Origin of the sequence: Halomonas eurihalina, assembly GCF_008274785.1 — a bacterium.
GTDB classification, from domain to species: domain Bacteria; phylum Pseudomonadota; class Gammaproteobacteria; order Pseudomonadales; family Halomonadaceae; genus Halomonas; species Halomonas eurihalina.
On sequence record NZ_VTPU01000009.1, the window covers coordinates 1 to 115,343 of the forward strand.

Annotated in this window: 96 protein-coding genes, 6 tRNA genes and 3 pseudogenes (1 of these 105 running past the window's edge); 40 read left to right on the forward strand and 65 right to left on the reverse strand. The window is 63.7% G+C overall.

Annotated elements, in window-relative coordinates:
* Positions 1-201 precede the first annotated feature (201 nt).
* From tldD to FZZ93_RS10215, 7 genes are all read right to left on the reverse strand, one after another.
* Positions 202-1,656 (reverse strand): metalloprotease TldD, encoded by a 1,455-nt coding sequence (tldD, locus tag FZZ93_RS10185; RefSeq protein WP_149322225.1) that lies wholly within the window; start codon positions 1,654-1,656, stop codon positions 202-204.
* Positions 1,653-5,537, reverse strand: a complete 3,885-nt coding sequence (locus FZZ93_RS10190; RefSeq protein ID WP_149322226.1) for a YhdP family phospholipid transporter — start codon at positions 5,535-5,537, stop codon at positions 1,653-1,655. Before FZZ93_RS10190 ends, tldD begins: the two co-directional genes overlap by 4 nt.
* A 3-nt stretch (positions 5,538-5,540) precedes the next feature.
* Positions 5,541-7,004 (reverse strand): ribonuclease G, encoded by a 1,464-nt coding sequence (gene rng, locus FZZ93_RS10195; RefSeq protein WP_149322227.1) that lies wholly within the window; start codon positions 7,002-7,004, stop codon positions 5,541-5,543.
* An 81-nt stretch (positions 7,005-7,085) separates the two neighbouring features.
* Positions 7,086-7,682 carry a Maf family protein gene (locus FZZ93_RS10200; protein WP_149322228.1) on the reverse strand — a complete coding sequence of 199 codons (597 nt, stop codon included), beginning with the start codon at positions 7,680-7,682 and terminating at the stop codon, positions 7,086-7,088.
* 11 nt (positions 7,683-7,693) lie between these two features.
* On the reverse strand, positions 7,694-8,185 hold the full coding sequence (gene mreD, locus FZZ93_RS10205) for a rod shape-determining protein MreD (RefSeq protein ID WP_149322229.1): 492 nt from the start codon (positions 8,183-8,185) through the stop codon (positions 7,694-7,696).
* Positions 8,186-9,076 (reverse strand): rod shape-determining protein MreC, encoded by an 891-nt coding sequence (gene mreC / locus FZZ93_RS10210; RefSeq protein WP_149322230.1) that lies wholly within the window; start codon positions 9,074-9,076, stop codon positions 8,186-8,188. It lies immediately after the preceding gene.
* A gap of 57 nt (positions 9,077-9,133) precedes the next feature.
* Complete coding sequence (locus tag FZZ93_RS10215; protein ID WP_149322231.1) at positions 9,134-10,171, reverse strand: rod shape-determining protein; 1,038 nt, start codon at positions 10,169-10,171, stop codon at positions 9,134-9,136.
* A gap of 171 nt (positions 10,172-10,342) precedes the next feature.
* Between FZZ93_RS10215 and gatC the strand changes: the two genes are divergently transcribed.
* From gatC to FZZ93_RS10235, 4 genes are read left to right on the forward strand one after another with little or no spacing between them, the layout of a single operon-like run.
* Positions 10,343-10,630, forward strand: a complete 288-nt coding sequence (gene gatC, locus FZZ93_RS10220; RefSeq protein WP_064698865.1) for an Asp-tRNA(Asn)/Glu-tRNA(Gln) amidotransferase subunit GatC — start codon at positions 10,343-10,345, stop codon at positions 10,628-10,630.
* 45 nt (positions 10,631-10,675) lie between these two features.
* Positions 10,676-12,136: an Asp-tRNA(Asn)/Glu-tRNA(Gln) amidotransferase subunit GatA gene (gatA, locus tag FZZ93_RS10225; RefSeq protein ID WP_149322232.1), complete on the forward strand. Its 1,461-nt coding sequence runs from the start codon at positions 10,676-10,678 to the stop codon at positions 12,134-12,136.
* Positions 12,136-13,602 carry an Asp-tRNA(Asn)/Glu-tRNA(Gln) amidotransferase subunit GatB gene (gene gatB / locus FZZ93_RS10230; RefSeq protein WP_149322233.1) on the forward strand — a complete coding sequence of 489 codons (1,467 nt, stop codon included), beginning with the start codon at positions 12,136-12,138 and terminating at the stop codon, positions 13,600-13,602. Before gatA ends, gatB begins: the two co-directional genes overlap by 1 nt.
* A gap of 46 nt (positions 13,603-13,648) precedes the next feature.
* Entirely contained in the window at positions 13,649-14,200 is a 552-nt protein-coding gene (locus FZZ93_RS10235) for a cupin domain-containing protein (RefSeq protein WP_149322234.1), read from the forward strand.
* 141 nt (positions 14,201-14,341) lie between these two features.
* Here the strand turns inward: FZZ93_RS10235 and FZZ93_RS10240 are convergent, their stop codons facing one another.
* From FZZ93_RS10240 to FZZ93_RS10250, 3 genes are read right to left on the reverse strand one after another with little or no spacing between them, the layout of a single operon-like run.
* Positions 14,342-15,895, reverse strand: a complete 1,554-nt coding sequence (locus tag FZZ93_RS10240) for an aldehyde dehydrogenase (RefSeq protein ID WP_149322235.1) — start codon at positions 15,893-15,895, stop codon at positions 14,342-14,344.
* Positions 15,892-17,277, reverse strand: coding sequence for an aspartate aminotransferase family protein (locus FZZ93_RS10245; RefSeq protein WP_149322236.1), 1,386 nt, complete (start codon positions 17,275-17,277; stop codon positions 15,892-15,894). Before FZZ93_RS10245 ends, FZZ93_RS10240 begins: the two co-directional genes overlap by 4 nt.
* A 50-nt stretch (positions 17,278-17,327) precedes the next feature.
* Positions 17,328-18,095, reverse strand: a complete 768-nt coding sequence (locus tag FZZ93_RS10250; protein ID WP_149322237.1) for a gamma-glutamyl-gamma-aminobutyrate hydrolase family protein — start codon at positions 18,093-18,095, stop codon at positions 17,328-17,330.
* A gap of 255 nt (positions 18,096-18,350) precedes the next feature.
* Between FZZ93_RS10250 and FZZ93_RS10255 the strand changes: the two genes are divergently transcribed.
* On the forward strand, positions 18,351-19,727 hold the full coding sequence (locus FZZ93_RS10255) for a glutamine synthetase family protein (protein ID WP_149322238.1): 1,377 nt from the start codon (positions 18,351-18,353) through the stop codon (positions 19,725-19,727).
* 183 nt (positions 19,728-19,910) lie between these two features.
* On the forward strand, positions 19,911-21,395 hold the full coding sequence (locus FZZ93_RS10260; protein ID WP_149322239.1) for a Na+/H+ antiporter NhaC family protein: 1,485 nt from the start codon (positions 19,911-19,913) through the stop codon (positions 21,393-21,395).
* Between the two features lie 36 nt (positions 21,396-21,431).
* Here FZZ93_RS10260 and FZZ93_RS10265 read toward each other — a convergent pair whose 3' ends face one another.
* Positions 21,432-22,493 (reverse strand): substrate-binding domain-containing protein, encoded by a 1,062-nt coding sequence (locus FZZ93_RS10265; RefSeq protein ID WP_149322240.1) that lies wholly within the window; start codon positions 22,491-22,493, stop codon positions 21,432-21,434.
* A gap of 128 nt (positions 22,494-22,621) precedes the next feature.
* On the opposite strand from FZZ93_RS10265, the gene FZZ93_RS10270 reads away from it, so the two are divergent.
* From FZZ93_RS10270 to FZZ93_RS10290, 5 genes are read left to right on the forward strand one after another with little or no spacing between them, the layout of a single operon-like run.
* Positions 22,622-23,113, forward strand: coding sequence for a formate dehydrogenase subunit gamma (locus FZZ93_RS10270; protein ID WP_149322241.1), 492 nt, complete (start codon positions 22,622-22,624; stop codon positions 23,111-23,113).
* The gene (locus tag FZZ93_RS10275; protein ID WP_149322242.1) at positions 23,110-24,645 is read left to right on the forward strand and encodes a formate dehydrogenase beta subunit; all 1,536 of its coding nucleotides are present in this window, start codon (positions 23,110-23,112) and stop codon (positions 24,643-24,645) included. Before FZZ93_RS10270 ends, FZZ93_RS10275 begins: the two co-directional genes overlap by 4 nt.
* 20 nt (positions 24,646-24,665) lie before the next feature.
* Complete coding sequence (gene fdhF / locus FZZ93_RS10280; protein WP_149322243.1) at positions 24,666-27,548, forward strand: formate dehydrogenase subunit alpha; 2,883 nt, start codon at positions 24,666-24,668, stop codon at positions 27,546-27,548.
* Entirely contained in the window at positions 27,545-28,372 is an 828-nt protein-coding gene (gene fdhD / locus FZZ93_RS10285) for a formate dehydrogenase accessory sulfurtransferase FdhD (RefSeq protein ID WP_149322244.1), read from the forward strand. The genes fdhF and fdhD overlap by 4 nt, the downstream gene beginning before the upstream one ends.
* A gap of 10 nt (positions 28,373-28,382) precedes the next feature.
* A complete protein-coding gene (locus FZZ93_RS10290; protein ID WP_149322245.1) occupies positions 28,383-28,613 on the forward strand; it encodes a formate dehydrogenase subunit delta in 231 nt (76 codons plus the stop codon).
* A 49-nt stretch (positions 28,614-28,662) separates the two neighbouring features.
* Here the strand turns inward: FZZ93_RS10290 and FZZ93_RS10295 are convergent, their stop codons facing one another.
* The 14 genes from FZZ93_RS10295 to hemA form a co-directional block, all read right to left on the reverse strand.
* Positions 28,663-29,211 carry a glycine zipper 2TM domain-containing protein gene (locus tag FZZ93_RS10295; RefSeq protein ID WP_149322246.1) on the reverse strand — a complete coding sequence of 183 codons (549 nt, stop codon included), beginning with the start codon at positions 29,209-29,211 and terminating at the stop codon, positions 28,663-28,665.
* 355 nt (positions 29,212-29,566) lie between these two features.
* Positions 29,567-30,859 carry an NAD(P)/FAD-dependent oxidoreductase gene (locus tag FZZ93_RS10305; protein WP_149322248.1) on the reverse strand — a complete coding sequence of 431 codons (1,293 nt, stop codon included), beginning with the start codon at positions 30,857-30,859 and terminating at the stop codon, positions 29,567-29,569.
* Between the two features lie 239 nt (positions 30,860-31,098).
* The gene (locus FZZ93_RS10310) at positions 31,099-32,157 is read right to left on the reverse strand and encodes a polyamine ABC transporter substrate-binding protein (RefSeq protein WP_149322249.1); all 1,059 of its coding nucleotides are present in this window, start codon (positions 32,155-32,157) and stop codon (positions 31,099-31,101) included.
* Positions 32,158-32,257: 100 nt separating this feature from the next.
* Positions 32,258-33,625, reverse strand: coding sequence for a glutamine synthetase family protein (locus FZZ93_RS10315; RefSeq protein ID WP_149322250.1), 1,368 nt, complete (start codon positions 33,623-33,625; stop codon positions 32,258-32,260).
* A 53-nt stretch (positions 33,626-33,678) separates the two neighbouring features.
* Complete coding sequence (locus FZZ93_RS10320; protein WP_149322251.1) at positions 33,679-34,743, reverse strand: ABC transporter substrate-binding protein; 1,065 nt, start codon at positions 34,741-34,743, stop codon at positions 33,679-33,681.
* Positions 34,744-34,780: 37 nt separating this feature from the next.
* Positions 34,781-35,578: an ABC transporter permease gene (locus FZZ93_RS10325; protein ID WP_149322252.1), complete on the reverse strand. Its 798-nt coding sequence runs from the start codon at positions 35,576-35,578 to the stop codon at positions 34,781-34,783.
* A complete protein-coding gene (locus FZZ93_RS10330; RefSeq protein WP_149322253.1) occupies positions 35,575-36,495 on the reverse strand; it encodes an ABC transporter permease in 921 nt (306 codons plus the stop codon). Before FZZ93_RS10330 ends, FZZ93_RS10325 begins: the two co-directional genes overlap by 4 nt.
* A 10-nt stretch (positions 36,496-36,505) precedes the next feature.
* On the reverse strand, positions 36,506-37,648 hold the full coding sequence (locus tag FZZ93_RS10335) for an ABC transporter ATP-binding protein (protein ID WP_149322254.1): 1,143 nt from the start codon (positions 37,646-37,648) through the stop codon (positions 36,506-36,508).
* Positions 37,649-37,681: 33 nt separating this feature from the next.
* Complete coding sequence (locus FZZ93_RS10340; protein ID WP_149322255.1) at positions 37,682-38,974, reverse strand: NAD(P)/FAD-dependent oxidoreductase; 1,293 nt, start codon at positions 38,972-38,974, stop codon at positions 37,682-37,684.
* Positions 38,975-39,377: 403 nt separating this feature from the next.
* On the reverse strand, positions 39,378-40,124 hold the full coding sequence (locus FZZ93_RS10345; RefSeq protein WP_149322366.1) for a HesA/MoeB/ThiF family protein: 747 nt from the start codon (positions 40,122-40,124) through the stop codon (positions 39,378-39,380).
* Between the two features lie 5 nt (positions 40,125-40,129).
* Positions 40,130-40,630, reverse strand: a complete 501-nt coding sequence (locus FZZ93_RS10350; RefSeq protein ID WP_149322256.1) for an Lrp/AsnC ligand binding domain-containing protein — start codon at positions 40,628-40,630, stop codon at positions 40,130-40,132.
* A 176-nt stretch (positions 40,631-40,806) separates the two neighbouring features.
* On the reverse strand, positions 40,807-41,655 hold the full coding sequence (prmC, locus tag FZZ93_RS10355; protein WP_149322257.1) for a peptide chain release factor N(5)-glutamine methyltransferase: 849 nt from the start codon (positions 41,653-41,655) through the stop codon (positions 40,807-40,809).
* Complete coding sequence (gene prfA, locus FZZ93_RS10360; protein ID WP_149322258.1) at positions 41,655-42,746, reverse strand: peptide chain release factor 1; 1,092 nt, start codon at positions 42,744-42,746, stop codon at positions 41,655-41,657. Before prfA ends, prmC begins: the two co-directional genes overlap by 1 nt.
* A 9-nt stretch (positions 42,747-42,755) precedes the next feature.
* Positions 42,756-44,024 (reverse strand): glutamyl-tRNA reductase, encoded by a 1,269-nt coding sequence (gene hemA, locus FZZ93_RS10365; RefSeq protein ID WP_149322259.1) that lies wholly within the window; start codon positions 44,022-44,024, stop codon positions 42,756-42,758.
* Between the two features lie 195 nt (positions 44,025-44,219).
* Here hemA and FZZ93_RS10370 point away from each other — a divergent pair, with 195 nt between their 5' ends.
* The 9 genes from FZZ93_RS10370 (at position 44,220) to FZZ93_RS10410 (ending at position 51,508) form a co-directional block, all read left to right on the forward strand.
* Positions 44,220-45,956 carry a tetratricopeptide repeat protein gene (locus FZZ93_RS10370; RefSeq protein ID WP_246146180.1) on the forward strand — a complete coding sequence of 579 codons (1,737 nt, stop codon included), beginning with the start codon at positions 44,220-44,222 and terminating at the stop codon, positions 45,954-45,956.
* Between the two features lie 38 nt (positions 45,957-45,994).
* Positions 45,995-46,618 (forward strand): lipoprotein insertase outer membrane protein LolB, encoded by a 624-nt coding sequence (lolB, locus tag FZZ93_RS10375; protein ID WP_149322260.1) that lies wholly within the window; start codon positions 45,995-45,997, stop codon positions 46,616-46,618.
* Positions 46,611-47,468 (forward strand): 4-(cytidine 5'-diphospho)-2-C-methyl-D-erythritol kinase, encoded by an 858-nt coding sequence (ispE, locus tag FZZ93_RS10380; RefSeq protein WP_149322261.1) that lies wholly within the window; start codon positions 46,611-46,613, stop codon positions 47,466-47,468. The genes lolB and ispE overlap by 8 nt, the downstream gene beginning before the upstream one ends.
* A gap of 36 nt (positions 47,469-47,504) precedes the next feature.
* Positions 47,505-47,579, forward strand: a tRNA-Gln gene (locus FZZ93_RS10385).
* 62 nt (positions 47,580-47,641) lie between these two features.
* Complete coding sequence (locus FZZ93_RS10390; RefSeq protein ID WP_187774508.1) at positions 47,642-48,583, forward strand: ribose-phosphate pyrophosphokinase; 942 nt, start codon at positions 47,642-47,644, stop codon at positions 48,581-48,583.
* Between the two features lie 114 nt (positions 48,584-48,697).
* Entirely contained in the window at positions 48,698-49,360 is a 663-nt protein-coding gene (locus FZZ93_RS10395; RefSeq protein WP_149322262.1) for a 50S ribosomal protein L25/general stress protein Ctc, read from the forward strand.
* A 164-nt stretch (positions 49,361-49,524) separates the two neighbouring features.
* Entirely contained in the window at positions 49,525-50,109 is a 585-nt protein-coding gene (gene pth, locus FZZ93_RS10400) for an aminoacyl-tRNA hydrolase (protein WP_149322263.1), read from the forward strand.
* 175 nt (positions 50,110-50,284) lie between these two features.
* Entirely contained in the window at positions 50,285-51,376 is a 1,092-nt protein-coding gene (gene ychF, locus FZZ93_RS10405; RefSeq protein ID WP_149322264.1) for a redox-regulated ATPase YchF, read from the forward strand.
* Between the two features lie 55 nt (positions 51,377-51,431).
* Positions 51,432-51,508, forward strand: a tRNA-Met gene (locus FZZ93_RS10410).
* Positions 51,509-51,710: 202 nt separating this feature from the next.
* On the opposite strand, the gene FZZ93_RS10415 is transcribed toward FZZ93_RS10410, so the two are convergent.
* On the reverse strand, positions 51,711-53,006 hold the full coding sequence (locus tag FZZ93_RS10415; protein ID WP_149322265.1) for a M18 family aminopeptidase: 1,296 nt from the start codon (positions 53,004-53,006) through the stop codon (positions 51,711-51,713).
* Positions 53,007-53,145: 139 nt separating this feature from the next.
* Here FZZ93_RS10415 and FZZ93_RS10420 point away from each other — a divergent pair, with 139 nt between their 5' ends.
* Positions 53,146-55,302, forward strand: coding sequence for a carboxy terminal-processing peptidase (locus tag FZZ93_RS10420; protein WP_149322266.1), 2,157 nt, complete (start codon positions 53,146-53,148; stop codon positions 55,300-55,302).
* A 257-nt stretch (positions 55,303-55,559) separates the two neighbouring features.
* Here FZZ93_RS10420 and FZZ93_RS10425 read toward each other — a convergent pair whose 3' ends face one another.
* Positions 55,560-56,024, reverse strand: coding sequence for a DDE-type integrase/transposase/recombinase (locus tag FZZ93_RS10425; RefSeq protein ID WP_149322267.1), 465 nt, complete (start codon positions 56,022-56,024; stop codon positions 55,560-55,562).
* A 538-nt stretch (positions 56,025-56,562) separates the two neighbouring features.
* On the opposite strand from FZZ93_RS10425, the gene FZZ93_RS10430 reads away from it, so the two are divergent.
* Entirely contained in the window at positions 56,563-57,000 is a 438-nt protein-coding gene (locus FZZ93_RS10430) for an acetyltransferase (RefSeq protein WP_149322268.1), read from the forward strand.
* Positions 57,001-57,242: 242 nt separating this feature from the next.
* On the opposite strand, the gene FZZ93_RS10435 is transcribed toward FZZ93_RS10430, so the two are convergent.
* Positions 57,243-57,974, reverse strand: a complete 732-nt coding sequence (locus FZZ93_RS10435) for a DUF899 family protein (protein ID WP_149322269.1) — start codon at positions 57,972-57,974, stop codon at positions 57,243-57,245.
* 733 nt (positions 57,975-58,707) lie between these two features.
* Between FZZ93_RS10435 and FZZ93_RS10440 the strand changes: the two genes are divergently transcribed.
* The 3 genes and pseudogenes from FZZ93_RS10440 to FZZ93_RS10450 all read left to right on the forward strand — a co-directional run.
* Positions 58,708-59,232: a hypothetical protein gene (locus FZZ93_RS10440; RefSeq protein WP_149322270.1), complete on the forward strand. Its 525-nt coding sequence runs from the start codon at positions 58,708-58,710 to the stop codon at positions 59,230-59,232.
* 628 nt (positions 59,233-59,860) lie between these two features.
* Positions 59,861-60,079: a hypothetical protein gene (locus tag FZZ93_RS10445; RefSeq protein ID WP_149322271.1), complete on the forward strand. Its 219-nt coding sequence runs from the start codon at positions 59,861-59,863 to the stop codon at positions 60,077-60,079.
* 177 nt (positions 60,080-60,256) lie between these two features.
* Positions 60,257-60,493 (forward strand): annotated as a pseudogene (locus tag FZZ93_RS10450) (DUF3577 domain-containing protein); the annotation flags it as partial.
* A 75-nt stretch (positions 60,494-60,568) separates the two neighbouring features.
* Here the strand turns inward: FZZ93_RS10450 and ppk2 are convergent.
* From ppk2 to FZZ93_RS10470, 4 genes are all read right to left on the reverse strand, one after another.
* Positions 60,569-61,492 (reverse strand): polyphosphate kinase 2, encoded by a 924-nt coding sequence (ppk2, locus tag FZZ93_RS10455; protein ID WP_149322272.1) that lies wholly within the window; start codon positions 61,490-61,492, stop codon positions 60,569-60,571.
* 162 nt (positions 61,493-61,654) lie between these two features.
* Positions 61,655-62,629: a PstS family phosphate ABC transporter substrate-binding protein gene (locus FZZ93_RS10460; protein WP_149322273.1), complete on the reverse strand. Its 975-nt coding sequence runs from the start codon at positions 62,627-62,629 to the stop codon at positions 61,655-61,657.
* On the reverse strand, positions 62,626-62,844 hold the full coding sequence (locus FZZ93_RS10465) for a hypothetical protein (protein WP_149322274.1): 219 nt from the start codon (positions 62,842-62,844) through the stop codon (positions 62,626-62,628). Before FZZ93_RS10465 ends, FZZ93_RS10460 begins: the two co-directional genes overlap by 4 nt.
* 10 nt (positions 62,845-62,854) lie before the next feature.
* On the reverse strand, positions 62,855-64,018 hold the full coding sequence (locus FZZ93_RS10470) for a Na/Pi symporter (protein ID WP_149322275.1): 1,164 nt from the start codon (positions 64,016-64,018) through the stop codon (positions 62,855-62,857).
* Positions 64,019-64,176: 158 nt separating this feature from the next.
* On the opposite strand from FZZ93_RS10470, the pseudogene FZZ93_RS18775 reads away from it, so the two are divergent.
* Positions 64,177-64,316: pseudogene (locus FZZ93_RS18775) on the forward strand (IS481 family transposase); the annotation flags it as partial.
* A 140-nt stretch (positions 64,317-64,456) separates the two neighbouring features.
* Here the strand turns inward: FZZ93_RS18775 and FZZ93_RS10475 are convergent.
* The 3 genes from FZZ93_RS10475 to FZZ93_RS10485 all read right to left on the reverse strand — a co-directional run bounded on the left by FZZ93_RS10475 (position 64,457) and on the right by FZZ93_RS10485 (position 67,567).
* Positions 64,457-65,641, reverse strand: a complete 1,185-nt coding sequence (locus FZZ93_RS10475) for an S-(hydroxymethyl)glutathione dehydrogenase/class III alcohol dehydrogenase (protein ID WP_149322276.1) — start codon at positions 65,639-65,641, stop codon at positions 64,457-64,459.
* Positions 65,642-65,711: 70 nt separating this feature from the next.
* Positions 65,712-66,134, reverse strand: coding sequence for a TraR/DksA family transcriptional regulator (locus FZZ93_RS10480; protein ID WP_149322369.1), 423 nt, complete (start codon positions 66,132-66,134; stop codon positions 65,712-65,714).
* A gap of 536 nt (positions 66,135-66,670) precedes the next feature.
* Complete coding sequence (locus FZZ93_RS10485; RefSeq protein ID WP_149322277.1) at positions 66,671-67,567, reverse strand: DMT family transporter; 897 nt, start codon at positions 67,565-67,567, stop codon at positions 66,671-66,673.
* A 314-nt stretch (positions 67,568-67,881) separates the two neighbouring features.
* Here FZZ93_RS10485 and FZZ93_RS10490 point away from each other — a divergent pair, with 314 nt between their 5' ends.
* Positions 67,882-68,217, forward strand: coding sequence for a TraI domain-containing protein (locus tag FZZ93_RS10490; RefSeq protein WP_149322278.1), 336 nt, complete (start codon positions 67,882-67,884; stop codon positions 68,215-68,217).
* 13 nt (positions 68,218-68,230) lie between these two features.
* Here FZZ93_RS10490 and FZZ93_RS10495 read toward each other — a convergent pair whose 3' ends face one another.
* From FZZ93_RS10495 to FZZ93_RS10510, 4 genes are all read right to left on the reverse strand, one after another.
* The gene (locus FZZ93_RS10495) at positions 68,231-69,676 is read right to left on the reverse strand and encodes an HlyD family type I secretion periplasmic adaptor subunit (RefSeq protein ID WP_187774509.1); all 1,446 of its coding nucleotides are present in this window, start codon (positions 69,674-69,676) and stop codon (positions 68,231-68,233) included.
* A 14-nt stretch (positions 69,677-69,690) separates the two neighbouring features.
* The gene (locus tag FZZ93_RS10500; RefSeq protein ID WP_149322280.1) at positions 69,691-71,868 is read right to left on the reverse strand and encodes a peptidase domain-containing ABC transporter; all 2,178 of its coding nucleotides are present in this window, start codon (positions 71,866-71,868) and stop codon (positions 69,691-69,693) included.
* 93 nt (positions 71,869-71,961) lie between these two features.
* Positions 71,962-73,542, reverse strand: a complete 1,581-nt coding sequence (locus FZZ93_RS10505; protein WP_149322281.1) for a hypothetical protein — start codon at positions 73,540-73,542, stop codon at positions 71,962-71,964.
* Between the two features lie 29 nt (positions 73,543-73,571).
* Positions 73,572-74,270, reverse strand: coding sequence for an ankyrin repeat domain-containing protein (locus tag FZZ93_RS10510; protein ID WP_149322282.1), 699 nt, complete (start codon positions 74,268-74,270; stop codon positions 73,572-73,574).
* Between the two features lie 510 nt (positions 74,271-74,780).
* On the opposite strand from FZZ93_RS10510, the pseudogene mobH reads away from it, so the two are divergent.
* A pseudogene (mobH, locus tag FZZ93_RS18555) lies at positions 74,781-75,698 on the forward strand (MobH family relaxase).
* 208 nt (positions 75,699-75,906) lie between these two features.
* Here mobH and FZZ93_RS10525 read toward each other — a convergent pair.
* The 5 genes from FZZ93_RS10525 to FZZ93_RS10545 form a co-directional block, all read right to left on the reverse strand.
* A tRNA-Asn gene (locus tag FZZ93_RS10525) sits at positions 75,907-75,982 on the reverse strand.
* Positions 75,983-76,025: 43 nt separating this feature from the next.
* Positions 76,026-76,101: transfer RNA gene (locus FZZ93_RS10530), tRNA-Asn, on the reverse strand.
* Between the two features lie 61 nt (positions 76,102-76,162).
* Positions 76,163-76,238: transfer RNA gene (locus FZZ93_RS10535), tRNA-Asn, on the reverse strand.
* A 134-nt stretch (positions 76,239-76,372) separates the two neighbouring features.
* Positions 76,373-76,449, reverse strand: a tRNA-Met gene (locus tag FZZ93_RS10540).
* A gap of 72 nt (positions 76,450-76,521) precedes the next feature.
* A complete protein-coding gene (locus FZZ93_RS10545; RefSeq protein ID WP_149322285.1) occupies positions 76,522-77,466 on the reverse strand; it encodes a choline ABC transporter substrate-binding protein in 945 nt (314 codons plus the stop codon).
* A 206-nt stretch (positions 77,467-77,672) separates the two neighbouring features.
* On the opposite strand from FZZ93_RS10545, the gene betI reads away from it, so the two are divergent.
* The 4 genes from betI (at position 77,673) to FZZ93_RS10565 (ending at position 84,318) form a co-directional block, all read left to right on the forward strand.
* Positions 77,673-78,305 (forward strand): transcriptional regulator BetI, encoded by a 633-nt coding sequence (betI, locus tag FZZ93_RS10550; protein WP_187774510.1) that lies wholly within the window; start codon positions 77,673-77,675, stop codon positions 78,303-78,305.
* Between the two features lie 11 nt (positions 78,306-78,316).
* A complete protein-coding gene (betB, locus tag FZZ93_RS10555) occupies positions 78,317-79,786 on the forward strand; it encodes a betaine-aldehyde dehydrogenase (protein WP_149322286.1) in 1,470 nt (489 codons plus the stop codon).
* A gap of 176 nt (positions 79,787-79,962) precedes the next feature.
* Positions 79,963-81,654, forward strand: a complete 1,692-nt coding sequence (gene betA, locus FZZ93_RS10560) for a choline dehydrogenase (RefSeq protein WP_149322287.1) — start codon at positions 79,963-79,965, stop codon at positions 81,652-81,654.
* Positions 81,655-81,870: 216 nt separating this feature from the next.
* Positions 81,871-84,318 carry an acyl-CoA dehydrogenase gene (locus tag FZZ93_RS10565; protein WP_149322288.1) on the forward strand — a complete coding sequence of 816 codons (2,448 nt, stop codon included), beginning with the start codon at positions 81,871-81,873 and terminating at the stop codon, positions 84,316-84,318.
* 71 nt (positions 84,319-84,389) lie between these two features.
* Here the strand turns inward: FZZ93_RS10565 and FZZ93_RS10570 are convergent, their stop codons facing one another.
* The 3 genes from FZZ93_RS10570 to FZZ93_RS10580 form a co-directional block, all read right to left on the reverse strand.
* Positions 84,390-86,189: an SLC13 family permease gene (locus FZZ93_RS10570; RefSeq protein ID WP_149322289.1), complete on the reverse strand. Its 1,800-nt coding sequence runs from the start codon at positions 86,187-86,189 to the stop codon at positions 84,390-84,392.
* 93 nt (positions 86,190-86,282) lie between these two features.
* Positions 86,283-86,852: a carboxymuconolactone decarboxylase family protein gene (locus tag FZZ93_RS10575; protein WP_149322290.1), complete on the reverse strand. Its 570-nt coding sequence runs from the start codon at positions 86,850-86,852 to the stop codon at positions 86,283-86,285.
* A gap of 12 nt (positions 86,853-86,864) precedes the next feature.
* Positions 86,865-88,193 (reverse strand): aspartate aminotransferase family protein, encoded by a 1,329-nt coding sequence (locus FZZ93_RS10580; protein ID WP_149322291.1) that lies wholly within the window; start codon positions 88,191-88,193, stop codon positions 86,865-86,867.
* A 158-nt stretch (positions 88,194-88,351) separates the two neighbouring features.
* Between FZZ93_RS10580 and FZZ93_RS10585 the strand changes: the two genes are divergently transcribed.
* Positions 88,352-89,257, forward strand: a complete 906-nt coding sequence (locus FZZ93_RS10585; protein ID WP_149322292.1) for a MurR/RpiR family transcriptional regulator — start codon at positions 88,352-88,354, stop codon at positions 89,255-89,257.
* A gap of 33 nt (positions 89,258-89,290) precedes the next feature.
* Here the strand turns inward: FZZ93_RS10585 and FZZ93_RS10590 are convergent, their stop codons facing one another.
* A complete protein-coding gene (locus tag FZZ93_RS10590) occupies positions 89,291-90,268 on the reverse strand; it encodes an NADPH:quinone reductase (protein WP_149322293.1) in 978 nt (325 codons plus the stop codon).
* 188 nt (positions 90,269-90,456) lie between these two features.
* On the opposite strand from FZZ93_RS10590, the gene azu reads away from it, so the two are divergent.
* A complete protein-coding gene (gene azu / locus FZZ93_RS10595; RefSeq protein WP_149322294.1) occupies positions 90,457-90,924 on the forward strand; it encodes an azurin in 468 nt (155 codons plus the stop codon).
* 67 nt (positions 90,925-90,991) lie between these two features.
* Here the strand turns inward: azu and FZZ93_RS10600 are convergent, their stop codons facing one another.
* The gene (locus FZZ93_RS10600) at positions 90,992-91,564 is read right to left on the reverse strand and encodes a hypothetical protein (RefSeq protein WP_149322295.1); all 573 of its coding nucleotides are present in this window, start codon (positions 91,562-91,564) and stop codon (positions 90,992-90,994) included.
* Between the two features lie 289 nt (positions 91,565-91,853).
* On the opposite strand from FZZ93_RS10600, the gene ugpB reads away from it, so the two are divergent.
* From ugpB to FZZ93_RS10625, 5 genes are all read left to right on the forward strand, one after another.
* The gene (ugpB, locus tag FZZ93_RS10605; RefSeq protein ID WP_149322296.1) at positions 91,854-93,170 is read left to right on the forward strand and encodes a sn-glycerol-3-phosphate ABC transporter substrate-binding protein UgpB; all 1,317 of its coding nucleotides are present in this window, start codon (positions 91,854-91,856) and stop codon (positions 93,168-93,170) included.
* Between the two features lie 67 nt (positions 93,171-93,237).
* Entirely contained in the window at positions 93,238-94,113 is an 876-nt protein-coding gene (gene ugpA, locus FZZ93_RS10610) for a sn-glycerol-3-phosphate ABC transporter permease UgpA (RefSeq protein WP_407650240.1), read from the forward strand.
* A gap of 18 nt (positions 94,114-94,131) precedes the next feature.
* Positions 94,132-94,977 (forward strand): sn-glycerol-3-phosphate ABC transporter permease UgpE, encoded by an 846-nt coding sequence (gene ugpE / locus FZZ93_RS10615; RefSeq protein WP_149322298.1) that lies wholly within the window; start codon positions 94,132-94,134, stop codon positions 94,975-94,977.
* A 28-nt stretch (positions 94,978-95,005) separates the two neighbouring features.
* A complete protein-coding gene (locus tag FZZ93_RS10620) occupies positions 95,006-96,121 on the forward strand; it encodes a sn-glycerol-3-phosphate import ATP-binding protein UgpC (protein ID WP_149322299.1) in 1,116 nt (371 codons plus the stop codon).
* Positions 96,088-96,879: a glycerophosphoryl diester phosphodiesterase gene (locus tag FZZ93_RS10625; protein ID WP_149322300.1), complete on the forward strand. Its 792-nt coding sequence runs from the start codon at positions 96,088-96,090 to the stop codon at positions 96,877-96,879. The genes FZZ93_RS10620 and FZZ93_RS10625 overlap by 34 nt, the downstream gene beginning before the upstream one ends.
* Here the strand turns inward: FZZ93_RS10625 and FZZ93_RS10630 are convergent.
* The 8 genes from FZZ93_RS10630 to cbiE form a co-directional block, all read right to left on the reverse strand.
* Positions 96,797-97,567: a YiiX/YebB-like N1pC/P60 family cysteine hydrolase gene (locus FZZ93_RS10630; protein ID WP_149322371.1), complete on the reverse strand. Its 771-nt coding sequence runs from the start codon at positions 97,565-97,567 to the stop codon at positions 96,797-96,799. The two genes, FZZ93_RS10625 and FZZ93_RS10630, sit on opposite strands and share 83 nt — an antisense overlap.
* 84 nt (positions 97,568-97,651) lie before the next feature.
* A complete protein-coding gene (locus tag FZZ93_RS10635) occupies positions 97,652-99,103 on the reverse strand; it encodes a cobyric acid synthase (RefSeq protein ID WP_149322301.1) in 1,452 nt (483 codons plus the stop codon).
* Complete coding sequence (gene bluB, locus FZZ93_RS10640) at positions 99,100-99,825, reverse strand: 5,6-dimethylbenzimidazole synthase (RefSeq protein WP_149322302.1); 726 nt, start codon at positions 99,823-99,825, stop codon at positions 99,100-99,102. Before bluB ends, FZZ93_RS10635 begins: the two co-directional genes overlap by 4 nt.
* Positions 99,826-100,152: 327 nt before the next feature.
* The gene (gene cobO, locus FZZ93_RS10645) at positions 100,153-100,758 is read right to left on the reverse strand and encodes a cob(I)yrinic acid a,c-diamide adenosyltransferase (RefSeq protein ID WP_149322303.1); all 606 of its coding nucleotides are present in this window, start codon (positions 100,756-100,758) and stop codon (positions 100,153-100,155) included.
* Positions 100,759-100,787: 29 nt separating this feature from the next.
* Positions 100,788-101,567 (reverse strand): precorrin-6A synthase (deacetylating), encoded by a 780-nt coding sequence (gene cobF, locus FZZ93_RS10650; RefSeq protein WP_149322304.1) that lies wholly within the window; start codon positions 101,565-101,567, stop codon positions 100,788-100,790.
* Entirely contained in the window at positions 101,564-102,364 is an 801-nt protein-coding gene (cobM, locus tag FZZ93_RS10655; protein ID WP_149322305.1) for a precorrin-4 C(11)-methyltransferase, read from the reverse strand. Before cobM ends, cobF begins: the two co-directional genes overlap by 4 nt.
* Positions 102,361-102,744 (reverse strand): cobalamin biosynthesis protein, encoded by a 384-nt coding sequence (locus tag FZZ93_RS10660; protein WP_149322372.1) that lies wholly within the window; start codon positions 102,742-102,744, stop codon positions 102,361-102,363. The genes cobM and FZZ93_RS10660 overlap by 4 nt, the downstream gene beginning before the upstream one ends.
* An 8-nt stretch (positions 102,745-102,752) precedes the next feature.
* Entirely contained in the window at positions 102,753-103,976 is a 1,224-nt protein-coding gene (gene cbiE / locus FZZ93_RS10665; RefSeq protein WP_223111785.1) for a precorrin-6y C5,15-methyltransferase (decarboxylating) subunit CbiE, read from the reverse strand.
* A gap of 1 nt (position 103,977) precedes the next feature.
* On the opposite strand from cbiE, the gene FZZ93_RS10670 reads away from it, so the two are divergent.
* The gene (locus FZZ93_RS10670; RefSeq protein WP_149322307.1) at positions 103,978-104,742 is read left to right on the forward strand and encodes a cobalt-precorrin-6A reductase; all 765 of its coding nucleotides are present in this window, start codon (positions 103,978-103,980) and stop codon (positions 104,740-104,742) included.
* Here the strand turns inward: FZZ93_RS10670 and cobJ are convergent.
* The 8 genes in view from cobJ to FZZ93_RS10710 are tightly spaced (each overlapping or abutting the next) and all read right to left on the reverse strand, a layout consistent with a single transcriptional unit that may run on beyond the window.
* The gene (gene cobJ / locus FZZ93_RS10675; RefSeq protein ID WP_149322308.1) at positions 104,718-105,515 is read right to left on the reverse strand and encodes a precorrin-3B C(17)-methyltransferase; all 798 of its coding nucleotides are present in this window, start codon (positions 105,513-105,515) and stop codon (positions 104,718-104,720) included. The two genes, FZZ93_RS10670 and cobJ, sit on opposite strands and share 25 nt — an antisense overlap.
* Positions 105,512-106,237 (reverse strand): precorrin-2 C(20)-methyltransferase, encoded by a 726-nt coding sequence (locus FZZ93_RS10680; protein ID WP_149322309.1) that lies wholly within the window; start codon positions 106,235-106,237, stop codon positions 105,512-105,514. Before FZZ93_RS10680 ends, cobJ begins: the two co-directional genes overlap by 4 nt.
* Positions 106,234-106,863 carry a precorrin-8X methylmutase gene (locus FZZ93_RS10685; protein WP_149322310.1) on the reverse strand — a complete coding sequence of 210 codons (630 nt, stop codon included), beginning with the start codon at positions 106,861-106,863 and terminating at the stop codon, positions 106,234-106,236. The genes FZZ93_RS10680 and FZZ93_RS10685 overlap by 4 nt, the downstream gene beginning before the upstream one ends.
* Positions 106,847-108,031: a cobalamin biosynthesis protein CobG gene (locus FZZ93_RS10690; RefSeq protein ID WP_149322311.1), complete on the reverse strand. Its 1,185-nt coding sequence runs from the start codon at positions 108,029-108,031 to the stop codon at positions 106,847-106,849. The genes FZZ93_RS10685 and FZZ93_RS10690 overlap by 17 nt, the downstream gene beginning before the upstream one ends.
* Positions 108,021-111,890 (reverse strand): cobaltochelatase subunit CobN, encoded by a 3,870-nt coding sequence (cobN, locus tag FZZ93_RS10695; protein WP_149322312.1) that lies wholly within the window; start codon positions 111,888-111,890, stop codon positions 108,021-108,023. The genes FZZ93_RS10690 and cobN overlap by 11 nt, the downstream gene beginning before the upstream one ends.
* Positions 111,890-113,002, reverse strand: a complete 1,113-nt coding sequence (cobW, locus tag FZZ93_RS10700) for a cobalamin biosynthesis protein CobW (protein ID WP_149322313.1) — start codon at positions 113,000-113,002, stop codon at positions 111,890-111,892. The genes cobN and cobW overlap by 1 nt, the downstream gene beginning before the upstream one ends.
* On the reverse strand, positions 112,999-114,372 hold the full coding sequence (locus FZZ93_RS10705) for a cobyrinic acid a,c-diamide synthase CobB (protein WP_149322314.1): 1,374 nt from the start codon (positions 114,370-114,372) through the stop codon (positions 112,999-113,001). The genes cobW and FZZ93_RS10705 overlap by 4 nt, the downstream gene beginning before the upstream one ends.
* Positions 114,369-115,343, reverse strand: the 3' portion of a protein-coding gene (locus tag FZZ93_RS10710) for an AAA family ATPase (protein WP_149322315.1). Its footprint extends 780 nt past the window's final position; the window shows 975 of its 1,755 coding nt (coding positions 781-1,755); its start codon lies off the right edge, out of view — the gene reads right to left on this strand; it ends in the stop codon at positions 114,369-114,371. Before FZZ93_RS10710 ends, FZZ93_RS10705 begins: the two co-directional genes overlap by 4 nt.

Below are 115,343 nucleotides of genomic sequence, written 5' to 3' on the forward strand. Positions count from 1 at the left end.
CCCCACACTAGCTGCTAAGAGATATCTTCAACCCCGTATCTCGTAGCTCGTAGCTCGTAGCTTGTAGCTCGTAGCTCGTAGCTCGTAGTTCGTAGCTCGTAGCTCGTAGCTCGTAGTTCGTAGTTCGTAGTTCGTAGTTCGTAGTTCGTAGTTCGTAGTTCGTAGTTCGTAGTTCGTAGTTCGTAGCTCGTAGCTCGTAGCTCAGGATTGCGTTCCGCCGACGGTCAGTTCATCCAGCTTCAGCGTCGGCTGGCCCACTCCGACCGGTACGCCCTGGCCTTCCTTGCCGCAGACCCCGATGCCGGTATCCAGTTCCATGTCGTGGCCGATCATCGACACCCGGCTCATGGCTTCGGGGCCGTTGCCGATCAGGGTCGCGCCCTTCACCGGCGCGGTAATGCGCCCGCCCTCGATCAAGTACGCCTCGCTGGCCGAGAACACGAACTTGCCGGAGGTGATGTCCACCTGGCCGCCGCCAAAGCTCACCGCGTAGATCCCGCGATCGACGCTGCCAATGATATCAGCGGGATCATCCTGTCCGGCCTGCATGTAGGTATTGGTCATGCGCGGCATCGGCAGGTGGGCGAAGGACTCGCGACGCGCGTTGCCGGTGGGCGCCATGCCCATCAGGCGCGCGTTGAGCTTGTCCTGCATGTAGCCGGTGAGGATGCCATCCTCGATCAGCGGCGTGCATTGCCCCGGCGTACCTTCGTCGTCGACGCTCAGCGAGCCGCGACGGTCGGCCAGGGTCGCATCGTCAACCACGGTGACACCGGGAGCAGCCACGCGCTCGCCCATGCGACCGGCGAAGGCGGAGCTGCCCTTGCGATTGAAATCGCCCTCGAGGCCATGGCCCACCGCCTCGTGGAGCAGGATTCCCGGCCAACCGGCCCCAAGGACCACCGGCATCTGTCCGGCCGGGGCATCGACCGCCTCCAGATTGACCAGCGCCTGCCGCACGGCCTCCTTGGCGAAGCGCTCGGCGACATTGTCGTCGCGCAGCCGGGACATGGGATAACGCCCGCCACCGCCGGCGCTACCGCGCTCACGGCGTCCATTGCGCACCACAATGACGCTGACGTTGAAGCGCACCAGGGGGCGGATATCCACTGCCTGGGTGCCGTCACTGGCCCGCACCAGCACCACCTCGTGCACGCCGCTCAGCGAGGCACTGACCTGCTCCACGGCCGGGTCAGCCGCACGGGCCACGCGATCGGCCAGCTTGAGCATGGCGATCTTGTCCTCGGCAGACAGGCCAGTCAGTGGGTCGACGCCAACATAACGCGCCTCGGCACCCACCTGGATGCGTGGCGCCGTCGCCAGGCGCTCACCGCTTCTGACGATGCCCGACGCCGTACGACCGGTCTCGGCCAAAGCGTCGGCGGTAATCTGGTTGGAGTAGGCGAACCCTGTCTTCTCGCCGGCCATGGCGCGCACGCCGACGCCACCATCGATGTTATAGCTGGCCTCCTTGACTTCGCCATCCTCGAGCGACCAGCCCTCGTGCCAGCTGCGCTGGAAATAGAGATCGGCATAATCGATGCCGGGGCCCAGGGCCTGGCCAAGCCCAGCATCCAGGCTATCGAGATCGAGACCACCGGGCGCGAGCAGTATCTCGCCGGCCTGGTCGAGCATGGAAGACGTCTGTGATGTCATTCGGCACTTTCCAGAGAGATGTGCGGCGAGGTCCATGGGCCCCGCACGCGATAGTGAATTCGGGTCACGCGGTCGATGACATCGCCGAAGATCTTGTCGGCGACGAATAGCGCGCCACCCACCACCGGAGCGCCGGCGATCACCGCCGCCAGAGGCAGGTTATTGCTCACGGGCACTGTGACGCCGAGTCGCTGATCGAGTTCCCGGCGCGCCAGGTCGACACTGCCATCCAGGGTGAAGTGAGTGGCGGCGCCATCGATCGTCACCGGACCGCGTGTTTCCAGCACTCCACCATACAGGGTTGCGTTGCCGCTGACACGGTCGAAGGCGGTGCCACGCCCGGTGACATCGGAGAAATCCAGCCGCAGGCGGCGCAGGAGGTTGTCCACGTTCAGCAGTCCAACCAGTCGGGCCGAGGGCGAATCGAGGTTGACGAAGCGCCCATCGCGCAGCTCGATGCCCAGATTGCCACGGGACCGCGACAGGGCGAACTGCCAGGGAGCTCCGGGCCAGGCCAGTTGGCTGGTGACCTGAGTCTCGGCGCTATTCACGGCCACCGGCTGATCCAGGGCCCGCAGCGCCGTGCCGACATCGCCGCCTTCCAGAGAGAGCCGCGAGCGTGTCAGGCTAGCTTCGGGGCCGGAGGCCTCCCAGGTCAGATTGCCTCGGGCATCGATCTCGCCGAGGCTGAGCGACACGGGATCCAGGACCAATTGATCGGGGGATGTCCGCCAGTTGGCGCTGAACGGCCCGAAGGTGCTCGACTGCCAGTGCAACGACGCGACGCTGAGCTGCCCGGCCGGCACCTTGCCGATTCCGTCCGGCATCGCTATCGGAGTCGGCGGCACATCGAGCTCCTGGAACAACTGCCCGGAGTCCTGTGATGTTGCGGCGACACTGTCGTCGGGCACCAGATCATCCAGACGCAAGCGATCGAGACTGATGTCCAGGGGCGCATGGCGGCGCGGCCGATACTCGAGGCGTCCCGACAGCAGGCTGCCATCCAGGGCCAGCCGCCAGCCATCGCCCACGGGACCGCCATCGACGATCAGCGAGCCCAGGCAGCGCTCGCCGACGCTCAGGCAATCGGTATCCAGCGTCACCCGCGATACGCTGATATCGGAACCACCACTGCCGCCATTTCCACCGCCGCCTAGCAAAGGCGACAAGGCACTCCCCCAAGCTGCTGGCACCAGTCGAGGCAAATAGGCCTGCACCGACCAGCCGGGGGCGGTCGGCCAGTCGGACGGTGCATCACGGCCGATCCAGACCTGCCCGCGATCGGTCGCGCCCTGATGCCAACGCAGACCGAGGTTCGAGCCCAGCCGGCCCGACAGCCGCGTTCGGTCGGCCAGCGCGATATCCAGATGCAGGGAGCGAGACGTGGCCGGCGCCTTGCCGAGCGGGTCGGGCAGGTCGATGCCCAAGCCGCGCAGTTCGCTATCCAAGGTCAGAGTCGGGTTCGGCCCATCGATCCCGAGCCGGCCCCGCCAGGGCGTCTCGCCGCTGATCAGCGACGCCGCGCCCGATGGCGCGCCGAGGCCAAGCAGCGACTCGGCAGAGGCGGTACCCGACATGGCGATACCCTCGCCGGCGGTATCGATATCGGCGTCGAAGGGGCCACCCAGCAGGCGCCCTGTCAACTGGCCGCTCAGCCCGCCATCCTCACCGCGCTGCCGCCAGGCAAGCGGCCCGGAGAGTGATTCGAAGGTCAGCGAGGTCGGCTCGTGGGTCAGGGTCGCAAACGATGCCTGCCCTTCGATGTCGAGCGACAGGGCCCCGGAGCCGGACAGCGGCACCGCGAGATCCAGCTTTCCCGTCACCTCGCCCTCGCCACGCCAGTCGGCGACCATATCCATGCCGTCAGCGGGCACGGCGGCGAGATAGCGTGCCAAGGCCGTCGCCGAGGCAGAAAGCGGCCCGCGCACCTGCAGCACCTTGTCCCCCTGCATCTCCACGCTTGCCCCCTGCGTCTGGACGCCCAGGCTCTCGGCATGCTCGACCTCGGCGCTGACCGCTTCCTCGGTCACGCTCAGATGCCCGCGCACGTCCTCGAGCGCCGGCCATTCCGGATCGAAGGGCAGATGCCCCTGCTCGATATCGAGCTCGAGCTGCAGCAACGCGTCGCTCTCGTCGTTCGCCTTCTCGGCCGCCCCCTCGGGTGTCTCGGTGATCGGCACGTGCAGGCTCAGCGCCCCTTTCGGCACCTTGCCGGCCAACCCTCCGGCCAGCCAGTCGGCGAGTTCGGCATCGACCTCCTCGCGCAGCACCGGCATGGGCAGCCAATCGGTCAGGGGGCGGCTCAGCGCGTCGACGTCGCGGAAATCCAGTTGCAGACCGAAGCCACCGGGCTCATCCCCGCCGGTGACCAGCCCGAAGGCACCCTCGACGCTGGCACCGTTCCATTCGACCGCCAGGTCGCGCCCGCTGACGAAACTGCGCGCGCCTGCGTAGGACCACACCACCTCGCCGCTGGCACTGTCGAGTGCCATGGGGGCGGCAAAGATGTCGGGGAAGGAAAGCTCGGCTCCGCCGCTGTCCACGAAACGCACCTTGCCCTCGGTGCCATCGGCTTCCAGCCAGATATCCAGTGGCCCACCCCCCGGCGCATCCTGCCAGGGCGACACCGAAACATCCGTGGCACTGACGCGCGCCTGCCACTGGCCATCGCGACGCCCCAGGCCCAGGGCATCGACCTGGCCACGGGGCGACAGTGCCCGCACGGTGCGTACCAACCCTTCGGGCAGCGGCAATCGATCGCGCCAGGCGGATAACGCCCCGAGCTCGAAACCGCTGCCGGTGGCCCACCAGTCTCCCCCCTCGCCTCGCACATGCCAGTAGCGCGGCAACGGTGGCCCGGAAGTGTTCTCATAGGGGGAATCGACGCTACGCGCGTCGCCCGCGAACCAGGCTTCCCAGCCATCGCCTTCAGCATCGCGCAACCACTGGCCTTGCAGGCTCACGTCGTCGAGCACGATACCAGCCCGCTCGGCCTCGGCAGGCACGTCCCTATTCAGGGCCAGTCGCGGTGACGTCACGTTGAGGCGCACGTCGCCTAGCCGCCCATCCTGCCAGTTGCCCCACAGACGCGCCTCGCCGCTCGCGTCGTCGAAACGCAGGATGTCGTCGAAGCCCAGCAGTGCCGAGAGTCCGATCAGGCTTTCGAGCTGCATATCCGCCTGCAGGTCGGCATCGAAGCCGTTGCCGGTATCGCGCCGCAATTCCATCACCGCCTGGAAAGCGGTGCCCGGCTGCCCCTGCAAGCGCACCTCGCCTTCCAGGTGGGCACGCCCCTCGTCGCTGGTCATCAACAGGCGCGGCGCATGCAGCACGGCCACTCGCTTGCGACCATGCAACACCACGCGCATGTCATCAGCCCAGGCCCGCTGACGCAGCAGCACGCCAATCCAGAAGTCCAGGCGCGACAGATCGAACCCGCCGGGGGGCATCAACTCCGGCGGCACATCAGCCGGGGCCGGCCATTGCCAGCTCAGGTCCTCATCCTGATAGAGATGCAGGGTGACGCCCTCGAGCCGCGACTGTTCGAGCACCGGCATACCGCGACGCAGGCTGGCCGCGGTATCCAGGCGCAGCTTCGCCTGTTCGACCTCCAGCAGCGGCACGTCGCCCAGTCCCTTCCGGGAGCGAAAGTCCAGGTCCGCAATCTCGAACCAGGGATCAAGACCGGCTACACCCCCCCGCGCTTCATTCAGCGACACCTCGGCGGAAAAGCGTGAGGCGAGTATCGACTCCATCTGCGGCGACAGGCGGTCGACCTGCCCCAGCAGCAACCGCAGAGCGATCAACAATACCGCCACCAGCGTCAGGACCAGGGCCAGTAGCGTCAACGACCAACGAATGACCAGGCGGCTCGACGGCATGGCTTACATCAGTACGATATCGTACTGCTCCTGGGAGTAATGGGATTCTACCTGGAAGCGAATGGTCTTGCTGATGAACTCTTCGAGATCCGCCACCGCGGCCGATTCCTCGTCGAGCAGCCGATCCACCACTGGCTGAGCGGCCAGCACGGTATAGGTCTCGGCGCTATAGGCCCGCTCCTCGCGCAGGATCTCGCGGAAGATCTCGTAACACACCGACTCCGGAGTCTTGAGGGTACCCCGCCCCTCGCAGGCGGGACAGGGTTCGCATAGCGTCTGCTCCAGACTCTCGCGGGTCCGCTTGCGGGTCAGCTGCACCAGGCCAAGCTCGGTGACACCAGTGCACTTGGTCTTGGCGTGATCCCGCTCCAGGGCCTTTTCCAGCACCCGCAACACCTGACGCTGGTGCTCGGTGTCTTCCATGTCGATGAAATCGATGATGATGATGCCGCCCAGGTTGCGCAGCCGCAGCTGGCGGGCAATGGCGGTGGCCGCCTCGAGGTTGGTCTTGAAGATGGTCTCCTCGAGGTTGCGGTGGCCAACATAACCGCCAGTGTTGACGTCGATGGTGGTCATCGCCTCGGTGGGATCGATGACCAGATAGCCTCCCGACTTGAGCTGCACCTTGCGCGCCAGCGCCTTCTGGATCTCGTCCTCGACGCTGAACAGGTCGAAAATCGGCCGTTCGCCGGCATAGTGCTCGATGCGCTCGACGGCATCGGGCATGAACTCCTCGGCGAACTCGAGCAGTTTGACGTGATTTTCCCGGGAATCGATGCGCACTTTTTCGATGTCATCGCGCATGACATCGCGCAGGGTCCGCATGAACAGCGGCAAGTCATCGTAGATGACGCTCGGCGCAGGTGCCGTGATACGCCGTTCACTGACCTTGCGCCACAAGCGCAGCAAAAAATGCATGTCGCCGGCGAGTTCCTCGTCGGTCACTCCCTCGGCGGCAGTGCGCACAATGAAGCCCCCGTCAACCTCAAGTGTCTGCTCCGACAGGGCCGACACGACCTGGGCCCGCAGGCGCTCGCGTTCGCCATCGTCCTCGATGCGCTGGGAAACACCATTGTGCGGAGAATCCGGCATGTAAACCAGATAACGAGAGGGCACGGAGAGATGCGTGGTGAGGCGCGCGCCCTTGGTGCCGATGGGATCCTTGGTTACCTGCACCACCAGCGCCTGTCCTTCATGGAGCAACTGGGAAATCGAGACCTGCTCGTCCGCAGGTGTACCTGGCGACATCACCTCATGGGCATGAATGAAAGCGGCACGATCGAGACCAATATCGACGAAGGCGGCCTGCATCCCGGGCAATACCCGCACCACCCGCCCCTTGTAGATGTTGCCGACGATACCTCGACGCCGGGCACGCTCGATGAAGGCCTCTTGCAGCACACCGTTTTCCACTACGGCGACGCGAGTCTCCATCGGCGTCAAATTGATGAGTACTTCACCGCTCATGCGGAATCCTTGTCCTGGAAAAAAGTCCTGGGGGAAATCCTGATAACGCCCTGATAAATGCCCCGAGAATAACTCGAGGCATTATGACACAAGGCGATTCCAGAGCGGCACGCCCTGGCGAGACAGCAGATCGGCGGTCTCGCACAGTGGCAGACCCACGACTGCCGAATAACTTCCCTCGAGATGCGTCACGAAAACCGCGCCGAGCCCTTGAATGGCGTATCCGCCCGCTTTGTCGGCGGGCTCGCCGGTACGCCAGTAGGCAACGATCTCCGCCTCGTCGATCTCGCGCAGGGTCACCCGGCTGCGCACACAGGTCGACAGCAGGCCCGCCGGCCCACATACCGCCACGGCCGTCATCACCTCATGGGTGCCCCCCGCCAGAGAACGCAGCATGGCGGCAGCGTGCTCGGCATCCGCCGGCTTGCCGAGAATCTCACCATTCCGCACTACCGCCGTATCCGCCCCCAGGGTCGGCAACCCGTCAGGCTGGTGACCTGCCGAGGCCTTCTGGCAGGCAAGCCGCGTGACATACGCCTCGGGCGCCTCTCCATCGAAAGGTGTCTCGTCGAGATCCACCGGTCGCACCTCAACACCGACCTTGATACCGGCCAACAGCTCGCGACGACGCGGCGAGGCTGACGCAAGACAAATGCAGGGACTCGAGGAAGTAGACATGGCGACTCCAATCAGCCCTTGGCGGTGCGGCGGCGAAGGGCGCGGAACAGGGTGGTCAACCAGGGCCACAGCACCGCACTGATCACCGAAGGCAGCAGGAATGAAAGATGGATGGAAAACGGCCCGAGCAGGGTACGCAGCCATTGCTCGATCAATTGCACCGTGCCCAGCAGGACCAGGATCAACACCGCCTGCTGCAACAGCGAATAGGCGCGAAAGCGGGGATAGACCAAGGCACAAAGAAACGCCAGCAGCGACAGCAGCAAGGCATTCTGGCCAAGCGGCACGCCCTCGATGAGATCGAGCAGAATCCCCAACACGAATCCGTGAAAGACACCGACCCGCTCCGGCGCCTTCATGCACCAGTAGATCAGCATCAGTCCCAGCCAGTCGGGACGCCAGATCTGCCAGCCATCGGCCAGCGGCATGACCTGCAGGCAAAGCGCCAGCAGCATCGTCAACCAGATCCAGAGCAGGCTGGCAGATGTCGTCGTACGTGCCATTTACTCCTCCCCCTCGACGTGCTCGCCCACATCGCCGGCGACACGACGAGCGGCTTCGACGGCCGACGGATCCAGCGACGCCACCCAGCCGCCGCGGCCTTTGGAAGAGCGCGGCTCGGGTGGAAACAGCAGCAGGAAATGCCGGGAGCGCTGCAGCTTCGCCACCGGGTCGGCCTTGACCCGGGCGAAGGGCTCGCCGGGGTCATGCACCACCTCGGCGACCCGGGCCACCGGATATCCCGGCGGGAAGCGCCCCGCCAGCCCCGAGGTCACCAGGAGATCGCCCTCGCGGATATCAGCCGTATCAGGCACATGCAGCACATTGAGCCCCTGGTCGCGCCCCGCCCCCTGGATCACGAAACGCAGGCCATTGCGATTGACCTGAATCGGCAGGGCGTGACTGGCGTCCGCTACCAGCAGGACGCGGCTCGAATAGGCCGACACCGCCGTGACCTGACCCACCAGCCCCGAAGCATCCATGACCGGCTGACCCACGAAGACGCCATCACGACGTCCACGGTCGATCACCATTCGGTGCGTAAAGGGATCCGGGTCCAGGGAAAGCAGTTCGGCGGTAATGAAGGGAATGTCGCGCTCCTGAGTCGCCGACAGCAGCTCGCGCAGGCGCACATTCTCGGCGGTCAGGCTGGCCATGCGCTGCACACGATGCGACAGCGTCAGGATCTGCTCGCGCAGGCGACGATTCTCGTCCACCAGGGCACGCTGCTCGGACAACGCAAGCGCGCCCCAGTTGAGAACATCACTGGGCAGACTCACCACCCACTGCACCGGCGCGACCAGCGTGGAAAGCTGGGCCCGCACGGTTTCCATGCGCGTGAAGCGCAAGTCGACGAACATCAAGGTGATGGCGAGGATCGCACACGCCAGCATGCGATACCACGGCACCGACCCGTGCGAGAACAGCGGCTTGATAGGGAACCTCCCCGGTCAGTCGCTGGAAAGCAGCTCGAAAGTACGCTGATCGATCATTTCCAGAGCCTTGCCGCCCCCACGCGCGACGCAGGTCAGCGGATCCTCGGCAACCACGACCGGCAGGCCGGTTTCCTCGGCAATCAGCTTGTCCAGATCACGCAGCAAGGCGCCGCCGCCGGTCAATACCAGACCGCGCTCGGCGATGTCCGAGGCCAGCTCGGGCGGTGACTGCTCCAGGGCACTCTTCACGGCCGCGACGATGGAACCCAGCGTTTCCTGCAGGGCATCGAGAATCTCGTGGGAATTGAGCGTGAAGCTGCGCGGGATACCCTCGGCCAGGTTGCGGCCACGCACGTCGATCTCGCGCAACTCGCCACCGGGGTAGGCACAACCGATCTCTTCCTTGATCCGCTCGGCCGTGGATTCGCCGATCAGGCTACCGTAGTGTCGGCGCACATAGGCGGTGATGGCTTCGTCGAAGCGATCTCCCCCCATGCGAATGGATTCAGAGTAGACCACGCCGTTGAGCGAGATGATGGCGATTTCGCTGGTGCCGCCGCCGACATCGACGACCATCGAGCCCTGCGCTTCCTCGACCGGCAGGCCGGCGCCGATGGCCGCAGCCATCGGTTCCTCGATCAGGAACACCTCGCGGGCGCCAGCCCCCTCGGCGGATTCCTTGATCGCGCGGCGCTCCACCTGGGTCGACATGCAGGGAACACAGACCAGCACCCTGGGACTCGGCGTCAGGAAGGTGCTCTGGTGCACCTTGCGGATGAAATATTGCAACATCTGCTCGGTGACGGTGAAATCGGCAATGACGCCGTCCTTCATCGGACGAATGGCGGTGATGTTACCGGGCGTGCGCCCCAGCATCCGCTTGGCGTCGGAGCCGACCGCAGCGACGCTGCGCATGCTGCCGGACTGGCGAATCGCCACGACCGAAGGCTCGTCAAGCACGATCCCGCGGCCGCGGACATAAATCAGTGTATTGGCCGTTCCCAGGTCGATCGACAGATCGCTGGAAAACAACCCCCTCAAACGTTTGAACATGAACTCGTTACCTAGTGCAGTCCGGAAGCCCTGTGCGGGAGCAAACGGTATCACTGCACCCCGAAAGCGGCAAGCGCTCCGAGTGTCAACGGCACCTTACGCCCCTGCCAGCAGCGGCATGGATGTGGTAACTTTGCACTCTTTTCTCCACCCCCGCGAGGACACCCGATCATGGCGATCGAACACGCAGACGTTCTCAGGGCCGCCCATCTGGCCCGTCTCGGCCTTGACGAGGGCGAAGCCGCCCATTACCTCGACGACCTCGGCCGCATCCTGGAGATGGTCGATCAGTTGCAGGCACTGGACACCGAAGGCGTCGCGCCCATGGCCCATCCGCTGGACGCCACCCAGCGCCTGCGCGCCGACGAGGTGACCGAAACCGACCAGCGTGACGACTTCCAGCGTTGCGCGCCGGCAGTGGAAAACGGCCTCTACCTGGTGCCACGGGTCGTCGAATGACCCCGAACCGCCGTCAACGCCATGTCATCACGGAGCCCAGGGCCCATGCACGATAAGACATTGACCGAACTCGCCGCCGGCTTGCGTGCCGGCGAGTTCTCCAGCCGCGAGCTGACCCAGGATCTGCTCGGGCGCATCGACCGTCTCGACGGTCGTCTCAACAGCTTCATCACCGTGACCGCCGAGCAGGCCCTGGCCGCCGCCGAGCGGGCCGATGCCGCCCGTGCCACGGGCGAGGCCGGCCCGCTGAACGGCCTGCCGCTGGCACTGAAGGACATCTTCTGCACCCGGGGCATCAAGACCAGCTGCGGCTCTCGCATGCTCGACAACTTCGCCGCGCCCTACGATGCCGGCGTCGTGGAAAGGCTTGCCGCCGCTGGCACCGTGAGCCTCGGCAAGACCAACATGGACGAGTTCGCCATGGGCTCGTCCAACGAGAACAGCTTCTATGGCCCGGTGAAGAATCCTTGGGATCTCGACGCCGTGCCCGGCGGTTCGTCGGGCGGCAGTGCCGCCGCCGTGGCCGCCGGCCTGGTACCGGCCGCCATGGGCACCGACACCGGTGGTTCGATCCGCCAGCCCGCCGCCTTCTGCGGCATCACCGGCCTCAAGCCCACCTACGGGCGAGTCTCGCGCTACGGCATGATCGCCTATGCCTCCAGCCTCGATCAGGCCGGCCCCCTGGCGCGCAGCGCCGCCGACTGCGCCCATCTGCTCGGCGCCGTCGCCGGGCATGACGTCCGCGACTCCACCTGCGTGGCGCGCGGCGTGCCGGATTACACCACCGACCTCGACGCCCCTCTCTCCGGCCTCAAGATCGGCCTGCCCCGCGAGTACTTCGGCGATGGCCTGTCCCCCGAGGTCGAAAGTGCGGTGCGCGAGGCGATCAAGGTCTTTGAGACGCTCGGCGCCACGGTGCGCGACGTCAGCCTGCCGCACACCCACTACGCCATCCCGGCCTACTACGTCATCGCCCCGGCGGAGGCCTCCTCCAACCTGTCGCGCTATGACGGCGTGCGCTTCGGCCACCGCTGCGAGGACCCGGCCGACCTGATTGATCTCTACAAGCGCAGCCGCGCTGAAGGCTTCGGCGAAGAGGTCAAGCGACGCATCCTGATCGGCACCCACACGCTTTCCGAAGGTTTCTTCGACGCCTACTACAAGAAGGCCCAGCAGGTTCGGCGGCTGATTCGCCAGGACTTCCTCGACGCCTTTGACGAAGTCGACGTGCTGATGGGACCGGCCTCGCCGACCCCTGCCTTCGACCTGGGCGCCAACAAGGACCCCGTGTCGATGTATCTGCAGGACATCTACACCATCGCCGTCAACCTGGCCGGCATTCCCGGCATCAGCGTGCCCGCCGGCTTCGCCGGCAACCGGCCCGTCGGCCTGCAGGTGCTCGGCACTCACTTCGCCGAAGCCCAACTGCTCAACGTCGCCCATCAGTTCCAGCAAGCCACCGACTGGCACCTGCGCCGGCCCGCCTTCGCCGAGGAGTCCGCCTGATGCAATGGGAAACCGTGATCGGCCTTGAGGTCCACGTTCAGCTCGCCACCCGCTCGAAGATCTTCTCCGGCGCCTCCACCGCCTTCGGCGCCGAGCCTAACAGTCAGGCCTGCGCCGTGGATCTGGGCCTGCCCGGCGTACTGCCGGTGCTCAACGAGCAGGCGGTGGCCATGGCCGTGCAGTTCGGCCTGGGCATCCATGCCGACATCCCCGAGGTCTCGGTCTTCGACCGCAAGAACTACTTCTACCCGGACCTGCCCAAGGGCTACCAGACCAGCCAGATGTATGACCCCATCGTCGGCCCCGGCGAGGTCGAGATCAACCTGGAGGATGGCTCCACCAGAACGGTCCGGATCCATCACGCCCACCTCGAGGAAGACGCCGGCAAGTCGCTCCACGAGGACTTCCACGGCATGACCGGCATCGACCTCAACCGCGCCGGCACACCGCTGCTGGAGATCGTCTCCGAGCCCGACATGCGCTCGGCCAAGGAGGCCGCCGCCTACCTCAAGGCCATCCATTCGATCGTGACCTATCTGGGTATCTCGGATGGCAACATGGCCGAGGGCTCGATGCGCTGCGACGTCAACGTCTCGGTGCGCCCCAAGGGCCAGGAGGCCTTCGGCACCCGCGCCGAGATCAAGAACGTCAACTCCTTCCGCTTCGTCGAGCGCGCCATCGAGTTCGAGGTCGAGCGCCAGGTCGAGTTGATCGAGGATGGCGGCGACGTGGTCCAGGAGACGCGCCTGTACGACCCCGACGCCGACGAAACCCGCAGCATGCGTACCAAGGAGGAAGCCAACGACTACCGTTACTTCCCCTGCCCCGACCTGCTGCCGGTAGTGCTCGACCAGGCCTACGTCGACCACCTGCGCGACAATCTGCCGGAACTGCCGGCCGACAAGCGCGCCCGCTTCGAGAACGAGTTCGGGCTGTCGGCCTACGACGCCGGCGTACTCTCGGCGAGCCGCGCCATGGCTGAGTATTTTGAGCGGGTCAAGGATGTTTGCGGCGACGCCAAGCAAGCCGCCAACTGGGTGCAGGGCGAGCTTTCCGGCGCCCTGAACCGCGAAGGCCTGGCCATTGCCGACAGCCCGGTCTCCGCCGACCAGCTCGGCGAACTGATCGTCCGAGTGCTCGACGGCACCATCAACGGCAAGGCCGCCAAGCAGGTCTTCCAGGCACTATGGCACGGCGAGGGCGGAAGTGAAGGCAATAGCGCCGACGCCATCATCGAGGCCAAGGGCCTGAAGCAGGTCACCGACACCGGTGCCATCGAGGCGATGATCGACCAGGTGATCGAGGAAAGCCCGGGACAAGTCGCCCAGTATCGCGACGCCGAACCGGACAAGCGCGGCAAGATGATCGGCTACTTCGTGGGACAGGTAATGAAAGCTTCCCGAGGCACCGCCAACCCGCAGCAGGTCAACACCATGCTGAAGGAAAAACTCGATGCCCTGTGTTGAAGGGACTGTTGAGGTGACTGCTGAGTCGATGACCGAGGAAGACCCCATGGCAGACGACGTCGGCGCGCGACTGCGCGCCCTGCGCAACCTTCGTGGCATTTCCCAGCGCGAGCTGGCCAAGCGCTGCGGCGTGACCCACTCCAGCCTGTCGCTCATCGAGCAGGGCAAGGTCAGCCCCTCGGTGAGCTCGCTGAAGAAGATCCTCGACGCCATTCCGATGAGCGTCGGCGACTTCTTCACCATGGATCTGGAGAGTCGCGACCAGGTGTTCTACTCGGCTGACGAACTGGCCGACGTGGGCACCGGCGACGTCGTCTACAAGCTGGTGGGCGCCACCCGCGCCAGTCGTGCCCTGGGCTTCATGATCGAGACCTACCCGCCGGGCGCCGACACTGGCCGCGAGATGATCGCCCACCAGGGCGAGGAAGCCGGCGTGGTGCTGGAAGGCGAGATCGAGATCACCATCGGCGCCGAAACCCGCGTGCTCGGTGCCGGAGAGGCCTACTACTTCGACACCAATGTGCCCCACCGCTTCCGCAACATCGGCAAGGCGCCCTGCCGCCTGGTCAGTTGTGCCACGCCGGCGCGCAGCTTCTGAGACCGCGCCCCGGGAATCGCAGATTCCTGCCCACCTTCGAAACGAAAAAAGCCGGCCGTGGCGAACCACAGCCGGCAACTCGAGAGAAGCAAGATACTCCCCCCATCAGTGCTCGTTTAGTGCTCGTAAGCTGGTCGCGCCTCAGGGCGCGGGGGTCAGCGACATCCACACGGCCTTGAGGTCGGAGTACTCCTCCAGCGAGTGATGCGACTTGTCACGGCCGTTGCCCGACTGCTTGACCCCGCCGAAGGGCACCGTCTGGTCCATGTCCGCCCAGTTGTTGACGAACACTTGCCCCGAGCGCAGCCGCCGCGTCACCCGCATGATGCGGTCGATGTCCTGGCTCCACAGCCCCGCCGCCAGGCCGTAGTCGCTGTCGTTGGCCAGGCGCACGGCCTCTTCCTCGGTGTCGAAGCCGAACACCGCCAGCACCGGGCCGAAGATCTCCTCGCGGCCGATGGCCATGCGGTCGGTGACGCCGTCGAATACCGTCGGGCCGATGAACAGCCCCTTGCCATTCTGCCCCTCGCCGCCCAGTGCCTGGCCGCCGGCGCGCAGGGTCGCGCCTTCTTCAACGCCCCGGCGGATGTATTCCAGGATGCGGGCATGCTGCGTCTCGTCGACGATCGCGCCCATGAAGCTGGCCGGGTCCAGCGGGTCGCCGGGCTGCATGCGCTCGGCGGCGGCCAGCACCTTGTCGACGAAGGCCTCGCGGATCGAATTCTCGACCAGCAGCCGCGAGCCGGCGATGCACACCTCGCCCTGGTTGTGGAAGATCGCCGCGGCGGCATGCTCGGCCACCCGATCCAGGTCCTTGCAGTCGGCGAAGATCAGGTTCGGGCTCTTGCCGCCGCACTCCAGGAAGACCTTCTTGAGGTTCGACTGGCCGGCGTATTGCATCAGTTGCTTGCCGACCCCGGTGGAACCGGTGAAGGCCAGGCAGTCGACCTCCATGGACAGCGCCAGCGCCTTGCCCACGGTATGACCGAAGCCCGGCAGCACCTGGAAGACGCCGCGTGGCAGCCCGGCCTCGCGGGTCAGTTGCGCCAGGCGCAGCGCCGAGAGCGGCGACTTCTCCGAGGGCTTGAGGATGACACTGTTGCCGGCGGCGAGTGCCGGGCCGATCTTCCAGGCGGTCATCATCAGCGGGAAGTTCCAGGGCACGATAGAGGCCACCACGCCCAGCGGCTCGCGCATCACCAGGCCCAGGCTGTCCTCGCCGGTGGGGGCGATTTCGCCGTAGAGCTTGTCGATGGACTCGGCATGGTGGCGAATGCAGCCGATGGCGCCGGCCATGTCGCCCATGGCGCTCGATACCGGCTTGCCCATGTCCAGGCTGTCAAGCAGCGCCAGCTCGTGGCGGTGCGCCTCCATCAGCTCGGCCAGGCGCAGCAGCACGGCCTTGCGTTCGCCCGGCGCGCGCCGCGACCATTCGCCGGCCTCGAAGGCGCGACGGGCCACAACCACCGCCGCCTCGGCATCGGCGGCGTCACAACTGGCCACTTCGGCGAGCGGCTCGCCGGTGGCCGGATTGGCGGTGGTGAAGGTCTCGCCGCCGATGGCCGCGACGAAGGCATCGTCGATATAGGCGCGGGTCTCGAGCCCCCGCTCGGTTCGCAAGCGCTCGGCCAGCGCCCGCCAGTCAGCATGGGTTTCGGGCGTCTCGGTAGCGAGAATCGCGGATTGAGCGGTCATACGGTTGGCTCCTCTTGCGTGTGCGGCACGTGTGTCAGTTGGCGAGCGGTCTCGTCCAGGGCCCGTCGAGCCAGTTCCACCAGTTCGTCAATTTCCTCGCGACGAATCACCAGCGGCGGCGAAATGATCATGGTATCGCCCACGGAACGCATCACCAGGCCATTGGCGGAGCACAGGTCGCGACACAGGTTACCGGCGCCCAGCGACTTGTCGAAGCGCTGCCCGGTGGTCTTGTCGGCGACCAGTTCCAGGGCGCCCATCAGGCCCAGGGATCGCGCCTCGCCAACGATAGGGTGATCGGCCAGGCTGGCCCAGCGCTCGGCCAGATAGGGGCCAAGATCGTCGCGCACTCGATCCACTACGCCCTCGGCTTCGAGCAGCTCGAGATTTTTGAGCGCCACGGCGGCACAGGTCGGATGCCCCGAGTAGGTGAAACCGTGGAAGAACTCGCCGCCTTCTTCGATCAGCGTCTCAGCGACACGATCCCCGATCAGCACGCCGCCGATCGGTAGATAGCCGGAGGACAGCCCCTTGGCGATCGGCATCAGGTCGGGCTCGAGACCATAGTGCTGGCTGCCGAACCACTCGCCGAGTCGCCCGAAGCCGCAGATCACCTCATCGGCGACCAGCAGGATGTCGTATTTCGCCAGTACTTTCTTGACGGCCGGCCAGTAGCTCTCCGGTGGCATGATGGCACCCCCGGCGCCCTGCACCGGCTCGGCGATGAAAGCGGCCACCTTCTCCTCACCGAGCTCGAGGATTTTCTCCTCCAGCGCCTCAGCGCACGCCTGGCCGAAGGCCTCCGGCGACATGTCCCGGCCCTCGCCGAACCAGTAGGGCTGGCGGATGTGGGCGATGCCGGGCACGCAGGGGCCGCCCTGAGCATGCATCGGTGCCATGCCGCCCAGGCTCATGCCAGCCAAAGTGGAGCCGTGATAGCCGTTCTCGCGACCGATGATCCATTGCTTGTCGGGCTGCCCCTTCAAGACCCAGTAGCGCCGTACCATGCGCAGCACGGTGTCGTTGGCCTCGGAACCGGAGCCGGTGAAGAACACATGATTGATGTGCGCCGGCGCCAGATCGCACAGTTTCTCGGCCAGGCGCACCGCGGGCGGATGCGTGGTCTTGAAGAAGGTGTTGTAGTACGGCAGTTGCTCGAGCTGCGCCGTTGCCGCCTCGACCAGTTCGCGGCGACCATAGCCGAGATTCACGCACCAAAGCCCGGCCATGCCGTCGAGAATTCGGTTGCCCTCACTGTCGTGGATGTAGACGCCTTCGGCATGGGTCACGACGCGACTGCCCTCTTCACCCAACGCCTTGAAATCGGTGAAGGGATGCAGGTGATGGGCGCGATCCAGGGCCTGATAGTCTTGGGTTTGCATGATGTTGTTCTCCTTTCGCAAAGGACTCACAAGAGGCACTTGCAAAGGGCTCAGGCCGATACCGCCGCCACCTGCCCATGGTACGCCTCGCAGGCTTTGGCGAAGCCTCGGAAGATGGCGTCGTAGAGCGGGTGCTCCCGGGGCTGCCACTCGGGATGCCACTGAACCGCCAGGGTGAACCCCTCGGCCTCGGTCACCGACACCGCCTCGACCAGCCCATCGGGGGCCACGGCCTCTGCCGTGAGGCCATCGGCGAGTCTGTCGATCCCCTGCTGGTGCAGCGAATTGACGCGTGAACGAGAGGCCTCGAACAACCGCGACAGGATGCCACCCGGCTGAATGTCCAGGTCATGCACCGGCGCATAGCGTGTCGCCTTGTCGCCTTCGGGTTCGCGGTGGTCGAGCTTGCCGGGCTGGTTTTGCACAGCCTGATACAGGCTGCCGCCGAGCGCCACGTTGATCTCCTGGAACCCGCGACAGATACCCAGCAAGGGCAATCTGCGCTCCAGCGCCACCGAGACCAGGGCAAGGGCGAGCGCGTCGCGGTCGAGATCCGCCCGGGTATTCTCCGGAGCCCGCTCGGCACCATAGCGCTGCGGCTCGACATTGGTATGACTGCCGGTCAGCACCAGGCCATCGAGCCGCGAGGTCAGGGCCTCGATCTCGGCCGGCGCAATGTCCTCCCAGACCGGCAACACCACCGGCGCCAGGCCGTAGTCGCGCAGGGCGCTCAGATACTTGTCGGTGACCATGTGTGACGGATGGCCCTCCACCTCACGGCGGCAGGCGATGACACCCACCAGGGGTCGAGTCGGCATGACAGCCTCCTTGATCGAATCGGGATCATGCTTGTTATGTTTTAATCAACATACACCGGTTGAGTAATCTTGCCAACTCTCGACAGGCCCAGCGCCACACCCTCTGCTTTATCTACATGATCTCGCTGAAAAACGGCGAAAAAAACGAAAAACGACTTGTCAGGCAAAGGCAATGTGGCGTAAAAAATTTGACAACACGAAGAGTTGATTCAAAGATGACAGCATCATTAACAACCAGACTCCAACAGGTGCAGCATGTCACCCAATCCCGTCGATGAGGCCCAGGCCTTCCTTGAGCGCCACCCCGACATCGTCAGCATCGATCTGCTGATCAGCGACCTCAATGGCGTACTGCGCGGCAAGCGCATTCCCCGGGACAACCTCGAGAAGGTCTATCGCGACGGCGTCAACCTGCCCGCCTCGGTGTTCGCCCTGGACATTCACGGCAATACCGTGGAGGAAACCGGACTGGGACTCGACAGCGGCGACGGCGACCGGGTCTGTCATCCGGTACCGGGCACCCTCATGCCGAGCCCCTGGCTGCGCAACGGGCAGCAGGCCCAGTTGCTGATGACCATGGCAGAGCCCGACGGCACGCCCTTCTTCGCCGACCCCCGCCAGGTGCTCGACCGCGTGCTCGAGCGCTTCCGGCGCGCCGGACTGACGCCGGTCGTGGCGGTGGAGCTGGAATTCTACCTCGTCGACCGACAGCGTGACGATCTGGGCATGATCCAGCCGCCGCTCTCACCGAGCAGCGGGGAACGCGCCACCCAGAGCCAGCTCTATTCGATCAACGAGCTCGACGAATACGCGGACTTCCTCGAAGCGATCCACAGCGCCGCCGCAACCCAGGAACTGCCGCTGGACACCGCCCTGAAGGAGTGCGCGCCAGGGCAGTTCGAGATCAATCTGATCCATAGCGACGATGCGCTCGCGGCCTGTGACAGCGCCGTGCTGCTCAAGCGCCTGATCAAGGGCGTGGCCCTCAAGCATGGCTTCGACGCCACCTTCATGGCCAAGCCCTACGGTACTGAAGCCGGCAGCGGCACTCATGTGCACATCAGCCTGCTCGACGAAAACGGCCGCAACGTCTTTTCCGACGAGGACGGGGCTCACCTGGGCACCCCAGAACTCCAGCGCGCGGTGGCCGGGCTGCTTGAGACCATGCCGGCCTCGATGGGGCTGCTCGCCCCCAACCTCAACTCCTTCAAGCGCTTCCAGCCCGGCCTCTACGTGCCCATGGCGCCGACCTGGGGCTACGACAACCGCTCGGTGGCGGTGCGCATCCCCTCCGGCGACAACCGGGCACGGCGTATCGAGCATCGCGTCGCCGGCGCCGACGTGAATCCGTATCTGCTGGTGGCGACCCTGCTCGCTGCCATCGACCACGGCCTTCACCATCACCTGACACCACCGCCGGCGATCACCGGCAATGCCTATGACCAGGTCGCTCCCAGCCTGACCAACAGCTGGCGTCAGGCCCTGGATCTATTGGAACGCGACGAGATTCTCGCCGAGGCGCTGGGTCCCGATTTCCTGCGCGTCTTCGTCGCCAACCGTCGCGTCGAACGAGACCAGACCATGCAGTCCATCAGCAAGCTGGAATACGACTGGTACCTGCGCCACGTCTGATCCGCCACCCGACGCACCCGATTCGCCTCCCCCGGCTGCCCCGCGCGGCCGGGCAAGGACCCCGCGTGCCCGGACATCCCGCTTCATTCATCCAACAAAAGGGACAGGCAAGATGACAACGACAACCTGTATCGACCCGATAATCGACAAGCGGCCCGCTTTCCGTGCCGAAGGAGATCGAGCATGAGCCAGACACCTCATCCCTTCGCTCCCAGTCTGCCGATGCAACGCGGCACAGGGCGCACCCTGCTGCTGGTCGTCGGCATCCTGGCCACCGTGGCGACTCTGACACTGACGCATAGCGGCGCCAGCGACTATGGCTGGGTCAGCATGGTGCCCTCGCTTATCGTGCTGATCGTGGCCATCGCCACTCATCGTACCCTCGAGGCCCTGGCCATCGGCGCTATCTGCGGCCTGATCCTGCTGCAACCCGATGACTTCATCGGCGAGCTGGCCGATATCTCGCTGTCGGTGATGATGAACGAGACCATCGCCTGGCTGATTCTGGTCTGTGGCCTGATGGGCGGCTTCATCGCCATGCTGGAGATATCCGGTTGCACCCTGAGCTTCAGCCATTGCCTGACGCGACTGGTCAAGACCCGGCGGCAATCGATGCTCAGCACCGCGGCGCTGGGCGTGTTGATCTTCATCGACGATTACCTCAACGCCCTGGCAACCTCAGCGGCCATGAAGCGTCTGACCGACCGCTTCGGCGTCTCTCGCGAGAAACTGGCCTACATCGTCGACTCCACCGCCGCACCGATCTGCATCCTGGTGCCCCTGTCGACCTGGGCGGTGTACTTCGCCGAACTGCTGGAAACCAACTCGGCCACCGACGGCCCCGGCATGTGGCTGTACATCCAGTCGATTCCCTTCATGCTCTACGGCTGGGTGGCCATGGGACTGGTGGTGCTGGTGGCACTCGGCCTGCTGCCCGACCTGGGACCGATGAAAGCCGCCGAAGCACGCGCCAAAAACGGACAACCGATCCCCGACGGTACCCCGGACAAGACGCTCTCCGAGGACGCGGCCCCGCGCGGGCGCCCCTGGGTCGGCGTGTTCAACTTCCTGGCACCCATGGCGGTATTGATCGGTGCCAGCGCCTATTTCGAGATCGACCTGCTCAAGGGCGTGATCGTCGCCACCCTATTCACCCTGGCGCTCTATCTCGTTCAGCGGCTGGCGACCTTCAATACGCTGATGGACGCCATCATGGACGGCTTCCGCACCATGATGCTGCCGCTGGCCATCGTCGCTGTGGGCTTCGTACTGCGCGAGGTCAACGACCAGCTGGGCATGACCCAGTTCATGATCGATGCCCTGTCGCCCTACCTGACCAAGGCCCTGTTGCCGGCGCTGGTATTCCTGACCATGGCGGTCGTGGTCTTCGCCACCGGCTCGTCCTGGGGCGTGTTCGTGATCTCGATTCCCATCGTGGTCCCCATGGCCCAGCACATGGATGCCTCGATGCCTCTGGTCGTCGGTGCCCTGCTCTCGGCCTCGAGCTTTGGCAGCCACGCCTGCTTCTTCTCCGACTCCTCGGTGCTCTCCGCCCAGGGAAGCGGCTGCCTGCCCATGCAGCATGGCCTGACGCAGTTGCCCTACGCCCTGCTCGGCGCCCTGGTGACCGCCGCTGGCTTCCTGGCGCTCGGCTTCGCCATGAGCTGAGCCCCTCCGACCACGCCCGACCGGGCGTGGTCGACCTCATCCCGCGATCAACGCCTCGATCCCCTCGACCTCGCCACACCGATTCAGCGAATAGCCCGGCAACGCCAGGACGGCCTCCTGAAACGCTTGCCTGGTCAGCACCTCCCGGAAGCTTTCCAGCCTCGGCTCGGCCAGGCTTCGATGGTGGCACAGCAACAGATAGTCCTCGCTTGCCAGCGGTATGAAATCAAGCCCGAATCGCCGCGCCGCCGTCTCCACCCCGAAGCCCACGTCGGCCATCCCGGCGGCGATGTAAGCCGCCACTGCCGAATGGGTATACTCCTCGAGTTCATAACCACGAATACGCCGCGCCGGCAGCCCTTCCGCCCGCAGCAGTCCATCGAGCAAGGCCCGTGTGCCGGAGGCGGACTGACGATTGATAAAACGCGCCTCGCCATGCACCAGGTCCGCCAGTCCGCGGATGCCACAAGGATTCTCCGGGGTGATCATCAGGCCCTGACGACGGGTGATGAAGCGCAGCACGCGATGACTGCGCGGTTTCAGCAAGGCACGATAGTCCCGCACCAGGCGTTCGCCGACCGGCCCCTGGGGCAGGTGGAAGCCGGCCAGGTCACAAGCGCCACGATTCAGGGCGATCAGCGCCTCCCGGGGGCTGCAATACTGCAGATCAAGGCGCAGCTCATCGAGAAATTCCGGCAGCAGCTCCACCGCATAGCCGTGACTGGCATGCAGCCGCAGCACGGGCTTCACGCCTTCCAGGGTCTGCTGGATGGCCAGATTGAGCTCCGAGCCAAGGCTCTCCAACTGCGGCCCCAGGCGCGCGATCACCCGCTGCTCGGCCCACAGCAACTTTTCGCCGAGTGGCGACAGATGGGCGCCCCGCCCGCGTTGCAGCTCGACCAGGCTGATGCCAAAGAACTCCTGCCATTTGCCGAGCAGGTTCCAGGCGTGCCGGTAGGACACCCCCGCCATCTTCGCCGCCTCGGTCAGCTTGCCGTGCCGATGCACGCCCTCAAGCAGCACGAACAGCTGCGGATCGAGTTGATTGCCCGCCTCGTCGCTGAAATACCAGGCCGGAGTGATGCGTATACGTTTCATATGAAGCAAGTTTCATATTTTGTGATTGACAGACCAATGCTAGCTTTAAAGCAACCGTGACGCACGCCGAATCCCTACAATATGAACTCGCGTGCCTATATAGACGACAACAATTCAGGTGATGCCCGATGAGCGCTCCCGCCGAGTGGACGCCGCAGCTGATTCAGGACGAGATCGACGCCCTGAAAGACAAGCCCGGTGCCCTGCTGCCAATTCTCCACGCGATTCAGGACCGTGTCGGCTTCATTCCCGACGCCGCCGTACCGATCATCGCCGAATCCCTGAACCTGACCCGCGCCGAGGTCCATGGCGTGATCAGCTTCTACCACCATTTCCGCACCTCCCGACCGGGGAGTCATGTGGTCCGTATCTGCCGTGCCGAGGCCTGCCAAGCGATGGGGGCACGTGCCCTGGAGGCCCACGCCAAGGCCAGCCTCGAGGTCGACTACCACCAGACCACCCGCGACCAGGAGATCACCCTGGAAGCCGTCTACTGCCTGGGCAACTGCGCCTGCGGCCCGTCGATCTGCGTGGACGACCGGGTGCACGGTCGTGTCACCACGGAAACCTTCGATCGCCTGGTCGATGACCTGCGCACCGTGCCCCTGGAGGTGAAATGATGGTCCGTGTCTTCGTTCCCCGTGACACCACGGCGCTGGCGATGGGTGCCGACGAGGTGGCCGACCGGCTGGTGGCCGAAGCCGACGCTCGGGGCATCGAGATCGCCCTGACCCGCAACGGCTCGCGGGGGCTCGCCTGGCTGGAACCTCTGGTCGAGATCGAGACCGACGCCGGCCGAATGGCCTATGGTCCGGTCAGCGTGGGCGATGTAGCGGGGCTGCTCGATGCCGGCCTGTTGGAGGGAAACACCGAACACCCACTGGCACATGGCCCCACCGAGGCGATTCCCTATCTGGCCCGCCAGCAGCGGCTGACCTTCTCCCGGATTGGCGTCACCGACCCACTCTCGATCGCCGACTACCTGGCCCTGGATGGATTTCGTGGCCTCGAAACCGCGCTGACCCTCGAACCACAGGCCATCGTCGACGAGGTCAAGACATCCGGCTTGCGTGGCCGGGGTGGCGCCGCCTTCCCCACCGGCATCAAGTGGCAGACCGTGCACGATGCCCCGAGCGATCAGAAATACATCGTCTGCAACGCCGACGAGGGCGACTCGGGCACCTTCGCCGACCGCCTGGCGATGGAGTGCGACCCCTACATGCTGATCGAGGGAATGGCCATCGCCGGCCTCGCCGTCGGCGCCACCCAGGGCTACATCTATCTGCGCTCCGAATATCCTCTGGCCCATCGCATTCTCGATGAAGCCATCGAGCGCGCCGAGCAGGCCGGCTATCTGGGCGCCGACATTCGCGGCAGCGGCCGACGCTTCGATCTCGAAGTGCGCCTCGGCGCCGGCGCCTACATCTGCGGCGAGGAGACCTCGTTGCTGGAGAGCCTCGAGGGCAAGCGTGGCATGGTGCGCTACAAGCCACCCCTGCCGGCCATCGAGGGCTTGTTCGGACGCCCCACCGTGGTCAACAACGTGCTCTCGCTGGCCGCCGTGCCCTACATCCTCGACCGGGGCGGCGAGGCCTACGCCGACTACGGCATGGGCCGTTCGCGCGGCACCCTGGCACTGCAGCTGGCCGGCAACGTCAAGCGCGGCGGCCTGGTCGAACTAGCCTTCGGCACCTCCCTGCGCGAGCTGATGGAAGACTTCGGCGGCGGCACCTTCACCGAACGTCCGCTGCGCGCGGTACAGGTCGGCGGGCCGCTGTGTGCCTATCTGCCCGAGAGCCAATGGGACCTGCCGTTGGACTACGAGACCTTCGCCGGTGTCGGCGCGGGGGTCGGCCATGGTGGCGTGGTGATGTTCGACGACAGCGTCGACATGGCCGAGCAGGCTCGCTTCTCGATGGAATTCTGCGCCGTGGAATCCTGCGGCAAGTGCACTCCCTGCCGCATCGGCTCGACGCGCGGGGTGGAGGTCATCGACCGCATCCTTGCCAACCAGGATCGCGACGCCAATCTCGAACTCCTCGACGAACTCTGCGAAACCATGGAAGACGGCTCTCTGTGCGCCATGGGCGGCATGACCCCCTTCCCGGTAAAGAGCGTGATGACCCACTTCCCCGACGACCTGCAGCGTTGAGCGCTGAGGGAGAGAACGCCATGATCGGCTATTACGACCCCAACAAGCACGCTTCGAAAGATCTGGGCACCCCCGCCCGACTCTCCGAAAAACACATCGCGCTGACCATCGACGGCCAGGAAATCACTGTGCCCGAAGGCACCTCGGTGCTGCGGGCGGCAGCGCTCGCCGACATCAACATCCCCAAGCTGTGCGCCAGCGACAATCTCGAGGCCTTCGGCTCCTGCCGGCTGTGCGCGGTGCAGGTCGAAGGCAAGCGCGGTTACCCGGCCGCCTGCACCACGCCGGTGGAAGCCGGCATGCAGGTGACCACCCAGAACACCAAGCTGGCCAGGCTGCGCCGCAACGTCATGGAGCTCTACATCTCCGACCATCCGCTGGACTGCCTGACCTGTCCGGCCAATGGCGATTGCGAGCTTCAGGACGTGGCCGGCGCCGTAGGCCTGCGCGAAGTCCGCTACGGCTTCGAGGGCGAGAATCACCTCTCCGCCGAGAAGGACAACTCCAATCCCTACTTCAGCTTCGACCCCAGCAAGTGCATCGTCTGCTCGCGCTGCGTGCGCGCCTGCGAGGAAGTCCAGGGCACCTTCGCGCTGACCATCGACGGCCGGGGCTTCGACTCCAAGGTCTCGCCGGGGCAGATGGAAGACTTCATGGACTCCGAGTGCGTGTCCTGCGGCGCCTGCGTCCAGGCCTGCCCGACGGCGACGCTGATGGAGAAGAGCGTGGTCGATCAGGGCGTGCCGGAACACAGCGTGATCACCACCTGCGCTTACTGCGGCGTAGGCTGCTCGTTCAAGGCCGAGATGAAGGGCGACCAACTGGTGCGCATGGTGCCCTACAAGGGCGGCGACGCCAATCACGGCCACTCATGCGTCAAGGGCCGGTTCGCCTTCGGCTACGCCACCCACGGAGATCGCCTGACCACTCCGATGATTCGCGACGCCATCGACCAGCCCTGGCGCGAGGTCGGCTGGCAGGAAGCTATCGACTTCGCCGCCGAACGCCTCAAGGCCACCCAGGCGAAGTACGGTCGCGAAAGCATCGGCGGTATCACCTCGTCGCGCTGCACCAACGAGGAAACCTACCTGGTGCAGAAGCTGATCCGTGCCGCCTTCGGCAATAACAACACCGACACCTGCGCACGGGTCTGCCACTCGCCGACCGGCTATGGCCTCAAGACCACCCTCGGCGAATCCGCCGGCACCCAGACCTTCGACTCGGTGATGAAATCCGATGCCATCATCGTCATCGGCGCCAACCCGACCGATGCCCATCCGGTATTCGCCTCGCAGATGCGCCGCCGCATGCGCGAAGGCGCCAGCCTGATCGTCGCCGACCCGCGCCACATCGACCTGCTCGACACCCCGCACCGCGGCGATGCCCAGCACCTACCGCTGCGCCCGGGCACCAACGTGGCGCTGGTCAATGCCCTGGCGCATGTGGTGGTCAGCGAAGGACTCGAGGATCACGACTTCATCGCCAAGCGCTGCGACACCGAAGCCTACCGGGCCTGGCGCGACTTCATCAGCGAGGAGCGTCACGCCCCGGAGGCCGTCGAGTCGGTCACCGGCGTATCCGCCGAGGCCGTGCGCCGCGCCGCTCGCACCTACGCGAAGGCTCCTAACGGCGCCATCTACTACGGCCTGGGCGTCACCGAGCACAGCCAGGGCTCGACCATGGTCATGGGCATCGCCAACCTCGCCATGGCCACCGGCAACATCGGGCGCGAAGGCGTCGGGGTCAATCCGCTGCGCGGCCAGAACAACGTTCAGGGTTCCTGCGACATGGGCTCCTTCCCTCACGAGCTGCCTGGCTATCAGCACGTCGCCGATGCCACGGCCCGCAGCCGCTTCGAGGAACTCTGGGGCGTCCCCCTCGACGACGAACCCGGCCTGCGCATCCCCAACATGTTCGATGCGGCCATCGAGGGCAGCTTCAAGGCGCTCTACGTTCAGGGCGAGGACATCGCCCAGTCGGACCCCAACACCCAGCACGTCGAGGCGGCGCTGACCTCGCTGGACTGCCTGATCGTGCAGGACATCTTCCTCAACGAGACCGCCAAGTACGCCCATGTGCTGCTGCCCGGCTCCAGCTTCCTGGAGAAGAACGGCACCTTCACCAATGCCGAACGGCGCATCAACCGGGTGCGCAAGGTCATGCCTCCGCGCGCCGGCAAGGAAGACTGGGAGGTCACTGTCGAGCTGTCTCGCGCCCTGGGCTATCCGATGGACTACCGCCATCCCTCCGAGATCATGGACGAGATCGCCCAGCTGACACCGACCTTCACCGGCGTCAGCTACGACAAGCTCGAGCGCCTCGGCAGCCTGCAGTGGCCCTGCAATGCCGAGCATCCCGAGGGCACCCCGACCATGCACGAGATCGACTTCCCGATCGGCCCGGGGCGTTTCGCGATCACCGAGTACGTGGCCACCGAGGAACGCGCCAACCGACGCTTCCCGCTGCTGCTGACCACCGGGCGCATCCTCTCCCAGTACAATGTCGGCGCCCAGACCCGGCGCACCGACAATCAGGTCTGGCATGACGAGGATATCCTGGAGATCCACCCCTCCGACGCCGAAATGCGCGGCATCAACGACGGCGACTGGCTGGGCATCACCAGCCGCTCCGGCCAGACGGTATTGCGGGCACGCCTCAGCGAGCGCATGCAGCCCGGCGTGGTCTACACAACATTCCACCACCCGGGCAGTGGCGCCAACGTGATCACCACCAACAGCTCCGACTGGGCCACCAACTGTCCCGAGTACAAGGTCACGGCAGTCCAGGTGGAAAAGGTCAGCCGACCCTCGGCCTGGCAACAGCGCTTCGATGATTTCGACCGCGAACAGCGCCACTTCCTGACAGCAGCCAAGGAGCCCACCGCACATGGAGTGCCACAGTGACGGACGTCGCTGGACGCGCGGAACGACTCCCGGTGGAAGAACACCGGGAGCCGGGCTGGGGTGCCATCAGGCGCGATGATGACCTGACCCTCGAGGTGCCGGTGGCCCTGATCTACAACGGCATATCTCATGCCGTGATGATGGCCAGTCCCAGCGACCTCGAGGACTTCGCACTCGGTTTCAGCCTGACCGAGGGCATCCTCGAGCATCCGCACGAGCTCTACGACATCGAGGTGCGCCACGAGGAAAACGGCATTGCCCTGCATCTGGATATCGCCAGCCAGCGCATGGCGGAACTGCGTCAGCGCCGTCGCAGCCTGTCAGGCAAGACCGGGTGTGGCCTGTGCGGCACCGAGTCACTCGAGCAGGCCATCCGGCCGATTCCCTCGGTCACCGCTCCCGACCTGGGCGACGCCGCCATCCAGCAAGCCCTGTCACGGCTGCGCGAACACCAGCCGGTGCAGGCCGCCACCGGCGCCAGCCATGGCGCCGCCTGGTGCAACCTGGCCGGCGATATCCTCATCGTCCGAGAGGATGTCGGACGCCACAACGCCCTGGACAAGATGATCGGCGCCCTGGCCCGCAATACCACCGACCGCAAAGCCGGCTTCGCGCTGGTCTCCAGCCGCGCCAGCTACGAGATGGTGCACAAGTGTGCCAGTGCCGGCATCGGCGCCCTAGTGGCCGTCTCGGCAGCCACCAGCCTGGCGGTGACGCAGGCCAGGGCCGCGGGTCTTTTGCTGGTCGGCTTCGCCCGCCCGGGACGTCATCTCGTCTACCATCGCCCCACCGCCGAGCCATCACCAGCCCCGGCGGCCGGTTGAGGACATCGATATGCAGCACGATCAACGCGAAACGCTGATTCACATGGCCAACCAGATCGCCACCAATCTCCAGAGTTCGAACGACGCCGCAACGGGCGTGCGCAATCACCTGGAAAAGTTCTGGGCGCGCAGCATGAAGGAACGACTGATCGGCTGCCTGGACGACGCCGATTGCGATCTGAATCCGATCGCCCGGCAGGCCGTCGAACAGATGGCCGAGCAGCGCCGCCAGGCCTCTTGATCGCGCCCTTTCCTGGCAGGACCACGCCCCAGGCCAGGGTGACGGTCGCTCATCCCTCGGCGGACAGCGATTTCCACTGGGGCTGGCCATCCACCAGGCGGACACGCTCGCCCTCGGGCCGGCTGTCCAGACGCGTGGTACGTACCTCGCCATCGTGTTGCCAGCTCACCTCATAGCCCGTCGTTTCCTGATGGGTATCGGTCACCGTGTGGCAGCGCTGCTCGGTGGTGGTGATCGTCTGTCCGGACTCGATGCGCTCCTGCACCTCGCGTCCCGCCAGGCCACCGCCGACCGCACCAGCCACGGTGGCAATCTTCTTGCCGCTGCCGCCGCCGATCTGGTTGCCGAGAAGCCCGCCGACGATGGCTCCGGCGGCCGACCCGACGACGCGATGCGGATCCCGGGTTGGTGCCTGGCGCTGGACCGTCACGTTCTCACAGACCTCTCGCGGCGTCTCGACGCTACGCGTCAGGGTCTCGACCCCAGTGATCTCGGCATATTGCGGCTGACGTGCCTCCTGCACCTGCCAGGCGCCGAAGGCCATGCCACCCAAGCCCAGCACGGCCAGGGTGGAGCCCACGATGATCGACTTGCTCATTATCGTTTCCTCCTTTGATCAGCATCGGCGCCGGGCAAGGTGTGCCCAGCGGCCCACAGGGAGAGGTGGTATTTCAGTTCCACCGGTTCCCTGTCTAGGGCGGTCTTGTACGAAAAGTCGGCGAGCGAAGGTGAGACAAGGCGAAATCCGTCGAGAAAGCGCAGTTTACAAGGGGGTAAATGAGCATTTGGAGACTGATTTCAACACCGTATCACCGAGTGCAGATACTTTTCGTACAGACCCCAGTTTAATCGCACGGGGCGCCCATTTGGGCGCCCCACAAGGAGTTCCATATTGATTGACCCGCCGTCGCCGACAGGCGACAGGCGACAGGCGACAGGCGACAGGCGACGGATCATATGCCCAGCTTGTCCCGCGTCTGGTAGTACCAGGCACCAATGGCCGAAAGCGGCACGCGCAGCATGCGACCGCCGGGAAACGGCAGGTGCGGCAGGCCAGCGAAGGCGTCGAAGCGCTCGTCGCGGCCGGTCATGACTTCGGCGATCAAGCGGCCAGCAAGATGCGTGCAGGTCACACCGTGGCCCGAATAACCCTGGGCGTAGTAGACGTTGTCATTGAGCACGCCGAACTGGGGCAGCCGGTTGAGGGTCATCAGGAAGGTGCCGCTCCAGGCATACTCGATGCCGACATCCTTCAGGCCGGGAAAGGTCTTCTCCATCTTGGGCCGAATCACCGCCTCGATGTCGTTCGGATCCTGGCCCCCATAGTTGACGCCACCGCCATAGAGCAGCCGGTTATCGGCGGTGAGGCGGAAGTAGTCCAACAGGTAGTTGCAGTCCTCCACCGCCAAGCCGTTCGGCAACAGGGCCTGGGCACGCTCCGCTTCCAGCGGCTCGGTAGCGATGATCTGGGTGCCACAGGGCATGGACTTGCCTTCCAGCTCGGACACCACGCCCTGCAGGTAGGCATTGCCGGCCATTACCACACGAGTCGCACGCACCACGCCGCCGGGCGTGGTCAATTGAACCGGATCACCATGCGTCAGGCGGGTCACTGGCGTCTGCTCGTAGATCACGCCACCCCGCGACTCGAAGGCGGTGGCCTCGCCCTGCACCAGATTGAGCGGATGCATGTGCCCGCCCGAGTGATCGACCAGCGCACCGGCATAACGCTCCGTATTCACTTCACGCTTGACCGCCGCACCTTCCAGCAGCTCCAGTTCCTGGTGGCCATAACGCTCCCACAGCGCCTTGTGCTCGCGCAGCCCCTTGAGCTGCCTGGCGTTGCAGGCCGCGAAGAGGTTGCCGTCGCGCAGGTCGCAGGCAATGTCATACTCGGCCACGCGCTCGCGGATGATACGATTGCCCTCGAAGGCCATGTCGCCCAGGGCACGGGCCGTCTCGGCCCCGTACCGGGATTCGATCATGTCCATGTCGCGGCTGTAGCTGTTGACGATCTGCCCGCCATTGCGCCCGGAGGCGCCAAACCCCACTCGGGAGGCTTCCAGCACCACCACGTTAAATCCCTGCTCGGCCAGATGCAGCGCCGCCGAGATGCCGGTGAAGCCGGCGCCGACCACGCAGATATCGCAGTTGACCTCTCCTTCCAGGGGCGGACGCGAGGGCGCGGGATTCGCGGATGCCGCATACCAGGATGCGATGTGCTCCGTGGGCGAGGTGGCAGTCATGAAGACCTCCATGTGGTTATTTTATTCAACACAATATCGCCGATGATAGGCATACACATGCCACAAGGCAAACAAAAAGGTACATGATATTCACCACCAAGCAAGTGTTGGACATCGATCGCCAGACGCCCGAGCGCAGCGCACCCCGCGCTTGGCACGCTCGCAGATTCCAGCGATGCCCACCTAGGCGCTTGTCTGAAAAATTGACGAGCGAAGGTTAGACACTCTTCGGACAGTGCCTAGCGGCTGCGCACCTCCGACCACAACTGCTGCAGCATCTGCAGCCTCTCCCCCTCGATGAGCGGCGTGGTCACCAGTCGGTCACGATGCTCACCATCCAGCCGCGAAGTCTCGGCGAGCGCTGGCGGTAACCGCTCGAGCGCCGCCTCGTTGGGCGTCCGATAGTAGGCATAGGTGGCCGAGCGCGCGGCATTCTCGGGCTGCATCAGGAAATCGATGAAGGCATGGGCCAGTTCCGGATGCGGCGCCCGGGCGGGAATCACCAAAGTGTCCACGCCCAGTTGCGAGCCCTCTTCGGGCACGAAGAAGTCGAGGTGTTCATACGTCTCGGGAGAATCCGCCTTGCGATACTCCACATCGCCACTGTAGGTCACGGCAACCTGGGAGACGCCCCTGACCACCTGCTCGATGGCCGCCGTGCTATCGACGAAGCCCGTGAAATTGGGGCGATCCAGCGTCTCGCTGACCAGGCGCGCCGCCTCGATCCAGGGCTGCTGGCCGACACAGTCGAATCCTGCCCCCTGGTAGGCACAGGCCATGCCCAGCGCGACCTGGGGATCGCCGCCGAGCAGCGCGAAGGGCTGATCGGGATTCACCTCGGGATCGAAGAGTAGACGCCAGGAAGTCGGTGGATCGGGGAAGCGCTCGGTGTTGTAGACGATGCCGGTCACGCCCCAGAGATAGGGCACGCTGTAGCGCTCCTCGGGATCATAAGAGGGATGCCTGAACGCCTCCATCAGATGTTCCCGCCCCTGAAGCAGAGCCGGATCGAGCGGCTGGACGAGCCCCGCCTCGATGAGCCGCGGCACGAAGTAATCGGTGGGCACCACCACGTCGTACTGGGCATCGCCACCCGCCGAAAGCTTCGAGAACATCTCGGCGTTGGAGGTGAAGTAGTTCTGCACCACCTCCACATCGTGGGCTTCCTCGAAGTCCGCCACGACCTCGGGATCCATGTACTCCGTCCAGTTGAACAGGTAGAGCTTGTCGGCAGCGCTTGCCATCGTGCCGGTACCGAGCAGACAAGCGCCGACCATGACGGCCAGGAAGGGTCGCATGAGCGTATCTCCATATGGATGAAAAGCCCTTCCAGCCTAGCCCATCGTGACCGCGCGGGCTCCCCGGCGGAGTCCTCGCCGTCACGATGCCACTCCTCTCTCAGACTCTCAGCAGCAGATGTTCCCGCTCCCAGGAGCTGATGACCTGGAAGTACTCGCGATGCTCGGCACTCTTGACCGCCAGATAACTGTTGGTGAAGCGCTCGCCCAGGATATCGGCAAGGGGTTTGCACTCACGCAACAGCTCCAGCGCCGGCCCGATGTCGTCGGGCAGCTTGTTGCCATGGGACCAGGCCGAGCCGACCATGGGCGGACGCGGCTCGAGCTGGCTGAGCATGCCCAGATAGCCGCAGGCCAGCGAGGTCGCCATCACCAGGTAGGGATTGGCATCGGCACCGGCCAGCCGATTCTCGACCCGGGTAGCCTCGGGCGTGGACACCGGCACCCGCAACCCCACGGTGCGATTGTCCATGCCCCATTCCACGTTGATCGGCGCCGAACCGCTGCTCTCGGTGCGCAGCAAGCGCCGGTAGGAATTGACGTTGGGCGCCAGCAGCGGCATGGCGTCCGGCAGATAACGTTGCAGACCACCGATGAAATGGTGGAAGAGACGGCTTGGCTGGCCATCGTCACCGGCGAACAGGTTATGGCCTCGTTCGGCATCCATCAGGCTCTGGTGGAGATGCATCGAACTGCCCGGCTCCCCGGCCATGGGCTTGGCCATGAAGGTGGCATACATGCCGTGGCGCAGGGCCGTCTCGCGCAGGGTGCGCTTGAAGAGTATTACCTGATCGGCCAGCGTCAGCGGATCACCATGCTGGAAGTTGACCTCCATCTGGCCGGCCCCTTCCTCATGGATCAGGGTATCCAGATCCAACCCCATGGCCTCGCAGTAGTCGTACATTTCCTCGAACAACGGGTCGAACTCGTTGACCGCGTCGATGGAAAACGACTGGCGGCTGCTCTCCTGTCGCCCGTTGCGCCCGACCGGCGGTTCCAATGGATAATCCGAATCGGTATTGGTCTTGACCAGGAAGAACTCCACCTCGGGCGCCACCACCGGCTTCCAGCCTCGAGCCTCATAGAGCGCCAGCACGCGCTTGAGGACATGGCGCGGCGAAAGCTCCACCTCTTCGCCGGTCAAATAGTGGCAATCGTGAATGATCTGGGCGGTGGCATCCTCCGTCCAGGGCACCAGATAGACGGCATTCGGATCGGGCACCAGCTCCATGTCACGCTCGACGGGATTCCAGAACTGGGTCTCCTCGTCATCGGGATAGCCGCCGGTGACGGTCTGAATGAAGATTGAATCCGGCAGCCGGGGGCGCCCACCATTGAGATACTTACTGGCGGGCATGATCTTGCCCTTGAGAATACCGGTCATGTCGGCGACCAGGCACTCGACTTCGGTGATGCCGTGCTGCTGAAACCAATCGTTGAGGAGCGGCAGCTCCTGACGGTTACTCATGGGAATATCCTTGCTGCTGAAGGTGGGCCCGGCACCAAGCCGGACCCTCGTGCTCACCGCGATTTAACCTCCGACCACAGCTGCTGGAACGTCTGCAATTGCTCGCCTTCCAGGGTCGGCGTGAAACGCAGTCGCGCCATGTCCGCTTCGCTGGGCTGGACCGGCGGTTCGGTCAGCACCGCGTCGAGATAGGGGCGAGCCGCGGCGTTGGGACTGGCGTAGTAGTTGTAGTTGGAGAGCTGAGCACCGACCTCGGCATCGAGAATGAAATCGATGAACTTGTAGGCCATGTCGGGATTCGGCGCATCCTTGGGAATCATCATGGCGTCTACCCACATCTCGGCACCCTCGTCGGGAATCATGAACTCCATATCCGCGAAGGCTTCCGGGTTCTCTTCCTTGTAGAACAGGAAGTCACCGTTGTAGGAAAGTCCCGCATGGGTCACGCCCCGTGACAGCTGCTGCAGGGCCGGCGTGCCGTCGGTGAAGCCGCTGAATGTCCCGCGATTCTTGGTCTCGATAAGCAGCTGTGCCGCCTCACGCCAGGCGTCCATGGAGGTACAGTCATAGCCATGGCCGAGATAGGCGCAGGCAATCCCGATGCTGACCTGGCCATCGCCCATCAGGCCAAAGGGATACTCCGGATTGACCTCGGGATCAAAGAGCAGCGACCAGCTCTTGGGCGCATCGGGAAAGGTCTCGGTATTGTAGATCAGGCCGGTCACGCCCCACTGGTAGGGCGCGGAATAACGCGCTCCGGGATCGTAGGAGGGATCGGCGAACTGCTCCATGACATTGTCGAGATTATCAAGCTTCGACTTGTCGAGTTCCTTGACCAAACCCGTCTCGATCAGGCGCGGAATGTAGTAGTTCGACGGTACGACAATGTCGTACTGAGAGGTGCCACCAGCGTTGAGCTTGGCAAACATCTCGGGATTGGAATTGAAATAGTTCTGGACCACCTCGACATCGTACTTCTCCTCGAAAGCCTCGATGATCGCGGGATCCATGTACTCGGTCCAGTTGAACAGGTACAGCTTGTTCTCCTGTGCCTGGACCTGTCCTGCCAGTGCAAAGCTTCCCAAGGACAAGGCCAGTATCGTCTTGTTGATTTTCATGATGGACTCCTCGTTTCCCCTCGATGGTGACGTCGGCCTAGGTTTGCCGGCGACGGCTGAAGACGAGACTCAGAATGGCGGCGACGGCCACGGCACCGATCATCAGCGATGCGATGGCATTGATCTCCGGCGACACCCCCTTCTTGATCGCGCCCCAGATATAGATTGGCAGGGTCGCGCTTTCCGGTCCCGCCGTGAAGAAGCTGATGACGAAGTCATCGATGGACAGCGTAAAGGACAGGAAGAAAGCCGAGATCAACGCTGGCTTGATGGTCGGTAGCATGAAGTGCAGCACCCGCTTGAACGGCGTGGCGTACAGATCCTTGGCAGCCTCGAAGAGCGTCGGATCGAGCCCCACGAAACGCGAATAGACAATCAGCGCCACGAAGGGAATCTGGAAGGTCACGTGGGCGATGATCATGGTCCCCAGCCCTGGCTTCAACAGTCCCGTGGCTTGGTGGATCTGGACGAAGAAGGCCATCTCGGAGATGCCGAAGACGATATCCGGCAGCACGATCGGCAGATAGATCAGCACGATCAGCCAGCCGAGCTTGCGATGGCGATGGCGATACATGCCATAGCCAATCAGACAGCCGATGACCAGGGCGACCACCGAGGAAACCACGGCCAGCACCATGCTGTTGGCGAAGGCCGAGAGGATCTGCTCGTTGCCAAGCAACCGGTGATACCAGCGCAGCGAGACCCCCGAGAAACTGGCCGAGCTGTTGGCGGAATTGAAGGAGAACAGCACCACCACTGCCAGGGGCAGATAAAGGAAGAACAGGGTCAGCCACCAGAAGCCTGTCAGGCCACGTTTCAGCGCACGCTTGCTCATATCACCACCTCCTCGCCGCCACCCAGGCGCTTGCCGATGCGACGCATGGCGAACAGCCCGATGAAGGTAGCGATCAGCATCAGGATCGCGCCAGCCGCGCCCAGCGGCCAGTTGGAGCCACCCGAGAACTGGGTGGCCACCAGATTGCCCAGCATCATGCCCTTGCCGCCACCCAGCAGTTCGGGAATCACGTACATGCCAAACGCTGGAATAGCCACCAGCACGATGCCCGCCAGCAATCCCGGCAGGGTCTGCGGGAAGACCGCGTGCCAGAAGGCGCGCGCCGGCGAGGCGTAGAGATCCTGGGCGGCCTCCACCTGGGCGGTGTCGAGCTTTTCGAAGGCTGCATAGAGCGGCAGCACCATGAACGGCAGGAAGTTGTAGACCAACCCCAGGGTGACCGCGAAGTTGGAGGGATAAAGCCCCATGTTGGGTGCGATCAGCCCGAGCCCTTCGGCCAATTCCGCCAAGGGCGTTCCCGGCGCCAGCAGATTCATCCAGCCGAAGGTGCGGATCACCTGGTTGGTCCAGGAGGGCACGACCACCGCCAGCAGCATGATCGGTCGCCAGCGTTCGCGGCAAGTAGTGATGTAATAGGCGATCGGATAGGCCACCAACACCACCAGCGTCGTGGAAAGCAGGGTCTGCCACAGCGAGCGTAGCAGGGTATAGAGATTCCCCGGACTCCAGCCGAGAAAACCGAACCCGGCCAGGCGCTCGAAGGCATCCAGCGTCAGGGGCATCTGTGGCAGGCCGTAAGGACCATTGGTCATGAAGGCCACGCCCATCAGGTAGGCACTGGGCAATACCAGAAAGATGATGATCCAGGCCGCGCCGGGCGTAACGCTGAACAACAGGTGGCGCATCTCGCTGACCACGGCCCGGCGGCGCATTGTGTGCTGAGTTATTTCGACCATGACACCCTCCTCAGGCAGCGACCCGGACCAGGTCTTCCGGACAGACGCTGATGGTCACCTCGTCGCCCTCTCGATGTATCCGCTGGCCCAGGTTGCTGGCCACAGCCATCACCACCTGCCCATTGACCTCGAGCCGATACTCGATGCGGCTGCCGCGATACAGGCGTTCGCGCACGATACCTTCCATCCGGTTATAGCCCTCCGGTACTTCGGGACCGAGTTCCAGCGTCTCGGGCCGCACCAGCAACCAGCCATCGGACGTATCGCGTTGCTCTTCGGGCAACAGCCTCATTCGACCGATCTCGGTCTCCACCCAGTCGCCTTCGCTGCGGTGAATGGCGAACAGATTGTCATGCCCCATGAAGCGGGCCACAAAGGCATTGGCCGGGCGCTCGTACACATCGCTGGGTGCGCCGACCTGCTGGATGTTGCCGCCATCGAGCACGGCGATGCGATCCGACATGACCATCGCCTCATCCTGGTCATGAGTCACGAACACGAAGGTCATGCCCAACCGCTTCTGCAAGCGCTGCAGCTCAACCTGGAGCTGGGAACGCAGACCGGCATCGAGCGCCGAAAGCGGCTCGTCGAGCAGCAGCACATCCGGCTCGCAGACCAGCGCCCGGGCCAGGGCGATGCGCTGACGCTGCCCACCGGACAGCTGGTCGACACGGCGATCGACCAGATCCCCCAGCTTGATGAAGTCGGCGATCTCGTCGACCTTGGCATCGCGCTTTGCCGCCGGCAGGCCGCGCATCTTGAGGCCAAAGGCCAGGTTGTCGCGCACCGAAAGATGCGGGAAGAGCGCATAGGACTGGAAGACGGTGTTGACGCTGCGCCGGTGCGGCGGCACCTCGGTGAGCTCCTTGCCGCCGACCATCAAGGTTCCCTGATCAGGCTCCTCAAGGCCGGCCAGGATGCGCAGCAGGGTCGTCTTGCCGCAACCGGAAGGCCCCAGCAGAGTGAAGAATTCGCCAGCCTGAATATGCAGATCAACCCCGTCGAGTGCCACGGTGTCACGCCCGAAGCGCTTATGCAGGCCTCGCAGCTCAATGGCGGAGGCCTTGCGAGTCGAGTCGTCCTGGCACGGCGTCTCCGCTGCCGGCGTCACATCCGTCTTGTCGGCGATGTCCGCCGGAATGGTATCGCTCATGGAGGTGCCCTCTTCGTTGGTCGGTGGCCTCGCTCAGAGGCGATCGCGAAGTTTATAAAACTGGGTGGCCAGCACTAGCAACGGCTTGCGCAACAGTCGCCCCCCGGGGAAATGCCGATGCGGCATGGCGGCAAAGATATCGAAGCCCGCGCTCTGGCCGGCGATGGCATCGCTCATCAGCTTGCCGGCGAGTCCCGCCATGGCCATGCCGTGGCCCGAGTAGCCTTGGGCGTAGAAGAGGTTGTCGTCCAGGCGCCCGAAATCCGGTGCCCGGTTGAGGGTGATGGCCACGTCGCCACCCCATCGGTACTCGATGGGCACGCCCTCGAGCACTGGAAAGAGCCTGGCGATCTTGGTGTCCATGCGCGCCTGAAGATTCGGGGGTTCACGTCCATCGTAGCTGACTTCGCCCCCATAGATGAGGCGGCGATCCGCCGACAGCCGATAGTAATCGAGCACGAAATTGGCGTCGGACAAGGCATCGCCACTCGGCAGCACCTGGGCCGCCTGTTCTTCGCTCAGCGGTGCGGTGGCGATCATGTAATTGGCGGCACGCATGATGCGCCCCGACAGCTCGGGCACCAGGCCAGCCTGGTAGGCATTGGTGCCCAGCACCACGACATCGGCCGTGACGCGTCCTCCATCGGTGATCACGACGGCCGGCTCGCCTCGGCGGATTTCCTTGACCGCACTGTGCGAATATAGCCGTACACCGGCGCGCTGCGCGGCACGAGCCAGGCCCAGCGTATAGTTGAGAGGATGCAGATGTCCGCCCTCGCGATCATACAGGGCGGCAGGATAGGCATCGGTGACCACATGGTCGCGCAGCGCTTGCCCTTCCAGCCATTCCAGCGCCGTATAGCCGTACTTGCCGTTCAGTTCCTCGCGGAATGCTTCCAGCTCCCGGACATGGCGCGGCTTGACCGCTGCGTGGAGATAGCCCCAGGCCAGTTCGCAGGGAATCGCATGGCGTTCGACAAGATCGGCGGTGAGGCGTACCGCCTCGCGACTCATTTCCCAGATGCACCGGGCGCTCTGCAGTCCCAGTGCCCGTTCGATCGTGGCAATCTCGGTACCGAGACCGGGCAGGATCTGGCCGCCGCTGCGGCCGGAAGCGCCGTGGCCGATGTCCTCGGCTTCGAGCAGCACCACCGAGTAGCCCCGTTCGGCCAGATGCAGCGCCGCCGAGCAGCCGGTGACGCCGCCGCCGATGACACAGACATCGGCATGACGGTCCTCATCCAGCGGACCACAGGGATCGAGTTCGACGGTGATGGAGTCGCGGTACCAGGAAGCGGGGCGCTCTTGGGGAGCGGAAGTCTTCATACAATCAGCCTGTTCGGTGCGCAGTGCGCTCGTTGTTGTTCATCGCCCCGCTGGCTTCGGCCGATCGGGACAGCTTCAGTTTGACACCAGCACTGCGTTTAATGTCAAGTATTCAATAACGAATCAACAACATCGCCCAATAAGAAACCAAACCGAGAGTGTGTCGAAGGCCTTGTTTTTCACGCCTTATCGCCGCTACCAGGGCATATTCTTTCGGGGCTGGACGGAAATTCTTGTCAGTACCCGCCCCGTCAGGCGTCAAGTAAACACCATCAAACGTCTATCAACGAAAGCGGTCAGAAGGCAGTCTGGAAGACACGGCAAGCAAGCGGATGGGCAAGACAACAGGCGATATAGGGCGACAGCGCGACCGGGCCCGGGACAAGCGGCGATGTCTCGCCGGTCAGCCATGGCACACCGGGCACTCGGGATCTCGAGGCACCTTGAAATGGCGCCACTGGCCCGTCAGACCATCGAAGGTGGAAAGGCCTCGATGCACGTTGCCAGCGCCACTGACCAGCTTGATCGCCTCCAGCGCCTGGAAGCAGCCGATGAGACCGACTAAGGGGGCCACCACGCCGTTCTCGGCACAACGGAGTTCCTCGTCACCGCCCTCGCCCGGAGGATAGAGACAGCCGTAGCATGGCGCTTGCGGGTCGCGCGGATCGAACACCGCCAGTTGCCCGGAGAAGCGAATGGCCGCCCCCGACACCAGCGGCACCCCGGCATGCCGGCATGCGGCGTTGACCGCGTAGCGACTACTGAAACGATCGGTACAGTCGAGCACCACATCGGCCTGGGCCACCGCCGCCCGGAGTGCCTCGCCGTCCAGGCGGCTGGTGAGCGCGACGATTTCGCAATCGGGATTGAGCGCCAGGGCGGCATCGCGAGCCGACTCAGCCTTGGGACGACCGATATCGGCCATGCCATGGGCAATCTGGCGTTGCAGGTTGGAAAGCTCGACCTCGTCATCGTCGGCCAACGTCAAGCGGCCCATGCCAGCCGCCGCCAGGTACAGCGCCACTGGCGAGCCGAGCCCGCCGGCGCCGACCACCAAGGCGTGGCCGGCCAGCAACCGCTCCTGGCCCTCGATGTCGATCGCATCGAGCATGATCTGACGGCTATAGCGCAGCAGCGCTTCATCGTTCATCGGGCTCACTTGTCGTCGAACTCCTCGATATCGGGCACGTGGAGGGAGACATCTTCCTTGACCTCTTCCATCACCACATAGCTCTTCGACTCCTTGACACCCGGCAAGGTCAGGACCACATCGCCGAGCAACTGGCGATAGGCCGACATCTCGGGAATGCGACACTTGAGAATGTAGTCGAACTGCCCTGAGACCAGGTGGCATTCCTGAATCTGCGGCAGCTTGGCCACCGCCCGGCGGAACTCGTCGAATACCGCGGGCGACTGGGTCTCCAGGCTGATCTCGACGAACACCAGCAAGTTGGCCTTGAGGGCCCGGGGATCGAGCAGTGCCTTGTAGCCACGGATCACGCCCGAACGCTCCAGGCGTTTGACGCGTTCCAGGCAGGGCGTGGTGGAAAGCCCTACCTGAGAGGCAAGATCCACATATGAGATACGAGCATTTTCCTGCAGGCAACGCAGGATATTGAGGTCAATACGATCTAGCGAGCGGGTCTTGGTTTTCATTGTCGTCCTGACACGCGGTGGGCGTTGGTCTTTGCCGTCTTGGCAGAGGCTTTACCTGGAAAACACCCGTTAACAGGTGATTTCTGGTATTCACTCATGCCAAGACAGTCACTGATGGCATTTTTTACTGCCCTCAGGTTTAACATAGCCGCCCCCGCGGGCTCCAGCCCGGGCTCTCAACGACGCTCTCCCGTCCATCGCCCGAGACTGACCCGCTCGTGCCCCGCCAGATCCCGCTCGCTGGTCACGTCCCGATATCCACTGGCCTGCAAGGCCTCGCGCACCGCCGCTCCCTGCTCGGCGCCATGCTCCAGCAACAGCCAGCCCTCCGACGCCAGCCGGTCCCGCGAGGCATCGACAAGGTGATGGAGATCAGCCAGCCCGCGCTCCCGCGCCACCAGGGCGCTGCGCGGCTCGAAGCGCACATCGCCGAGCGCCAGATGCGGGTCATCGTCGGACAGATAGGGCGGGTTGGCGACGATCACGTCGAAGCCGGTCTCGTCGAGTGCCGCGAACCAGTCGCCAACCCGAAAGCCGACATTGGCAATGCCCAGCCGCTCGGCGTTACGCTTCGCCAGCGTCACGGCATCGGGGTTGAGATCAATGCCGAGCGCATGCCAGTCGGGGCACTCGCTTGCCAGGGCCAGCGCGACGGCGCCGGTGCCGGTGCCCAGGTCCAGCAACCGGCCGGCGCGACCGGACATGCGCGACAGTGCCGCCGCAACCAGCGTTTCGGTATCGGGTCGGGGAATCAGGGTGCTCGGGCCGGTGAGCAGGGGCAGCCCCCAGAACTCACGCTCGCCAGTGAGATAGGCTACTGGGTGCCCCGCCGCCCGGGCGGCGATCAGGGCCTCGAAGCGCGCCTGGTCGAAGCTGTCGGCCTCCCGATCCCCCCAGGTATAGAGCCAGGCACGGTCGACCCCGAGCACATGGCACAGCAATACCTCGGCGTCGAGACGCGCGCTGGGTGAGCCGGCATCGGCAAGCCGCGTGGCAGCCCGCGCCAGCAGAATGTCCAGACGCATCAGCCCTCCTGCTGCAGAGCGGACAGTTGCTCAGCCTGGTACTCGTTGATCAAGGGCTCGATGACCTCGTCGAGCCCCTCACCGCCAACCACATCGGAGAGCTTGTAGAGGGTCAGGTTGATGCGATGATCGGTGACCCGGCCCTGGGGGAAGTTGTAGGTGCGAATCCGCTCGCTGCGATCGCCCGAGCCCACCAGTGAACGGCGCTCGTCAGCCTGCTGCTGACGCTGGCTGTCCTGGGCCGCCTGCTTGAGGCGCGCGGCGAGCAGCGACATGGCCTTGGCGCGGTTCTTGTGCTGACTGCGCTCCTCCTGGCATTCCACCACCACACCGCTCGGCAGGTGGGTGATGCGGATCGCCGAGTCGGTGGTATTGACGTGCTGCCCGCCGGCGCCACTGGCGCGGAAAGTATCGACGCGCAGCTCGTTGGAGTCGATATCGATCTCGCCCACCTCAGCGGCTTCGGGCATCACCGCCACCGTGCAGGCCGAGGTATGGATACGCCCCTGGGATTCGGTGGCCGGCACGCGCTGCACGCGATGGGCGCCGGACTCGAACTTCAGCCGCGCATAGACGCCCTCGCCCTTGACCCGGGAAATCAGCTCCTTGTAGCCCCCCTGTTCGCCATGACTGGCGCTGACGATTTCCACCTTCCAGCCATGCAGTTCGGCATAACGGGAATACATGCGGAACAGGTCGCCGGCGAACAGCGCCGCTTCGTCGCCACCGGTGCCGGCGCGAATCTCCAGGAAGACGTTGCCCGCGTCGTCCGGATCCCGGGGCACCAGCAGTTGCTTGAGTCGTGTCTCCAGCGCTTCCAGCTTCTCCCGCCCCGATTCGCGTTCCATCGATGCCAGTTCGCGCATTTCGGCATCGGCATCGTCGGCGAGCGCCTCGGCGGCTTCGAGATCCCCTTCCACAGCGCGATAATCGTGCCATGTCGCCACCAGGTCATCGAGCTCGGCATATTCCCGCGAATAGTCGCGAAAGCGAGGCTGATCGGCAATCACCTCGGGGTCCGCCAACAGAGCAGCGAGCTCCTCGAAGCGCTCGGCAAAGGTGTCGAGACGCTGACGCAGGGAAGCTTTCATCAACAAGTCCTATCGGGGTGAGTCAGAAGTATCGTCCAGCAACAGGGTTGCGGCGGCATCCATGAGGTCATGGCGATCGTCCGAGGCGGCTTCGCGCAGCGCCAGGGTGGGACGATGCAACAAGCGGTTGGTCAATTGATGGGCCAGGCGCCGTACCACCTCTTCGGGGTCCTCGCCCTTGGCCAGACGCGCCAGAGCTTGATCCCGGGCCTCGTCACGCAGCGACTCGCCCCTGGCACGAACGTCGCGGATCAGCTCCCCGCCACCGCGCAGCCGGCGCTCATGCTGCCAGTGTCCCACGCCGTTTTCGATCAACGACTCGGCCTGGTCGGCCGCCACCTGGCGATGACGCCGATTCTCCTCGATGACCTCCTGGAGATCATCGACGGTATACAGGAAAACGTCGCTCAGTTCCCCCACCTCGGGCTCGATATCACGCGGCACAGCGATATCGACCATGAACACCGGACGGTGCCGGCGCTTCTTCAGCGCCCGCTCGGCCATGCCCTTGCCGAGAATCGGCAGCGCCGAGGCGGTGGAAGCAATCACGATGTCGGCGTCGATCAAGGCATCGGGGATGCCGTCCAGGGTGATCGCCTCGCCACCGAGTGGTGCGGCCAACTGATCGGCCCGCTCGCGGGTGCGGTTGGCCACCGTCAAGCGGCGCACTCCAGCTTCGTGTAGATGACGGGCCACCAGTTCGATGGTCTCGCCGGCACCGATCAGCAATGCCCGGGAGCCAGCCAGGTTGTCGAAGATGCGACTCGCCAGGCTGACCGCGGCATAGGCCACCGAGACGGGATTGCGTCCGATGCCGGTCTCGGTACGCACCTGCTTGGCCACGGCGAAGGTATGCTGGAAGAGTCGCTCGAGCTCTCCGCCCATGCCCTTGGCCTGACGCGCGACCTGATAGGCTTCCTTGAGCTGGCCGAGAATCTGCGGCTCACCCAGCACCATGGAATCCAGCCCCACCGCCACCCGCATCAGGTGACGCGCCGCATCGCCATCGAGAAAATGGTAGGCGCAGCGCGTCAGTGCCTCGACCTCCATGCCATGGAAACGCCCCAGCCACTCGTAGATGGCCTGCTGGCCCGCCTCGTCGGTCACGCAGTAAAGCTCGGTGCGGTTGCAGGTCGACAGTACAGCCGCCTCGCGCACTTCGGGCAGGCAGCGTAGTTCGGCCAGCGCCTGTTCGAGCTGCGCCGGCGTAAAGGCCACCCGTTCGCGAACATCGAGCGTCGCGGTGCGGTGATTGATTCCCAGGGCAAGAAGCGTCATGCGTCGGAGTCTTAGCAAAAGTGAGCCGGCGGCGTCATAGCGGTGGCGTGAACCAGGCACCTTATCCCATTGCGTCGCCACGGCGACATATTCTACCACAGCGCATCCGTCGACGGTGCCCACCCGCCGCGATGTCCTTTGCCCAACGAAGACAAGCCGTTATGCTGGCGGCTCGGCCTTCAGATCGAGACTCCCATGTCCCGAGGATTTTTCAAGATGCGCGCCCATCGCCACCCGCTGGCCGTTGTCGGCCTGGCGATGATGCTCGGCAGTTGCCAGACCTTGTCGTCCGACACGCCACTCGCCGACCCGCTGGCCAACGCCCCTTCCATCACCCGTGGGCTCGACGCCAGGGGGCTTTCCACCCTGTTGGTGGCAGAACTGGCCGGGCAGCGCGGCGATTATCAGCGCGCCAGCCGCGGCTATCTCGAAAGTGCCGAGCGCTATGCCGCCGCCGACCTGGCCGAGCGGGCCGCCCTGGCGGCACGCTTCGACGAAGACCCCGCCCTGCTCGAACGCGCCGCTCGGCGCTGGCAGCAACTGGCACCCGACGACACCGCTCCGGCGCGCCTGCTGGCCGACCTCGCCGTACAGAAGGGTGACTGGGGCGAAGCGCTGACCCGACATCTTGATATTATCGAGCACAACGGCGCCCGAGATCTCGTGCCCTTTCTCGAGTCGGCACTGGAAGCCGGCGCGCCTCCCGCTCCTCTGTTGGCGCAGCTGCAGGACTTCCCGCCCAGCCCCCGGACACGTCACGACCTCGCGCTCGCCACTGCCCTGCTGGAGGCCGCCAACGGCCTCACTGCCTCGGCCCAACAGCGTCTTTCCCGCCTCGCCGATGAGGCCCCGGAACAACCGGGCCTGTGGCGCATCCGTGCCGCCGTGTCGCTCGACGCCAGTGCGCCCGGCCGCGCCGAGACCATGGCACGGCGCGGTCTCGAGCACACACCCGGCGACCCAAGGCTTATCCTGCTGCTGGCCCAGGCCGAGATACGCCAGGGCAACATCACAGCGGCCGAAGCCAACACCGACGCCCTGCTCGAGGATCACGGCGACAGCCCCGACCTGCGCCTGGCGCTGGCACAACTGTATCTCGAAGAAGGTCATACCGGCCCGGCCCGACGCCTGCTGCTCCCCTTGACCGATAACGATACGACCCCATCGACGGTATTCCTGATGCTCGGCGCCATCGCCGAGGAGGAAGGCGAAGTCGACAACGCCCTCCTTTATTACCGCCAGATTCCCGAGGGCAGCAATTTCCTGACGGCCAGGGCCAGCGCGGCCCGCATGTTGTTCGAGCAAGGTAGGCCCAGTGACGCTCGCACCTTCCTGCGTATCGAGCGCCTGCGCCATCCAAACGACGCCCCCGCACTCTTCTCGCTGGAGGTCAGCCTGCTGGACGACTCCGGCGCCCGGGCCCAGGCCGATGCCCTGCTGAACCAAGCCGTCGAGTCCCATCCCGAAAACGCCCAGTTACGCTATCAGCGAGCCATGCGCACCTTCCGCCATGGGGATATCGCCGCCATGGAGCGCGATCTGCGCATCCTGATCGATCAGGACCCCGAAAACGCCGATGCCATCAACGCGCTAGGCTATACCCTGGCCGACAACGACATCGAAGGCCGGCTCGACGAAGCCCGTGAACTGATCGAGCGCGCCCACTCCCTGGCCCCCGACAACCCGGCGATTCTCGACAGCATGGGCTGGGTACGCTATCGACAGGGCGACCCCAAGGCCGCCCTGCCATGGCTGGAACGCGCCTGGTCCGCAATGCCCGACCAGGAAGTGGCCGCCCACCTGATCGAGGTGCTCTGGCGCCTGGACCAGCGCGACCGGGCCCGCGAACTGCTCCAGCAGGCACGCCAGCGCTTCGAGACACACCCGCGGATCGATGACCTGCTCGAGCGCCTGCCCGAGCTGGCCCAATGAATCATCCGCGCACGCCCCATCCGCGAAAGGAATCGACCATGCAACGCCGTCACTCGATCCAACTGACCTGTCTGGCCATGGCACTGATCCTGCTGGCGGGTTGCGCCAGCCGTGCCCCCACACCGGACACACAACGCACCACCGGACAATGGGACGCTCAACAGGAGCACCTGGCCGAACTGCAGGACTGGAAGCTGCAGGGCAAGGCCGGCCTGCGCACGCCACAGGACTCCACCAGCGCCAATCTCGACTGGCTGCAGACCCCCTACTATTTCCGCATTCTGCTCAGTGGCCCCTTCGGTAGTGGCCGAAGCGTGCTGGAGGGCCGCGAGGGTCGCGTCTCCCTGACCACCGGCGAAGGCCGGGCCGAGGCAGAAAGCCCGCAGGCCCTGATGCAACAGGAGTTGGGCTGGTCGCTGCCGGTTTCCGCCCTGACCGACTGGATTCGCGGCCTGCCCGCCAACGACCGTCCCCACCAGTTGGAGAAGGACGAGCTCGGCTTCCCGGCCCACCTAGAGCAGGACGGCTGGGAAATCGACTATCGCGACTGGAGTCGGGTCGGCGAACTGTGGCTGCCGCGCCGAATGAAGCTGACCTATGACGACCTCGTCGTCACCCTGGTAGTAACACGCTGGCAACCGGAGCCCGACGAGGATGCCTGAACACGGGATGCTGACGCTGCCGGCGCCTGCCAAGCTCAACCGGATGCTGCACATCACCGGCCGGCGCGACGACGGTTACCATTCGCTGCAGACCCTGTTCCAGTTTCTCGACCATGGCGACACCCTCACACTCGCGCCTCGCGACGACGGCGAGCTTCGGCTCGACGCCGAACTGACGGGGGTGACCAGCGACGACAACCTCATCCTGCGCGCCGCCCGGCGACTCCAGCGCGCCACCGGGACCCGATCAGGCGCTCACATCAGCCTGCGCAAGCGCCTGCCGATGGGCGGCGGACTCGGCGGCGGCAGCAGCGACGCCGCCACCACCCTGCTCGGCCTGAACCGCCTCTGGCGGCTCGACCTGTCGCTGGATGACCTGGCCACCCTTGGCCTCGAGCTCGGCGCCGACGTGCCGGTCTTCGTCAGGGGGCATGCCGCCTGGGGAGAAGGCATCGGCGAGTATCTGACTCCCGTCGAACTCGACACGCCATGGTTCGTCGTCGTCCACCCCGGTGTCAGCGTCTCCACGCCGCACATCTTCAAGGCCCCGGAATTGACACGGGATACCCCCCCGATTACCATGGCGCGCGCACTTCAGGGGGGAGCGGCGAGTTGGCGCAACGACTGCGAACCAACGGTCAAAAAGCTGTATCCCGAGGTCGCAGATACGCTCGATTGGCTGATCAAACGGGCTCCGTCAATGCTGACGGGCACGGGGGCCTGCGTTTTCGCCCGACTGGAACGGGAAGAAGATGCCGAGACACTGCTGGCCGAAATACCGGCACCCTGGCAGGCCTTCAAGGCACCAGGCCGGAATCGCTCTCCCCTCCATGATGCCCTGGATCGATGAGCGCCCAGAGCGGCGACTCGCGGTGCGGTAGTTCGCTGGGGTATAGCCAAGCGGTAAGGCAGCGGTTTTTGGTATCGCCATGCGCAGGTTCGAATCCTGCTACCCCAGCCATTCCCGCTCGGAGCGACACCGATCCGAACACTGAAGACCCAACACTGCAAAGGTGGCTGCGCGTGTCAAAATTGATGGTTTTCGCCGGGAACGCCAATCCCGAGCTCGCCCAGAAGGTCGCCGAGAGCCTGGACAACCGACTGGGCCACGCCACGGTCGGGCAGTTCAGCGACGGCGAAGTCGCGGTTGAGATCAATGAGAACGTGCGTGGCAAGGATGTGTTCATCCTGCAGCCCACCTGCGCGCCGACCAACGACAACCTGATGGAACTGATCCTGATGGTGGACGCCCTGCGCCGGGCCTCCGCTACCCGGGTCACCGCCGTGGTCCCCTACTTCGGCTACGCTCGTCAGGACCGTCGCGTCCGCTCCGCCCGCGTGCCGATCTCCGCCAAGATCGTCGCCGACATGATGGTCAAGGCCGGCGTCGACCGCGTCATGACCATGGACCTGCACGCCGACCAGATCCAGGGCTTCTTCGACGTGCCGGTGGACAACGTCTACGGCTCGCCGATCCTGCTCGATGACATCGAGCGGCAGAATTACGACGACCTGGTGGTGGTCTCGCCCGACGTCGGTGGTGTGGTGCGCGCTCGCGCCATCGCCAAGCAGCTCAATGCCGACCTGGCGATCATCGACAAGCGCCGCCCTCAGGCCAACCAGGCCCAGGTGATGCACATCATCGGCGAAATCCAGGACCGAACCTGCGTCGTGGTCGACGACATGATCGACACCGCCGGCACCCTGTGCAAGGCGGGCGAAGCACTCAAGGATCACGGCGCACGCCGTGTGGTGGCCTATGCCACCCACCCGATCCTGTCAGGCCCCGCCGTCGACAACATCACCGGTTCGGTACTCGACGAAGTCGTCGTCACCGATACCATTCCGCTGTCCGACCATGCGCGTCGCAGCGGCCGAATTCGTCAGCTCAGCGTGGCCGGCCTGATCGCCGAGGCGATCCGGCGGGTCAGCAACGAGGAATCCGTCAGCGCGATGTTCCACTGAGGTTTCCCTCGGCGGATCATCGCGTCGGAAAAGCGCCCTTCGGGGCAATCGGAGGCGTCAAGGAACTGGTCGCGGTCCTTGGCGCTCTCCTTATTTCAAGCAAGAGGCAAAACCATGTCCGATTACATCCTCACCGCCAGCGTTCGCAACGACCTGGGGAAAGGTGCGAGCCGCCGCCTGCGTCGTGCGAACGAACAAGTGCCGGCCATCATTTATGGTGGCGAGCAGGCACCCCAGGCAATCGCCGTCGACAAGACCCGCTTCTACAAGTCAATCGAGGATGAAGCTTTCTTCTCCTCGGTGATCACCATTGAAGTGGAAGGCAAGGCCCAGCAAGTGGTCGTGCGTGACCTCCAGCGCCATCCCTACAAGCCGCTGGTAACGCATGCTGACTTCATGCGCATCGACGCCACCCACGAAATCACCATGCGCGTACCGCTGCACGTGGTGAACGAGGAAAGCTGCAAGGCCATCAAGGACGAAGACGGCGAGCTCCACGTCCTTTCCAACGAGGTCGAGGTCAGCTGCCTGCCGAAGGACCTGCCCGACTACCTGGAAATCGACATTGCCGAGGTCACTCTGGGCACCACGCTGCACCTGTCCGATCTGAGCGTACCGGCCGGCGTGACCCTGGTCGCGCTGTCCCACGGCGAGGACCATGACAACGCCGTACTGAGCATCACCCAGGCCAAGACTCGCGGCAGCGACGATAGCGAAGCCGAAGAAGAAGGTGGCAACACCGCCGAGGGCGAAGAAGGCGAAGGCAGCAACGAGTAATTCGGAGCCGCCAGGGCCGCGCGCAATGTCGCGGCCCTTTCGCCACGATCAAGCGCTCCGGCGCTTGATTTTTTTGTGGCCTGCCGTTCCCGGCAGCCATCCCACGGACCGCCGCTGGCGCGGCGTCAAAAATCGTTCCAGACGATTTTTTGGAGGCAGAGAAGATGACCCAGGTCAAAGCCATCATCGGACTGGCCAATCCCGGGACCGAGTACGAAGCCACTCGCCACAATGCCGGCGCCTGGTTGATCGACGCCCTGGTTCGTGACGCCGGCGACACCCTGCGCCCGGAAAAGAAATTCCTCGGGCATTATGCGCGCATCCGCCTGAACGGCCAGGACCTCCATCTGCTCGAACCCACCACCTTCATGAATCGTAGTGGTGGCGCGGTGGCCGCCCTGGCCCAGTTCTTCAAGCTGACACCCGACGAGTTGCTGGTCGCCCACGACGAACTCGACCTGGCACCCGGCACGGCCCGCTACAAGACCGGCGGCGGCCACGGAGGCCACAACGGCCTGCGCGACATCATCCGGGCGCTGGGCAACGACAACGGCTTTCATCGACTGCGACTGGGCATCGGCCACCCCGGCGACGCTCGCCAGGTGACCAACTACGTCCTCGGACGCCCCGGCAAGGCCGAGCGCACCGCCATCGACGCCGCCATCGACGAATGCTGTGCCACCCTGCCCCAGGCCATCGCCGGCGACTGGACGAAAGCCATGCAGCGGCTGCACAGTTTCAAGGCATAAGACGGAAGAGCGCGGCGGCGCCCGCTTGAAGAAGGAAGAAAGGCACTCCGTGGCTGGATAGAGGCCCGCCGGCAGTCTCTTCCCTCTTCCGACTTCCCCTTCTGGCTCGCGCCGAAGGCGTCCCGTAGAATACCGGCCAATCAACCTTTTCGAATTCTCTTTCCAGGATCAGCCCATGGGTTTCAACTGCGGTATCGTCGGCCTGCCCAACGTCGGCAAGTCGACCCTCTTCAACGCCCTGACCAAATCGGGTATCGACGCTGAGAATTTCCCCTTCTGCACCATCGAGCCCAATGTCGGCATCGTGCCGATGCCCGACCCGCGGCTCGACAAGCTGGCGGATATCGTAAAGCCCCAGAAGGTGATCCCCACCACCATGGAGTTCGTCGACATCGCCGGTCTCGTGGCGGGCGCCTCCAAGGGCGAAGGGCTCGGCAACCAGTTTTTGGCCAATATCCGCGAGACCCAGGCCATCGCCCATGTCGTACGCTGCTTCGACAACGACAACGTCATTCACGTATCCAACCAGGTCGACCCACGGACCGATATCGAGACCATCAACCTCGAACTCGCCCTGGCCGACCTGGATACCGTCGAACGCGCCATCCAGCGCCTGGCCAAGGTGGCCAAGGGGGGGGACAAGGAAGCCGTCGCCATCAAGGCCATCCTCGACCGCATCCACCCCCATCTTGCCGAGGGTCAGCCACTGCGCAGCTTCGGTCTGGACGACGACGAAAAGCGTCAGCTCAAGAGCTTCGGCCTGCTGACGCTCAAGCCCACCATGTACATCGCCAACGTCAATGAAGACGGCTTCGAGAACAATCCCTATCTCGATACCGTCCTCGAGATCGCCGCCGAGGAAGGCGCCGTGGTGGTACCGGTGTGCAACCAGATCGAGGCCGAGATCGCCGAGCTCGACGACGAGGAACGCAGCATGTTCCTCGACGAGATGGGCATGGAGGAGCCTGGGCTGGATCGCGTGATTCGTGCCGGCTACGCACTGCTCGGCCTGCAGACTTACTTCACCGCCGGCGTGAAGGAAGTCCGGGCCTGGACCGTCAAGATCGGGGCCACCGCCCCCGAAGCTGCCGGCGTGATCCACACCGACTTCCAGAAAGGCTTCATCCGCGCCGAAGTCGTCGCCTATGAGGACTTCGTGACCCTGGGCGGCGAACAAGCCGCCAAGGACGCCGGCAAGTGGCGCCTGGAAGGCAAGGACTATATCGTTGCCGACGGCGATGTCATCCACTTCAGGTTCAATGTCTGAAGCCATAACGACTTGACGTACCAAGGGGGCATCGGTATTATTCGCCCCCGTTATCGGCTACGTAGCTCAGCTGGTTAGAGCACATCACTCATAATGATGGGGTCCCCTGTTCGAATCAGGGCGTAGCCACCAGATATCGAAAAGCCCGCCTGGTTCGCCAGGCGGGCTTTTTTGGCTTCGGGCGAGGATCAGCTTACCGGCAGCCTCGCCATCAGCAAGCATTACGAGCCTCCCCTGTCCCTCTTCCAGCTTCCAGCCCGAACTTCGTTCGGGCCTCTTCGCTCTTCAAGCAGCGTCGCCGCGTTCTCGTCTACCGATTTTTCTACAGGCTTTTCTACAGACTTTCGCGCTCGATAAAGGCTGTCAGCACCCGAGTCAGATACTCCACATCCCGAGCGCCGGACGTCTCGCGGATCGAGTGCATGGCCCATTGCGGCACGCCCACGTCCAGGGTCGGCACGCCCAGCTCGGTGGCGGTGATCGGCCCGATGGTGCTGCCACAGCCCATGTCGGCGCGGGTAACGAAGGTCTGCACCGGCACTTCAGCCTGGCGACACAGCTCGCGGAACAGCGCCGAGGTGGCACTGTTGGTGGCATAGCGCTGGTTGGCGTTGACCTTGATCACCGGGCCGCCGTTGATCGCCGGCCCATGGGCCGCATCATGCTTGTCACGGAAGTTGGGGTGCAGGGCGTGGGCGTTGTCGCAGGAGATCATCCGCGAGGCCTGTACCAGGCGAATGAAGCCTTCCTCGCTGGCCTCGCCCAACGCGGCGTTGGCCCGCCGCAGCACATCGCTGAGGAAAGGCCCCTGGGCGCCACAGGCACTGGCGCTGCCAACCTCCTCGTGATCGTTGGCCACCAGCACGGCGCCCTGGCGACCATCGCATTCCAGCAAGGCCTCGAGCCCGATGAAGCAGGACAACAGGTTGTCGAGACGCGCACTGGCGATCAATTCGCCTTCGACGCCTACCAGGGAAGGCGGCTGAACGTCGTACAAGGCCAATTCGAAGTCGACCACCTCGACGCCTTCGAGGCCATGCTGCTCCGCCAGCCAGCCACGCAGCAGCCGATCGAGGTCAGCATGCTCGCCGCCCTGCAGGAACACCGGCGGCATCTCGGTCTGGGCGTTCATCGCTCGCCCATTGTTGGCCTCGCGGTCGAGATGGATCGCCAGGCTGGGAACAATCGCCAGCGGCCGATCGACATTGAGCAGCACGCCCTCGAGACGGCCATCGGCATGGCGCACATGCACCCGTCCGGCCAGGCCAAGGTCACGGTCGAACCAGGGTGCCAGCAAGGCGCCGCCATAGACTTCAACGCCCAGTTGCAACCAGCCAGCCGACGTCTGCGGCGCATGCGGCTTGAGACGCAGTCCCGGGCTATCGGTGTGGGCGCCGATCATGCGCAGGGCGTCGAGCGGCTCGGTCGGCAGCTGCAGCGCGATGATCGAGGAATCATTGCGGGTCACATAGACACGCTCACCGGGCGTCAATCGCCAGGCCTCGGTCTCCTCGAGACGACGAAAGCCAGCGGCTTCCAACCGCTCGGCCATGTTGGCAGTGGCGTGCCAAGGTGTCGGGGAACGACGCAGAAAGTCGAGCAAGCGCTCAAGTCGGGCATCCTGGGGCATGAGGGTCCTCTAGTCATGATGCATGAAGGGGTCTTGGCATGTCGTCGGAACTGCTACAATGCTCGCTCGGTCTTGCAACGCGAGCGCCGAATCTCAGTCTGGACGAATAAGTGTACATGAATCAGGGAGTGCTTCATCGATGAGCCTGTTTGCTACCCTGGGGCGCGCGGCGGCCCTGGCCCTGCTACTGGTTGCCGGCCCGTCACTGGCCGATATCGCCCCCAGTGACGCCCAGCGTCATACGGCCCAGGAAGTTGCCAACTCCCTGCTCCATGGCCACTACTCGGATGTCGAGCTCGACGACGACTGGTCGCAGCAGGCCTTCGAGCACTATCTGGATGTCCTCGACAGTCAGCGCGCCTATCTGCTGCGCAGCGACATCGACGAGTTCAACGACTTGCGCACCCAACTCGACGAAGCTGTTCTCGATGGCGAACTGGTGCCGGCCTACGCCTTGTATGACCGTTACCAGCAACGCGTCGAGGCGCGTCTCGAGTGGCTGCTGGCACGTCTCGACGCAGGCCTCGATTTCACCTTCGACGACGATCAGCGCATGATCCTCGACCGCTCCGAGACACCCTGGCCCAACGACGAAGCCGAGCTCGACGCCTACTGGACCAAGCGCCTCAAGAACTCGGCCCTCGAGCTGTCGATCAACAGAGAGGAAGCCGAGGCTGAGGATGCCGCCGCCGTGGAAGACGACGCAGCACCCGACGAAGAGGACGCTGCCTCGGACGAGAACGTGGTCGAGGAGAAAGAAAAGACGATCGAGGAAACCCTGCGCCAACGCTACGAAGGGCAACTCAATCGACTGCGCCAGACCAATGCCGAGGATGTCTTCGATCTCTTCATGACCGCGGTGACTGACACCATCGACCCGCATACTGATTACTTCTCGCCCCGCGAGAGCGAGGATTTCGACATCCAGATGAAGCTCTCCCTGGAGGGGATCGGCGCCCTGCTCCAGTCGGATGGCGAATACGTCAAGGTATCCAGCCTGGTCGCCGGCGGCCCCGCCGAGAAGGCCGGCGCCCTCAAGCCCGCCGATCGCATCATCGGCGTCGGCCAGGAGGGCGAGGAGATCGTCAACGTGGTCGGCATGCGCCTCGACGAGGTGGTCGACATGATTCGCGGCCCCAAGGGTTCAGTGGTACGCCTCGAGATCGTACCGGGCCAAGCCATGGACATGACCCGCTCCAAGGTCATCGAGATCACCCGCGACACCGTCAAGCTGGAAGACCAGGCCGCCCAAAGCGAGGTGGTCGAGATTCAGCGCGACGACGGCACGCACCGGGTCGGCATGATCAAGGTGCCCGCCTTCTATGTCGACTTCGATGCCTGGCAGGCCGGCGAGGAAGACTACCGCAGCACCACCCGCGACGTCGCCAAGGAAATCGAGAAGCTGCGCGACAAGGACATCGAAGGCATCGTGCTCGACCTGCGCAACAATGGTGGCGGCGCCCTGCAGGAAGCCAACTCGATGCTCGGCCTGTTCATCGACCGCGGCCCCACCGTTCAGGTCCGCGACGCCCGTGGCCGCATCAACCTCTACGGCGACACCGAAAGCGGCACTCTCTACGACGGCCCCCTGGTGGTGCTGGTCAACCGCCTCTCGGCCTCGGCCTCGGAAATCTTCGCCGGTGCCATTCAGGATTACGGTCGCGGCCTGGTGGTGGGCAGCAACACCTTCGGCAAGGGCACCGTCCAGACCCTCAACGAACTGGACCTCGGCCAGATCAAGCTGACCCGAGCCAAGTTCTACCGTATTTCCGGTGACAGCACCCAGAATCGCGGCGTCGCGCCGGACATCCAGTTCCCCAGCCTGGTGGACCCGGAAACCATCGGCGAGAGCAGCCTCGACAACGCCCTGGGCTGGGACAGTGTGCGCAAGGTCCAGTACCGTCAGTACGGCGATCCGCGCCGCTACCTGGAAACTCTGCGTGAGCGCCATCGCCAACGCGCTGACGACCATCCCAACTTCCATTATCTGGAACGCCACGCGGCCCTGGCCGAGCGCCTGCGTGAACAGCACACCAGCGTCAGCCTCAACCGCGAGCAACGCCGTCGCGAGACCCAAGCCCGTGAGGACGAACAGCTTGCTCTGGAGAACGAACGCCGCGAAGCCCTTGGCCTGGACCCTCTCGAGAACTGGATAGACAGCCGTAACCAGGACGAGGAAGACGAATCGCAACCCCTCGAACGAGCACCGCTGACAGAAGCGGCGGAAATCCTGCTCGACTTCTCACGGCTCGAGAGCGGCATACAATTCGCCGATCATGCCAGCCGGAGCGAGTGAACCTAGACTCTCTCCATGACACGACGCCGGGCTATTGCCCGGCGTCTTGCTTTCATCCTGACCTTGCCTTCCCATCCACGCGTTCGATCTACACGTACCAGGTTACCTGGCCAACCTCCCCGCCCCGCGCCACCGGAAAAAGCCCGCCTGAAAAGGCGGGTAATTATACGCCCAGAGATAGTCCTTAAGATGGGCTCTCAGCTCGCCTAAAGTGGCGTAATGAAAGCTGCGGATGGTCGCTTCCTTGATGGTGCGATTCATCGCTCAACCTGCCCGTTGGTCCACGGATGGAAGGGGCGTGTCAGGCGATGCTCGATGCCATGCCGATGGCAGACCACATCAAAGCGATGTGGCTTGTAGGATGTTGTCCCTGGTCGCTTGGCAAACTGAGAGCCGTTATCTGTCAGTACGATGTGAACCCGATACGGCAACTGTTGTAGCACGTCTTCGAGGAACTCAGCCGCCTGTTCCTGCTGTGCCTCGCGATAGAGCTGGGCATGCACAAACTTGAAGGTGCGGTCGACGGCCACGAACCAATACGCCTTGCTCTCCCCGGCGAGAACCTCGCAGATGCCCATATGCAGGTAGCCGATCGGGTAGTGTTTGAATGACGGCTTGTCCGTCGCCTCATCGCTCTGACGTGGTAGCTGGCTGATGCCGTAGCGCCAATACAGCCGATGCAGGCTCGACCTCGTCAGATGAGGGATAAAGCGCTGGAGCACAAAGAGGCAGTCATCCAGGGGAGCCAGATGGTGCGCCGAAAGATGATCGCTGCGACCTCCTCAAGGACCGATAAGGAGGTCGAGCTTGGCTGCTTGGGCCCATGCGCTCACCTTCCACGGAACTGCAACGCCGCCACTTACGCACTGTTTTAGGATTGAGGTTGTAACGGCGGCTCAGCTCCGCGACCTAAGTTCTGACGATCGCTGTATGTCTTTTCGGATGGCGTACGTGGTCTTGGCGCGTTGATGAAGTACTTGAGCCATAGCCTCTCCTCGGATAGTGGCTCGTACCATGGACCATTACACTCCGGGACTAAAGACCTAGTCACTGAGTCCGTGTTGACAAAAACTGGAGATGGGGAAAAGGGAGCCATTGCTCGGCGCATGGTTAGCACTATGTGCAGGGCTCCCACATGCTGTCACGGTGACACGTCGCGATACCCCATCGCTTCATGAGCCACCTGTTGGCACGCTCTACCACATTGCGCCCCAATATTTGGGGGGTATCCGGAAAATCTGGTTGATCAAGGGGCAAGTAATGAAGATCGAGAGTGCAGGAAAAGCAGAGCATGAGCAGCTTATCGAAATCTGGGAGGCCTCGGTTCGGGCGACGCACGATTTCTTGACTGAGTCTGACCTCATTGAACTCAAGCCGCTTATCCTGCATCAGTATTTCAAGGCCGTTGACCTGAGCGTTGCCAGGAGCGGTGAAGGGAAAATATTGGGGTTCTACGGCGTGAGCGATGGCAATATCGAGATGCTGTTCGTTGCGCCGAAAGCGCGCGGCAAAGGCATCGGGGCATCGCTGGCCCGACATGCGATAAGCGCTCGAGCCGCCACCAGGGTGGATGTAAATGAGCAAAACGAGCAGGCGCTGGGGTTTTATGAGCATCTGGGCTTTGCGGTGATTGGGCGTTCCCCCCTTGATGGTCAGGGCAAGCCTTATCCGCTTCTGCATATGCGGCTTAGCGCATGAGATACCATCGCTCTGTCCGCTAGCCACAGCAACAAAGCCATGGATGACTGGCTCGAGGATAGAGCGACACGCCAAGAACGCCGGTCAACCACTTAATCCGGATACCCTATTTGGGCTTATCGAATTCTCAAAGAGTCCAGGAAAAGGCTTTTGGTAAATCTCGGCCTAACTACCTAATGGTCCGCTTCATTCAGTATCGATAGCAGTAGCTACACGTCGAAGCTCGTTCAACGCTGGTCGGTTCACAACTCATCCGAGTATCCCGCCTTCACCCTAGGCCACTGGACTATGGGACGTCCTTCCATGCGGTAAGGGTTTTTCTTGGCATCATCCTTCCAAGGTTGCGGCCAGCCGGTCGGTGAATCCTCCCACCACTCCTGCCGCCCGTATACTGTCATGTCGAGTAGCGGGTAACTATTACCCATTGCCTCGACGCCGCGTCTCGTCGTCCAGTAAGTCTCAAAGACCCTGTCACCTTGTCGCAAGTAGCAAATAAGGTACATCATGCCCGCTTGGCGACCATCCAAGAGCGTGTCAAGCGCCGTTCCCTGTACGGAGTACCATGGCATCTCCCAGCCCATGAAGTCTCGGTAGCGGGCAGATTCTTCGAGTGGCCCCTGGCAGAAGGTCGCGTAGGTCACATCACGGGAATGCAGAAAGGATAGCTCGCGTACCTGCGACGTGTACAAGGCACAACCCTCGCATTGCCCCGCTGCAGAGTGTCCGTGATGCCACATGAAGTAGTAGGCTACAAGCATCTTGCGCCCCTCGAATGCCTCCAACAGCGTCACAGTTCCGAGCTCATGAACCAGTGGTGTCTCGGCATGCACCTCGACCATGGGAAGTCGGCGACGGGAAGCAGCGATGGCATCGCCTTCCTTCATGTGCTTCTTCTCTCGAATCCGCAATGCGTCCACTTCTGTCTGGAAGGTGCTCCGATCAACAATATTGGGAGCTCCTAGTTCATCTTTCATGTTGTCTTCTCCTCCTTATGTTGTGCCACAACGTATAATGAGGCTGTTGAAACCCCGATACTTGTCCTCAAGCAAAAGTGGCTGGTCCCCTTTTGGATACCAGTATTGGTAAGCATTGGTTCCGTCACTGACATGCGATGACTGTCCATCGCTTTGCCCTCGGTGCAATCGACTCACGGGGTCACCCCGTCAGTGTAGGAAGGTCCCCATTCACGGGCCAGGGGTATTAAGCAGAACCACCAACCCGGGGATGTGCCTGTGCAGGTACGTCTTGGGCAATGCCAGTACTGTCGCCATCGGCTCTAGGCCCGCGTGCTACGCTTACCTCCTAGGCATTCCGATAACTGACCTATGCCCTACTGGGCACGGTCAGGATCAGCTGATGGCCAGGCCCTTACGGGGAGGTTACGGCGACAGCACCTCAGCTAGCCGCTGCCATCGCACCGTGACCCTATCTACGCCAGGAGCTAGGGCACGGAGGCTGACCTCCTTCTCACCAGTAGTGGCCGTTGTAACCTCTATATGCTTTCGGCTTATTGCAAGCGAAGCCATTCGCGTCTATCCAAGGACGATGGCAGCACTGAGGGGAAGGCTGTCCTCTTATATCTCAAAAGATGACTTAGGTTCTCAAGAGACAGCCACCACTGCGGAGGCTTTGGAAAGTAGAAGAACGCGAAAGGCCAACAGGCTAAGCACCCGATTGAACACCAAATGGACGAATGGAGTTTGCTCAATGAAATTCGCGATTGCTGTCATTTCATCACTTCTAGCGCTTACTGCACCTCTGGGTGTTGCGCAGACACTGGATGATATCGAAGCCGCTGAAGCAAAAGTGTATGAAGCGTGGGAGAAAACACCGCTAACGGTTCGCAAGGCAATTCTAGTCGCGGAAGCAGCGCAAGGCTTTGGTATGTACAAAAAACGCAGCACCAATACCTTCGAATCCGGCGAGCCTATTCTCATTTATGCTGAGCCTGTGGGATATGCCTGGGAAAAGAAAAATGGCGACATATACAACACCAACCTTAGAATGGATGTAAACATCATCTTCCCTGACCCAAATGAGGTCTACACAAAGAAAGACATTATGAAAAAAGAAGTTAGCAGCAGAAGTCGAGGCAGAGAACTCATGCTGAACATCAAATTGGATTTCGATGGACTGCCATCAGGCGACTATGTGGCTGAAATTATTCTTTATGATGAAACCAGCGATGAAAGGACATCCTTCAAACAACCATTCACCATCTTAGACACCTAATCAAAATCGAACTTTATTGCCTGGCCTTCATGTAGCACTGCTCTGGAGTACACGGCATTATAGAGGTCCATCCACCGTTGGATCGTCAGGCCTTGTCGACGCATCTGCTCAGGAGCGCGTCAGCACGCATCCAGGGGGCCGTCCCCACAACACCAATTCTCAACAGTGGCAAGGGCAGCCATCTCAATCGCGCCAATGAGACAGTGGGTGGGTAATCCCCTACCCCATCTACGTCGCCTAGGGTCGCCAGCAGAACACATCATGGCTCGTGATCGACATGAATTTCGCCGGCTGACTATGCCGTAGATGTCAGAATCGGTTAGCCCGCGCCAGACTCCATGGGCATATCGTTTGCAAGTTCTTAGACTTCATCCTTTGAGGGTTTTAAGCCTCCAATAACCCCAGTAAAGTTCACTTATCCTTGAATCTTCACTCTAAATATCGTGGATTATTTCGATCCATTAACCAGGGCACATTGCCGCTAATAGGCTGAGTGGTTCCGCCACGTGTTACCGAGATTTACATAGACCCAACACATCGTGACGGATAGCGCGGAAAAATTCTCTAGACTCAAGGGATAGCGGATCGCCATCCGCGAGTTTACTGGAATACGATAATGGAGGGGATGATGACCGATTCAACTATTCGCACTCTCAACACGGAAGAACTGGACGCTGTGTCGGGTGGCCTTACCGATGGCCTGCCCGGCGGCACCGACCTGATCGACAGCCTGCCCATCGCTGGCCTGATCGGTGGTATACTGGACACGGTCACGAATACCCTGCTGGGTGCCGTGCCCGGCGACCTGCCTGTGTCCGGCGTCAACGACACCCCCGATATCTCATGAGCTCTCCCCTCCGCCACTGACCTGGGCGGAGGGCACGTCACGCGAGGCTCCGGGCCCGACGAGATACTCGTCGGGCATTTTTTCGTGCATGCCTACCTGTCCGACCTGCGGACGCGGCGTCATCCCCTTATAACTTACGTGCCCTATCTACCTGGATGACCTGACACCACCTTCTTCAACCTCCACGTCGAAAGGGTTGGCTATCTCAACTGCGCCCGCACGGTCGCCCTGAAACGCGCTGAAGCGTTTCTGGCCTGCGACATCAACGCCCTAAACGGGCCGGCGGACGACGTCAGCTATACGCGTTTCGATTGCCGTGTGAGCGGCCAGGAAGCGCAAAAGCTGGTTCGCAAGTGCCAGCAAGCCGTGGACATGAAGCGTAAAGTCCTCATGGACTTCAAGTTTCTGAGATGAGGCTTGTAGCACGCCCTCTTGCTGATCGCACCAGCACTTCAAGCTCATCCGCTTCACAGAGGCTCTCCAGCCAATTTAATAGATATTGGGAACAAGCATATTATCCGGGACAGGCGTTCGGACATATTCATCATGATATTCCCGTGGTGGCAACGCCACATCCGGCTGCTCGACTTCCCCATAAGGAATCTGAGACAGAAGGTGGTGTATGCAGTTGAGACGCGCTCGTTTCTTGTCGTCACCCTCAATGACCCACCATGGCGATTCCGGGATGTGCGTCCGTTCCAGCATCTCCTCCTTGGCCACTGTGTAGGCTTCCCAACGGCGGCGGGACTCCAGGTCCATGGGCGACAGTTTCCATTGCTTCAACGGGTCATGAATTCGCATCAGAAACCGCCGATACTGTTCATGATCCGTGATGGAGAACCAGTACTTGACCAAGATAATGCCTGAGCGTACCAGCATACGTTCGAACTCTGGCACGGCGCGGAAGAACTCTTCGTATTCCTCGTCGTTGCAAAATCCCATGACCTTTTCGACACCGGCTCGGTTATACCAGCTACGATCAAACAGCACGATCTCTCCAGCAGCGGGCAAGTGCGACACGTAACGCTGAAAATACCACTGTGTCTTTTCCCGCTCACTGGGGGCAGGTAGCGCCGCAACCCGACAGATACGCGGATTGAGCCGCTGGGTAATGCGCTTGATGGCACCGCCCTTGCCAGCAGCATCACGGCCTTCGAATAGCACCACCACCTTGATGCCTTCTTCGGCAACCCACTCCTGCAGCTTGACCAGCTCACGTTGCAGGCGCCATAACTCACGAAAATAGGTCCGGCGGTCCATGGTGGACGTGGTTTTTAGATCGAGTTCTTCACCGCAGGAGCCTTCCACGACGCCGATGCCTTCGTCGTCGCCATAGGCCATTTCCAGCTCTTCATCGAGCGTGTCGAGTATTTCCTCGCGCAGCCAATGCGATTGTTCATCGACATTCTTCATTCTCGGATCCTCCGAATAATGGGCCTTGTAAGCTTCGCAGTATCATAAAGCTCCGGAAGCGGCGTAAGTCCGCTATTCCCTGCCACATATCAACTTGCAAGGTTTCGTAGCGCACGCCAGCCGGTGGACACTTACCAATGGCTCTACCGCGTTCATGGAGAACTACTTGCCCCAATTATTGATGTCCGTGCCGACCTGCAGCTCGCCAGCGAAGCGCGAGCCCGTGGTCATTGATGCCAGGCGCTTTTTGGCATCATCGTAGGCTGCCTCCGGCAGGGGCATATAGCCTGTGAAGTGCACCCAATTGCTCAATCCATCCAGGTAGGCCTCGAGGAAGGCCTGGAGCTGGGGATCGTTACGCAGGGCGCCCGCGTTAACATACAAGAACAGTGGCCGCGCTAGAGGGTAGCGCCCTTCGCGCACAGCGTTGAGGGAGGGATGCACCGGGCCATCGCCAGCGTCGATGGCGAGATCCTGGAGATTTTCCCAATGGCGGAAGTAGGCACCCACACCGAAAAACCCGAGCGCCTCGCGATCGAGCATGATGCCTTCCACCAGGGCTTCCTCGTTTTCACTGGCAACATAGTCGTGTCGGCTCGCGCGGGTCTCGCCAACAATCACGGAGGTAAAGAAGTCGTAGGTGCCGGAATCCTGGCCGCGCCCGAAGAGTCGGATGGGCCGGTCTGGCCATTCGGGGCGCACTTGCTGCCAGGTCATCACCGAATCCTCCGCCGCGGGCTCCCAAAGGCGACGCAGCTCCTCGATGGTGATCTCCTCGGCCCAGTCGTTATCGGAATGCACGACCACGCTCAGGGCATCAAGAGCAATCGGCAATTCGACGAATTCGACGTCACTCTCCGCGCAGGCCTTGAGTTCCTCGCGGTTGATCGGTCGCGAAGCATCGTTGATCTGGGTCTCCCCCGCGCAGAAGCGCCGGAATCCTCCGGTGGTGCCGGAATACTGGACGTCGACCTCCACGCCGGCGTTGTGCGCGTAACGCCGCTCTGCTTCCTGGGTGATCGGATAGACAGTGCTCGAACCGTCGGCACGGACCGTCTCCTGAGCCCAACTCGACGCTGCCGGGCCAAGGCCCAACAGCATGGCAAAGCATATACCTCCCGCCATAGCCCTCTTCATCGACGCAGCTCCTGCAATACCTGCTGGAAGAATTTCCTGACGTCGGACCAGCCGACATCGGCCTGCTCGAGATACAATTCGAGGGAGTCGATGGCCTCGTGTTGGGTCTGTTGCTGACGCCGCTCCATCTCGGCGCGAATTTCCTGGATGCAACTCTCGGCCTCCCCGATCATCCGCTCCAGGTCCTCATTGGACATGCGATTCAGGTCGTTCATGGCAACCTCTCTACATGATGATAGTGATGCCGATAAGCAGCATCGGCAGTACAAGGAACACGCCGAGCACCCAGAGCGCGGCGAACAGCTTGCGTTTCGCTGCGAGCGATGCCAGCCACTCCGCCCCTTGCAGCGGTAGATTACGCAACATCGGAACGCCGAAGATCAGTGCCACGGCAAACACGTTGAAGAGCACATGCACCAGGGCAATCTGCAGCGCATAGGTAGCCACTGCCCCACCGACCGCAGTGGCGGCGAGCAGCGCGGTGATAGTGGTGCCGATGTTTGCACCGATCACGAAGGGATAGATCTGACGCAGGGTGAAGGCCCCTGACCCGGCCAGTGGCACCATCAGACTAGTGGTGGTCGAGGAGGACTGTACCAGCATGGTCACCAGGGTGCCCGAGCCGATGCCCGCCAAGGGACCACGGCCGATGGCACTGTGCAGGATCGCCTTGGCGCGACCAATCATCAGGCGCTTGAGCAGACTGCCAATATAACGGATCGACAGGAAGATCAGCGCCAGGCCTACGGCTATGGTGGCAAGGCCGGCGAACACCCCTGGGAGCATCGTCATGACGTCTTCCAGAGTACCCACCACGGGCGCCGTCGCCATGTCCATGAAGTCCGCATCCGATATGGAGTAGCTACCGCCCCCCACCAGCATGGTACTGAGCGCTCCCGCTACCTGATTGAGCAGGCCGAACATCATCTCCAGGGGCAGGAAGATCAGGATGGCCAGCAGGTTGAAGAAGTCATGCACGGTGGCAGCGGAGAAGGCTCGGTGGAACTCTTCCTTGCTGCGTATGTGGCCGAGGCTGACCAGCGTGTTGGTCAGGGTCGTGCCGACGTTGGAGCCCATGATCATGGGGATGGCAATCGTCACCGGCAGCCCGCCCGCCACCATACCGACGATCAGCGAGGACACCGTCGAGGAGGATTGAATCAATGCCGTGGCGACGATCCCGATCATCAAACCAACGAAGGGATTGGAGGCGAAGGCAAACAGCTGACTCGCCTGATCTCCCACTGCCATCTTGAATCCGCCACCGATCAGGCTGACAGCACAGATCAAAAGGTAGATAAGCCCAATAACCGCCAGCCATTGCAGCCCATTACCGCTCTCCCCGGGCGCCGCCGACGACCGAGGGATCGTATCCGCTGGATTTGCCATACTCGCCAACCTCTCATTGTGAACCTTGATCAATGTCCCCAGAGGCTAATGAGTCGAAGTGACAAAACCGTTGCTGAATCGATACAGCTTCATGACCTAGCTAGTTATCCCTCGCTGGCCCCAAGGAGATACTTCAGCGGTTCAGCCAAGAGCGGGGATTGAGCATCGAGCTACATGAACAAACAACCACTACACCAAAGATTCACGCTGACATTCAGGCTGTGCCTTCCAGCGTCAGCAACAGCGAGCTGGCCGTCAGTGCGGCGTCGCCGACGCGACCAGTCGCTGCTCCTGGCGATCCGAAGTTATGACATGCCACCGCGGCTCCATGTCATGGCTCACGCAGCCCTGCTGGACTGGCCCTTGCTACCTGAATGCGATTGGTGCGATCTGGCGCAGAGATATGCATTGCCACACCAGATCGCCTTTTTCCTTCTATTAGATGAGGGCAGGAATGTTGCGCGTTTCGCCCACAACTTCACCTGGCAAATCACCAACCATGGTGTCCTGCGTCTGGAAGTGAATCACCGAGCGAATGGACTCGCCGCGCCGCAACAGATCGAACGCGGTGTTGATCTGATCGTGTCCCATGTTGTGGGTAATGTAGGGATCGACATCGAAGCGCCCCGAGAGCCATTCATCGACCATGCCCGGCAGCTCGGAGCGACCCAGGACTCCGCCAAAAGCGCTGCCACGCCAGACACGCCCGGTAACCAGCTGGAACGGGCGCGTCGAGATTTCCTCCCCGTCCCCGGCGACACCGATGATGATGCTTTCGCCCCAGCCCTTGTGGCAGCATTCCAGGGCTGCCCGCATCAAGCGCACATTGCCGACCGCTTCGAAGGAGAAGTCGACTCCCCCGTTGGTCATCTCGATGATGACCTCATGCAAGGGCTCGGGATAATCATCCGGATTGAGGCATTCCGTGGCCCCGAGCGATGCCGCCAGGGGGAACTTGGCCGGATTGACGTCAACACCAATGATCCGCCCAGCCCCTTGCAGCTTGGCCCCCTGAATGACCGCCATGCCCACGGCCCCCAACCCGAAGACCGCCACGGTGTCGCCTGGCTGAACCTTGGCCGTGTTGCGCACAGCGCCAATGCCGGTTGGCAAAGCGCACCCCATGACACAAGCCTTGGCCAGAGGCGCCTCACGATTAATCTTGGCCACGGCGATTTCAGGCAACACCGTGTACTCACTGAAGGTACTGGTCCCCATGTAGTGATGAAGCATTTTCCCCTTGTAGGAGAAACGGCTAGTACCATCCGGCATGACACCTTGCCCCTGTGTCTTACGGATGGTCTGACTCAGGTTGGTCTTCCCGGATTGGATATAGGGACAGTTCGGGTCTTCCGGCGTGTAGAGCGGGATGACGTGATCGCCCGGCGCTACCGAAGTGACGCCCTTGCCCACATCTTCGACGATGCCCACTCCTTCATGCCCCAGAACACAGGGGAAATTGCCTTCAGGGTCTCGACCGGACAGCGTGAACATGTCCGTGTGGCACAAGCTGGTCGTGACGATCCGCACCAATACCTCGCCCGGCTTTGGACCTTCCAGATCGATCTCCTCTATCTCCAGTGGGCGGTTGGGCTCCCAGGCAATGGCTGCACGTGTTTTCATGACGACCTACTCCTTGCTACGGGTTGGGCAATGCCGGCACGGCGCCCAGGTGTCTCACGACATCCCAGTACTAGCGCCGCACTTTCGCGTAGTGATGCTCGTGCTGTTCCTGACGTTCCTTGGCCTCCAGACTCAGGCGTGCGGTAGGCCTCAACAGCAAGCGCGGCAAGCCGATGGGCTCCCCCATTTCTTCGCAGTAGCCAAACTCGCCTGTGTCGATTCGCTTCAGGGCAGCAGCGATATTGGCTAGCAGCCGGGTTTCCCGATCGGCCTGACGCAGCTGCAAGCCAAGTTCTTCCTCATAAGCGGCTTGGTCGAGTTCGTCACTATTCTGCTCGTGAACCGCCATGGCATGACGGAGCTCGACCAAGCGTCTCTCAACCGCCGTTTTTTCCTCGATCAACTGGCGCCGGAAAAAGTCCAGTTGCTCGCCGTTCATGTAGTCTGTCTCCGGCATTGCCAAGAGATGCGCTTTCTCAGCGGATGTCGGCATCAAGCCAGTTCTCCCCATGGGCATGGTGTCGAGCACCTGTCTAACGCTCTTATTCTGAAGCAATAAATGCAACGTTATAACATAACATTTGAGATCTCAAGCCCCCTCCCTAGCGCTCATCACCTCTCTACAAGGAGGTACCATGAGCATCACGCTAACGACTGTGATCCGAGCGGGCCGCCTTTCCCGTCTAGGACATAGGCCGATACTGCCCTAGTGATGCCAGCGCGCCTTGGTCATCTCGCCGACCGACGGTGCGCCGTTGATACATTGCGACGAGGATCAACACCGACCACCTCTCCAGCGTTGCCTGGAACTACTCGCCGCGCAGGCCGATGTGCGATTTCTTATCTTCGATCCCGATACCGGGATATTGGACAGTCTACCGGTGTATCCGGAATAGATGATTGACGGGGCTCCATCGAGCCCCGTTCTCTTTTGCTCGAGTCATCGGTGGGTGCCGACCTGGTATCGTTCAAAAAAAGCGCCTCCGCAGGGAGGCGCAACGGGCGAAACGATATCTGGAGAGGCGACCCCTATGGGTTGCGGTACTTGCCAGAGGGCTGGACCAGTCGGTGGGATGACCCGCGTAAGCCCAGCCAGGCATTGATGAAGAGTGTCACCAGGATCAATGACCCACCGAGCAGCGTGGCCTGCGGTGGCTGCTCATCCAACCACCACCATACCCACAGAGTGCCAAACACAGCTTCAATCAAATAGAACAGGGCAACTTCCGCCGACGGTAGATGGCGGGTTGCCCCATTGATCAGGGCGGTAGCCAGTGGCATCTGCAATAGCCCCATCAGGGCCAATACGCCGTAACTTTGCGTCGTGAGGGCAAGAGGTGTTGCCATGGGCAGGGCAACCAACGCCGATAGGCCACCTCCGATGGCGATGAGAGGAAACCTGTCCAGGTTGGGATAACGGCGCAAGAGCGTAAGGTTACCCCCGACGGCAGCCGCGGCGATCACTGCATAGAGATCGCCGACCAAACCCTCCCCAGTCAGCGAGCCTGAGCAGACGATCATCACGCCGACCATCGCCGAGAGAATGGCCAGCCAGGTGCGCATTGCCACCGTCTCATGCAGAAAACAACGCGTGAAGATGGCGGCAAACAGGGGGGCAGCACTCAGAATGACCACCACATTTGCCACATTTGTGTTCATGACGGCCAGGACAAACAGGCTCGAGATGATGCCCAGCAGTAAGGCCGAGCACAGAGATGCTCCAAGGTGCCCACGCAGGGTCGACAGCCGACGCCTATCAAGGCACAACAAGCCAAGCGACAGGGCCATCAGGGTTCCCCGCCAGAAGATGATATTCCATCCATCCGTCGCCGCTAGCCGGACGAGCAGGCTGTCGAAACTCAAGACCGTGACACCGGCGGCAGCCATCGCCAAACCCCGTCCGTGGCCATGTAGCGAGAAGGACATTCCAGATACTCCTGCCGAGTGCATGATGGCCCGGTGTTCAGGCATAAAGGGTCATAAGAATGTTGACCGTTCGCCTGCTAGGATATGACTTGGTGGGAAGCTGGTTATTCTCTTCACGCCATCACGGCAGGCTTGTGCGACACACCCGTGATGTCCCCTTGATTACCATGTGCTTATACACAGAATCCAAGGTGAAAGGCGGCAAAGCAAATCCCGTCCGCGAAACCCTACGCGCTGGATTTAACATTTCCTCTGTACCGACGCCCCGATAAGCCGCTCAGATACCGCGAGTCATCCCCATCAAGGTACTGAGAATGCTCGGCTTGTTTCGGACAGCCAGGAAAACGCGGCAGCGCAGCGAGGAGGCAGGCTGGCTCAGCCCTCAATCGGGTGGACAACTGCTGCAGCCCCCCTACCGACAACAACTGATCGGGGCGCTCTGGGACATGTGCTCCATGTCCCGGCAAGTCTTTGTCGACTACGTCCAGGCCCCCATCGAACGGTATGCCGGACTGGTCCAGGAATGGCCGGCCTCCGAGTCTCACCACCACGCCTATCGTGGCGGGATGCTGGATCACGGCCTGGAGGTGGTGGGCTATATGCTCATCAGGCGCCATGGTTTCAACATGCACAAGCTTACAGGAACATAGCGATATGTATCGCTTATCGTTCACTCATAGCCTGAGACACGACCTCTACAAGTGGCGAAAACAGAAAGTCGATCAGCCGTCGTCGCCCCGTCTTGATTTCTACCTGAACCGTCATCCCAGCCGATAACGGCACCATATTCCCATCCACCTTCAAAGAATCCCTCTTGGGCTTCACCGTGATAGGAAAAACGAGGCCCTGAACCGTCTCCGCCTGCCCAGTCGAAAGTTCTCCCCGTGCCCCCTGCATAGCATTATTAGCTCGTCGTTGCGCCCGCGTGCCCGTGATGGCATCCGTGGCCACTTTGACGACTTCCCCTTCGACGAGACCATACCGGGTAAACGGAAAGGCCTGCACTTTAAGCGTCGCTTCTTGTCCCGTTTGGACAAAGCCAACATCCTTGTTCGACAGATACGCTACAACCTCTAACGGAGCCTTCTCAGGAACGATTCTCATTATCTCGACACCGGCAGCCACAAACTGATTAGGTGTCGTGATAGATAGCGCTTGTACAACGCCATCTATTGGACTAGTCAAGGTCATGGCTGATTGACTATGACGTGCCTTAGCCAACTTCTGAACCACCTCATCATGATTCTGTATAGCTTCCTCAAGGCGCTGTGTGTTATCTGCCTCGAACCTCTCGAAAGCAACGGCTATATCCCCAGCTATAACGGATAACGAAGAGCGCGAAGTGGCGAGCTGTCCCGTATTTTGTGCCAATGATATACGGCTCTCCTCGAGCCCGCCTCTCTCTCGTAGCAACTTGGCTCGAGAAACACCCTTGGATGCCACTTGCGAAGCATATAGACCGACAAGCTCTCTTTGGCTTTGCAAATGGTTACGTAGCGCCCCGATGGTGTCCTCTAGCGAAGAGATTTCCATGCGCTTCTGACGGTACTGCGCTGCCAGCTGAGTCAAGGTAGCACGTAGCTCATAGAGATCAGTACTGTAGGTGTCATAGGCTCTAGTCCGTACAGTATTCGACAGCGAGGTTCCAACAGACGGTAAGGATGTGGGCACAATCAGTTCCGAATCACTAGACCAAAGGTCAACCTTTTGCCATTGCCTAGCCGTTTCCAAGGCAGACCGATGACGCGCGATTTGTCCTTCGAGTGTTTCCAACTTTGCTTCCAATAATGCCACATCGGCATGAGTCGAGGTATTATCCAGAGTAACAAGCACGTCCCCTTTCTCGACTTTTTGTCCATCCTCCACGGCAATTGTTTTCACTCGACCTGGCCTTGATGGCTGTACAACCTTGACCTGTCCCTGTGGCTGTAACTTTCCTAGTGCTGTAGCGACAATGTCAGTATGTCCGACATAACTCCATAGAGCGGCAGAAATGGCGAACACACAAATTAGCCATAGCAGGATAATGCACGTAGGTGATGCTGGGGTCTGAATGATCTCGAGCGCTGCCGGTAAAAAGGCTTGTTGCGCTCTTTGCTGCTGTCGCATACGCCAGTACTTTATCATACCTCTGACTCACTGGCGCCGGTCTGTAGTGCCCACAGACACGCATAACGTCCTTCAGGCTTTTCTATCAGTTCGTCATGTGAACCCACTTCAACGATATTGCCATCTTCCATTACCACAATACGGTCACATTGACGTACTGTCGCCAGTCGATGAGCGATAATCAGTACGGTCCGGTCGCGCACTATCTCCTGCATATTCTGCATGATGAGATGTTCACTTTCATAATCGAGCGCACTGGTAGCCTCGTCAAAAATCAGCATCGGCGGATCAGTCGCCAAGGCCCGGGCAATCGCCAAACGTTGACGTTGCCCCCCTGAGAGATTAGCTCCCCGTTCCTCAATAATAGTGTCATACCCATGGGGTAACTCACGAATGAAGACATCGGCCCCTGACAATTTGGCCAGTTGAATGACAGCTTCACGACTCAGAGAGGGATCAGCCAATGCGATGTTGTCATGCACGCTGCTATGAAATAATAGGTTTTCCTGAAGTACTACACCAATGTGAGTGCGCAACCAAGTGGGATCAACGTGTGCAATGTCCTGACCATCCAAAAATACTTGTCCTTTACTGGGCATATGAAAGCGCTGTATCAGCTTCGCCAGAGTTGACTTCCCAGACCCTGATGCTCCAACGATTCCCACCACCTCGCCAGATGCAATAGATAGTTCGATATCCTTTAAGATCTCGGGACCATCATGCTGGTATCGAAAAGTCACCTTGTGGATATCGATCGCTCCCACTGGGGGCGACATAGAAACGGATTCCGTTGGTACGGGTTCTGGCGTTTCATTCAGAATGTCGCCCAGTCGAGTAATGGAGATCTGTACCTGCTGAAAATCTTGCCAAAACTGAGATAACCGTAGAATCGGCTGAGCCACTTGCCCTGCTATCATATTGAAAGCGACCAAGGCACCGACGGTCATATCCCCTTGGATCACCGCCTTGGCTCCAAAGTAAAGGATGCCAGCGGTTGTCAGCTTGCTGACATATTGGATGGCATTCTGCCCCTTCGCAGATAACATTGTGGTCGCAAAAGATGACTTCACATAAGAGGCCAAACGCGTCTCCCACTCCTTAGCCACGACAGGCTCAACCGCAGAAGCTTTCAGGGTTTGCATGCCCACCACCGACTCGACCAATAACTGCTGGCTATAAGCCCCTCGGTTAAACATCTCGTCAATTCGCCGGCGTAGAAAGGGGCGTACCAACAAAGTGATGAGAATATATACGGGTATCGAGGCAACTACGATCCAGGCCAGGGTCGAAGAATAAAGAAACAAAACAAAAATGAAGACGAAGGTGAATAACAAATCGATACCACTAAACAAGCCTTGCCCAGTAAGAAACTCACGTATCGTCTCCAGCTCCCGTACCCGGGCAACAGTCTGCCCGGTAGCACGGGTATCGAAATAGTCCAGCGGCAAAGACAGCAGGTGACGAAACAAGCGCTGCCCCAACTCGACATCAATGCGGTTACTCGTATGCGACAGGACATAGGTACGCAGATATTGCAATATTACATCGAAGGCCCCGAGCCCTATCAGCCCAATCACCAAGACAACTAAAGTTTCATAACTATGGTGGGCGAGAACCTTGTCGATGACGACTTGAAAAAAGAGTGGCGTCACTAGTGCAAAGGCTTGGATAAACAAGCTGGCCACCAGCACATGCCCAATGGGTCGACGGTAACGCCACAGCGTCGGGAGAAACCAGCCAAGTCCAAACGCAGAGGAGTTGTCCTTAGAGGCTTCCGGGTTTCGTTTCACGAATATCAACCGTCCCCGGGTCAATGCCAGCAGTTCCTCCCAGGACACATGTTCAACCACCATGGTAAGCGGATTGAGGATACGATAGTGGCCAGCATCCCCTTGGCCATCAACCAGCCGATAGGAGCCATCAGTCAGGCAAGCAATAGCACGTTGCAAGCCATGCAAACGTTTCACCGTCATGGCTTTCGCTTGCAACCCCAGCAATTGGGCCGCTCGCAAAATATCCTCTTCTTCCACAGGTGCCTTCAACGCCATCTGGTGAGCCAAATGTTGGGGCGAGGCAGCCCGGTGTTCCTGCTTGGCGAGCAAGCACAAGGCAATCAAACCACTATCCTGTTGACTCGAATAATCAGAAGCATGTGGAGCTGCTTCCGAAGCATGCCCATTCCCTGACGTCATGTTAATGTTAGTCCCTTATCCTTATGTACCACCTATCAAGTAGGGGGAGACATTGCCTCCCCCATGTTGCATGCATGTACCAAGGTTTTTTTATCAGGACATGAAGGGTTGAGATGTGACTGGGGGTGTTCCTGTCGCCGCCTTGGTGGTCATATCGAAGCGGGAGCCCGATGACGCCAGCTTCGCGTTACCGGCTAGCTCAGAAGTCTCGGGCAAGCCTTTGGACGGAGCGTCCATGACATCTGTCATGCTCTGTGCTCCACCAAGTCGATTCCCCAACCAGGCCTTCGCGCGCTGCCATCGACTCATGGGGGTAGATTGCATCGGCGTCATGCCCAGTTTTTCCATCAGCTTGGCGCCCTGTTCTTCACCCCAGGCAATGTCCTCGGCCGATGGTGTCCAAGCGGGCTGAGTGCGCCGTTCATCCACTCGATACTGGGGCATGGCATCACCATACAGCGCTTCTTCACTTTGGAGCACCTTGCTGCGGGCAAGCTCCTCGCGCAGTTGCTGCATCGATGGGGTAGCGGCCCCATCTCGAGAGTTCTTGGCATAGCGCAGGACCGTATCTTCCGCTACCCCCTGCGAACCATCCGACGTCGTGTAGCTGCTCGTACCCGTCACCGTCGTCCCATCTGCCAGGGTGCGAGCACCGTCTGGGGAAGGCGTGAGCGCGATCCGCTCGATACCGGCCTGTTCCAGTGTACGAAGCTCACCCTTATCGGTCTGGCCATCCTGATTAGCATCCTGCCAAACGCGGAACTCGTTCCAGCGTTCATCACCCGCGTCCAATTGAGCATTGCCATTAGTATCGAAGACTTCCCGCAGAGCCGTCATGTCCGTATACTCAGAAGCATCTGCACGCCCCTGAACCCACTCGGTGAATGCCAATTCCCTAGCCTGATTGATTTGACCATCTGGCCCGGCCTGTCCCTCAGCTCCCAGGTCAATGGCTAGCAGCCCATCCTCCGGACCAACCCAGGCCGTGGGATTGGCAATGCCATCGCCAGTCCAATCAAATCGAGGCCCCTTACCGGAGGAAGAGAGCGGCTGGAGATTAACGATATCATCATGGTTAAGATCCAAAGTAACGGGAAAGCTAGAGGTTGTTGTAGGCCCCATACTTACGTGCCCCTCTCCAACATGATCTGAGGCGGGGCCATCACCACCAGAACTGGAGGAGCTTGAACCATTAGATATCTTGTCAACATTCGGTGGAGGGTAGCTTCCAAAAGCCTCACGAACTGGTGGCTGGGGAATTGGCTCTCTTATCTCGGACAGCGGCTTTTGCACAAAATCATTAAACATATCCATAGCATCATCTTTAATATTGAGCCTGCCCCTTGTACTTATCCCGCCTATCCCTAGCGTGTCCAGGTCTTCCCTCATCTTTGCAACGGTCTGATTGACTTGAAAATTCAAGCTAAACTGAATTCCCATTGCATTTGCAGCCTCTTTATAGGACTCCATAGCTGAATTGGTCGGAATGTGATTGCTTACAACCTCTCTGACCAAATCAAGAAAGTCGGAACCAGTGGAGGATTCTCCATTAGCAATCTTGAAATCCACAGCGCTTTGCCGAGCAATCTCTTTTATTCTCGTGTCTTTCATATGGGAGACATAGGCATTGCGCCAACTTCTATTGCGTTTCAATTCATTTTGAGCGTCTGACATAACCCCACCTCTTATATTGCAATCACCACTTATTCAACAAAATACGACTCAACCCCCTTCCCACTCGTCGCCCTAAACATAAAATCCACACACTCTTTACCCTTCCCACTATTAGAAAATTCATCTTTCGTCAAAGTTGCAATATGCTCATAATTATGACGATATCTTGAAACAACCGAGTACTCAAATCCGTGACTTCTCAAAAATTCTGCAGAATATTCTGGGAAATTATTTTTATCACAAAACCCCATTATCAGGGCTTCAGAAACCGACACTCCAGAGTTGCTTTCCGGGGTTTCATGATTCAGGCTCGCTCCTTTATCAATTAAATAAAGAACTATTTTTAAACGCTCTTCAATATCCTTTTTATTGTATGACTCCAAAGTTCCAGGTACAGCATGATACAATGCACTCCCATCTGCTATATCGGGATCTGCACCATTCTTTACAAGCTCTTGTACAATGCCGTAATCGCCTTTACTGGCAGCAATTCCAAGCAGAGTAAAATAACCATCAACCTTATTGACGATATCTCCGCGAGACTCAATGATATGCTCCAGCTGTTTTTTATCTCCACTTCGCACAGCTTTTTTTGCCATCTCCCATTCAGAGGAGGTTTGTTGACCTGCTCTATTTGACTCCGACACCCCCACATCAGCCAATACTAGCGAAGATAGTAAAAGCCCCATGCAACCAACAACCATTTTTGCACATGTACACTGCCTCATAAATCACCTCGTCCCTTATAAATTTACCCCACATCAGCCAATCTGACTGCCCCCTATAACCACCTACTTTAGCTTTACGGTATAAAACCTGGTATCCACGCACCTACTCATTTTTGCTTTAAACCTTCTCGGAGTAGGTCCAAGATGTGTTAGTCACATGACACCCTAACCTTAGCTTCCAGTGATTCCTAGCAACCTTCCTAACTAAAAGCAGCCAGATAGCCATAGAAGTGGTACGCCTATTCAGTCGGCTTATGTCCCTCGATTTCAAAGGCCTTATTGAGATAAGCCATGGTAACCAAGACTGCACTATAGGATTAGGAAAATACCATAATACATTTACTACAGCTTATGTAGGAAATCTGCCACACCCCTCTGTTTCAAACCTCCTATGCTTTCAATGCCTCGTCTTAATATAAAACCCTTCGCGCTGGACTTAACATTCTCTCTGTACCGACGCCCCGGTAAGCCGCTCAGATACCGACGGACATCTCAACCAAGGTACTGAGAATGCTCGGCTTGTTTTGGACAGCCAGGAAAACGCGGCAACGCAGCGAGGAGGCGGGCTGGCTCAGCCCTCAACCCGGCGGGCAACTGCTGCAGTCCCCCTACCGGCAACAACTGATCGGGGCGCTCTGGGACATGTGCTCCATGTCCCGACAGGTCTTTGTCGACTACGTCCAGGCACCCATCGAACGGTATGCCGGGATGGTCCAGGAACTACCGGCCTCTGAGTCCCACCACCACGCCTACCGTGGCGGGATGCTGGATCACGGCCTGGAGGTCGTGTGCTACGCCATGCGACTTCGTCGACAGCACTTGCTGCCGCCCGGCGCGTCGCCGGAAGAACAAACTGCTGTCGGCGAATTGTGGACGGTGGCCATCCTCTATGCCGCGCTGCTGCATGATGTCGCCAAGGTCCTCGTCGACATCGAGATCCACCTGATCAGCGGGCGGCGGTGGCATCTCTGGCATGGCCCCATCCCGGAACCCTATCGGGAGGATCGCGATTACCACCTGCATGAGACCACCAATCTCCTGCTGATCCAGCAGATTCTGTCATCGAAGGCTCTGGATTGACTCTACAGCGAGCCCCGTTTGTTCGGGACGATGATGTACGCCGTCAGCGGCGTGCCCGAGCGCGGGGGTATCATCAGTGAGATCGTCGGCCAAGCCGATCTCACCAGTGTCTCGAAAGCGTTGGTCGGGGATCCGAACAAGGCCTTCGAGGCCCCGACCCAATCGCTGCAGCGCAAACTGGCCGATGGCCTGCGGCATTTGGTCAAGGAGAAGCTGGGCATCAATCAACCCGGCGCGCCCCTCTACCTGACCGAGGATGCCCTGTGGCTGGTCTCGCCTCGGGTGCCGAGAGAGTTGAAGGCCTATCTGCTTGCTCGTCCTGTCGGCATTGATCTGGCCATCGGCTGAGGAGCGCCCCGAGCCCTGGTCGAGCACCCGGACGGTCCGAGAGAAAGCCTCGAAGAAAGAAGAGAAAGTCTTAAAGTTGGGTGAAACCTTCCTAGCTTGGCTTCAAGATGGGGTGAAGAGCTATCGTCTGCCGGTAAATGCACCCAAGGAGCTTAATCATAGCGTCGTACGAAGAGCCTGTTCGACGTTCGAGCCAAGGTAGAAAAGATGGCTCCCCGAACAGGACTCGAACCTGTGACCCAATGATTAACAGTCATTTGCTCTACCAACTGAGCTATCGGGGAATGACGATGTATGCACCCGGAAACGGGCAATAGGTAGGAAAGGTGGCTCCCCGAGCAGGACTCGAACCTGCGACCCAATGATTAACAGTCATTTGCTCTACCAACTGAGCTATCGGGGAATGACCTTTAATGCGCCTTGTCGATCAAGCGCAATGTTCGAGCCTTGCTGACACAAGATGTTGGCTCCCCGAGTAGGACTCGAACCTACGACCCAATGATTAACAGTCATTTGCTCTACCAACTGAGCTATCGGGGAACGACCTCGAACACGGGGCGTAGTATACGGATCGGCTCGGCAACGTCAAGTGCCATCGGCTGGATCCACCGGTGACGAGCCTCCAATGCAAGACGCCCGCTCGGCATGGCCGAACGGGCGTCTCTGGATATCCCTGGTGGCTACGCCCTGATTCGAACAGGGGACCCCATCATTATGAGTGATGTGCTCTAACCAGCTGAGCTACGTAGCCTTTCCGTTGCCGCGCGAGCAACGGGGGAGGATTATGCACGCGGGCCACCTGCATGGCAAGCCCGCGCAAGCATTAGCCCTCGATGGACAGCGCCGCCTTCACCGCCGGCAGCGCCGGTTCGCCAGCCTTGGTGGTTACGCCTTCGAGCCAGCCATCGAGCACCTCGGGATGCTCCTGGAGATACGCCTTCGCTGCCTGGCGAGGATCGGTTCCCTCCTCCATGATGGCGCCCATCAACTGGTTTTCCATCTCCAGGGTGAAGCTCAGGTTGTTCAGCAGGTTGCCGACATTGGGGCAAGCCTCGGTGTAACCGGCCCGGGTGTTGGTGTACACCGTGGCGCCGCCCAGGTCCGGGCCGAAGTAGTCATCGGCACCCTCGAGGTAGGCCATGTCGAAGTTGGTGTTCATCGGGTGCGGCTCCCAGCCCAGGAACACCATCCACTGCTCGTCCGGGACTCGTGCCTTCAACTCGGCCAGCATGCCGGCCTCGCTGGAATCGACCAGTTGCCAGTCCTCCAGGCCGAAGGCATCGTCATCGATCATCTGCTGAATCATCTCGTTGCCGTCGTTACCGGCTTCGATGCCATGCAGTTGATGAGAGAAGCGCTCGGCATTCTCGTCCAGGTCGGCCACCGAAGTCACGCCCGCGTCATAGACGTACTGCGGTACCGCCAGCGTGTATTTTGCCCCTTCCAGATTGGCGCCCAGTCGTTCCACCTCGCCGCGCTCCACGTATGGATCGCTGATCGAGGCCATGGACGGCATCCAATTACCGAGGAAGACATCGAAATCGCCGTTCTTCATGCCAGAATAGGCAATGGGGACCGAGACAGTATCGATACGCGTCTTGTAGCCCATGGCCTCGAGCACTTCGGTGGTCAGCGCCGTGGTGGCGGTGATGTCCGTCCAGCCGACCTCGGCGAAACGCACCGGCTGGCAACTGTCGTCGGCGGCCATCAACGGCGAGGCGGACAGCGCGAAAGCGGCGGTCGCCAACCCCATGGTCATCTTGTTCATTGACGTCTCTCCCTTGAAGTGGAAAGTGGATAGTCGGCGCGGGCCTCTATGTCACGAGAGCCCGTCGCTCCCGAGCGGAATTGTTGAAGACCCGCTCGACGCCATTTTTATTGATTGAACATTCAATAAAAAAATGACAAACTGGTCTTATCTTAACCATGCTAGACCGCATGGTTGCAAGGTGAACACGAAGAGGAGTCAGCAAGGTGCCCAAGGTCGGAATGGAACCCATCCGTCGCCAACAGCTGATCAAGGCTACCGTGGCCGCCATCGACGAGGTTGGCCTGGCCGATGCCACGGTGATGCGCATCGCGCGGCATGCCGGCGTTTCCGCCGGGATCATCAGCCATTATTTCGGCGGCAAGGACGGTCTGCTGGAAGCGACGATGCGCCAGATCCTCCACGACCTGGGCGCCGCCGTGTCGGCACGCCGCAAGGCACTGTCGACGACCTCCCCCAGGGCGCATCTGGAGGCGATCATCGACGGCAACTTCGATCGCAGCCAGGTCACCGGCCCCGTGGCCAAGACCTGGCTGGCGTTCTGGGCCAGCAGCATGCACCAACCGCAACTGCAGCGCCTGCAGAACGTCAACGACCGGCGCCTGTATGCCAATCTCTGCCACCAGTTCCGCTTCTTGATGCCACGCGAGCAGGCTCGTGACGCCGCCCGCGCCCTGGCCGCGATGATCGATGGTCTCTGGCTGCGCGGCGCCCTGACGTCCGAGGGCCTGGATTCCGACCGCGCGCGGCGCCTGGCCCGAGAATACCTCGACCAACTGTTGCAAGCCCAAGACGCACGAACCCCGCACCCTTCACACGAACCCCAACCCGAGTCCTGATGGGAGCCAACATGACACAGCTCGATACTCAGCCCCTCTACATCGACGGTCGCCGTGTGGACGCCACCTCCGGCGAGACCTTCCCGGTCGTAAACCCCTTCGACGGCAGCCGCTTGGCCGACATCCAGCAGGCCAGCGAGGCGGACGTCGACACCGCCGTCGCTGCCGCCCGGCGTGGCCAGAGGACCTGGGCCGCCATGACCGGCGTGGAACGCGGCCGTGTTCTGAATCGCGCCGTGGCGTTGTTGCGGGAGCGCAATGACGAGATCGCCGAACTGGAAACGCGCAACACCGGCAAGCCGATCAGCGAGACCGCCGAGGTGGACATCGTCACCGGTGCCGACGTGCTCGAATATTACGCCGGCCTGGCCGGGGCCATCGAGGGCAGCCAGATCCCGCTGCGCGACTCCTCCTTCGTCTACACCCGTCGCGAACCGCTGGGCGTGATCGGTGCCATCGGCGCCTGGAACTACCCCATCCAGATCGCCTGCTGGAAATCCGCTCCGGCACTGGCCGCCGGCAACGCCGTGGTCTTCAAGCCCAGCGAGGTCACCCCGCTGACCGCCATGCTGCTCGCCGAGATCTTCACCGAGGCCGGCATGCCCGACGGCGTGTTCAATGTCATCCATGGCGATGCCCGGGTCGGTCAGTTGATCACCGGCCACGCCGATATCGACAAGGTCTCCTTCACCGGCGAGGTCGGCACCGGCAAGAAAGTGATGTCCGCTTCGGCCGCCTCCACCCTCAAGGACGTGACCATGGAGTTGGGTGGCAAGTCGCCGCTGATCGTCTTCGACGACGCCGATCTGGACCGCGCCGCCGATGCCGCCATGATGGCCAACTTCTATTCCAGCGGGCAGATCTGCACCAACGGCACCCGGGTCTTCGTCGACCGCCGCGTCAAGGATGCCTTCGAAGCCAAGATTGCCGAGCGCGTGGCACGCATCAAGGCCGGCGACCCGCTGGATCCGACGGTCAACTTCGGCCCGCTGGTCAGCTTCGAGCATCAGGAGAAGGTCCTCTCCTATATCGCCCTGGGCAAGCAGGAAGGCGCCCGCGTGCTGGCCGGCGGCGATGCCTGGGATCAGGGCAGCTACAGCTCCGGCGCCTGGGCCGCACCCACGGTGTTCACCGACTGTGACGACAGCATGCGCATCGTGCGCGAAGAGATCTTCGGCCCGGTGATGTCGATCCTGGCCTTCGACGACGAAGAGGAAGTGATCCGCCGCGCCAATGACACCTTCTACGGCCTGGCCGCCGGCGTCTTCACCGAAGGGCTCAATCGCGCCCACCGCGTGATCCATCGCCTCGAGGCCGGCATCTGCTGGGTCAACACCTGGGGCGAATCCCCCGCCGAAATGCCGGTGGGCGGCTACAAGCAGTCCGGCGTTGGTCGCGAGAACGGCGTCGAGACCCTGGCCCACTACACACAGACCAAGTCGGTACAGGTCGAGATGGGGCCCTTCGAATCGGTGTTCTGATCGCCCCTTGGCGCTATTCGCGAGATAAGCGCCGGGGATAAGGCGAAGCGAGGGTCATCCGCCATGGATGGCGGATGTAGCGCCCAGGGATGGGGTTATAGCGCCCTCGTGCAGGCTTGTCGCCGGCAAAGCTCATCTTCCACCGAGCTCTTTTTGTCATTGCCCAGGGAGGCTCCATGTCCCAGACCCGTGAATTCGATTACGTCATCATCGGCGCCGGTTCCGCCGGCAACGTCCTGGCCGCTCGCCTGACCGAAGCCCCGGACGTCAAGGTCCTGCTGCTCGAAGCCGGTGGCCCCGACTACCGCTTCGACTTCCGCACCCAGATGCCGGCGGCACTGGCCTTTCCGTTGCAGGGAAAGCGCTACAACTGGGCCTTCGAGACCGACCCCGAGCCGCACATGGACGGTCGGCGCATGGAATGCGGACGTGGCAAGGGACTCGGCGGCTCCTCGCTGATCAACGGCATGTGCTACATCCGCGGCAACGCCCTGGATTACGACAACTGGGCCAAGCGCGATGGCCTTGGCGACTGGACCTACGCCGACTGCCTGCCCTACTTCCGCAAGGCCGAGACGCGTGACATCGGTCCCAACGACTATCACGGCGGCGAGGGCCCGGTCAGCGTCACCACGCCCAAGGAAGGTAACAATCCCCTCTACCACACCTTCATCGAGGCGGGTCAGCAGGCCGGCTATCCGGCGACGGAGGACGTCAACGGCTACCAGCAGGAAGGCTTCGGCCCCATGGACCGTTTCGTCACGCCGAACGGTCGTCGCGCTTCCACGGCGCGCGGCTATCTCGACCAGGCCAAGTCACGCCCGAACCTGACCATCGAAACCCACGCCACCACCGACGTCATCACCTTCGAGGGCAAGCGCGCCACCGGGGTGCGTTACGCGCGCAAGGGGCAGCCCCAGGAAGTGCGTGCACGCCGCGAAGTTCTGCTGTGCGCCGGCGCCATCGCCTCGCCGCAGATCCTTCAGCGCTCCGGCGTGGGACCGCAGGACGTGCTCGATGAATTCAGCATCGAGCCGGTCCAGGTCAACGAGAACGTCGGCACTCATCTCCAGGATCACCTGGAGATGTACATCCAGTACGAATGCACCCAACCGATCTCACTGTATCCAGCGCTGAAATGGTGGAACCAGCCGAAAATCGGTGCCGAATGGATGTTCCTGGGTAAAGGCGTGGGCGCCAGCAACCAGTTTGAGGCGGCCGGTTTCATCCGCAGCCGCGACGAGGAAGAGTGGCCCAACCTGCAGTACCACTTCCTGCCCATCGCCATCAGCTACAACGGCAAGAGCGCCGTCCAGGCCCATGGTTTCCAGGCCCACGTCGGCTCGATGCGCTCCGAGAGCGAAGGGCGGGTACGCCTGACGTCCCGCGACCCGGCGGCGGCGCCCAGCATCCTGTTCAACTATATGTCCACCGACAAGGACTGGCAGGAATTCCGCGACGCCATCCGGCTGACCCGCGAGATCATCGCGCAACCGGCCTTCGATGCCTATCGCGGTCGCGAGATTTCCCCCGGCCCGGACGTGCGGACCGACGCCGAGCTCGATGCCTTCGTGCGCGAACACGCCGAGACCGCCTACCATCCCTGCGGCAGCTGCCGCATGGGCGAAGGCGATGACGCCGTGGTCGACGGCACCGGCCGTGTCCACGGGCTTGAGGGCCTGCGGGTGGTCGACGCATCGCTGTTCCCGGTGATTCCCACCGGTAACCTCAACGCCCCGACGATCATGCTGGCCGAGAAGATGGCCGACAAGATCCGCGGCCGCGACCCACTGCCGAAAAGCGACGCGCCCTACTACGTGGCCAACGGCGCCCCCGCCCAGCAGGATCCCATGCGCCGGCTCGACTGAGTCTGTCGCACTCCACACCGCGACCCCACCGCCACGCCCCGCCTGCTGACGCAGCGCGGGGCGTTTTCTTTGTTGAATAGAGGAACGCCAAAACGATGTACCAGAACACCGCGAAAAACTGCCGAACCGCTGGCCGCTTGCAGGAAACTGGGCTACTCTGCAAGAATTCAAACGGATGTTCGAATTCTTGCCAATGATAACGACCCGGAGACACCCATGCTGACCCTGATCCTGCTCGTGCTGGCCGTGATCGGCCTGCTCACTGTGATGCGCCGCGAGGCTGGCGCCTTGCCCGCACTGGCGGTCACCGGCGTTACCGGCCTGATCGGCATATTCGCCGGTGCGCCGGTGATCGGCGTGCTGCTGTTGATCGCCACCGCCGGCATCGCCGCCTGCGGCCTGCCGGGTGTGCGCAGCGCCTGGCTGACGCCGCGACTGTTCGCGATGTTCAAGAAGGTCGCCCCCAAGGTCTCGGATACCGAGCGCACCGCCCTGGAAGCCGGTAGCGTGGCCTGGGACGGCGAGCTGTTCTCCGGGCGCCCGGACTGGCAACGCTTGCTGGCCTTCCGCGACGATGGTCTGAGCGACGAGGAGCGCGCCTTCGTCGATCACCAGTGCGGCGTCGCCGCCGGCATGTGCAATGCCTGGGACATCGCCCGCGAGCGTGCCGACCTGCCCCAGGAGCTCTGGGACTACCTCAAGCGCGAGCGCTTCTTCGGCATGATCATTCCCAAGGAATACGGCGGCCTGGGCTTCTCCGCCAAGGCGCAATCGACGATCCTGCAGAAGCTGTCGATCAGCGAGACCCTGATGGTCACCGTCGGGGTGCCCAACTCCCTCGGCCCAGGCGAGCTGCTGCTCAAGTACGGCACCGAGGAACAGAAGAACCACTACCTGCCGCGCCTGGCCGACGGTCGCGAAATCCCCTGCTTCGGCCTGACCGGCCCGCGCGCCGGCAGTGATGCCACCTCGCTTCCCGACGTCGGCGTGGTGGTCAAGCGTGAGATCGACGGCGAGGAGGTGCTGGGCCTGGAGCTGACCTTCGAGAAACGCTGGATCACCCTGGCCCCCATCGCCAGCGTAGTCGGCCTGGCCTTCCGCCTGTTCGACCCCGAGCATCTGCTTGGCGACGACGAGGATCGTGGCATCACCCTGGCACTGGTGCCCCGCGAAACCGAAGGCATGCAGATCGGCCGGCGCCACCACCCCATCGGCAGCCCCTTTCTCAATGGCCCGATCAAGGGCGACAAGGTCTTCGTGCCGCTCTCGACCATCATCGGCGGAGAGGAAATGATCGGCCAGGGCTGGCGCATGCTGGTCGAGTGCCTGTCCGTCGGCCGCTGCATCACCCTGCCCTCCGGCGCCACCGGCACGGCCCGCTACGCCATCGGCTGGAGCGGCGGCTTCGCCCGCATCCGCCGTCAGTTCAACGTGCCGGTGGCCGAGATGGAAGGTGTCCAGGAACCCCTGGCCCGCATGACGGCACTGGCCTATATCGCCCAGGCGGCCGTCTACCAGACCGCCAACACCATCGACCACGGCGAGAAGCCGGCGGTACCCTCGGCGATCCTCAAGAGCCAGTTGACCGAGTTCCAGCGTGACATCCTTGCCGACGCCATGGATATCCACGGCGGCAAGGCGGTGACGCTCGGGCCACGCAACTATCTCGGCATCGGCTACAGCGCCAACCCGGTGGCCATCACCGTCGAGGGCGCCAACATCATGACGCGCAACCTGATGATCTTCGGTCAGGGCGCGATCCGCTGCCATCCTTACGTCCTCGAGGAACTGGCCGCCAAGGACGCCGACGATTCCAAGGCCTTCGACCGGGCCTTCTTCAACCATGCCGGTCTGATCTTCGGCAACGCCGCCCGCGCCCTGACTCAGGGATTCGGCCTCGGCAAGCCCGACGTTCCCTTCGATGACGTCGCCGCGCCCTACGCCAAGGACATCGCACGCCTGTCTTCCGGCTTCGGCCTCGCAGCTGATGCCGCCATGGCCAGCCTCGGTTCAAAGCTCAAGCAACGCGAGATGCTCTCCGCCCGACTCGGCGATGTGCTCTCCAACCTCTACCTGGCCAGCATGCTGCTCAAGCAATGGCACGAGGGCGACCGCGTCGAGGGCGAGGAAGCCTTGCTGCACTACGCCGCTCGCCTGTTGCTGGGACGTGCCGAGCAGGCCTTCGTCGAGCTGTTCGAGAATCTGCCCAATCGCGCCCTCGGCCGCACACTGCGCCTGATCATCATGCCGCTCGGCCGGCGCTGGTCACGCCCGCAGGATGACCTGTCGCGAGCCATCGCCCAGTCCGTCTCCCGCGACAGCGCCCTGCGCCACAAGCTCATCAGCAATACCTGGGACACCGACGACGGCCCTCAGGACAATCCCCTCGCCCGCTACAATGCCCTGCTGGCCACTCAGGAACGCGCCGAGGGCCTGTATCGCACGGTCGGCAAGGCACACGCCAAGGGCGAGATCCCGGCCGAGGCGCTGCATCCCGAGCAGCAGGTGGAGGCTGCCTTCGCTGCCGGTCTGATCAGCGAGGAAGATGCCACCTTCATGCGCCAGCGCGAAGCAGAGGTGCTGGACATGCTGACCGTCGACGACTTCGAGTACGACGCCTTCGTCACCGACAAGTCCAAGGTGCTGCGCCACCACCCCGCCTGACCTTTCTTCCTTCCACCATGACGCGAAGCCCCGGCCTAGAGCCGGGGCTTTTCGCTGCTGATCGAGGCTTCCTACAAGGGCCACACCAGCAGCACCATCGGTATGGTCACCGCCATCACCACCAGCGACAGCGGCAGCCCCAGCCACCAGTAATCGCCGAAGCGATAGCCGCCTGGCCCCATCACCAGGGTGTTGGATTGATGGCCAATGGGTGTCAGGAAGGCGCAGGAGGCACTGACCGCCACCACCATCAGGAAGGGATCCAGGGAGGCATCGAAGCCCTTGGCCAGGCTCGCCGCGATGGGCGCCATCAGCAAGGCGGCGGCGGCGTTGTTGACCACATTGGACAACAGGGTGCTCAGCAGGAAGAGCCCCGCCAGGGTCACCACGACCGGCCAATCGCTGCCCAGCGCCAGCATCGCCTCGGCGATCAAGGCGGCGCCGCCACTGGTTTCCAACGTCTGGCCCACCGGAATCATCGCCCCCAGCAAGACGATCACCGGCCCGTCGATGGCCTGATATCCGTCGCGCAGCGGCAGCACGCCCACCAGCAGCGAGACCAGGGCCGCCCCGGCCAGCGCCACCGAGGCTGGCAGCAGGTCCAGCACCATGGCCAGGATGGCGGCAGCGAAGATGGCCACCGACACCAGCAGCAGGCGCGGCTGGCCAAGGCTCAAATCGCGCTTGGCCAGCGGCAGGCAGCCCAAGGTCGTCAGGCTGTCGGCAAGTTCGTTCTCGCCTCCTTGCAGCAACAGCACGTCACCGGCCCGGAAGCGGATGTCCCGCAGCCGCTGATTGAGCCGGCCACCGTCCCGGGCCACCGCCACCAGATGCAGGCCGTACTGGTTATGCAGACGCAACTGGGCGACGGTACGGTTGATCATCATGGAATCGTTGCGCACCACCGCCTCCACCAGGTGCAGCCCTTCGGTGTCGAAGGTCTCGGCTTTCTCACTGCTCTCCTCTTGTTCGGACTCGTCATCGGGTTCGGGGCCGACCTCCAGACCGGCCTTGTCCTCGAGCAGCTTCATCTCGTCGGGGCCGGCCTCCACCAGCAGGATGTCGCCCTCGCGCAGCGCGCCGTGAAAGGTATGCCCGGCGTGACGCCGCTCGCCGCGAACCACCGCCAGTACCGGGATGTCCTCGTCGACGGCCTGGCGCAGATCGAGCAGGGTCCAGCCTTCCGCCTTGGCCTTTTCCGGCACGCGCAGCTCCACCAGATAATGGGCGGTATCGAACATCGCCTCGGTGGAAGCACTACCCGCACGCTTGGGCACCAGGCGCCAGCCCAGCAGCACGATGAAGGCGAGCCCGACCAAGGCAACCGTCGCCCCGACGGGAAAGAACGAGAACATGCCAAAGTTGTCGGCCCCAAGGGAGCCGCGATAACTGGAAATGATGATGTTGGGCGGCGTGCCGATCAGGGTGGTCAGGCCACCCAGCAGTGAGCCGAAGGCCAGTGGCATCAGCAACAGCGACGGTGGGCTGCCATGCTCGCGCGCCATGCGGATCGCCACCGGCAGCATCAACGCCAGGGCCCCGACATTGTTCATCACCCCGGAGAGCACTAGCACCGTGCCGGTCAACACCAGCAGTTGCAGCAACAGGCGATCGCCGACCTTGAGCGCTTGCTCGGCGATCAGGTCAACCAGGCCGGAACGCTCGAACCCGCGACTGAGGACCAGCACCGCCGCCACCGTGATCACCGCCGGATGACCGAAGCCGAGAAACGCCTCCTCCGCCGGCACCAGGCCCAGCAGTACCGCCGTCAGCAATGCGGCCAGGGCAACAAGGTCATAGCGAAACCGCCCCCAGACGAAGGCGGCCAGGGTCAAGCCAAGAAGCGTGAAGACTAAGGTGCTGTCGGCCATGGCGTTCGGTCATCCCTGACAGAGGCAATGACGTCAGCATAGCGGTATAAGAACCTGAAAGAACACTCCTTCCGCGACCGTGTCGTGTAAAGATTACCCGGCGGGCGGCTCGTCAAACGGCAGTGGCCCGCTGCCGCGGCGCACCTCGAAGACATTGAGCGTCATGGCCACCAGGGCGTAGTAGCCGAACACACCCACCAGTTCCACCACCGCGGGCTCACCGAAGGCCGCCACGGCCTCGGCGTAGAGCGTGTCATCGACGCGTCGGGTGCGATAGAGCGACTCGCCCAGGCGCACGACCAACGCCTCATCGTCGCGTTCGAAGGTCGGCTCGCGACCTTCGCGCAGGGCCTCGATCACCGCCTCGGCGATGCCGGCCTCACGGGCAATGGGCTCGTGAATCTGCCATTCCGCCTGAGACTGCCACCAGGCGGCGGTGAACAGGATCGCCAGTTCCGTCAGCCGCAGTTCCAGGCGCGTGCCATAGCGGCAAAAGGCCCCCAGGCGCTGGGCGTGGTCGGCCAGTTCCGGGCTGTGAATCCAGGCCAGGAAGGGACCGTCCAGGTTGCCACGCGGGCCGCCGAGAATGGCATCGAGGACGCGACGCTGTTGCGGCTCCATCCGTTCCTCGTCCAGCGGCGAGAGGCGGGATTCGATGGTCATGGTCGGGCTCCTTCAGCGGCGTTCGAAGACACGTTTCAGGGTAACGTCGAGCTTGTCGACGATCTCGTCCAGTTGATACGGCTCGAGGATGAACGGCGGCGCCAGCAGGATATGATCGCCCGCCCGGCCGTCGATGGTGCCGCCCATCGGATAGCACATCAGCCCCTCGTCCATGGCCGTGCGCTTGATCTCGGCATGTAGCTTGCGCGACGGGTCGAACGGCGTCTTGCCATCGCGCTCCGCCACCAGCTCGAGGCCCCGAAACAGGCCGTGCCCGCGGATATCACCGACGTGGGGATGATCGGCGAAGCGGCCGACCAGACGCTGCTGCAGCCCATCGCCCAGTTGACGCACCCGGGACAACAGATCGCGCTGCTCGATGGCGCGTTGCACCGCCAGCGCGGCGGCGCAGGCAGTGGCGTGGCCGATATAGGTATGACCGTGCTGGAAAAAGCCCGAGCCCTCGGCGATGGCCGAGCGGATCCGCTCGCTGACCAGGGTCGCGCCGATCGGTTGATAACCGCCTCCCAGTCCCTTGGCGATGGTCGTCAGGTCCGGCACCACGCCCTCCTGCTCGGCGGCGAACAGGCTGCCGGTGCGCCCCATGCCGCACATCACTTCGTCGAGGATCAGCAGGATGCCGTGCCGATCGCAGATCTCGCGCACCCGCTTGAAGTAGCCCGGTACTGCCGGCACCGCGCCAAGCGTCGCGCCGACCACCGGCTCGGCCACGAAGGCCATCACCGTCTCGGGGCCGAGCCGCTCGATCTCGGCCTCGAGTTCCGCGGCCAGGCGCTCGCCATAGGCTTCCGGCGTTTCGCCCGGTGCCTGGTCACGATAGGCATAGCAAGGGCTGACATGGCTCACCTCCACCAGCATCGGCTCGAACGGGCGCCGTCGCCAGGCATTGCCGCCGGTGGCCAGCGCTCCCAGGGTGTTGCCGTGATAACTCTGACGACGCGCGATCAGGTGCTTGCGCTGGGGTTCGCCGCGCTCGAGGAAATACTGACGCGCCATCTTCAGCGCCGCCTCCACCGCCTCGGATCCCCCCGACACGAAATAGACCGATGACAGCCCTGACGGAGCCCGTTCGATCAGGAAGTCGGCCAGCGCCTCCATCGGCTCGCTGGTGAAGAAGGAGGAGTGCGCATAGGCGAGCCGACCGACCTGCTCGCGGATAGCCTCGATCACCTCGGCGTCGCTGTGGCCCAGGCAAGACACAGCGGCACCCCCGCAGGCATCCAGGTAACGACGCCCCTCGGCGTCGATCAAATAAGGGCCCTCGCCGCCCACGGCGGTGGGATAGTGCTGTTCGAGATGACGGTGAAAGACGCGACTCATGCGACCCTCCTGGGCCATAAAGGCAATAACATTTCCTATATTGTATAAAAGGAAATATATTTGCAAATACTGACCGCACATCACTGACGCCACAGCGTCCCGGGCGCTACAATGCGTCCCCAATCAGCAAACGCTTCACGACATCCTCGGAATCCACCATGCCGCCATCCGCCTCTCGCCGCCCCGAAACGCTTGGAGACCTCGAGCGCCTGCTCGCCGACATCGACGATGGCGAAGGCTCGGTACGCCTGGGCAAGCGCTCGCGACACGTGCTGACGGCACTGGTCACCGCTCCCCAGCAGGCGGCAGTCTCCTCGATCAGCGATCTGGCCGAACGCCTGGGCGTCAGTCCCTCCACGCTATCCCGCCTGGCCCAACGCCTGGGATTCGAGGGGTTCACCGGCCTGCAGGCCGTCTTCCGACGCAACGTCACCGAAGGCAAGAGCTTCTACAGCGATCAGGTTTCCCGGCTGCTGGATGGTGAGGGCAACGACGATGGCCAGGCCCGGTTGTCCAGACTGGGACGCCAGGAATGCGCCAATATCGGCGACATGGTGGCAGGAGTCGATGGAGAGGTCTTCGTGCAGGCCGCCACAGCGCTGGTCGAGGCACGCCGCGTGAGAGTCCACGGCATGCGCCAGTTCGCTTCACTGGCTTCCTTCATGGCCTATGGTCTGGGCATGCTGCGCCCGGACGTGGCGCCGCTCGATGCCGCGCGTCATGGTGTCGCGGACGCCCTGGCCCAGCTCGACGAAGGCGACGTGCTGGTGGTGGCAAGCTGCTTTCCCTATACCCCAAGCGTGCTGGCCACCGCCGAGGTGGCGGCCCGCCAGGGCATTCGCCTCATCGCCCTGACGGACTCCACGAGCTCTCCCCTCGCCAAGGTGGCTCACTACACCCTTCCCGTGCCCAACCACAGCCTGTTCTTCAGCAACAGCATGTGCGCCTTCATGCTGCTGGCGGAGGGACTATTGAGCGAGGCAGCGAGCCAGCTGGGGGATGCCGGACTCGCCGCACTAAAGCGGCGCGAGCGCTTGATCGGCGAGCTCGACGCCTCGCTGTGACGCCGCCCCGAATCGCTCCCAACGCTCGGAGCGTCAGGGCAACAGGATGGTGGAGCCAGTGGTCTGGCGTCCGGCCAGCGCCTCCTGGGCCTTGCCTGCCTCGGCGAGCGGGAAACGCTGGGCGATGTCGATCTTCACCTCGCCGCCCTCCAGCATGGCGAACAGGTCGGCGCACATGCTTTCTAGACGCTCGCGCGTATCGGCATAGCCGTTGAGGCTCGGCCGCGTCACGTAGAGCGCCCCCTTCTGGTTGAGGATACCGATGTTGACGCCCTCGACCGGCCCCGAGGCGTTACCGAAGCTGACCATCAGGCCGCGCTTCTTCAAGCAGTCCAGCGAGGTCTCCCAGGTATCCTTGCCGACCGAGTCGTAGACCACGTCGCACATCTCGCCACCGGTCAGCTCGCGCACCCGCTCGACGACATCCTCGCGGGTATAGTCGATGGTCGCCCAGGCCCCATTGTCCCTGGCCAGAGCCGCCTTCTCGGGCGAACTGACCGTGCCGATCAGCTTCACGCCAAGCGCCCGGGCCCACTGACAGGCGATCGAGCCCACGCCGCCGGCGGCCGCATGAAAGAGAATGGTCTCGCCGCCCTCGAGCCGGTAGGTCTGGCGCAGCAGATACTGCACGGTCAGCCCCTTGAGCATCGACGCCGCCGCGGTCTCGCAATCGACCCCGTCGGGAAGTACCACGACCTTGTCGGCCGGCACGACGTGTTGCTCGGCATAGGCGCCGAGAGGCCCCTGGGCATAGGCCACCCGGTCTCCCACCGCCAGGTGGTCGACGCCATCGCCCACGGCCTCGACGATCCCGGCCCCCTCGGTGCCCAGACCGGAGGGCAGGGAAGGCACAGGATAGAGACCAGTTCTAAAATAGATATCGATGAAGTTCAGGCCGACAGCCTGATGACGGATTCGTACTTCACCGGCTTGCGGTTCGACCGGAGAAGCATCGACGAACTCGAGCACCTCCGGGCCACCGGTACGGGAAAACTCGATACGCTTGGCCATGGGACGCAGTCCTTATGCCGCTAATGAACGGGATGCCCAGTCAAGCGTTATGCTGGCAGCGGGTCAAGTCGAGCGTTGCTGGCATGAAGCCCGAAGTCGCTTGACAGATCCAATTGGCTACAAAAGAATGAGCGTTGTGTATACAGAAATATAACCTCATTGACGACACACCCAACAGGAGCGTCATCATGAAAATCACCTGGATGTTGACCGCCGTCGGCCTCGCGGCCGCCCTGACCAGCGCCCCGACCTTTGCCGCCGACGACGAGGCCTGCAACCTGACCGTCGAGAGCAACGATCAGATGCAGTTCGATACCGACTCGATGAGCGTCCCCGCCAGTTGCGAGACGGTCACGCTGACCCTGGAGCACACCGGCTCGATGCAGGCCAACGTGATGGGCCACAACTGGGTGCTTTCCTCCACCGAGGATGCCCAGGCCCTGTCCCAGGAAGGCATGAAGGCCGGGCTGGAAAGCGACTACCTGCCGGCCGACGACGACCGTGTCATCGCCGCGACCGAGGTCATCGGCGGTGGTGAAAGCACCAGCATCGAGTTTTCCACCGAAGACCTGGCAGGCCGCGACCTGACCTTCTTCTGCTCCTTCCCCGGCCACTTCGCTTCCATGCAGGGGACCTTCACCGTCACCGAGGAGTAACTTCCCTTTCGTGAAGGTAGACCGCGATGCCCGGCTAGTCCGGGCATCTCTTGGTTCGGCCTGTCCATCATAGAGAAGTGGGAAACGACTCCAGCCCACGAATGAAGCGACGCTTGTAGTCCTCGAAGGCGTCCCGGTCGCGCTTGAAGGATTGTGCCACCGCGTTTTCGTCCACCGTCAGCGTGCGCGGCAGGTCGTCGAGTCCCGAGGCGGGATGCTTGGGGCTGAGCCCGATGTGCACGCCGCTCTTGCCATCGAACCAGCGCTTGATACCGGCGGCCTCGAAGCGCTGCCGTTGCGCCTCGTTCGCGGCATCCACACGCAGGGGCGCACGCAAGGCCAGTTCGGATACCAGGCGCCCTGCCGGGTCGGTCGTTCCGTCCTCGGTCAGCGAGACGAGCTGCATGACATTCATGCCTTCCCCGGCCTCGTCCAGCGCCAGCAGCGCCAACGCCACCGGCTGCGCAGCGTCATCGACCAGCGCCAGCACCCGGGCCGCTTCCTGCTTGATCAGAACCCCCAGCACACCGGCAAAGGTCGCCAGCGGCGCGATACCGGCCTGATGGCCATAGACCTCGGCGCACAGCCGTGCCAGGCACGCCTCACGCTGGGCCTCGTTCTTGACATGCACCACTCTCATCGAATCTTCCTCGTCCATCACGCCTCGATACAAGTCGCGCAGCCTACCATATTCACCCGCCACGCTCCCCCGCCTCTCGCCTCTCGCCTCTCGCCTCTCGCCTCTCGCATCTCGCATCTCGCATCTCGCATCTCGCATCTCGCATCCGCAGCATGGCGACCCTCGACAGCGTGATCTAGCTTTCATGGAGTTGTCATCGTCATGACCTAATGTGCCAAGGCCCGATTGCCCAGGCCATCGCAGGCTCGGGCTTCTTCGAGACAAGACTCGACCCGACAAGGAGACACCGATGTCGCGTATCCACGCTGGAGCACTGACCCTGGGAATGGCCGCCGCCGGCCTGTCACTTTCCGCTCAGGGCGCTACCGAGATCGCCTGGTGGCACGCCATGGGCGGCGAGCTGGGCAACAAGGTTGACGAGATCGCCGCCAACTTCAACGAGTCCCAGGACGATTACGTCGTAAAGCCCTCGTTCCGTGGCAACTACTCCGAAACCATGACCAGCGCCATCGCCGCCTTCCGTGCCAATGAGGCACCGGCCATCGTACAGATCTACGAGGTCGGCACCGCCACCATGATGAATGCCGAGGGGGCGATCGTGCCGGTGCACGAACTGATGGCCGACTCGGGCCTCGACTTCGACCCGGATGCCTTCCTGCCTGCCGTGACCGGCTACTACACCACCGGCGATGGCCAGATGCTGTCCATGCCCTTCAACTCCTCGACGCCGGTGGTCTACGTCAATCGCGACATCCTCGCCGAGGCCGGTGTGGATGAAGTCCCGGCCACCTGGGAAGGTCTCGGCGAAACCCTCGGCCAAATCGTCGACTCCGGCGCCGCCGAATGCGGCATGACCACCACTTGGCCCTCCTGGATCCAGCTCGAGAACTTTTCCGCACGCCATGACCTGCCCTTCGCCACTGAAGAGAACGGCTTCGGCGGCCTGGACGCCCGTCTGACCATCAATGAGACCGCCGCCGTCGACCACATCCAGCGCCTGACCGACTGGCAGCAGAACGGCCGCTTCGATTACGGCGGTCGCTTCGACGAGGCCGCACCAGCCTTCTACACCGGCCGATGCGCCATGCTGATGGCTTCTTCCGCTTCTCTGGCGGGCGTGCGCGCCAACGCCGAGGATTTCGAATTCTCCGTGGCACCGCTGCCCTATTCGAGCGAGCTGATCGACACGCCGCAGAACAGCATCATCGGCGGCGCCTCGCTGTGGGCCCTGGCAGGACAGGACGATGAGGTCTACCAAGGCATCGCCGAATTCTTCGACTACCTCTCCTCCGCCGAGGTCCAGGCCGACTGGCACCAGTTCTCCGGCTACCTGCCGATCACCGAGGCCGCCTATGAACTCGGCCAGGAACAAGGCTTCTACGAAGACAATCCCGGCAGTGCCGTGGCCATCGAGCAGATGACCGGCGTCACGCCAACGGCCAACTCCAAGGGGCTGCGTCTGGGCAACATGCCGCAGATCCGTAACGTGATCGAGGAGCAGCTGGAGAAGATCTTCAATGGTGACATCGGCGTCCAGGAAGGCATGGACGAGGCCGTGAGCCGCAGCAACGAGCTGCTGGAACGCTTCCAGCAAGCCAACGGCTGAAGCAAGCGCACCTTCGCCGGAACGCCCGAGCGTTCCGGCCCTTTCTTGATAGCCACGACGGATGACCATGGCGACTTTCCAACGTCACCGCCTCACGCCCTGGATACTGCTGGCCCCACAGTTGGCCATCGTCGCAGTCTTTTTCTTCTGGCCGGCCGCCCAGGCCGTGCTCCAGGCCTTCTATGTCGAAGATCCCTTCGGCCTCGGCCGCACCTTCGTCGCCTTCGAGAACTTCACTCGCGTGCTGGCCTCGGCGGAGTATTACCGGGCGCTCGGTATCACCGTCGCCTTCAGCATCGGCGTGGCGCTCGGCGCCATGGCGCTCGCGCTGTTGCTGGCGGTGCTCGCCGACCGCGTGATCAAGGGTGCCCACGCCTACAAGACGCTGTTGATCTGGCCCTATGCCGTGGCACCGGCAGTGGCCGGCGTGTTGTGGATGTTCATGCTCGCCCCCGAGCTCGGCCTGGTCAGCGCCTGGCTCGGCGCGCTCGGTATCGACTGGAATCACCAGCTCAATGGCGGCCAGGCCATGGCCCTGGTGGTGATGGCCTCGGTCTGGAAGCAGATGAGCTACAACTTCGTGTTCTTCCTGGCCGGGTTGCAGGCCATTCCGAGGAGCTTGCTGGAGGCGGCGGCCATCGACGGCGCCGGCCCCTGGCGACGCTTCTGGACCATCACCTTTCCCCTGCTGTCGCCGACCAGCTTCTTCCTGCTGGTGATGAACAGCGTCTACGCCTTCTTCGAGACCTTCGGCACCATCGACGCCACCACCGCCGGCGGCCCTGGCGGCGCCACGCGAACGCTGGTCTACAAGGTCTTCGAGGATGGCTTCGTCGGCTACGACCTGGGCTCCAGCGCGGCCCAGTCGGTACTGCTGATGCTGCTGGTGGGGCTGCTGACCCTGCTGCAGTTCCGCTATCTCGAACGCAAGGTACAGTACTGACCCTGGAGAACATCGACGATGCGCTACCGCCGCCCCGGCCTCGACATCGCCAGCCATGCCGTGCTGATCCTGGCCCTGCTCGCCTTCTGCCTGCCGGTGTGGTTGGCCTTCACCGCCGCCACCCACGACCAGGCCTCGCTGTACACCAGTACCGCACCACTATGGTTCGGCGATCAGGGCCTCGGCAACTTCCGTAGCGTGCTCAGCGAACCGGTGGCCCGACTCGGCACCGACGTGACCCGGCTGCTGCTCAACTCCACGGTCATGGCGCTGGGCATCGCCTGCGGCAAGATTATCATCGCCATCCTCGCCGCCTACGCCATCGTCTTCTTCCGCTTTCCGCTGCGTCGGCTGTGCTTCTGGTTGATCTTCATCACCCTGATGCTGCCGGTGGAGGTGCGCATCATGCCCACCTACAAGATTGCGGCCGACCTCAACCTGCTGAATTCCTATGCCGGGCTGATCCTGCCGCTGATCGCCAGCGCCACCGCCACCTTCCTGTTCCGCCAGTTCTACCTCACCGTGCCGCCGGAGCTGCTCGAGGCAGCGCGGGTCGACGGCGCCGGGCCCTGGCGCTTTCTCAAGGACATCCTGCTGCCGCTGTCGAAGACCAACATCGCCGCGCTGTTCGTGATCATGTTCCTCTACGGTTGGAACCAGTATCTCTGGCCGCTGCTGATCACCACCGAGTCGGATTACATGACGATCGTGGTCAGCCTCAAGCGCCTGCTTTCCTCGGCCGACAACCTGGTGCCCTGGCAAGCCGTCATGGCCACCGCCCTGCTGGCCATGCTGCCGCCGGTCGCGGTGATCGTGCTGATGCAGCGCTACTTTGTTAAAGGGCTGGTCGACGCCGAGAAATGACCGCTTCACTGAATGGATTGAATCTCCCATGGCAACCCTGAGTCTGGACGCCCTGCGCAAGACCTACCCCAATGGCTTCACCGCCCTGCACGGCATCGACCTGGCGATCGACGACGGTGAGCTGATCGTGGTGGTCGGTCCTTCGGGATGCGGCAAGTCCACCCTACTGCGCATGCTCGCCGGCCTGGAATCGATCAGCGACGGCGAACTCGCCATCGACGGCCGGCGCGTCAACGACCTGGAGCCCGCCGAGCGTGATATCGCCATGGTGTTCCAGAATTACGCCCTCTACCCGCACATGAGCGTGGCCGACAACATGGGCTATGCCCTGAAGAACCGCGGCGTGCCCAAGGCCGAGCGCCGTCGCAAGGTCGAAGAAACTGCACGGCTGATCGGCCTCGAGGACCTGCTCGACCGGCGTCCTCGCCAGCTCTCCGGCGGCCAGCGCCAGCGCGTGGCCATGGGGCGGGCCATCGTGCGCGAACCCAAGGTCTTCCTGTTCGACGAGCCGCTCTCCAACCTTGATGCCAAGTTGCGCGTGCAGATGCGTATCGAGATCCGCCGCCTGCAGAAACGCCTCGGCGTCACCGCTGTCTACGTCACCCACGACCAGGTCGAGGCCATGACCCTGGCCGATCGCCTGGTGGTGATGAACGGCGGCCACATCGAGCAGGTGGGCACGCCGATGCACCTCTACGAACGTCCCGCCAGTCGCTTCGTGGCGGGCTTCATCGGTTCGCCGGCGATGAACTTCCTCGACGCCCGCCGGGCCGATGGCGACCTGGCGCTGCCCTGCGGCACACGCATCGCGACATCGCATGAAGTCCACAATGACGCCGTGTGCCTGGGCATTCGTCCCGAGCATCTCTCACGGGTCAGTGAGGCCGACGATACGACCCTGACCACCCGGGTCGAGCTGGTCGAGCCCCTGGGCGCCGATACCCTCGCTCACGTCAGACTCGACGGTCAGGAGGAACCGCTGGTGGCACGCCTCGACGGTGTCCAGCCGGTGGCCGAAGGCGATACGCTGTACCTGCGGCCCGACGCCAGCCGCCTGCACCTCTTCGACCTCGACACCGGTCGACGACTCGATGACAAGGACATCCACTCATGCCCCAGCAGCCCCTCGTCCCGCCTCGCCTGATCGCTCATCGTGGCCTTTCCGCCCGAGCGCCGGAAAACACCCTGGCCGCCGTTCGAGCCGCCCACGAAGCCGGCTGCCGATGGGTCGAACTGGACGTGCAACTGCTCGGCGACGGCACCCCGGTGATCTGGCATGACCGGGATGTCAGTCGCTGCAGCAACGGGCGCGGCCGACTGGTCGACCTGGACATCGCCCAGGCCGGGCAACTCGACGCCGGTAGCTGGTTCGCCGCTGAGTTCGCCGGCGAGCCCATGGCCACCCTGGAAAGCATGCTGACGCTGATCGACGAACTGGCAATGGGCCTCAACCTGGAACTCAAGGTTAACCGTGGCCGCGACCCCGAGGCCCTGGTCGAGTGCGTCCTGCCGCCTCTGCTCGAGGCCCTGCCCGCCGAGCGCCTGATCGTCTCATCCTTCGATGCCACTGCCCTGACACAGGCACGACGCCAGGCACCGGCCGGGCGTCTTCCCTTGGGGGCGCTGTTCGAACGGATTCCCCGCGACTGGGCCGCCCGCTGTGCCGCCATCGATGCCTACAGCGTGCACGCCGACTGGCGCCGCCTGCGCGCGCCTCGCGCCCATGACATCGTCCAGTCCGGCCATGCGCTGCTGTGTTACACGGCCAACGACCCGGCAGCCTTCACCACGCGCTGGGAGTGGGGTGTGCATGGCGTGATCAGTGACGATCCTTCGCGTTTTGCGGTGCATCCCCCCAGATCAGGCGACGGTAGTCGAAGTGCGCGTCCAGGGTCGGCTTGATGACCTGGAAGTAAGGCGACACATCGAAGTCACGCGGCACGAAGTGGGAGAAGTGCCTGGGATAGAGCACCTCGATCTCGCAGCCCCAGCAACCGGGATCCAGCGACTGGGCCGGCGCGACTCGCGGCAGGATCGGATAGCGAATCGACTGGAAGGCCTGGGCGATCAGGGTGGAACAGATCGCCCGGGTCGGATCGCCGCTGCCGAAGGCCAGCATACGGCGCCGCCAGTGCATCGGCACCGGCGGCTCCGGCAGCAGATAGCGCGCCAGGTCGACGATGTTGCGCATGTCGTAGCGGTACCCCAGGCGCCGGCCTGCGTAATCGATCACCGCACGACGTTCCTCGTCATTCAACCCCACCGGACGGCAGATGCGGCAGTGCAGCCCGGCGAAGTCATTCAGGCCGACACGGCGCACCCCTGCGCGGATATCGACCTCGATCAGCCCATGCTCGCCACCACCTGCCTCGGCATAGGCCTTGCCCACATAGAGGGCGGCATGGGACCAGGTCGATTGCGTCAGGTACTTGATCGCCGTGCTGATCCGAGTATGGCCCTCGACCAGCAGGACATCGCCGGGCGCGATACTCGCCGCCAATTGCTCGAGGTTGGCGGGGGTCAGCGACCGTGCACCCGGTATGGGCTTGCTCAAATAGCGGCCCAGGCACTCGCCGAGTCGTTCCAGCATCCGACCTAACCCCATTGCGCAAGACTTCCCCCTCACCATAGCCGAGCCGACCAACGCCGGCTTCCATCGCCGCTCGATCCTCTGTCACGCATCCAGCAGCCCGAGAATGGCAGCCATATCTAGATGCTGCTCGAGGGCATCCGCCAACCGGTCGAGCTGGCGCTCGCGATGGGCGGCCAGGTCCACGGCGACGCCCTCGCCCTCCAGTCCCAGCATCGCCAGCAGCGCGGCGGCTGCCGGCGCCTCGTCGAACAGCCCGTGCAGGTAGGTGCCGAGCACCTGGCCATCGTCGCTGATCGCACCATCCGGCCCGTCGTCGAGGTCGATCAGCGGCCGCGCCAGCGCCGGTCCCTCACTGACGCCATTGTGAATCTCGTAGCCGGACACTGCGATCTTCCCGCCGGTCAATGTTCCCCGCACGTTGCGCAACTGTTTGTCGGCCACCATGCGGGTGCGCATCGGCAGCAGGCCGAGCCCCGGCGTCGTGCCGGCCTCCCCCTCGACGCCCTGCGGATCCTCGATCGCCTCACCAAGCATCTGGAAACCGCCGCAGATGCCCAGCACCCGGCCGCCGTAGCGCAGATGGCGCTGAATCGCCGTCTGCCATCCTTCACGGCGCAACCAGGCCAGGTCGCTGACGGTGCTCTTGCTGCCGGGCAGCAGGATGACGTCGGCAGGTGGAATGGCCTGCCCCGGCCCCACCAGAGTCAACTCGACTCGCGGATGCAGGCGCAGCGCGTCCAGGTCAGTATGATTGCTGATTCGCGGCAACGCCGGCACCACCACCTTCACCCCCGGAGCCTCGGCGGCGCTCTCGGTGAGTCCCAGACCATCCTCGGCGTCCAGCAGCAGTCCGTTCAGATGAGGCAACACGCCGAATACCGGCTTGCCGGTGTGGCCGGTGAGCCACTCCAGTCCCGGCTCGAGCAGCGCGAGATCGCCGCGAAAACGATTGATGACAAAGCCCCGGGTCCGAGCCCGCTCGCTGTCGCTGAGCAGCTCGAGCGTACCCACCAGTTGGGCGAAGACTCCGCCCCGATCGATATCGGCGGCCAGCAGTACCGGACAATCGACGGCCTCGGCGAAGCCCATGTTGGCGATATCGTTCTGGCGCAGATTGATCTCGGCGGGACTCCCCGCCCCCTCGACGATCACCGCATCGAAACGGCCCGAAAGACGCTCCCAGGCAGCCAGCACTGTTTCCCGGGCCTGGCGCTTGAAGGCGTGATAATCCAGGGCATCCATATGCCCATGGACACGACCGTCGAGAATCACCTGAGCGCCGCGATCGGTCTCGGGCTTGAGCAGCACGGGGTTCATATCGCAATGCGGCGCCAGGCCACAGGCCAGCGCCTGCAGGGCCGTGGAACGCCCTATCTCGCCGCCGTCGGGTGTCACCGCGCTGTTGAGCGCCATGTTCTGCGGCTTGAAAGGCGCCACCGAGACACCGCGCCGGGCCAGGGCGCGACACAGCCCGGCGACGATGGTGCTCTTGCCGGCATCCGAGGTAGTGCCCTGGATCATCAGTCCGCTCATCGCGTGGTCTCCCGGGTCGCGAGCGCTTCGAGCAGCGTCGGCGCGTCCAGCGCCTCGCCCCAGCCATTGCCGTGCACCCGCTCGGCGAGCGGCAGGCGCTGTCGCCAGCCGGCCAGGGCCAGCTCGGGCTGGTCGTGGAAGTCGTCCACATAGCCCAGGCACAGGTAGGCGAGCGGGTAGACATTCTCCGGCAAGCCCAGTACCTCGGTCAGTTCATTCTGATCGAGGATACTGACCCAGCCCACGCCGATGCCCTCGGCCCGGGCCGCCAGCCACAGGTTCTGGACCGCCAGGCAGGTGCTGAACAGGTCCGTTTCGATGATGCTCTGGCGCCCCAGCACGTGCTCGCCGCCGCGGCTGCGGTCGCAGGTGATGCACAGGTTGAGCGGACTCTCGAGGATGCCTTCCAGCTTGAGACGCCGATACAGCGCGCCACGCTCGCCGGTATGTGCCTCGGCGGCCTTGGCGTTCTCGCGTTCGAAGATGGCGTGCACGCGCTCGCGCACCGCGCGGTCGTCGATCAGCAGGAAGTCCCAAGGCTGCATGAAACCCACCGAGGGCGCGTGGTGGGCGGCCTCGAGCAGGCGTGCCAGCACCTCCGGCGGGATCGGCTCAGGGCGGAACTGGGCGCGCACGTCGCGGCGCTCGAAGATGGCCCGGTAGAGGCCCTCGCGCTGCGCCTCGGGGAAGGCATGATCGGGTCGCCCGTTCGGTTCTGCCATGCGGCGGTCTCCTGGAAATCTCGATGGTGATCGTGTCTTGGGCTCAACAAGATGAGCGCCGGGGACAAGGCAAAGCGAGGGTCCTTTGCCATGGGTGAGGCGATCCTCGCCGAACGGGTTGGTCATGGATGCCCAGCACTGGTCCTGCAAGCGGAGCAGGATGCGAGAGCGCTGCAGGGCAAAGGTAGCGCCCAGGGAAGGGTTCACAGCGCCCTCGCGGAGGCTTGTCGACGGAGCAGCTCATCGTCCCTGCCGAACTAACTAAATTAGGACTTTGAATAGATTTTTAACGCCGCATAGCCGAACGCAGCCGCATTTGAGGCCAGCCTAGAGCTCAACCCCTTTCTGGGCCTTTATCCCTTGGTCTTTAAAAGCGTGCTTGACCACCTTCATCTCGGTCACGGTGTCGGCCAGCTCGATCAGCGCCTCGGGGGCATGGCGGCCGGTAACGACGGCGTGCTGCATGGGTGGGCGGGCCTGGAGGTCGTCGAGCACCCGGTCGAGCTCCAGGTAGCCATGGCGCAGGGCGATGTTGAGCTCGTCGAACAGCACCAGCGCGTAACTCGGGTCGGCGAGCATGCGGCTGGCCTCGGCCCAGGCCGCCTCGGCGGCGCGCACGTCACGCTCTCGATCCTGAGTATCCCAGGTATAGCCCTCGCCCATGACGTGATAGTCCACCCCCGGCAGGTTGCGGAAGAAGGCCTCTTCGCCAGTTTGGAACTTGCCCTTGATGAACTGCACCACGCCGACCTTCATGCCGTGGCCCAGGGCGCGGGCGAGCATGCCGAAGCCGGAGCTGCTCTTGCCCTTGCCGGGGCCGGTCAGCACCAGCAGCACACCCTGCTCCTTGTCGGCGGCAGCGATCCGCTCGTTCATGATCTTCTGCTTGTGGGCCATGCGCGCCGCATGGCGCTCGGGGTCGACGTGCTTCATTGGAGGCTCCATGAGTCGGTGTAATGGTTTCAGCCCGGTGTTCGTGACAACAGTGGCGCCCGCGCCAGCAGATAGACGTCCATGATCCAGCCGTGCCGCTCGCGCAGCGCGGCGCGACGCTCGACGATGGCCGGCCCCACCTCGGCCAGCGGGCCGTCGATCAGGCACTGCTTGTCCATACCCAGATAGGCACCCCACCAGATATGCAGCCCCTCCGGGGCCAGCGCCTGGAAGGCACCACCGGCATCCAGCATCACCGCCACGCTGGCGGCGTCCTCGGGCCAGCCGCGCTCGCGCAGGCGCCGCCCGGTGGTGATCTGCACCGGCTCGGCCAGGGCATTCAAGGGGATGCGGTGCTCGGCGGTCAGCACCTGCAGGCTGGTGATGCCCGGCACCACCTCCACCTCGACGCCCTGCCCCGGCAACTCCAGACGCTCGGCGATGCGCAGGCTGCTGTCGTAGAGCGAAGGATCGCCCCAGATCAGCATGGCGACCCTCCCGCCCTGCGGCAGGTGGCGCGACATCTGCTCGCGCCATGTCTCGGCGATCGCCGCATGCCAGTCGTCCACCGCGCCCAGGTAGTCATCGCGCCTGTCGCGGCGCGGCAGGTCGAACTCCACGACTCGAGATAGCGCGGCCTCGTCCAGCAGGTTGCGGCACAGCAGCCGGCGCAGGTCGACCAGGTCCGAGCGCGCCTCGCCCTTGCGCGGCAACAGGATCAGCTCCGCCGCCTGTAGCGCGCGCACGCCGGCCAGGGTGACGTGCTCGGGATTACCGGTGCCAATGCCGATCAACGAGAGATGGATCATGGCGTCTCCCGCTGCTCATCCGCATGGGCGAAGGGCGAATCCGCCGACTGCGGCCGGAAGCGGCGGTCATAGCCGATCGCGTAGAGACGACTGTCGTCGAAGTCTTCGCTTGAAAGCGCCGGCCCGACCAGGATCAGCGCCGTGCGGTTCATGGCCGGGTCGAGCCGCGCGGCAACGGTCTCCAGCCGCCCGCGGATCACCTTCTGGTCGGGCCAACTGGCTCGCCAGACGATGGCCACCGGACAGTCATCACCGTAGAAAGGCGCCAGCTCCGCCACCACATGGTCCAGATTATGGATGGACAGGTGGATCGCCAGGGTCGTGCCGGTACGCGCGAAGTTGGCCAGCGTCTCGCCGTCCGGCATGGCGCTGGCGCGGCCCGGCGTGCGGGTCAATACCACGGACTGCGCCACACCCGGCAGCGTCAGCTCCTGGCCCAGGGTGGCGGCCGCCGCGGCAAAGGCCGGTACCCCTGGCGTGATGGCGTAGGCAATGCCCCGCTCGCGCAGCCGGCGCAACTGCTCGCCCATGGCCGACCACACCGAGAGATCCCCGGAGTGCAGCCGGGCCACATCCTGCCCCGCCGCGTCGGCGCGGGCCATCTCGTCGATGATCTCGTCGAGCGACAATGGGGCAGTGTTGACGACCCGAGCGCCTGCCGGGCAATGCGCGAGGATCGCCTCGGGCACCAGCGAGCCGGCGTAGAGACACACCGGGCAGGCCGCGATGAGATCCCGTCCCCGCAGCGTCAGCAGATCCGGCGCGCCGGGGCCGGCACCGATGAAATGAATGGTCATGTCGTATCTCCTGTCGTCGCCTCGCGCACCACCGCCACCGCAGCGGTCGCCCGTCGATCCGTCGAAATCAGCCGGGGGCCGAGCAATCTCGCCCCAGGCCCCGCCGCCAGCAGCGCCACGGCCTCGGCAACGCTGCCCGTACCGCGGGCCTGACGGCTGTGTCGGGAATCGGTGAGGGTGGCGACCGAGGTCAGGTCGACGTCGGCCACGCTCAGGGTCGCGATGCCCCGCGCCTCCCCCAAGGCCTGCACCAGCGGGCGCATGGACGCGGCCACTGCCAGCCGATCGACCGGGCCATGCCGTTCGCAGAGCCGGTCCAGCACCTCGGCCAACGAGGCGAGCGTCGCCGAGCGACGAAAACCGAAGCCCGCCACCTTCATCGCACCGTTCATTTCACGACCCGCCACTGCACGATGGGATAGGCGGACTTCCAGCCGCGACGCGTGCCGAGGGCGGCTGCCGTGGCCTGCTCCAGGCGCACCAGCTCGCCGCCGACGTGGCGATGCCAGTGGGTCAGCAAGGCTTCCGACTCCAGGGTCACCGCATTGGCCACCAGCCGCGTGCCCGCCAGCAAACGCGGCCACAGTGCGGTCAGCAGCGCCTCGGAGAGCCCGCCGCCGATAAAGACCGCATCGGGCAACGGCAAGTCCTCCGGCGTCTTCCCGTTCAGCATTTCCAGGGCATCGCCCTCGACCACCTCGAGCCAGTCGACACCGAGTTCCCGGGCGTTGTGGCGCGCCCGAGCCGCCCTTTCCGCATTGCGCTCGAGACCCAGGGCACGGTTGTCCGGATGCGCCAGCAGCCACTCGATGGCGACCGAACCCGAGCCGGTGCCGATGTCCCACAGCCGCTCGCCCGGAGCCGGCGCCAGGGCAGCCAGCGTCATGGCGCGGACCATCTGCCGGGTGATCTGGCCGTCGTGTTCGAACCAATCGTCCGGCCGCCCGGGAGTCAGCGGCAGCGCCGGCCCGTCGCCATCGACCTCGAGGCCCACCGCCACCGGATGGGCGATATCGGCCGGCAAGGCGGCATCCGCGCGCAGGGCACGAACGCGTTCGTCGCCACCGCCGAGGGCCTCCATCACGTGAAGCCGGCTGGCGCCGAAGCCGACATGCGCAAGCCAGCCGGCGAGCTCATTCACCGCCGCGCCGTCGCGCAGCAGCACCAGCAGGCGGCGCCCGCGGTGCAAATACGGGCGCAGGCGCGTCAGCGGCCGGGCGTGCAGGCCCAGGCAGGTCACGCCCTCCAGCGCCCAGCCAAGCCGGGAGGCCGCCAGGCTGAAGGTCGAGGGCGACGGCAGCACGCGCCACTCGCTGGGCGCGAGGTGTCGTGCCAGGGTCGCGCCGGCGCCGAACCAGAAGGGATCGCCCGACACCAGCATCACCGTTCGGCGACCGCGCTCGGCCAGCAGCTCGGGGATGCCGTCGGCGAAGGGCACCGGCCATTCGCGCACCTCGGCGGAAAGCGCCGGCAGCAGACGCAGGTGACGTCGCGCACCGAACACCACCTCGGCGGCCTCCAGCGCCTCGCGGCTTGCCGGCGTCAGCCCCGCCGTGCCACTCTCGCCCCAGCCCAGCACCGTCAGCCAGGGAGCGTCGTCAACGTCCGTCATCATGAAAGTCCTTATCCTGGGCGGTACCACTGAAGCCAGCGCCCTGGCCAGCGCCCTGGCCGAGCGCGGGATCCCCGCGCTGTTCAGCTACGCCGGCCGCGTCAGCGCGCCCAAGCCGCAGCCGCTGCCCACTCGCGTTGGCGGTTTCGGCGGCGTGGAAGGGCTGGCCGCCTTTCTCGAAGCAGAGCGCATCACCCACCTGGTCGACGCCACTCATCCCTTCGCCGAGCAGATGAGCCGCAACGCCGTGGCTGCCGCCAAGCGGACGGGCACCGCGCTGATCGCCCTGACCCGGCCACCCTGGGAGCCTCAGCATGGCGATTGTGGACAGCCAGGCGATCGCTGGCAGCGGGTCGCCGACATCGAGACGGCAGTGGCGGCGCTCGCCGGCCCACCGCAGCGAGTGCTGCTGGCGATCGGCCGCATGCACCTGGCGGCCTTCGCCGCCCGGCCCGAGCACCACTACGTGCTGCGGCTGGTCGACCGGCCCGATAGCCCGCCGCCCCTGCCGCGCCACACCGTTACCGTCGACCGCGGCCCCTTCACCCGGGAAGGCGACCTGGCACTGCTGCGCGAGCACGGCATCGAACGCCTGGTGTGCAAGAACGCCGGCGGTACGGGGGCGGCAACCAAGCTCGAGGCCGCCCGCGCGCTGGGGATTCCAGTGGTGATGATCGACCGCCCGGCGCTGCCGCCCCGCCGCGAGGCGCATACCATCGACGACGTCCTGGCGTGGATGGATCACGACGCTGACCTCGGCGTATAGACCCACTCACGCCTTGCGCCCGGGATGCATCGCGTCAGGCTCGAGCCCACCATCACCAGGGTGCGCATGTCGACCATCTCGGGCGTCGCCTCACCCAGGGTAGTGACGCGCAGGCGTTCTTCCGGCGTGGAGACGGCCCGGGCGAACATGATCGGGCGCGCATTGCCGCAGGCCTCGCGCAGCACCGTCAGGGCACGCGCGAAGCCCTCCGGCCGCGAGCGGGAGCGCGGGTTGTAGAAGGCCATGGCGAAGTCGGCCTCGGCGGCCAGGCGCAGGCGCTTCTCGATCAACGCCCAGGGCTTGAGGTTGTCGGAGAGGTTGAGACAGCAGAAGTCATGGCCCAGCGGCGCGCCCAGCCGTGCACTGGCGGCCAGCATGGCCGAGACGCCCGGCAGTACCTGGATGTCCAGCGACCGCCACTCGGGGCGCCCCGCTTCCAGCGCCTCGAATACCGCCGCTCCCATGGCGAATACTCCAGGGTCGCCCGAGGAGACGACCGCTACCCGGCGACCCTCGGTGGCCATCTCGAGCGCTTGCTCGGCGCGGCGGATCTCCTCGCGGTTGTCCGAGCCGTGGCGGGTCAGCCCCGGTCGCGGCGTCACCCGCTCGACATAGGGCACATAACCCACCACGTCGGTGGCCTGTTCGAGCACGCCCGACGCCTCGGGGGTGACCATCGCCTCGCTGCCGGGGCCGAGACCGACGATCTTCAGCCACCCGCGCGGAACCCGCTCACGTTCGCCAGGCCGTGACCCGGCTTTTGCTTCGCTCATGGCCGCCTCCCGTTGCCGTGAATCAGCAGGATCGAAAAGTACGGCACGCGGTCGCCCACGTCGCACAGCGGCACGATCCGTTCCTCGGCCATCGCCGCATACTCGATCAACCAGGCCTCGTCCTCGCGCCCGGCGCTCGCCAGGGCGCGGCGCAGCTTGTCCAGGTGGCGGCCGATCTTCATCACCACCAGGGCGTCGGTGCGCGCGATGCGTTCGACCAGCGTCGCCTCCGGCAGGGTCGCCATCAGCACGGTCAGCACATCGTCGCCCCAGGTCACCGGTCGGCCGGTGGCAGTCCAGGCCGCCGACATGCCGGTGATGCCGGGCACCACCGCGACCGGTACCCGCCCCTGCAATCGGGTATAGAGGTGCATGAAGGAGCCGTAGAAGAAGGGATCGCCCTCGCAGAGCACCACCACGTCCTGGCCCGCCTCGGCGATCTCGGCGAGCTGGGCGACCTGGCGCTCGTAGAAGGCCGCCAGCCACTCGTTGTAGCGCGGGTCGTCGAAGGGAATCTCGGTGGTGACCGGATACTCCATCGGCAGCTCGACGGCATCGTCGGCCAGCATGCCCTCGACGATGGTACGGGCGTGACCGGTGCGGCCCTTCTTGCGGAAATAGGCAACATGGCTGGCACCGCGGATCAGCCGATCGGCACGCACGCTCATCAGGTCCTGGCTACCGGGGCCGAGGCCGACCCCGTGGATGGTGCCCCGGCTCATTCGCGACGATCCGCGATGGCGTTGACGGCGGCCACCGTCACCGCACTGCCGCCGAGTCGCCCATCGACGATGGCGCAGGGCGCCGCGGCGCTCTCCCACAATGCCTGCTTGGATTCGGCCGCGCCGACGAATCCCACCGGGCAGCCGATGATGGCCGCCGGGCGCGGGCAGTGCGGGTCTTCCAGCATGTTCAGCAAGTGAAAAAGCGCGGTCGGCGCATTGCCGATCGCCACCACTGCGCCCTCCAGATGGGGTCGCCACAGTTCCAGGGCCGCCGCCGAGCGGGTGTTGGCCATCTCCCGAGCCAGGCCGGGCACTCGCTCGTCGTGCAGCGTGCAGAGAATGGCGTTGTCCGCCGGCAGACGCTGGCGGGTGATGCCCTCGGCGACCATGCGCGCGTCGCACAGGACCGGCGCGCCGCCTTGCAGCGCCGACCGGGCCCGACTCACCACAGCATCGCGGAAGCGGATGTGCGGCGCCAGCGCCACCAGGCCGGCGGCATGGATCATGCGTACGGCCACCGGCTCCTCCTCCGGCGCGAAGCGTGCCAGTTCGGCCTCGCGCCGAATGATGGCAAAGGACTCCCGGTAGATCGACGGTCCATCGGTTTCATAGACGTGAGGCATCATGTTTCCCCAGGTATTCGATAACGTCGGTTTCACCAAGGCCGGTCGCGACCGGCGTGTCGTCGGCCCGCCCGTTCAGGATCAGGTCGAAGTGGCCGTCGCGTCCGCTCAGGCAAGCCTCGGCGGGCCGGCCACGGGCACAACCCTTGGTGCAGCCGGAAATATGTACTCGCCCCGGCCTCCGGCCATCGAGCCGTTCGGCCAGCGCCTGGGCCAACCCGAGGGTCGCCACGCTGGCCTGGGCGCAGTGGGGCGCCCCCGGACAAGCGTCCATGGCCAGCCGTGGGTCGCGCTCATCGACGATCAGCCCCTCGGCCGGCTCGGCGTCATCACCTGCGCCTTCCAGCAGCAGGCGCCGCCAGGGGCTGACACGGATACCGGTAACGCTATCGGTGAGCGCGGCACGCAGCACCGAGGCCGGCGTGCGGCCGAAAGGCAGCCCGACCACTCGGCCGAGGGAGTGCTCACCCAGCGCGAGGCCCGTATCGTCTTCGACGGTCTCGGCGGGGGCCGTCGTGGGCGGCGCCCAGGCGGGCAACGGCGCGTCGAAGCGCTGCATGCGCCCGGCTCCGAGGCCACCAGCGTCGACGAACCACCAGGCCAGACGCCTCATCAGCGCGACGGCGGTTGCGACGTCGTCGACCGGCGTGCCCAGCTCGCGGCCATCGGCCCTCACCAGCAGTCCACCATCGGCCGAGCGCTCGAGGCGCAGGTCGGCGGAGGCTTCGGTCAGCACCGGCGATGTACCGGCGTCGACGGCCAGCCCCCACTTGTCGGGCAAGGTCGGCCAGGCGTCGAAGCGCTCAACAAGAGGGCTCGCCGCCCGATGAATGGCGTCGCCGTCGCGCCAGTCCGGGGCAAGCAGCAATGCCGGGCGGCGCTCGGCCTCGGCGTCCGGGGCCACCAGGTCGTGCTCGAGCAGAAACGTCATCAACGCGGGCCAGCCAGCCTCGGTGACGCCGCGCAACTGCAGGTTGGCACGGCGGGTCAGCTCGATCAGCCCGCTGCCGAAGGTCTCGGCGGCGTCACACAATGCCAGCGACTGGTCGCGCCTGAGCCGGCCCATCTCGGGGCGCACGCGCACCAGCAGGCCGTCGCCGGTGGCCATGGGCCGCCAGGCTCCGGGGCACCAGCCTCGGACGCGGGGCTCGGCTGGCCTAGCCACCATGGGGCAGGCCCTCCCGGCGCTCGTCGAACTCGAGCAGCAGGTCCTGCAGCGCCTCGCCACGCTCGCCGGCCTCCTGCCACAGGCCGCGCTGGACCGCTTCCAGCAGTCGCTCGGCCATCTCCTCCAGCGCCGCGCCGTTGTGCTCGCGCAGGAAGCGCTGGTTGGTGTCGTCCAGCACCAGGGCATCGGTCACCTGGGCATACTGGTAGTCGGCCACCAGGTCGGTGGTGGCGTCGTAGGCAAACAACGCGTCCACGGTGGCGGCCATCTCGAAGGCGCCCTTGTAGCCGTGCTCGCGCATGGCCTCGATCCACTTGGGATTGAGCACCCGGGAACGGATCACTCGGGCAAGCTCTTCCTTCAGGGTGCGGATCCGTGGCCGCGCCGGGTTGGCGTGGTCGGCGTGGTAGATGGCCGGCGCCCGGCCGCCCAGCGCGCGACCGGCATTGGCCATGCCACCCTGGAAGGCGTAGTAGGTACTGGAGTCGAGGATGTCGTGCTCGCGATTGTCCTGGTTGTGCATCACCGCTTGCAGCCCCTCGAGCTGGCGTTCGAAGGCGCGGCGCGCCTCGGTGCCGGACGCCGGGAACTGGCCGTAGGCGTAGGCGCCGGCCGAGAGGTAGGCCTCGGCCAGTTCATCGGCATTCTCCCAGGCCCGCGACTCGACCAGCCGCTCCACTCCGGTGCCGTACTCGCCGGGCCGGCTGCCGAATATCCGGTAGGCGGCCTCGCGGTCTGCCTCGTCGGGCGACAGGCCCGACGCCTCGAGCTCGCCGCGACGCGCTTCGACCGCCGTGCGGATGGTGTTGCCGTCGCCCGGCTCCTGATAGGCCGCCACTGCCCGCACCGCGGTATCGAACAGCCGGATGACATGGGGAAAGGCATCGCGGAAGAAGCCGGACACCCGCAGGGTGACATCCACCCGGGGGCGCCCGAGCAGCATGCCGGAGATCACCTCGACGTCGACCACTCGCTGCGAGCCGAATGACCAGATCGGCCGCACGCCCATCAGGGCCATGGCCTGGGCAATGTCGTCGCCGCCGGTGCGCATGGTGGCGGTGCCCCAGATCGAAAGCCCCAGGCGGCGCGGGTAATCGCCGTGCTCCTGCAGATAGCGCTCGATGAATGCCTGGGCCGAGGCCTCGCCCAGCGACCAGGCGGCGGGCGACGGGACGCTCCGGTTGTCGACACTGAAGAAGTTGCGCCCGGTGGGCAGCACGTCGAGCCGACCACGGCTGGGGGCACCGCTGGGCCCGGGAGGCACGAAGCGCCCTTCGAGCCCATCGAGCAGCGCGCCGATTTCCCGCTCGGCACCGTCTTGCATGTCGGCCCAGAGCCCGTCGCGGGCATGGCGGCACAGCACGGCAGTGGCCGGGTAGTCACGGGCCAGCTCATCCGAGTCGCCCGGCTCGAGCACATGATCGGCCACCAGCCGCTCGGCGAGCTGCTCGAGCCGCTCGTGGGTGTCGGCAGCGCTGCGCCAGGGGGCATCGCTCAACTCGGCCAGCGCCGCCGGCCTCGAGCCCCGCCAGGGTTCGGCCCCGGCCGCCAGTGGATCGAAGCTAGTGCCTTGGTCATCCGACTCGCACAGCCCCAGGTCATCCGCCAGGGCATGCAGCAGGCCGCGCTGGGTCGGTGCCTGCCCGCGTGGCAACCTCAGGATGGCGACCAGGGTCGCCGCCCGCTTGGCCGGCGGCGGCAAGGTCCCCAGCACGTGCAGGCCATGACGAATCTGGGCTTCCTTGATATCGCACAGATAGGTGTCGAGCTCGTTGAGCAGGCTTTCGTCGTCCGCGGCGACCTCGTCACCCACCGCCTGGCTCAGTTCCCGGTCGATGCCGGTGTCGCGCAGGTGCTCGAGGATGCGCTCGCGCAGCAGGGCTTCGCGCCGCGGATCCATGCCCAGCGCCTGATAATACTCGTCGGTCAGGGACTCCAGCTCGGCCATGGCGCCGTACAGCTCGGCCCGTGCCAGCGGCGGCATCAGGTGGTCGATGATCACCGCCTGGCTGCGGCGCTTGGCCTGGGCGCCCTCGCCCGGGTCGTTGACGATGAACGGATAGAAGTGCGGCAGCGGCCCCAGGGCGATGTCCGGCCAGCACTCGGCAGACAGCGCGGTACTCTTGCCGGGCAGCCATTCCAGGTTGCCGTGCTTGCCGACGTGGATCACCGCATCCACCCGGTAGTGCTCGCGCAGCCAGTAATAGAACGCCAGGTAGCTGTGGGGCGGCACCAACTCGGTATCGTGATAGCTCCGGGTCGGATCGGCGGCCGGGCCGTCGTCGATGTCACGCGACGGCTGGATGCCGACGAAGGTCTCGCCCAGCCGGATGCCGGCGATCAGCAGCCGCCCCTGGCGATGCTTGGGATCCTGCTCGGGCGCGCCCCAGCGCCGCCAGACCGCCTCCTGAAGCGTGATCGGCAAGGTGCGGAACCAGGCCAGGTAGTCGTCGACGCCAAGGCTCTGCCAGCTGCCTCGCCAGGCCAGCGACTGCGGGTCGTTGGTCACGCTGCCCTGAAGGCGGCGTATCAGTTCGTCGCCGTCTGCGGGCAGGTCGACGAGCGGGTAGCCGGCCGCCTCGAGCGCGCGCAGCAGGTTGAGCGTCGAGGCCGGGGTGTCCAGGCCGACGCCGTTGCCGATGCGGCCGTCGCGTGTGGGATAGTTGGCCAGCACCAACGCCAGGCGCTTGTCGGCGTTGGGCGTGTGGCGCAGCCGTGCGTAGCGCCAGGCCAGCTCGGCGACGAAGGCGGCACGCTCGGGGTGCAGCCGATGGCGGACCACCGACAGCTGGCAGCGCTCGCTGTAATGGGCCTCGGCCTTGAAGCCCACCGCCCGGGTGATGACACGCCCGTCCATTTCCGGCAGCACCACCTGCATGGCCACGTCGCGGCTGTGCAGGCCCGCCGCCTTGTCGCGCCAGTCCTCCTCGGTGCTGCTGGCGAGCATGGCCTGCAGCACGACCGGCCGGCCGACGAAGAGACTTTCCATGCCCGCGTCGAGCGCGCCATCCGAGACATCGGCGTCGTCCGGTGCGCGATTGACGGAAAAGCCGGTGGTATTGACCACCAGGGCCGCGCCGGTTCGCTCGATCAGTCGATTGACGAAGGCAATGCAGGCCTCGTCCTTCAACGAGGCCACCGCCACCGCCAGCGGTTCGAGCCCACGGGCACGCAGCGCCTCGACCAGGCCGTCCAGCACGGCGGTGTTGGCGCCCTGCAGGTGGCTGCGGTAGAACAGCACCAGGCAGACCGGGCGTGCGGGATCGCGCCGGGCCTCCCAGTCCGCCAGGCTCGCCTCCGACTGTCCCGGCAGATGGATCAGCGCCGCGGGAATCGCCCTGGGCTCGCGCCACGCGAGCGGTGTCTGTTCCAGACATTCCGTGGCGACGAAGCGCAGCAGTTGCTCGGCGTTGTCGGCGCCGCCTTCCCTCAGGTAGCGCCATACCCGGCTCGCCACGTCGAACGGCACGCTGGAGGCCTGAAGCAGGGTGTCGTCCGGAGCGTCGCAGCCCGGCACCAGGATCAGTTGGCGCTCGCTGTCCGACGCTGCCCAGGCCTGCAGGCGCTCGAAGCCATACCGCCAGTAGGCGCTGCCGCCGAGCAACGAGACGATTACCAGGCGCGCGTGCTCCAGCACACGGTCCTCGTAGAGATCGTAGGCGGCGGGCTTGACCAGGTTCATCCAGTTGGCGAGCCGCAGCGTCGGAATGCTCTCTCCCAGCCGTTCGGCCGCCAGGGCCAACGCCGACAGACTGCTGTCGGCGGCCGACAGGATCACGACCTCGGCGGGGTCCTGCTGCAGATCGACGATGCCCTCGTCGTCGACGAAGCCCCCGGGCTTGGCGGCGAACAGGTGCATCAGGCGGGCGTCGCGGTCTCGGCACCGGCCAGGGCCGCCTGCAAGGCCTCGCGGTCCAGCGCCCGGCCGATGATCACCAGCTCGGTGTGGCGCGGTTCACCCGCTGCCCACAGCCGGTCGTAGTAGCCGTCGAGACGTTCGCCGACAGCCTGGATCACCCGCCGCATGGGCTTGCCGGGAATCGCCGCGAAGCCCTTGGCGCGATAGATCTCGTGGGCCTTCAGGAGCTCGCCCAGGCGTACCTCCAGCGCCTCGCCATCGACCTCGCCCAGGCGAATCACATGGCCGTCGAAATGATCGTGGGCGTGGTCGTGATGGGCGCCCTCGGCGTGGTGGCGGTCGTGGTGGTTGTCGATGCGATCGATGCCCGCCTCGCTGGCCGCGCCGATACCCATCAGGGCCTCGAGGCGGGCCGGATCGTCGGCCAGGCTCGGATCGATGAACAGCGCCTTGACGGCGGTGGGAACCTTGTCGGCCACCAGCGCCTCGACACGCTTGCGCTCGTCCGCCGAGAGCAGGTCGCTCTTGCTGACCAGCACCAGGTCGGCGGCGCTCAATTGATCGTCCAGCAGCTCGCGCAGGCTGGGGTCATGGTCCAGGCTGTCGTCGGCGCGACGCTGGGCCTCGACCTGGTCGACATCGCTGGCATAACGGCCGGCGGCCACCGCCGGGCCATCGACCACGGTGATGATGGCATCGACGGTGCAGTGCTGGCGCACCTCGGGCCAGTTGAAGGCCTGGACCAGCGGCTTGGGCAGCGCCAGGCCGCTGGTCTCGATCAGGATGTGGTCGATGTCGTCGCGGCGGGCCACCAGCTTCTTCATCACCGGCAGGAACTCCTCCTCCACGGTGCAGCAGATGCAGCCATTGGCCAGCTCGAAGATGCCGCCGTCCTCATCGAGAGCACGCGCCTCTTTCTCTTCGGCACCTTCCTCGCAGCCAAGAGCACAGCCGCGCAGCAGGCTGGAATCGATATCCTGCTCGCCGAACTCGTTGACGATAACGGCGATGCGCTTGCCGGTGATCTGGCGCAGGATACCGGCCAGCAGGGTCGTCTTGCCGCTACCCAGGAAACCGGTCACCACCGTGGCGGGAATCTTGTTCAGGTTCATCCTTGGCATTCCTTTATCGAATCGGCCTCGACCGCGCCCGCCCCGAATAGGCGGGCCACGGCGGCGGGGTTGTCGGGGAAGAACAGGTGCAGATAGGTGGCCGTCAGGCGCCGTGCCCGATAGATCGCCTCGCCCGGCGCGGAGTGACGCTGACGCTGCCCGTGAGCGATGGGCTCGGGTGTGCCACTGGCCTGGGAGCGATGATGGGCGTGACCGCGCACCGGCCCTTCCGGCAGGCCGGCGGTCTGCATGCCCTGGCAGCCACGCCGGCCTCGCATGGCGCCATGTCCGGGCAGCAGGCCCAGCATGGCGTGGGTCTGCTCGTCGGTGTCCGTCAGGCTCTCCAGGCAATAGAGCAGGCCACCGCACTCGGCCAGTATCGGCAGGTCCGCGGCGAAGGCCCGCAGGATGTCGTCGCGCATGGTGACGTTCTCCGCCAGGCCGGCAGCGTGAAGCTCGGGATAACCGCCTGGCAGCCAGAGGGCATCGCAGGGGGGCAGGTGGGCATCGGTCAGCGGCGAGAAGCTGCGCAGCGTCGCGCCCATGCGCTCGAGTAAATCCAGGTTGGCCTGATAGATGAAGCTGAAGGCGGCGTCGCGCGCCACGGCGATGGTACGGCCGGCCAGCCACGCCGGCGGCACGGCGGCCTCGGTGGGCGCAGGGGTGAAGGCCACCGGCGCCATGCCCAGCAGGGCCTCGGCCAGCCCCTCGGCCTCGAGCGCTTCGGCGCCGGCCTCGAAGCGTGCCTCCAGGTCATCGCGAATCTCCTCGGCCTGAACCAGCCCCAGGTGGCGTTCGGGCAAGGCCAGGGCCGGATCGCGAGGCACCGCCGCCAGCAACGGCACGCTTTCAGGCAAGGCCGCCTCGATCAGTTCGCGATGTCGCGCCGAGCCACAGGCGTTGGCGATCAGCCCGGCGATGCGAATGTCGTCGCGAAAGCCTGCCAGGCCGGCCACCAGGGCCGCTGCCGTCTGGGCCATGCCCTTGACGTCCATGACGATGACCATCGGCAGGCCGAACAGCGAAGCGAGGTCGGCGCTGGAGGGCTCGCCGTCGAACAGCCCCATGGCGCCCTCCACCAGGATCAGGTCGGCCTGGCGAGCCGCCTCGTACAGACGCCTTCGGCAGTAGGCCTCGCCGGCCATCCACAGGTCAAGCGAGTCGACCGGCTGGCCCGAAGCCTGGGCCAGCACCCGGGGATCCAGGTAGTCCGGGCCGGTCTTGAAGACCCGCACCACCTTGCTCCGGCGGCGCAGCATCCGCGCCAGGGCAGCGGTCACCGTGGTCTTGCCCTGGCCCGAGGCCGGCGCGGCGACGAATACCGCCGGGCAGGTCGCGCTCGCCTCGCTCAGCGTCTCGTGCCCGCTCATGTCGCCTCCGGACCGGCCAGCGGCCGGTAGACCGCGCCCAACTGGTGGGCGATATCCCGGCCCCGCCCCCGCTTTACGGCGGCGGCCTCGGTGTCGACGACGACGCAATCGCCGAGCGACGGCAAGCCGCGTAGCGGCTGGCGGGTACGGCCGTCGGTGATCAAGTAGGTGCGCACCTTGAGACCGGCATCCTGACATCGCCACTGGCGAATCAGCCGCACCGCCCGCTGAACGGCCTCGCGCAGCGGCGTACCGCCACCGCCGGGCGTGGCGTCGAGCCGCTCGAGCAGGTCCCTGGGCGAGCGACGCCGGGGAAGAATGGTGGCGATGCCGTCATTGCCGAACCCCAGCACCGCGATCTGCTCGCGGGCGGCATAGGCCTGGCGCACCAGGCCGTCGACCATGCCCTTGGCCCGGCCCAGCAGGCGTTGGCCGAGGGTGGAGGCGGAAGTGTCCAGCAGAACGAGGTGCAGCATCGTCTGGCCGGCGCGCGGACGCTGATAGCACAGGCGCTGCCAGGGCCACCGCCCGCGGTTCTCGACCAGGGTGGCGAACCAGTCCGGGCGGGGCGTGAGGTGGTCGTATCGAGAGCGCCGAGTGCGGCCCCGGCCCGCCTGAGCGCCGGGCTGTCGGCTCGCGGCCGGTGCCGAGGGCGCGCCGGCCATGGGCGCCGCGGCGGTGGTTTCCGGCCACGACGGCAGCGCTGCGCCGACGCTCGGCTGCGTCACCGGCGGCATGGCCCCCCACTGCCCCTGAGGGGCCGGGTCGGCCTCCTGGCCATGAGAAGTGGAGCCGGCACCCGGCGCGTTTCCACTCTCTCCATCTCCACTCTCTCCATCGCCGGACGGCGGCGTACCGCCCTGCTCGGGAGGCGTCTCGGGCTCGGTGGTGCGGCGATGGGCCAGCACCCAGGGCTCGACGGCGTCCAGATCCTCACGGCCAACCCGGTTCTCGCCCCGCCAGGCAGCGTG

Bases quoted from the DNA above. Each gene is read 5' to 3' on its own strand.
- FZZ93_RS10305 (WP_149322248.1), bottom strand. From the start codon at position 30,859: ATGACTGCCACCTCGCCCACGGAGCACATCGCATCCTGGTATGCGGCA.
- FZZ93_RS10320 (WP_149322251.1), bottom strand. From the start codon at position 34,743: ATGAAAATCAACAAGACGATACTGGCCTTGTCCTTGGGAAGCTTTGCA.
- FZZ93_RS10660 (WP_149322372.1), bottom strand. From the start codon at position 102,744: ATGAAGGTGGCGGGCTTCGGTTTTCGTCGCTCGGCGACGCTCGCCTCG.
- FZZ93_RS10475 (WP_149322276.1), bottom strand. From the start codon at position 65,641: ATGAAAACACGTGCAGCCATTGCCTGGGAGCCCAACCGCCCACTGGAG.
- betA (WP_149322287.1), top strand. From the start codon at position 79,963: ATGTCCCAGACCCGTGAATTCGATTACGTCATCATCGGCGCCGGTTCC.
- FZZ93_RS10200 (WP_149322228.1), bottom strand. From the start codon at position 7,682: ATGTCTACTTCCTCGAGTCCCTGCATTTGTCTTGCGTCAGCCTCGCCG.
- prmC (WP_149322257.1), bottom strand. From the start codon at position 41,655: ATGCGTCTGGACATTCTGCTGGCGCGGGCTGCCACGCGGCTTGCCGAT.
- FZZ93_RS10215 (WP_149322231.1), bottom strand. From the start codon at position 10,171: ATGTTCAAACGTTTGAGGGGGTTGTTTTCCAGCGATCTGTCGATCGAC.
- FZZ93_RS10270 (WP_149322241.1), top strand. From the start codon at position 22,622: ATGAGCGCTCCCGCCGAGTGGACGCCGCAGCTGATTCAGGACGAGATC.
- FZZ93_RS10585 (WP_149322292.1), top strand. From the start codon at position 88,352: ATGCCGCCATCCGCCTCTCGCCGCCCCGAAACGCTTGGAGACCTCGAG.
- rng (WP_149322227.1), bottom strand. From the start codon at position 7,004: ATGAGCGGTGAAGTACTCATCAATTTGACGCCGATGGAGACTCGCGTC.
- FZZ93_RS10235 (WP_149322234.1), top strand. From the start codon at position 13,649: ATGGCAGACGACGTCGGCGCGCGACTGCGCGCCCTGCGCAACCTTCGT.
- FZZ93_RS10580 (WP_149322291.1), bottom strand. From the start codon at position 88,193: ATGAGTCGCGTCTTTCACCGTCATCTCGAACAGCACTATCCCACCGCC.
- FZZ93_RS10630 (WP_149322371.1), bottom strand. From the start codon at position 97,567: ATGCTGGAACGACTCGGCGAGTGCCTGGGCCGCTATTTGAGCAAGCCC.
- FZZ93_RS10315 (WP_149322250.1), bottom strand. From the start codon at position 33,625: ATGAGTAACCGTCAGGAGCTGCCGCTCCTCAACGATTGGTTTCAGCAG.
- ispE (WP_149322261.1), top strand. From the start codon at position 46,611: ATGCCTGAACACGGGATGCTGACGCTGCCGGCGCCTGCCAAGCTCAAC.
- FZZ93_RS10495 (WP_187774509.1), bottom strand. From the start codon at position 69,676: ATGCGACAGCAGCAAAGAGCGCAACAAGCCTTTTTACCGGCAGCGCTC.
- gatB (WP_149322233.1), top strand. From the start codon at position 12,136: ATGCAATGGGAAACCGTGATCGGCCTTGAGGTCCACGTTCAGCTCGCC.
- prfA (WP_149322258.1), bottom strand. From the start codon at position 42,746: ATGAAAGCTTCCCTGCGTCAGCGTCTCGACACCTTTGCCGAGCGCTTC.
- cobN (WP_149322312.1), bottom strand. From the start codon at position 111,890: ATGCACCTGTTCGCCGCCAAGCCCGGGGGCTTCGTCGACGACGAGGGC.
- FZZ93_RS10460 (WP_149322273.1), bottom strand. From the start codon at position 62,629: ATGAAGAGGGCTATGGCGGGAGGTATATGCTTTGCCATGCTGTTGGGC.
- fdhF (WP_149322243.1), top strand. From the start codon at position 24,666: ATGATCGGCTATTACGACCCCAACAAGCACGCTTCGAAAGATCTGGGC.
- FZZ93_RS10395 (WP_149322262.1), top strand. From the start codon at position 48,698: ATGTCCGATTACATCCTCACCGCCAGCGTTCGCAACGACCTGGGGAAA.
- FZZ93_RS10290 (WP_149322245.1), top strand. From the start codon at position 28,383: ATGCAGCACGATCAACGCGAAACGCTGATTCACATGGCCAACCAGATC.
- FZZ93_RS10500 (WP_149322280.1), bottom strand. From the start codon at position 71,868: ATGACGTCAGGGAATGGGCATGCTTCGGAAGCAGCTCCACATGCTTCT.
- FZZ93_RS10445 (WP_149322271.1), top strand. From the start codon at position 59,861: ATGACCGATTCAACTATTCGCACTCTCAACACGGAAGAACTGGACGCT.
- FZZ93_RS10670 (WP_149322307.1), top strand. From the start codon at position 103,978: ATGAAAGTCCTTATCCTGGGCGGTACCACTGAAGCCAGCGCCCTGGCC.
- FZZ93_RS10680 (WP_149322309.1), bottom strand. From the start codon at position 106,237: ATGAGCCGGGGCACCATCCACGGGGTCGGCCTCGGCCCCGGTAGCCAG.
- FZZ93_RS10480 (WP_149322369.1), bottom strand. From the start codon at position 66,134: ATGCCGACATCCGCTGAGAAAGCGCATCTCTTGGCAATGCCGGAGACA.
- FZZ93_RS10545 (WP_149322285.1), bottom strand. From the start codon at position 77,466: ATGAACAAGATGACCATGGGGTTGGCGACCGCCGCTTTCGCGCTGTCC.
- FZZ93_RS10590 (WP_149322293.1), bottom strand. From the start codon at position 90,268: ATGGCCAAGCGTATCGAGTTTTCCCGTACCGGTGGCCCGGAGGTGCTC.
- FZZ93_RS10190 (WP_149322226.1), bottom strand. From the start codon at position 5,537: ATGCCGTCGAGCCGCCTGGTCATTCGTTGGTCGTTGACGCTACTGGCC.
- mreC (WP_149322230.1), bottom strand. From the start codon at position 9,076: ATGCTGGCGTGTGCGATCCTCGCCATCACCTTGATGTTCGTCGACTTG.
- cobM (WP_149322305.1), bottom strand. From the start codon at position 102,364: ATGACCATTCATTTCATCGGTGCCGGCCCCGGCGCGCCGGATCTGCTG.
- FZZ93_RS10510 (WP_149322282.1), bottom strand. From the start codon at position 74,270: ATGAGGCAGTGTACATGTGCAAAAATGGTTGTTGGTTGCATGGGGCTT.
- FZZ93_RS10690 (WP_149322311.1), bottom strand. From the start codon at position 108,031: ATGGTGGCTAGGCCAGCCGAGCCCCGCGTCCGAGGCTGGTGCCCCGGA.
- FZZ93_RS10440 (WP_149322270.1), top strand. From the start codon at position 58,708: ATGAAATTCGCGATTGCTGTCATTTCATCACTTCTAGCGCTTACTGCA.
- pth (WP_149322263.1), top strand. From the start codon at position 49,525: ATGACCCAGGTCAAAGCCATCATCGGACTGGCCAATCCCGGGACCGAG.
- gatA (WP_149322232.1), top strand. From the start codon at position 10,676: ATGCACGATAAGACATTGACCGAACTCGCCGCCGGCTTGCGTGCCGGC.
- FZZ93_RS10265 (WP_149322240.1), bottom strand. From the start codon at position 22,493: ATGAAACGTATACGCATCACTCCGGCCTGGTATTTCAGCGACGAGGCG.
- FZZ93_RS10350 (WP_149322256.1), bottom strand. From the start codon at position 40,630: ATGAAAACCAAGACCCGCTCGCTAGATCGTATTGACCTCAATATCCTG.
- FZZ93_RS10325 (WP_149322252.1), bottom strand. From the start codon at position 35,578: ATGAGCAAGCGTGCGCTGAAACGTGGCCTGACAGGCTTCTGGTGGCTG.
- FZZ93_RS10505 (WP_149322281.1), bottom strand. From the start codon at position 73,542: ATGTCAGACGCTCAAAATGAATTGAAACGCAATAGAAGTTGGCGCAAT.
- FZZ93_RS10620 (WP_149322299.1), top strand. From the start codon at position 95,006: ATGGCAACCCTGAGTCTGGACGCCCTGCGCAAGACCTACCCCAATGGC.
- FZZ93_RS10295 (WP_149322246.1), bottom strand. From the start codon at position 29,211: ATGAGCAAGTCGATCATCGTGGGCTCCACCCTGGCCGTGCTGGGCTTG.
- cobO (WP_149322303.1), bottom strand. From the start codon at position 100,758: ATGAAGCACGTCGACCCCGAGCGCCATGCGGCGCGCATGGCCCACAAG.
- cobF (WP_149322304.1), bottom strand. From the start codon at position 101,567: ATGATCCATCTCTCGTTGATCGGCATTGGCACCGGTAATCCCGAGCAC.
- FZZ93_RS10415 (WP_149322265.1), bottom strand. From the start codon at position 53,006: ATGCCCCAGGATGCCCGACTTGAGCGCTTGCTCGACTTTCTGCGTCGT.
- FZZ93_RS10565 (WP_149322288.1), top strand. From the start codon at position 81,871: ATGCTGACCCTGATCCTGCTCGTGCTGGCCGTGATCGGCCTGCTCACT.
- FZZ93_RS10335 (WP_149322254.1), bottom strand. From the start codon at position 37,648: ATGAGCGATACCATTCCGGCGGACATCGCCGACAAGACGGATGTGACG.
- FZZ93_RS10260 (WP_149322239.1), top strand. From the start codon at position 19,911: ATGAGCCAGACACCTCATCCCTTCGCTCCCAGTCTGCCGATGCAACGC.
- ychF (WP_149322264.1), top strand. From the start codon at position 50,285: ATGGGTTTCAACTGCGGTATCGTCGGCCTGCCCAACGTCGGCAAGTCG.
- FZZ93_RS10600 (WP_149322295.1), bottom strand. From the start codon at position 91,564: ATGAGAGTGGTGCATGTCAAGAACGAGGCCCAGCGTGAGGCGTGCCTG.
- FZZ93_RS10255 (WP_149322238.1), top strand. From the start codon at position 18,351: ATGTCACCCAATCCCGTCGATGAGGCCCAGGCCTTCCTTGAGCGCCAC.
- gatC (WP_064698865.1), top strand. From the start codon at position 10,343: ATGGCGATCGAACACGCAGACGTTCTCAGGGCCGCCCATCTGGCCCGT.
- FZZ93_RS10310 (WP_149322249.1), bottom strand. From the start codon at position 32,157: ATGCGACCCTTCCTGGCCGTCATGGTCGGCGCTTGTCTGCTCGGTACC.
- FZZ93_RS10635 (WP_149322301.1), bottom strand. From the start codon at position 99,103: ATGAGCGGACTGATGATCCAGGGCACTACCTCGGATGCCGGCAAGAGC.
- FZZ93_RS10340 (WP_149322255.1), bottom strand. From the start codon at position 38,974: ATGAAGACTTCCGCTCCCCAAGAGCGCCCCGCTTCCTGGTACCGCGAC.
- FZZ93_RS10685 (WP_149322310.1), bottom strand. From the start codon at position 106,863: ATGCCTCACGTCTATGAAACCGATGGACCGTCGATCTACCGGGAGTCC.
- FZZ93_RS10330 (WP_149322253.1), bottom strand. From the start codon at position 36,495: ATGGTCGAAATAACTCAGCACACAATGCGCCGCCGGGCCGTGGTCAGC.
- FZZ93_RS10435 (WP_149322269.1), bottom strand. From the start codon at position 57,974: ATGAAAGATGAACTAGGAGCTCCCAATATTGTTGATCGGAGCACCTTC.
- cobW (WP_149322313.1), bottom strand. From the start codon at position 113,002: ATGAACCTGAACAAGATTCCCGCCACGGTGGTGACCGGTTTCCTGGGT.
- FZZ93_RS10245 (WP_149322236.1), bottom strand. From the start codon at position 17,277: ATGCAAACCCAAGACTATCAGGCCCTGGATCGCGCCCATCACCTGCAT.
- FZZ93_RS10625 (WP_149322300.1), top strand. From the start codon at position 96,088: ATGCCCCAGCAGCCCCTCGTCCCGCCTCGCCTGATCGCTCATCGTGGC.
- FZZ93_RS10490 (WP_149322278.1), top strand. From the start codon at position 67,882: ATGCTCGGCTTGTTTCGGACAGCCAGGAAAACGCGGCAGCGCAGCGAG.
- FZZ93_RS10470 (WP_149322275.1), bottom strand. From the start codon at position 64,018: ATGGCAAATCCAGCGGATACGATCCCTCGGTCGTCGGCGGCGCCCGGG.
- ppk2 (WP_149322272.1), bottom strand. From the start codon at position 61,492: ATGAAGAATGTCGATGAACAATCGCATTGGCTGCGCGAGGAAATACTC.
- FZZ93_RS10240 (WP_149322235.1), bottom strand. From the start codon at position 15,895: ATGACCGCTCAATCCGCGATTCTCGCTACCGAGACGCCCGAAACCCAT.
- cbiE (WP_223111785.1), bottom strand. From the start codon at position 103,976: ATGACGGACGTTGACGACGCTCCCTGGCTGACGGTGCTGGGCTGGGGC.
- tldD (WP_149322225.1), bottom strand. From the start codon at position 1,656: ATGACATCACAGACGTCTTCCATGCTCGACCAGGCCGGCGAGATACTG.
- azu (WP_149322294.1), top strand. From the start codon at position 90,457: ATGAAAATCACCTGGATGTTGACCGCCGTCGGCCTCGCGGCCGCCCTG.
- cobJ (WP_149322308.1), bottom strand. From the start codon at position 105,515: ATGAGCGAAGCAAAAGCCGGGTCACGGCCTGGCGAACGTGAGCGGGTT.
- FZZ93_RS10275 (WP_149322242.1), top strand. From the start codon at position 23,110: ATGATGGTCCGTGTCTTCGTTCCCCGTGACACCACGGCGCTGGCGATG.
- FZZ93_RS10575 (WP_149322290.1), bottom strand. From the start codon at position 86,852: ATGACCATCGAATCCCGCCTCTCGCCGCTGGACGAGGAACGGATGGAG.
- lolB (WP_149322260.1), top strand. From the start codon at position 45,995: ATGCAACGCCGTCACTCGATCCAACTGACCTGTCTGGCCATGGCACTG.
- ugpB (WP_149322296.1), top strand. From the start codon at position 91,854: ATGTCGCGTATCCACGCTGGAGCACTGACCCTGGGAATGGCCGCCGCC.
- FZZ93_RS10420 (WP_149322266.1), top strand. From the start codon at position 53,146: ATGAGCCTGTTTGCTACCCTGGGGCGCGCGGCGGCCCTGGCCCTGCTA.
- FZZ93_RS10345 (WP_149322366.1), bottom strand. From the start codon at position 40,124: ATGAACGATGAAGCGCTGCTGCGCTATAGCCGTCAGATCATGCTCGAT.
- hemA (WP_149322259.1), bottom strand. From the start codon at position 44,024: ATGACGCTTCTTGCCCTGGGAATCAATCACCGCACCGCGACGCTCGAT.
- bluB (WP_149322302.1), bottom strand. From the start codon at position 99,825: ATGGCAGAACCGAACGGGCGACCCGATCATGCCTTCCCCGAGGCGCAG.
- ugpE (WP_149322298.1), top strand. From the start codon at position 94,132: ATGCGCTACCGCCGCCCCGGCCTCGACATCGCCAGCCATGCCGTGCTG.
- FZZ93_RS10430 (WP_149322268.1), top strand. From the start codon at position 56,563: ATGAAGATCGAGAGTGCAGGAAAAGCAGAGCATGAGCAGCTTATCGAA.
- FZZ93_RS10570 (WP_149322289.1), bottom strand. From the start codon at position 86,189: ATGGCCGACAGCACCTTAGTCTTCACGCTTCTTGGCTTGACCCTGGCC.
- ugpA (WP_407650240.1), top strand. From the start codon at position 93,238: ATGGCGACTTTCCAACGTCACCGCCTCACGCCCTGGATACTGCTGGCC.
- mreD (WP_149322229.1), bottom strand. From the start codon at position 8,185: ATGGCACGTACGACGACATCTGCCAGCCTGCTCTGGATCTGGTTGACG.
- betB (WP_149322286.1), top strand. From the start codon at position 78,317: ATGACACAGCTCGATACTCAGCCCCTCTACATCGACGGTCGCCGTGTG.
- FZZ93_RS10370 (WP_246146180.1), top strand. From the start codon at position 44,220: ATGTCCCGAGGATTTTTCAAGATGCGCGCCCATCGCCACCCGCTGGCC.
- FZZ93_RS10465 (WP_149322274.1), bottom strand. From the start codon at position 62,844: ATGAACGACCTGAATCGCATGTCCAATGAGGACCTGGAGCGGATGATC.
- FZZ93_RS10705 (WP_149322314.1), bottom strand. From the start codon at position 114,372: ATGAGCGGGCACGAGACGCTGAGCGAGGCGAGCGCGACCTGCCCGGCG.
- FZZ93_RS10485 (WP_149322277.1), bottom strand. From the start codon at position 67,567: ATGTCCTTCTCGCTACATGGCCACGGACGGGGTTTGGCGATGGCTGCC.
- FZZ93_RS10250 (WP_149322237.1), bottom strand. From the start codon at position 18,095: ATGCCGACTCGACCCCTGGTGGGTGTCATCGCCTGCCGCCGTGAGGTG.